Below are 84,609 nucleotides of genomic sequence, written 5' to 3'. Positions count from 1 at the left end.
GAGGTTGTTGACGGTGGTCCAGCCGCCGCCGCGAGGGTTGGCGTGGTCGAAGGCCACGATGTGGTCGAGTTGGCAGCGTGCGGCGGGTCGGTGGCAGCCGGGGAATCGGCAGTGTTTGTCGCGGAGTCGGACGGCGGCGGTGGTGAGGGCGTCGGGTCGGTAGATCAGGTCTCGGTCGGTGAGTGGGTCGCGGGGTACTAATTTTCCGAGGGTGGGGTCGGCGGCGATCGCGGCTTCGAGCGCGGCGGCAAGGGTGGCGTTGCCGAGGTAGAGGCCTGAGGGTGTGTTGATGGTTCGGTTGTCCATCCGGATCGCCGAGCGTAGGTCGAGTGCTGTGATGTTGCGGGCGGGATGTCTGATGTCGTCCAGGTCGAGGGCAGAGCTGTGCCGTGTGCCCCGGCCGAGGGGTGTGTGGGTGCAGAACAGGGCTGCAGCGGAGGTCAGCGATTGCGGGCGTCGCTGGTTGTCGCGGCTGTCAGCTGTGGGTGGGGATGTGTCAGCGCTCGGACTCGATGGTCCGTCCTCCATTGCTGGTGAAGTTTCATCCGTCGGTGCCGCCGTGGCGGTATCGGACCGTTCGTGTTGTGTTGCAGCTGAACGTGTATCGGACGCAACGCTGGGTGCTGGCTCCGTAATCGGTGCAGGTGCTTGTGCTGCATCGGAGCCACGGCCGGGATTTGTTCCCAGGCCGGAGGCCGAGTCCGCTGCTGTCGCCGGTGCTGGCGCAGTGGCCGTTGCCGTCACGCTTGTCGGCGAGGGCGAGGTGGTCGTTGCCGTCGCGCTGGTCGGCGAAGAAGCTGGGGTGGGTGATGGTGCGGTGGTTGATTCGGTGTCGGGGGCAGTGCTTGCAGCGGATTTGTTCGCCGGTTCCGTTTCCGGTGCAGTGGTCGCATCGGTATCGGTGGAAGTGCCGCATCCGGTCTCGGAGTCCGTTGCCGATGTTGTGTCTGTGCGAGTCTCGGTCCTGCGTGCTGCCGAGCCGGTGCTCGCTGCTGATGCCGATGCCGCTGCCGTTGATGCTGCCGGGTCGGTGTTCGTCGGCGGATCCGTATCTTCTTCTGTTTTCGGCGTGGGGTTTTTCGGTGTTCGTTCCCATTCCCCGGTCTCTGGGTTCTGCACAGCGAGTCCGAGTTTCTCTGCGAGGGTCACTGCTTCGGTGAGCAGGATCTGCCAGTGACTGTTGCGTGCCAACTCTCGCGCGAGGTCGGGGTCGATGGATCCGTGCCCGGCGAGGTAGGCGGGGTTGGCGAGTAGTCCGATGAGGGTGGCGATGTCGACGGTGATCATCGTGAGCGGCACCCGTCGATCCGGCAACGCTGTGTCTTTCTTCGGGCAATCGGTGCGTTGGCACAGGCATGCCAGTCGGGGTTCGCCGTGCATCCGGGCCATGAATGCATCGCACAGGCGTTCTTTCTTCCCGCGCGGATCTTTCGGGCAGAGGGTATCGGCCATTTCTTCGAGGAGTTGCCATGCGGCGGCGGCTTCGGGTGCTGTCAACTCGGCTCGGATGCGGGCGAGTTCGCCGGCGGGACTGTAGGTGACGGTGCGGAATTTCTTCGCGAACTCCCGCAACGCGGCGGCTTCCTCGGGTGCGACGCGCAGCAGGATGTTCCAGATCGCCTGTTCGAGCGGGCCCGGGGACGATCTCCGCGCCGCCTCGACGACCTCGGCTTCGACGCGGGTGACGATGTCGTCGGAGAGGTTGTCGAGGATCCGGCATACCGTCCGCACGCGGGGGAGGTCGATATCGCCGGTTTCGAACGCTGCCCGTAGCAGCGGCATTCGGGTGTGCAGGGCGACGCCGACGGAGACGTACGCTTCGGCGACGGTCGCCGAGCAGCCCAACGCCACGGACATTTCGGTGCGTCCGTATCGGCTGTAATGCTTGTGTTCGGTGTCGCGGGTGATCCAGTCGCAGTGCACGCGGTAGCAGGCGGTGATCTTGCGGGCCGCCTGTCGATTCTCCTCGCGCGCGGCAGCGGTCAACGCCTCCAGCGACACGGTCGGTACAGCCCCCATTTTTTCACCCCCCGGTGAGCAGCATTTTAGAACGTGCGTTCGAACTGAAAGAAGACTATCGCGACCCACCGACAAGAACGGAAAGGCGGTTCGGGACAGCTGGCTTGCTGGTCAGAGGCGGTGATCATGCAGTCGGCGTTCCGCGAGCAACCCAGCGGACCGCTCCGCGGCTCCCAGAGGGATGTGCGGAGCGGTTCAGGAGGTCCGGTCACACCGTGTATGTAGGAGGAGCCGATTACCTCGACGAGTTCGTGTCGGGGTAATCGGCTCCGTAGACCGGATTTGTGCCTGCAACCGGGCGATCAGCTACCGAGGACGCAGAACTGGCCGCTGGTGAGGTTCAGTGCCAGTGACAGGGGGCCGACGCAATCGACGCCCTGAGCCTCGGAGGTAGCGCCGGATCCCCATCCGGCGACTGCGAGTGTTGTCTGTCCGGCGTCTGCCCACGAGTGAGCGATTCCGCCGCCGAGTGCCAGTGCGTACGCCGTCCCTGCATTCTTGCTCGCTCCGAGGGCGACGCCGTATCCGTTGGCGTAGGTGGTCGTCGAGCCCGGGCCGTCGTTGACGCTGACTGCGGTGCCGCTGTCGGCAGCACCTGCGGTGGCCCGTCCGGTTCCGTTCGAGGTTGCTCCGCAGCTCGCGGTGTCGTCGACCTGGATGTCGTTGGCCGAGGGCGGAGACACACAGTTGACGGGGGCCGCCGACGCAGTGGCCGTGCCCGACAGGGCTGCAACCGTCAATCCCGAGCCCATGGCGAATATTGCTGCGGTGCGGGCAATTCGACTACCGAACCGACTGGACGTGCGCGCGGAGGAGGAGTTGGAGGACGAGAGACGGGGGAGGGAAACAGAGAACAAAAGAAAGCTCCTTCACGAGCGAAACGGGCCGGTGCGGCACACGGTACCCCGCCCCGCGAGTCCATGGCAGCAAGCTGGTGAGGTTTGTGTAACGGTGCCGCTGGCGTCCGGGGATGAATCGTCGTAGAAGTCCGGTTCTCCGCACCCTGACTGCAGCGGTCGTGGTACCCGGATGCGCGTTCGTGTCGCTGTTGTGCTCCGCTTCCGATCCATCGAATATGCCTCCACCACTTGACTGTTCGGCTTCTCTGGCAGGGCCGGCGCTCGCGTACGAGGTGGCAGGCGGCTCCGCGCGGCAGCGGGCCCCGGCACCGATCGAATGCAAGGAAATCGTTACCGGACGGCTCTCGTTGGTTGCCGACGATCCGACCGCGGCCGCGTCGAATACTGCCGAACTCATCGAGGTGGAATCGGCGCAGTCGAGCCGACAGGGCGAGCGTGACAGTTCGGTGTCACAGAAGAACTACCTCGCGTACCGGATCGATTTGTCGACGCTCACAATCAGTTTCACCTCCGAGGCCGAAGATGCTGGCCGTCTGCGTCGATGGTCGAAGACCTGACCTCACGATCCGACGCGACAAGAGTTTCGCCCGCCGCCAACGCACCTTCGGTCAGTGCGCGCCCCGACAGTCAGGGCTTCGAACGCGCTCGAACGCTAACCCGTCAGACGCTGCCTTCGTATCCGTGCTGGCGCCATGCCTCGTACATCGTCACTGCTGCCGCGTTCGCCAGGTTCAACGATCGGCGGCCGGGAATCATCGGGATTCGCAGTCGATCGGTCACGTGCGGGTCGTCCAGAACGTCGTCGGGCAATCCGGTGGGTTCCGGTCCGAACAGGAGGACGTCACCGGGTTCGTATGCGACGTCGGCGTAGGACCGGGCCGCGTGTGCGGTGTAGGCGAACACGCGAGTCGGTGCCAGCGCGGCCCACGCCGTGGGCAGGTCATCGTGCACCGTCACCGACGCCAGGTCGTGGTAGTCCAAGCCTGCCCGCTTGAGCTTCGCCTCGGACATGTCGAAGCCGAGCGGACCCACCAGGTGCAGTTCGCAGCCGGTGCCGGCGACCAGGCGAATCGCGTTGCCGGTGTTCTGTGGGATGCGGGGCTCGAAGAACATGAGTCGAAACACCCGGTTCACTCTGCCATCTCGAGCCCGGGAAGTATGGGGCAGGTGGACGACGAACAGACGATCGGTGAGGACTTTTCCGACACGCGACTGGACGGGCAGGAGTGGACCGGTAGGCAGTTCGTTCGGTGCACCTTTCGCGATGCGGACATGAGCGGCGTCCGAACCGACTCGGTGGTGTTCACCGAATGCGACTTCACCGGCACGGACCTCACCGAATCGATTCACGCGAACTCCGCATTTCGATCGTGCACTTTCACTCGTACCAATCTGCAGCACAGCACTTTTCGCCATGCGACTCTGATGGGATCGATGTTCGTCGACAGTCGCATGCGTCCCGCGACGTACGACGAGGTCGACTTCACCCTCGCGTCATTGGGCAGGGCCGACCTTCGCGGTCTCGATCTGACGGGGTGCCGAATGCGGGAGGCCAACCTGGTATCCGCAGACTTCCGCAAGGCCACGGTGCGATCGGTCGATTTCACCGGTGCCCGCACCGTCGACGCGAAGTTCGACGAGGCAGATCTGCGCGGAGCCGTCGCCGACGCATCGCTGTGGGTCAGCGCGAGCGTGCGCAACGCGAAGATCGAGCTGATGCAGGCTGTCGCATATGCAGGAGCGCACGGGCTGGTAGTCGAGGGCTGACGGCGGTGATCGGACCGGTGCGCCGCTGCTGACGCAGAACCTGGAACAATGACCGGGTGACTGCAACGATTCTCGATGGCAAAGCGACCCGTGACGAGATATTCGTCGATCTCACCGCCCGCGTGGCAACGCTGCGTGAGAAGGGCATCACCCCAGGTCTGGCGACCGTGTTGGTGGGCGACGATCCGGGTTCGGCTGCGTACGTCCGGGGTAAGCACAACGACTGCGCCAAGGTAGGCATCACGTCGATTCGTCGCGACCTACCCGCGGACATCACCCAGGCAGATCTCGAGGCCGTGATCGACGAACTCAATGCCAACCCCGAATGCACCGGCTACATCGTCCAATTGCCGTTGCCGAAGCATCTCGACGAGAACGCTGCGCTCGAGCGAATCGATCCGGACAAGGACGCCGACGGTCTGCACCCGATCAACCTCGGCCGTCTGGTGCTGGGCAAGGACGCCGCACTGCCGTGTACACCTCGCGGGATCGTGCACCTGCTGCGCCGCTACGACGTTGCTCTCGACGGCGCGCACGCGGTGGTCATCGGCCGCGGCGTGACGGTCGGGCGACCCATCGGCCTGCTGCTCACGAGGCGTTCGGAGAACTCGACAGTTACTTTGTGCCACACCGGAACTCGTGATCTGGCCGCCGAGGTCTCACGTGCGGACATCGTCATCGCCGCTGCCGGAGTGCCCGGATTGATCACTGCGGACATGGTCAAGCCTGGTGCTGCTGTGCTCGATGTCGGGGTGACCCGCACCGAGGACGGATTGCGCGGTGATGTCGCCGACGGTGTCGCGGAGGTGGCAGGTTTCCTCTCGCCGAACCCCGGCGGTGTCGGTCCGCTGACGCGGGCCTTTCTGCTCACCAATGTCGTCGAGCGCGCCGAACGCGTCGCCGCCGAGAGCTGAGCGGACCGACGTGAACGATGCAGAGCACGAGCGAAGCGAGCCCGATCCGGGATTTCGTGCGGCAGTCGCGCGCAACCTACCGATCGTCGCAGTCTCGGTCGTCGTTCTCGCCGCGCTGATCCTGGTGCTGGCCGATCGCTGGCGGCGCGGCGCGTTCATCTTCGGATGCGCAGCGCTGCTGGCGGCCGTCCTGCGGCTGTGTCTGCCCGAAACACGTGTCGGCACACTGCAAGTGCGCAGTCGCGTGTTCGATGTGCTGGCGCTGGGTGGCGTCGGCGGAGCCATTGTCTTTCTGTCGCTGTCGATCGATCCGCTGGGAACCGACTGACCTCGGCGCAAGCACCCGGTGAACGAGTGCGGTGTCAGCGCCGACCGAGGCGGGCCAGCTCCATCGTCTCGGCGAGCAGCTTGGCCACCGAATCGGCCTCGGTGAGGAAGCCGTCGTGTCCGTCACGCGACTGGATCACTTCGAGTCCGCGGCACTGGGGGAGTTCGCGAGCGATCTCCTTCTGCAGTCGAAGCGGATACAAGCGGTCGGAGTCGACTCCGCCGACGATGGTCGGGACAGATGTGGACGCAAGTGCGTCGGCCACTCCGCCACGGCCACGGCCTACGTCGTGTCGGTTCATCGCTTCGCTGAGCAGGACGTACGTCGCCGCGTCGAACCGGTTGACGAGCTTGGCAGCCTGATGCTCGAGGTAGCTCTGCGCGGAGTACCTGCCACCGGCCCACGGGTCTTCGTCGTTCTGCGGTGAGTTTCCGAACCTGATGTCGAGTTCGCTCTCGGTCCGGTACGTCAGGTGCGCGATGCGCCGCGCGATGCCGAGTCCAGCCGACGGTGAGGTGCCGGTGTCGTGATAGTTGCCGCCGAGCCATCCTGGATCGGCCTTGATCGCGGCGATCTGTGTTGTCTGGGTGCCGATCTGGTCGGCAGTCGCCCTGGCACCGACCGCGAGGACCAACGCCGCCGCCACTCGGTCGGGATGGCCCACGATCCACTCGAGGGTGCGCATCCCGCCCATCGAGCCGCCGACGACGGCTGCGAACCGCTCGATTCCGAGGACGTCGGCCACGGCCGCCTCGGCAGCGACCTGATCGCGGATGGAGATGTCCGGGAAGCGAGACCCGTAGGGCGTGCCGTCGGGCGAGACGCTGCTCGGGCCCGTGGTCCCGCCGCACCCGCCGAGCACGTTCGTCGCCACGACGCACCACTCGTCGGTGTCGATGGGGCAGCCGGGACCGACCATTCCGTTCCACCACCCGGGCAGGGCGTGATCTGCGTCCGGCGGACCGGACACGTGCGAGTCCCCGGTGAGGGCGTGTTCGACGAGCACGACGTTGCTGCGGTCGGTGGCGAGTTCACCCCACCGCTGCACCGCGACGGTCACCTGGGGGATTCGCTCGCCGTTCTCGAGATCGAGACCACCGATGTCGATGGTGCCCAACCGCCCGTCCGGAGACGGAAGAACCGCCTCCGGACGAACGCCTGTGTCGCAGCTGTTGCTCAAGATGCCGCCGCGCTGAATCCGACCTCGAGATCGGCGATGATGTCGTCGATCCCCTCGATGCCCACGGCGAGACGGACCAGGCCGGGAGTGACGCCCGATGCCAGCTGCTCCTCTGGAGTCAGCTGGGAATGCGTGGTGGATGCCGGGTGGATGACGAGTGAGCGCACGTCTCCGATGTTAGCGACGTGGCTGTGCAGAGTGAGAGCGTTGACGAACTTCTTGCCCGCGTCCACACCGCCCTTCAGCTCGAACGCGATGATCGCGCCCTGCCCCTTCGGCAACAATTCCTGCCCACGCTGGTACCACGGCGACGATTCGAGTCCGGCGTAGTTGATCGAGACGACGTCGTCGCGACCGGCGAGGAAGGCAGCGACCTTCTGCGCATTCGCCACATGCCGCTCGATCCGAAGGCTCAACGTCTCCAGACCCTGACTGATGAGGAAGGCGTTGAACGGCGAGACTGCAGCACCGATGTCACGCAGCAGTTGGACGCGTGCCTTCAATGCGAACGCGGGCGCGCCCAGATCGGCGAACACGACGCCGTGGTAGCTCGGATCCGCGGTGGTGAAGTTGGGATGACGGCCCTGCGTCCAATCGAAGGTGCCACCGTCGACGATGACGCCCGCGATGGCTGTTCCGTGTCCGCCGAGGTACTTCGTCGCCGAGTGCACCACGATGTCGGCACCGTGCTTCAACGGCTGCAGCAGGTACGGCGTCGCCACGGTGTTGTCCACGATCAGCGGGATGCCGTTCTCGTGGGCCACTGCCGAGATCCCCGGGATATCGAGGATGTCGTTCTTGGGGTTCGAGATCGACTCGCCGTAGAACGCCTTGGTCGACGGAGTGATCGCGGCACGCCACTGCTCGAGGTCGTCGGGATCGTCGACGAACGAGACGGTGATACCCAGCTTGGGGAGCGTGTAGTGGAACAGGTTGTACGTGCCGCCGTAGAGCCGCGGACTCGACACGATGTGGTCGCCCGCCTCGGCGAGGTTGAGAATCGCGAACGTCTCGGCGGCCTGCCCCGACGCGAGCAGCAATGCCGCGACGCCACCTTCGAGGGCCGCGATGCGCTGCTCGACGACATCCTGTGTCGGGTTGATGATCCGGGTGTAGATGTTGCCGGGCTCGGCCAGACCGAACAAGGCGGCGGCGTGATCGGTGTTGTCGAACGTGTACGAGGTGGTCTGGTAGATGGGCAACGCACGAGCCCTGGTGGTGCCGTCCGGTGTCTGACCCGAATGGATCTGCTTGGTCTCGAAGCTCCAGTCGGCTGCGGGATCGGTGAACGGATCCTCGGTGGGTACTCCGGTGGCGTCGACGACGTCGGGGGTGGAATCGGTCATGGCTGGTGATACTCCGTTTTATTGAGACGAGTGTGTCTGAGACGAATCGAATGTCGAATCGAGCTCGAGAAGTCGAGCGCTACGGGGCGTATCGGTACAGCAACACATGGAAGAACCTCCTGACAGGCTTCGGCCCCTGGGGACCGAAGGTTCAGTGGGTCCGCTTCCTGCGGACCCGCGCTTGTCGAAACGGCACTCGCGTGCCGTATCGGCCTGGTCGTTCACCCGGGGCACCCCACCGCGGTTGGAGGGTTGCCGGCCAGCAAGCCGGGGCTCGATGCTGGCACTCATGACCTGGCGAACATCGTAGCGGGTAACGGCCACCCCACCGGAACGAGGGCATGGCGTCCGATCGGGTCGAGCTCGAGCAGATGTTCGGGTGAGGACAATCACCGTGCATCTGCGCGAAACAATCTGCCCTCGGGAAGACAATTGACGGGAGCTACGTTGCCTTCTGGGTCGGACCCGGTGGGTCCCCGACCGCAGGCTCGAATTCCGGCCGCTTCCTCTGCCCCCGATTTGCACACGAAGGTTGTACTGCTGTGACTGTCACCGATTCCGCTCTTGCCCGAGTCAGCGCTGTGCGCGGCAAGGTGTCGAGTGGCCTGAGTGTCAGTCACCGACCGCACTCCACCCGCCGCAAGCTCGCGATGCTGGCACTGTCCATCGGCGGCTTCGGGATCGGCACCACGGAGTTCGCGTCGATGGGGCTGTTGCCGGACATCGCCACGACGATGGGGATCTCCGAGCCCTCGGCCGGCCACATGATCTCCGCGTATGCGCTCGGCGTCGTGGTCGGTGCGCCGACCATCGCAGCCCTGGCTGCTCGCGTTCCCCGGCGGATGTTGCTGCTGGCGCTGATGGTGGCCTTCACGCTCGGCAACCTCGGCACGGTGTTCGCGCCCAGCTTCAACGAACTCGTCGCCTCGCGCTTCGTCGCCGGCCTACCGCACGGTGCGTACTTCGGTGTCGCGGCCCTGGTGGCTGCTCACCTCGCCGAACCGGGCAAGCGAGCCAAGGCCGTCGCGATGGTGATGATGGGACTCTCGGTCGCGAACGTCGTCGGCGTCCCGGTGGCGACCTGGATCGGGCAGGCGTTGGGATGGCGCAGTGCATTCACGCTCGTTGCTGTCATCGGTGCCCTCACGGTCGCCGCGCTCGTCCTCTGGATGCCACGACTCGACGCGATGCCGACCACCAGCCCCATCACCGAGCTGGGCGCACTGCGCCGCAGCCAGGTATGGATGACCCTGTTCGTGGGCATCGTCGGATTCGGCGGCATGTTCGCGGTCTACACCTACATCGCGTCGACGCTGACCGACGTTGCCGGTCTCGCCCGCGCACTCGTTCCGGTCGCCCTGATGATCTACGGACTCGGAATGGTCGTCGGAAACTACGCCGGCGGCTGGCTCGCCGACAGGTACCAGCTCAAGGGCACCTTCGTCGGTTTGGCCGCTACTGCGGTAACTCTTGCGGTGTTCGTCGTGGCCGCACACAATCCGATCACCGCACTCCTGCTGGTGTTCCTCATCGGCGCGTCCGGCTCTTCTGTGGTCCCCGGTCTGCAGACGAGGTTGATGGACGTGGCCGAGGACGCTCAGACGCTCGCCGCATCGCTCAACCATGCCGCGTTCAACCTGGCCAACGCCATCGGAGCGGCAGTCGGTGGTGCCGTGATCGCCGCAGGATTCGGGTACACGGCACCCGCCGCCGTCGGCTCGGGCCTGGCGGTGGCCGGTCTCGGTGTACTGGCCACCGCCATGTGGATGGACAAGCGTTCCGCCGCGTAGGAACGCCCAGGATCAGCCGGTGATCGTTGCAGGCGTTCCACCGAGGGCCTCGTCCAGCGCCGGAGTCAGCCTGTCGATCACGTACGGCAGGCTGAGCACGCTGGTGAAGTAGATCGCGCCCGCCGTCACGCCGTCGGTGAACACGAGGGTGCCGTCCTGCACCGGCTCGAGTGCGCCGTACACCGCCTCCTTCTCCAGTTCCGTGCGGTCCCCGGGCTCCTCGGTTCCCCAGATCAACACGTCGGCGGCGTTCAGGACCGACAGATTCTCGAGCGGGATGCTCGCCTGCGCGCTGCCGTCGGCCGGAACGTAGGCGTCGATGTCGTCGGGAATGACGAAGCCCAATTCGGTGAGGAAGTCCGTGCTCAACCCGTCCTGGTACGCGATCGCCTTGCCCTCGTAGAACGCGTTCTGTAGGAAGATCGCCTTCTTGCCGGCGAATTCGGGGTGCGCGGCCGCGGCGTCGGCGAACTTCTGGTTCACGCCGTCGATCAAGGCGTCGACCTCGGTCTTCTTACCGAGTGCACGTCCGATCTTGTCGGCCTGAATGTCCCAGGGCTCGAAGTAGGCGGTGGCGGCGTCCGATTGGGCGAGCGTCGGCGCAATGTCACTGAGCGTGTCGTACGTGTCCGCTGTCAGTCCCGCATTGGTGGCGATGATCAGATCGGGCTCGAGTGCGGCGATCTTTTCGGTCTCGAATCCGTCGTCGTTCGAGAGCACCTCGGGCTCCGCGTCGCCCAACGCGGCCTGTGCCCAGGGCCAGGTGGCGAAGGGCTGATCGCCGTACCACTCCGTCACGCCGACGGGTATCACGCCGAGAGCCAACACTGTGTCCTGTTCGGTGTAGCCGGCCACCACTATGCGAGTGGGTTCTTCGGGCACGACGGTCTCACCGAACGCGTGCTCGATCGTGACGGGGAAGGCCGCCGAATCGGAGGACGCACCGGCCGTCGGCGACGCCTCGTCGGCGGAGGAGTTCGAGCATGCTGTCAGCAGTCCCGCGGTGGTCAGTGCAACTGCGCACACCGCCCAGGTCCGATGAAGTGGTCGGATGTGCATCGATACGCCTTTCGGAAGGGTTGGCTAACCGCAGGAAGGGTAGCCCACCCTAATGAAATTCTCGGCAGGTTCGTCTGCAGACGCGACGTGAAACGCCTGGCTCCAACCTTCACCGAACCTCCACATTTCCCGACGGGCTCCTCCACGTGCGCCCTCTAGGGTCAGTTCTCATGAGCCGCACAGTTCTCGTCGTCGACGACGAGCCCACGATCTCCGACGCCGTTGCCGCTCGGCTGCGCGGCGAAGGGTACGAGGTCGTCACTGCCGCCGACGGCCCGGCTGCCGTCGACGCGTGCGCCAGGATCGATCCCGACGTGGTGGTGCTCGATCTGATGCTGCCCGGGTTCGACGGGCTCGAGGTGTGCCGCCGTATCCAGGCGTCCCGCCCGGTCCCGGTGTTGATGTTGACGGCCAAGTCCGACGAGACGGACATGCTCGTCGGCCTGGGCGTCGGCGCGGACGACTACCTCGGGAAGCCGTTCAGTATGCGCGAGTTGGTCGCTCGCGTGCACGCCCTGGTTCGGCGTGCCGAGCGAGCGGTGGCCGCCGAACCGCAGGCGGTTCGAGTCGGTGACGTGCAGATCGATCACCGGGAACGGCGGGTGACCACTTCCTCCGGTGACATCCACTTGACCAGAACGGAATTCGACATCCTCGCCTATCTGGCTGCTCGGCCGCGCACTGCGGTCTCGCGGGAGACCCTGTTGTCCGAACTCTGGGGCTGGGACGATTCGGCCAGCAGCAGGACGGTCGATTCTCACGTGAAAGCGTTGCGGCGCAAGCTCGGTGGCGATCTCATCCGCACCGTGCACGGCGTCGGCTATGCCGTGGAGTCGCCGCGATGACGCGCATGCTGCCGCGTCCGTTGGATCCGTTGCGGTCGTTCAAGCTCAAGGTTTCGCTCGTCGTCGGTATCGTGCTGGTGCTCGCGAGCGTCGTCTTCTGGATCGGGGCGGGCTGGCAATTTCGCTACACCCTGCTCGCAGCTCTCGTCGTGTCATTGGCCGTGACACAGTTCGTCGCCCACGGGATGACGTCGCCGCTGCGCGAGATGACCTCGGCCGCCAAAGCGATGGCGCGAGGGGACTATTCGACACGAGTGCGAGCCACGTCGAGGGACGAGGTGGGTGAGCTCGCCACGGCGTTCAACACCATGGCGAGTGACCTGGAAGCTGCCGAGAAGTACCGCCGCGAACTGATCGGCAACGTCTCGCACGAGTTGAAGACGCCCATCGCTGCGCTGCGTGCCGTGCTCGAGAACATGGTCGACGGGGTGACCGACGCGAATCCCGCAACGCTGTCGGTGGCGCTGCGTCAAACCGAACGACTCGGAGATCTGGTCAGCGAACTGCTCGACCTGTCTCGGGTGGAGGGCGGTGTGCTCACCATTGCCCCGGAGGAGTTCGCGGTGCAGCAATTCCTCGAGGACGCGACCTCCGTTCACCGAGGACGAGTGTCGATCGTCGTCTCGCCCGGAGATTCGACGGTCGTGGCCGACCGATCTCGCATGACACAGGTGATCACCAACCTCGTCGACAACGCTGTGCGGCATTCCCCCCATTCGAGCACTGTGACGCTGCGGGCTCACCGAATCGGCGGAGCCTATGCATTCGACGTCGTAGACCAGGGGCCGGGCATCGCCCTCGCCGATCGCCATGCGGTGTTCGACCGATTCACCCGCGGCGGATCCACCGACGGCGGAACAGGTCTCGGCCTCGGCATCGCCCGCTGGGCCACCGAGCTGCACGGCGGAACCATCGAAGTTCTCGACACCGAATTCGGCTGCCACATCAGAGTGGCCATCCCCGAGCACTGACTTTCCCGATCCACCCGAACCGCGACTGCTCGTCTCCGGACTGCAGCCGCCGACCTTCCATGCCCGAAACACACAACAAGGAAGTGTTATGAGCACGATCGACATTCCGATTCAGCCGAGATCGAAGCACGTGCGCTCTGTCTGGGGGCCGCGCACCTGGCCGGTGCTGCGGTATTCGCAGCCCCCGCGCGCGGCACTCCTCGGGTCGGCTCTCGCCGGACTGGTCGGAGCAGCGACGTTGGTGGACAACACGTTCGGTGTACTGGTCACTGCCGTGGCCTTCGTCGTAGTCGTGCTCGCGGTCCGCCGCGGCAGGCTCTCGCGGTGGGAATGGGTCGGCGTGGCAGGAGCGCTGGCCTTGGCGAGCGTGTCGGCACTGCGCGCGGCCGAGTGGATCGTGACGATGTCGACGACGCTGGCCATCGTGGTCGCAGTGGTGGTGCTCTCCCGTGCCTGGACGTGGACGGGAATTGCACTCGGCGGTCTCCTGCCGGTGTTGCTGCCGGTGCGGGTTGCTCGGTGGATCCGACGCGGAGCCGGTTCGATCGACCTGGAGGGGCCGCGGCCGGTGCGGGCCGGCATGGTCGCCGTTGTCACGATCGCACTCGTCGCCGTGTTCGCAGCGTTGTTCGGTGCGGCCGACAAGCGCTTCTCGGATGCACTGGGCGCGGTGACGCCCGAGTTCGATGCCGTGTCCATCTTCGGACGCATTCTCGTCTTCGTGCTCACTGCAGCAGGTGCGCTCGCGGTCTGCTACGTCGCGCTGCATCCGCCTCGATTCGATCGCCTCGCTCCGTCGCCGCGTCGATCGGTGCAGTTGTGGGAGTGGATGATTCCGCTCGGGGCGGTGGTGGCGTTGTTCGTCGTGTTCGTCGGGTTCCAGGTTCCGACGCTGTTCGGCGGGCAGGGGCATGTGGCGATCACGGAGGGGCTGACCAATGCCGAGTACGCCCGGCAGGGCTTCTGGCAATTGCTGGCAGTGACGGTACTGACACTGTTCGTCATTGCGGTGACGGTCGCCAAGGCTCCGCGAAACCGCAGAGGAGATCGAATCGCATTGCGGGCGTTGCTCGGAGCGCTGTGCCTGCTGTCGTTGGTGATCGTTGCGTCGGCCCTGCATCGAATGTCGTTGTACGAGCAGCAGTACGGCTACACGACGCTCAGATTGTTCGTCACGGCCGTCGAGTGGTGGCTGGGATCGGTGTTCGTACTGCTTCTGATCTCGGGCGCGCGGATGTCGGGGCGCTGGCTACCGAGAGCCGTGGGCGTCGGTGCGGTTCTGACCGTGCTCACGCTGGCGGCTCTGAATCCGGATGCGTACATCGCACGGCACAACGTCGATCGCTTCGAGCAGACCGGACGCATCGATACGTCCTACGTCGGTGGGTTGTCGTCCGACGCCGACGCGGAGCTCGAGCGACTGCCCGACTACGTTCGTCCCTGCGTGCAAGCCCGAGGTCCGGTGTTCGTCGGGGATACCTGGCACCTGTGCACGGACCCTTCGGTATCTGTACCCTGAGCAACGACTCGGGTTCGGTGGCACACCAGGGAGGTGCGGGATGAGATACCAGCGCATGGTCGTCACCTCGCTGCTCCTCGTGACGCTGTACCTGACGATGCCGACCGCAACCGCAGACGTGGCCCTGATTCTCGTCGCGGCGCTGGCAACGCTGATGCTGCTCGCGCACCGTGTCGATGTTCCGGCACTGCTGCGCCTGCTGCCGAACGTCGGCCCCGCCGCAGAAGAACGCCATCTGCGAGGCTCTTTCCGGCGTCAACATCGCCCGGATGCTCCGGGCCGCCCACAGCCACGAGCACCCGGTGCACTGGTGGGGGCGCTGTAGCTCGACAGTTCCCCCACGCCTTCGCAATCCGTTGTCCGCGAGGCTGTCCCAAGGAACTCAAGATGCTCGATTCTCGAACCCTTCACCTGGCGATTCGACGCTACGCCGGGACGCTGGTCGGCGTCCTCGCCGTCCTGCTCGTCGTCTTCGCCGTCGTCGACGCACAACCCGCCGCACAGATAGCGATGTTCGGTGCGCTGGTCGCGGCGTCCCTGGTCGTCCTCGGTGCGCGGTGCGACCTCGCCGTGATCGCACCGCTGTCGTTGTGCGCCGCAGGCGCGGACGGGCGGCGGCTTCGGGGATCGTTCCGCAGGCAACAGCAACCCGATGCGCCCGGTCGCCCCATGCCCAGAGCACCCGGTTCGGTCCACGGACCGGACCGGTGGCTCCAGTTCTCCTGAGCCACTGCGAGATCCGGTCGAGACGCCAACCGACCGACTTCTCTCACAGTGAGGTGCTCCACCATGCTCGATGTCGTCTACTATCCCGTCTCCGCGGTGCTGTGGTTCTGGCACAGAGTCTTCGGGTCCGTGCTCGGCCCCGACAACGGCTTCGCCTGGGCGTTGGCCGTGATATTTCTGGTCTTCACGCTTCGTGCGGTGTTGATCAAGCCGTTCGTCAGTCAGATTCGTTCCCAGCTCGCGATGAAGAGGCTCCAACCACAGATCAAGGCCGTGCAGAAGAAGTACTCCGGGGACCGTGCTCGACAGGCAACCGAAATGCGGAAGTTGCAGCAGGAACACGGTTTCAACCCCGTGATGGGGTGCCTGCCCCTGCTGGCGCAGGGCCCGGTGTTCATCGGCCTGCTGCACGTGCTGCGCTCGTTCAACCGTACCGGCACCGGATTCGGTCATCTCGGTATGACGGCGCAGGAAAATGCGAACACCGCGAACTACGTCTTCAGCGCCGCCGATGTGCAGTCCTTTCTCGACGCGCGGCTGTTCGGTGCGCCGATCTCTGCTGCTATGAACAGCTCGCGCGAGGTTCTGGAGGCATTCGGCCCGTTCGGGGGAGTGCCGTCGGTGTTGAGCATCGCGCTCGTCGCGGTCCCGTTGATGATCGTCGCTGCGGTGGCCACGCATCTGAACTCGCGGGCGTCCGTCGCTCGGCAGGACGCAGCGGCGCTGGCAAACCCGCAGACCGCGATCATGAACAAGCTCGTGCTCTGGGTGTTCCCGGCAGGCGTGCTCGTCGGTGGGCCGGTACTTCCGGTTGCGGTGTTGCTGTACTGGGTGAGCAACAACATCTGGACCTACGCTCAGCAGCACCTCGTCTACCGACGCATCGATCGAGAACCGACTACCTCGCCGGAGGTGACATCGGCGGTCACCGCCCCCAAGCCCGGGGCCAAGCCGAGGCATCCTTAGCAACCTCGCCGGAGGTGCCGCCGACGGAAGGCGAGCAGCCGACTGTCGGTGGGCTCGGCTACCGTCGTCGGCGTGCCGATCACTGTTTCCACTGTCAACGTCAACGGAATTCGCGCAGCTGTTCGCAAGGGCATGCTGCCATGGCTCGAGGCCACCGATGCCGACGTCATCTGCCTGCAGGAAACCCGCGCCAACGACGGGGAACTGACCAAGGCGTTGGCCCCGGCCCTCGATGCGGGCTGGCACCTGGCCTCGGCCGAGCCGTCCGCGAAGGGACGCAACGGGGTAGCCCTGCTGTCGAAGGCGGCTCCCGATGCGATTCGCACCGGCATCGGTGCCGCCGAATTCGCCGATGTGGGTCGCTACATCGAAGGCGACTTCGGCGATGTCACCGTGGCGAGCCTGTATCTGCCGTCGGGCGAGGTGGGTACCGAACGCCAGGACGAGAAGGAACGCTTCATGGCGGCGTTCGCGAAGTATCTGGCCAAGACGGCCAAGGCCGCGAAGTCCGACGATCGGGACGTGGTGGTGTGCGGCGATTGGAACATCGCCCACACCGAGGCCGATCTCAAGGCATGGAAGACCAACCGCAAGAACTCCGGCTTCCTGCCCGAGGAACGCGAGTGGTTGGCGCGGTTGCTCGCCGAGAAGGCACCGTGGACCGACGTCGTACGGGCTCTGCACCCGGGCGTCGAAGGTCCGTACAGCTGGTGGTCCTACCGCGGCAAGGCCTTCGACAACGACGCCGGGTGGCGGATCGACTATCAGTTGGCCACGGGCGATCTGGCCGAGCGCGCCAAGGAAGCGATCACCGAGCGGGCCGAGGCGTACGACCAGCGATGGTCCGATCATGCTCCGGTGACAGTGCGCTACCGCTAGAGCGAGCCAGCGGAGTGACCCGTGTTGGCTAGGCAGGGAGTTGGCGTCGATGGGGTCGTGAAAAGATTGCCGTATGTCTTCCTCCGACTCCATCGACACTCCGCAAGGTCCGCGTCGGAGGGTGCTCTCCGGCATCCAACCGACTGCGGATTCGTTCCATCTCGGTAACTACCTGGGTGCGGTGCGGAACTGGGTGGAGTTGCAGGACGAGTTCGACGCGTTCTATTTCATTCCGGACCTACATGCGATCACCGTTCCGCAGGATCCCAAGGAGCTTCGCCGCCGCACCCGGGTGGCCGCGGCGCAGTTGCTCGCGGTAGGGATCGATCCGGAGAAGTCGACGCTGTTCGTGCAGAGTCAGGTGCCCGAGCATGCGCAGCTGGCGTGGGTTCTGAACTGCATCACCGGATTCGGCGAAGCAGCGAGGATGACGCAGTTCAAGGACAAGTCCGCCAAGCAGGGTCGCGATCACACCAGCGTCGGGCTGTTCACCTACCCGATTCTGCAGGCCGCGGACATTCTTCTCTATCGGCCGAATCTGGTGCCCGTGGGCGAGGATCAGCGGCAACACCTGGAGCTGACGCGCGATCTGGCGCAGCGTTTCAACACGCGATTCAAGAAGACGTTCGTCGTGCCCGATGCGCACATCATCAAGGGCACCGCGAAGATCTTCGATCTACAGGATCCCACCGCGAAGATGAGCAAGTCCTCGTCGAATCCGGCGGGCATCGTAAACATTCTCGACGATCCGAAGGTGTCGGCCAAGAAGATTCGGTCGGCAGTGACGGACAACGAACGCGACATCGTGTTCGATCCGGAGAACAAAGCGGGCGTCAGCAATCTATTGGTGATTCAGTCCGCGCTGTCGGGCGTGAGTATCGACGATCTCGTTGCCGGGTACGCGGGCAAGGGCTACGGCGACCTCAAATCCGACACCGCCGACGTTCTGACCGAGTTCGTCGTTCCGCTGCGGGAGCGGATGGACGGGTTCATGGCCGATGTGGCCGAACTCGACCGCATCCTCGCGTCCGGTGCGCATCGAGCCAGGGAAGTGGCGAGTCGAACGCTTGCTCAGGTGTACGACCGGGTGGGTTTCTTGCCGCCTGGCGCATAGCATTTTCGACACACCGGGTTTCGCTGTGCTGCGATGCGGCGACACCATCCGACAGCAGCCGACAACAGCGAGAAGGCGAGTGCCATGCCAGATTTCAAGGCGATCCTCGACGACCGGCGCAACCGGTGGCCGTGGCTCGATCACACTGTTGTCGCTGCGCAGCGGTACCAGGGTCAGAAGGGCGACTACTACGCGGCCGGCATGACGTACTTCAGTGTGCTGGCCCTGTTCCCGCTGCTGATGGTCGCATTCGCGATCGCCGGGTTCGTGCTGGTGAATCAGCCCGAGTGGCTTGCCGAGATACAGTCGCAGATTGCCGAGAACGTGCCGGGCAGCTTCGGCGAGACGATCAACTCGCTGATCCAGACGGCCATCGAGTCTCGGACGAGCGTCGGCATCATCGGTCTGCTCGGTGCGTTGTATGCGGGTCTCGGTTGGATCGCCAACCTGCGTGAAGCACTGACCGCCATGTGGGAGAGCCAGCACGAGCAGGGTGGTTTTCTGGCCACCAAGGCCAAGGATTTCGCCGCGCTGCTCGGGCTGGGGACCGCACTGGTGCTGTCGTTGGCGTTGTCGGCACTCGCCGGAGGTGGCCTGATGCGCAGCATTCTCGAGTGGGCCAATCTCGATTCCGTTCCGGGAGTGGGCGTCGCACTGCGCGTGTTCTCCGTTCTACTTGCGCTGGCGGGTACCTGGGCGTTGTTCACCTGGGTGATCTCGAGGCTGCCGCGCGAGCCGGTGTCGTGGCGCAGCGCAGCCAAAGGTGCGCTGCTCGCTGCCGTCGGATTCGAGATCTTCAAGCAGCTCGGTGCCCTTTACCTGGCTTCGGTGACGAGCGGTCCTGCGGGCGTGGTCTTCGGACCGATCATCGGTCTGCTGGTGTTCGTGTTCACGACGTCGCGTCTCGTGTTGTTCTCCACGTCGTTCGCCGCGACGACTCGAGAAAGCTTGGCCGAAGCCCACGTTCCGGCCCCGGAGCCGGCGGTGATCAACACGAGGGTCGAGGTCAGTGAGGGGCCGGGCGTCACGGGCGGTCTGGCTCTGGTGGGTGCCGGTGCCCTCGCAGCTCTCGGTTTCGCGGGACTGCGCAACCGGCGTCGCTGATCAGCGGTTGCGCGACAGACGCCGAGCGCCCCACAACAGCCCGATCACCACGATCGACCCGAGGACACCGATCGCGATGCGAACGACGGTGTCGCCCTGGGCCTGCATCTCGGACTGGCGGGAGCTCGAGCCCGACGCCGATGCGGGTGGCTGGGCAAGTGTCGGCGTGGCCTCGGGCGCGCGGGTGCTCGTCACCGCGGACGTCGATTGCGGCTCCACGAGCTCGCCGACGCCGCGGCTCGAACCGAGAGCGAACCCGTAGTCCAACAGGCGGGCCGCTTGCTCCCACGGCCGGATCGGCAGCACGTCTCCCTTCATGATCGTCACGACGAGACGTCGACCGCCCCGCTCTGCTCCTGCGACGAACGTCTGGCGCGCATCGTCGGTGTACCCGGTCTTGCCGCCGAGTGCGCCCTGGTAGTTGTAGAGCAACTGATTGTCGTTGGAGAGGGTGAACCCGGGCCGGTCCTGGTCGTCCGGGATCGTGGGATCCTTCGGGTAGCCGGGAAACTGAACCGTCTCGGTCGAAATCAGTTGCGCAAAAGTCGGATCACGCATGGCCGCGCGGTAGATCAACGCCAGATCGTAGGCAGAGCTCGCCATGCCGGGACCGTCGAGACCCGACGGCGTGGCGGTGCGCGTATCGAGCGCACCCAGTTCTGCGGCCTTGGCATTCATCTTGTCCACGGTGGCGGAGTCACCGCCCAGCTGCCTGGACAACGCATGCGCCGCATCGTTTCCCGATGCCATCACCAGTCCCTGCATCAATTGGAGATTGGTGTACACACCGTTCTCGCCGATGCCGACGGCACTGCCCTCTGCATCGGCGTCCTCCGCGGTCGCGGTGATCTGGGTATCCAGGTTCAGCTCGTCGAGGGCAACGAGTGCGAGCAGCACCTTGATCGTGCTCGCCGGCCGATGCCGCCCGTGCGGATCCTTGGCGACCAGAACGGAGCCCGAGTCCATGTCGGCCACCACGAACCCGGTGGCCGAGATGTCCGCGGGCAACGGGGGAGCCCCGTCCGGCAGTACCGCTCCACACTCGGCGAGCCGATCCCCGCCGACGGCCTCGGCGGGAATCGGGAGTGGTTGCGGGGCAGTGCTTCCAGGGGCAGGTACCTCGGACAGGTCGATCGCAGGGGGCGGTGATGCGGCGAAGGGGCAGCTGTCGGTGTCGGGCGTCGTGAACGGCGGTGTCGTCGTCACCACCGGTGGCTCGGCGGCAGGTTGTGCCAGAGCCGGTCCACAGCCGAAGCCGACGAGAATCATCGACACTGCCGACGCGGCCAACCACACTCGAATCCTTTTCATCGCGAATCACCATAGGCGCTCGGGGGTCGGTCGACGTGGCGACCCACCGGCGCGCGTCGCCCGAACGACCACTCCGATCCTCGTCCCGACATCGCCAGCGGCGACGACCGAATGCAGGCCCTCGCGCAGCGGCCCGCACCCGCCACCAGAATGAGAACTCGCTCATGTTGTCTTCCTTCGGTTCTCACGTTCGACAGCGATCGTTAGGTCATCACCGAAACGGTGGCCCACAGAACTCGAATCGAAGGAGCAGTCATGAGAATGCCGGCAAAGTTCATGATCGTCGGTGCAGCAGCCGTTGTCGTCACCCTCGGAAGCGTCGGCGCACTCGCGATCGCCGACGACGGCCCCGCCCAGCAGCGGCCGTCGTCGATCTCGGTGGAACAGCCTCTGTCGGTGGCAGATTCGGCCTCGAACCCGCCGGCAGCGCCCCAGCAGCCCGCAACGACCCGAATCTCGGACGACCGTTACGACGACGACTGGGACGACTGGGACGATCGCAACGACGACCTGGACGACCGTTATAACGACGACTGGGACGATCGCAACGATGACCTGGACGATCGCAACGACGACTGGCACGACCGCGACGATGACCGGGACGATCTGGACGATCGCAACGACGATAACGACGACGATCAGGACGACGACAACGACCGGGACGACTGAGACTCGAGCAGTGGCGTCGGCACCGGCCGACGCCATTCATGTCTCGGACAGTCGGTACCCCATTCCGCGGACGGTCTCGATTCGTGTGGCACCGAATTTCGCCCGGAGGTAGCGGACGTAGACGTCGACGACGTTGGAGCCCGGGTCGAAGTCGTAGCCCCACACCTGCGACAGGAGTTGCTCTCGCGAGAGGACCTGGCCCGGGTGGCGCATGAAGGTCTCGGCGAGGGCGAACTCACGGGCCGACAGGTCGACAGTGCGGTCTCCCGCCACAGCTCGTCGAGTACGCAGGTCCAGGGTGAGGTCGGCGACGGTGAGCTGAGTGGTGTCGACGGTTCTCTTGGTGCCCAGGCGAACTCGGATGCGCGCCAGCAGTTCCTCGAACCGGAACGGTTTGGCCATGTAGTCGTCGGCGCCGGTCTCGAGACCGGACACCACGTCGTGGACGCTGTCGCGGGCAGTCAACACGATCACCGGTATCTCGCATTGCTCTCCGCGCAGTCGCTGCAGTACCTCGAAGCCGTCCATGTTCGGCAGACCGATGTCGAGTACCACCAGATCGAAGTCACCGCTGCGGGCGTGTTCGTAAGCGGATCTACCGTCGGAGACGGTGGTCGTGCTGAAGCCGCTCGCTCGGAGCCCCTTCTGGACGAACGAGGCGATGCGGGGTTCGTCTTCGGCGATCAGGATGCGGGCCATGGTCGATCTTTCTGCGAGGGAACGGAATCGGTCAGTGGGATCGTGATGGTGAACGTGGCACCGTGCCCCGGTGCGCTGCCGACACTCACCCGTCCGCGGTGGGCCTGTGCGATGGCGGTGACGATGGACAACCCGAGCCCCGCGCCCTCGGTGCGTCTGGTTCCGTTGCGACCGCGGGCGAAGCGCTCGAAGATTCGTTCCTGCTCGTCGCGCGCGATTCCCGGGCCCGAGTCGGTGACCCAGAACCGGATGTCACCGTCGGACAGTTGGGATCCGATGCCGACACGACTGCCGGGCATCGTGTGGTGGGTTGCGTTGTCCGCCAACGCCAGCAGCGCCTGGGTCAGCCGTTGTGCGTCGAGCGGCGCGTGGACGGTCGCGCTGGCCTCGAGCACCCATTCCCGGTCGGCGAGGGAGGTCACCTTGTCGAACACGCTTCGGGTGAGCGCGTCGACATCGGTGACGACGGGGTTGACGAAGCTCGTCTGGTCGGCTCGGGTGAGCAGCAACAGGTCCGCGACGAGCCGGTTCATCCGATCGAGTTCGTCGTCGACGAGCGCGACGGTATCGCGCACGTCGACGGGGTCGTCGTGGTCGAGCACGTCGAGATGGCCGCGGACGATGGTGATGGGAGTGCGGAGTTCGTGGCCCGCGTCGTCGAGAAATCGGCGTTGACTGGCCGCGCCGGACTCGATCCGATCGAGCATCGAGTTCAGTGTGTCGATCAGGGCTCCGATGTCGTCGCCTCGACCCGTTGTTCTGGCGTCGGTGATTCGGCCGGACAGGTCGGTCTCGGTGATCGTTCTGGCGGTTGCGGTGATGTGTCTGATCGGCGACATGATGCGGCCCGCGACCAACCACGCCCCCACTGCCGCCAGCACCGAGGTGACGCCGCCGACGACGAGCATCAAGGTCGCGGTCTCGTCGGCGGAGGCGCGTTCCTGATCTGCGAAGTACGCGGCGACCACGACCCCGGTCACCGGGTCGCCCGCCAGCGAGACCGGCACCGCGAGGTACACCACTTCACCTGCGGCGCTCGAGTACGAACCCTCGACGGGCGCGGTGACGGTCCCGACTTCGGCGGTGAAGCCGTTGTCGTCGGACAGTCGCACCGGTGCCTGCTGCCTGCTCTGCACGGCGAACACGCCGTCCACGTAGCCCAGGAACTTCTCGTTGGGGCGGGCGAGGTTGTAGGTGATCACCACGCGGAGCACGTCGTTGATGTCGTCGAACGGTGCGCCGGTTCCGGGATCGACGCCTGCGTCGGTGAGGGTGGTGAACTCGGCGATCTCGGTGCGCAGCGATTCGCGCATGCGGTTGTCGGTGGCGCGGATCATGAGCAGCCAGGTGGTGACGGTGACGGCCGCCAGAGACGCCAACACCAGCAACAGGACCCACGAGAAGATGCGGCTCCTGGCGCTGGTCGGGCGTAGGGCAAGCAGTCGCGTCCGCATCACGTGGTCGGTCTTGCAGCAGGATCAGTCGTCGTCATCGTCATCCCAGTCGTCGTCGAAGTCATCGTCCCAGTCGGCAGGCGGCAGCGGCGGCGGGGGCACGAATCCGTCCGGTGCCACCGGCTGTGGCGCGGCGGTCGGCGCGGTGCTGGGCGCGGGCTCGCCCGGCTGTGGTGCACCGGGAACGGGTTGCGGAGTACCCGGGGCGGATTGCACGGGTGCGGCGGGTGCGACTATGGGTGCGGGCAACGGGGTCTGCTCGCCCGTCGATCGAGTCGTCAGCAATGCCACGACGAGCACGCCGAGCGTGAGCAGACCCAGGGCCGAGACGATGATGGTTCGCACACGGTCGAGTCTGACGACGGCGGATTGTGGCTACGTGAATCGGACATGAGAGTTCTCTCATGTCGTCCGAGGTCCCGTGCTGCTCCGAATACTTGTCGGCTGTTCGAGAGGAAATGCAATGAGGGTTCGGCAAAGGCGCGGACCGATCGCGGTCGGCGCGATCTGTGCGGTCGCGGCACTGACGGTCGCTGCCTGTTCGAGCACCGGTGGTGCTCCTCGATCGTCCGACGACGGAAGCAACGCGGGAGTGGCAAACACTCCGTCGGCGACGATCGCGATGATCACGCACGAGGTTCCCGGCGACACCTTCTGGGATCTGGTTCGAAAGGGTGCCGAGGCCGCCGCGGCCAAGGACAACATCGAACTGCGCTACTCCGCAGATCCCGAAGCGCCCAACCAGGCCAACCTCGTCCAGAGTGCGATCGACTCGAAGGTCGACGGTATCGCGGTCACGTTGGCCAAACCCGACGCGATGGCCCCCGCCGTCGAGGTAGCGACCGCCGCGGGCGTACCGGTCGTCGCGTTCAATTCCGGTTACGAGTCCTGGAAGGACATGGGAGTCCAGCAGTACTTCGGCCAGGACGAGACCATCGCCGGCGAGGCCGCGGGTGCGCGGCTCACCGATGACGGCGCCCGCAAGACTCTGTGCATCATCCAGGAGCAGGGGGCGGTCGCCCTCGAGGCTCGCTGTGCCGGCGTGACGCAGGGCTTCGGAGGCACCACCGAGATCCTGAACGTCAACAGCAAGGACATGCCGTCCGTCGAGTCGACCATCACTGCCAAGCTGCAGCAGGATCCGACCATCGACCACGTCATTGCCCTCGCCGCTCCGATCGCGCTGACTGCGGTGCAGTCGAAGAACAACGCGGGCAGCGACGCCACGATCGTCACGTTCGACACCAACGCCGCACTCGTCGACGCGATCGAGTCGGGCGACGTGGCGTGGGCCATCGATCAGCAGCCCTACCTGCAGGGTTACCTGGCCGTCGACTCGCTGTGGCTCTACCTCAACAACGGCAACACGATCGGCGGCGGAACCCCGGTGCTGACCGGGCCCGCGTTCATCGACTCGACCAACATCGACGCGGTCGCCGAGTACGCCCGCAACGGCACACGCTGAGTGCGTCGCTTCGGCGCGGAAGGAAGAGCATGTCCACACAGGCCGATCCGGCTCTGTCCGAACACACCGTGATCACCGATGAGCGGATCAAGAAACAGAAACCGTTGCAGCGGTTGCTGATTCGCCCGGAGATCGGTGCCCTGTTCGGTGCGGTCGCCATCTTCGTCTTCTTCTGCATCGTGGCACCACCGTTTCGATCACCCGAGGCTCTCGCGACCGTGCTGTACGCATCCTCGACCATCGGCATCATGGCGATCGGGGTCTCGCTGCTGATGATCGGCGGAGAATTCGACCTCTCCACCGGAGTCGCGGTGACGTTCTCGTCGATCATGGCCTCCACGCTGGCCTACAACCTGCACCTCAACGTGTGGACAGGCTCGGCGCTGGCGCTGGTACTGGCACTGGCGGTCGGTTTCCTCAACGGATACCTGGTGATGACGACCAAGATTCCGTCGTTTCTGATCACGTTGGCGTCGTTTCTGATGCTCACCGGCGTCAATCTCGCCGTCACCAAACTCGTCACCGGCCAGGTCGCCACTCCGTCCATCTCGGACATGGAGGGATTCGACTCGGCCAAGGCCTTCTTCTCGTCCTCGTTCTCGCTGCTGGGAGTCTCGGTCCGCATCACCGTCGTGTGGTGGATCGTGTTCACGCTCGCCGCGACCTGGGTGCTGATGAAGACCCGGGTCGGCAACTGGATCTTCGCCGTCGGCGGCAACCAGGAATCGGCGCGTGCCGTCGGCGTCCCGGTCACGAGGGTCAAGATCGGCCTGTTCATGTTCGTCGGCTTCTGCGCCTGGTTCGTCGGCATGCACCTGCTGTTCGCCTTCGACACCGTGCAGTCCGGTCAAGGCGTGGGCAACGAATTCCTCTACATCATCGCCGCCGTCATCGGCGGCTGCCTGCTCACCGGTGGATACGGTACGGCTGTCGGTGCGTTCATCGGTGCGTTCATCTTCGGCATGACCAATCAGGGCATCGTGTACGCAGGCTGGAACCCGGACTGGTTCAAGTTCTTCCTCGGCGCGATGCTGCTGTTCGCAGTGATCGCGAACAGCTCCTTCCGCAACTACGCGGCGAAAAGGTGACCATGACGTCTTCCGCGAACACGCCCCTGATCGAGCTCAAAGGCGTCGGTAAGAGCTACGGCAACATCATCGCGCTGCACGGGATAGACCTGCGTGTCGGTGCCGGTGAGGTCACCTGCGTGCTCGGTGACAACGGCGCAGGCAAGTCCACTCTGATCAAGATCATGTCCGGTCTGCATGGCCAGTCGGAGGGGGAACTGCTCGTCGACGGCAAGGCGACAACGTTCGGCTCGCCGAAGCAGGCCGTGGAACAGGGCATATCGACGGTCTATCAGGACCTCGCGGTCGTTTCCCTGATGCCGGTGTGGCGCAACTTCTTTCTCGGCCAGGAGCTGCGCAGGGGCAAGATTTTCAAGACCCTGGACACCCACGCCATGCGCGCGAGAACCATCGACGAACTGCGCAAGATGGGTATCGATCTGCCCGACGTCGATGCCCCCATCGGCTCACTGTCCGGCGGTCAACGTCAGTGCGTGGCGATCGCTCGCGCCATCTTCTTCGGTGCGCGAGTGCTCATTCTCGATGAGCCGACCGCCGCTCTCGGCGTCAAGCAATCCGGCATGGTTCTCCGATACATCTCCGCGGCCAGGGAGAAGGGCTTCGGCGTCGTGTTCATCACCCACAATCCTCACCACGCGTACATGGTCGGAGACCACTTCGTCCTCCTCGATCGCGGACGTCAGACGCTGGACTGCGCGCACGACGACATCTCCCTCGACGATCTCACCAAGGAAATGGCGGGCGGCGACGAACTGGAGACCCTCTCCGACGAACTGCGTCGCTGACCGGTCGGCGGCCGCGGGCCCATGCGTGAGAATCGCGCGTGGCGGGTAGAAGACCGATAGCGGTGCCCGATGGAGGTGCCAGACGAAGGAGCCGAACATGAGCGAGCACGAGCCCCTCGGACCACTGTCGCCGGACTATCTCGAATCCGATTTCTTCGGATATCAGAGCATGCTCGACGACGCCGAGATCGAGGTGGTCCTGCGTACCCGTCGGTTCCTGCAGGACGAGGTCGCGCCGAGGGCGAACGAATTCTGGGAGAAGGCCACCTCTCCGGTGCACCTGATGCCGAAGATCGCCGAACTCGAAATCGCCGGTCTCGGTTACGCATTCGAGGACCGCAAGGCCTCACGCAAGCTGCTCACCGGCTGGCTCGAAATGGAGTTCGCGCGGGTCGATCCGTCGACGGGAACGATGTTCAGCGTGCACAGTTCGCTGGCGATGAGCAGTATCTCGATTCTGGGCTCCGAGGAGCAGCGCGAACGGTGGTTGCCTGCCATGCGTCGAATGGAGAAGATCGGCGCGTTCGGCCTGTCCGAACCGCACGGTGGCTCCGATGTCGCAGGCGGGCTGGAGACCACTGCCCGCCTCGACGGTGATCACTGGATCCTCAACGGCAGCAAGCGGTGGATCGGCAATGCCACCTTCGCCGATCTGACCATCGTTTTCGCCAAGGACGAGGCCGACGGTGAGGTCAAGGGCTTCGTCGTGGAGCAAGGATTCGAAGGCTTCCGGGCCGAGAAGATCGAGGGCAAGTACTCGCTCCGCGCGGTGGAGAACGCCGACATCCATCTGGAGAACTGCCGAGTCCCGGTCGGCAACAAGCTTGCCAAGGCCAACTCGTTCGCCGACACTGCGAAGGTGCTTCGGCTGACGCGCGGGGGAGTGGCCTTTCAAGCCGTGGGCGTGATGATGGGCGCGTACGAGCGGGCCGTGGCGTATGCGCGCGAACGCGAACAGTTCGGATCTCCGATCGCCTCGTTCCAGCTGATCTCCGACCTGATCGCCCGCATGACGGCGAACATCACTGCCGCGCTCGGGATGGCGATTCGTGTCGCTCAGTTGCAGGACAACGGCGTCCACCAAGACGAGCATGCGGCGCTCGCAAAGACGTTCTGTACGACGCGGCTGCGCGAGACGGTGGGTTGGGCCCGAGAGATCCTGGGCGGCAACGGAATTCTGATCGAGCACGACGTCATCAGATTCTTCGCCGATGCCGAGGCCCTGTACTCCTACGAGGGAACCGCGCAGATCAACAATCTGATCGTTGGCCGCGGAGTGACCGGCTTCGGCGCGTTCGTCTGACGTAGAACGTCGAAAGGCCCCTTCGCGTGTGCGAAGGGGCCTTTCGACTGCGGGGGGAGTTGTCAGCGTGCGAAGAGCAACGCTCGCTTGACTTCCTGGATCGCCTTGGTCACCTGGATGCCGCGAGGGCATGCGTCGGTGCAGTTGAAGGTGGTGCGGCAACGCCACACACCCTCGACGTCGTTGAGGATGTCCAGACGCTCGGTTGCACCCTCGTCACGGCTGTCGAAGATGAACCGGTGTGCGTTGACGATGGCAGCCGGACCGAAGTAGCTGCCGTCGCTCCAGAACACGGGGCACGAGGTGGTGCAGCACGCGCACAGGATGCACTTGGTGGTGTCGTCGAAGCGGGCGCGGTCCGCAGCGGACTGGATCCGCTCTCGGGTCGGCTCGTTGCCGGTCGTCATCAGGAACGGCTTCACGGCGCGGAACGCGTCGAAGAAGGGTTCCATGTCGACGATGAGGTCCTTCTCCACCGGCAGACCCTTGATGGGCTCGATGGTGATGTTCAGCGTCTTCGACGAGTCCTTGGGGAGCATGTCGCGCATGAGCACCTTGCAGGCGAGACGGTTGACACCGTTGATCCGCATCGCGTCGCTGCCGCAGACACCGTGTGCGCACGAACGACGGAACGTCAGGGTGCCGTCCAGGTAGCCCTTCACGTACAGCAGCAGGTTGAGCAGACGGTCGGTGGCCAGTGTGGGGACCTGGAAGGTGTCCCAGCGCTGACCGTCACCGCTCTCGGGATTGAAGCGCGCGATCTTGAGGTTGACCATCACCGCGCCCTCGGGGACGGGTGGCAGATCGGACTCGTTGGACTTCTTGTCCAGGGTGGGTGCGCTCATGTCAGTACTTCCGCTCCATCGGCTCGTAGCGGGTTTGGATTACCGGCTTGTAATCCAAGCGGATCTCGGTGAGCAGACCTTCGCCCTCTTTGTAGGCCATGGTGTGCTTCATGTACTCGGCGTCGTTGCGCTCGGGGTAGTCCTCGCGAGCGTGTCCGCCGCGCGATTCCTTCCGGTTGAGTGCACCGACGACCGTGACCTCCGCCATTTCGAGCAGGAAGCCGAGTTCGATGGCCTCGAGCAGGTCGCTGTTGTAGCGCTTGCCCTTGTCCTCGACGGTGATCTTGTTGTATCGCTCCTTTAGGGCGCGGACGTCCTTGAGTGCCGTCTCGAGGCGCTCCTCGGTACGGAACACCGAGGCGTTGTTGTCCATCGACTGCTGCATCTCGGTACGGATGTCGGCTGCGCGCTCGTGTCCGTGGTCGGAGAGGATCAGCTCCAGCCAGTCCTGCACCATCTTCGCCGGCTCCTCGGGGAGCGGGGTGAAGTCGACCGAGTTCGCGTACTCGGCCGCCGCGATGCCGGCACGACGTCCGAAGACGTTGATGTCGAGCAGCGAGTTGGTGCCGAGACGGTTGGCTCCGTGCACGGAGACGCAGGCACATTCGCCGGCCGCGTAGAGGCCGGGGACGATGTCCTCGTTGTTGCGCAGAACCTCGCCGCGGATCTTCGTGGGGATGCCGCCCATGACGTAGTGGCACGTCGGGTAGACGGGCACCGGCTCCTTGACGGGGTCGACACCGAGGTACGTGCGAGAGAACTCCATGATGTCCGGGAGCTTCTCGTCCAGAACTTCCTCGGGGATGTGCGTGACGTCGATGTAGACGTAGTCCTTGTTCGGGCCGCCACCGCGTCCTTCGAGCACCTCGAGCACCATCGAGCGCGCGACGATGTCGCGGGGCGCGAGGTCCTTGATGGTCGGTGCGTAGCGCTCCATGAAGCGTTCACCCGACTCGTTGCGCAGGATTCCGCCCTCACCGCGCACGGCCTCGGAGATGAGGATGCCCAGGCCTGCGAGACCTGTCGGGTGGAACTGGTGGAATTCCATGTCTTCCAAGGGAAGGCCCTTGCGGAAGACGATGCTCATGCCGTCACCGGTGAGGGTGTGGGCATTGGAGGTGGTCTTGTAGATCCGGCCCGAGCCTCCGGTGGCGAAGATGATCGACTTCGCATGGAAGATATGCAGCTCACCGGTGGACAGCTCGTAGGCGATGATTCCGGTCGCGACGGGACCGTCGTCGGTCTCGGTCAGACACAGATCCAGTGCGTAGAACTCGTTGTAGAACTCGACGTCGTGCTTGACGCAGTTCTGGTAGAGCGTCTGCAGGATCATGTGGCCGGTGCGGTCGGCCGCGTAGCACGCACGACGCACGGGAGCTTTGCCGTGATCGCGGGTGTGGCCACCGAAGCGCCGCTGATCGATCTTGCCCTCGGGTGTCCGGTTGAAAGGAAGGCCCATCTTCTCGAGGTCGAGAACCGCGTCGATGGCTTCCTTGGCCATGATCTCCACCGCGTCCTGGTCGGCGAGGTAGTCGCCGCCCTTGACGGTGTCGAACGTGTGCCACTCCCAGTTGTCTTCCTCGACATTGGCCAGGGCGGCACACATGCCACCCTGAGCTGCGCCGGTGTGCGAGCGCGTGGGGTAGAGCTTGGTCAGTACGGCTGTGCGAGCACGGGGTCCGGCCTCGATCGCAGCACGCATACCGGCACCGCCTGCGCCGACGATCAGTACGTCGTAACGATGTTCCTGCATGTAAGCGTCAGTGTCCTTAGCTCGCCGTGATGTTGGGATCGAACGTGAAGATGACGTACGTGCCGACGCCCATGATGAGGATCATCGACAGCACCAGCAGCGTGGTCAGCCAGAATCGCGTCGAATCCTTGCGGGAGTAGTCCGCGATGATCGTGCGCAGGCCGTTGCCGCCGTGCAGCTGAGCGAGCCACAGCATCGTCAGGTCCCAGAACTGCCAGAACGGGCTGGCCCAACGACCGGCGACGAAAGCGAAGTTGATGCGGTGCACACCGTCGTCGAGCATCAGCATGATGAACATGTGGCCCAGGACGAGCACGACGAGTGCCAGGCCGGAGAAGCGCATGAACAGCCATGCGTAGAGCTCGAAGTTGCCCTTGCTCTGCCGCCGCGGCGAACGTGGGTTGGCCAAGCTGGCCGGACGGTCGTAGTTCGTGCCGAGGACTTTGGCCTCGGGACCCTGCGTCGACATCAGTGACCACCCGCCGTGAACATGTTGTAGAAGATTCGTCCCGCGCCGGGGATCATGACGACGAGCCAGATGACTGCGATCGCCCACAGCATCGGCTTCTGGTACTGCGGTCCCTTGGACCAGAAGTCGATCAGCATCACGCGGATGCCGTTCAACGCGTGGTACAGCACTGCCGCGACGAGGCCGATTTCCATCAGGCCGACGAGCGGGGTCTTGTAGGTCTCGATGATGGCGTCGTACGTCTCGGGGTTGACCCGAACCATCGCCGTGTCGAGAACGTGGACGAACAGAAAGAAAAAGACCAGAACGCCTGTGATGCGGTGCAGAACCCAGGACCACATGCCCGGGTCCCCGCGGTACAGAGACCGCTTGCGCTCCTTGACCGGAGCGACTTCCGTCGTGCTACTCATCGAGTGCAATGCCTCCAACGTCGTTGGTGGACGCATCGAGCCCCGGTGGCCGGTCTTGCCTGGCTCGATTTGTCGCGATTCGGCCCTAGTGCTGGTTGTACTAGCCGCTTACTGGAAACTGTAAACCCATTCGAAACACGGAACTAATTCGACTCGAGGTTCGTACGGTGCCGAAATGCGGTGTTAGGTTTGCCTTCCCAATTGATGAATGCTCATCGGACCGGATCTCTGCATCAATTCAGACACCGTGATTGGATGGTTCACCATGAACGAAATCGACTGGAAGACGTTGCGCGACAATGCTCATGAGGCAATGGGCCGTGCCTATGCCCCGTACTCGAACTTTCCGGTCGGTGCGGCGGCTCTGGTGGACGACAATCGGATAGTCACCGGGTGCAATGTGGAAAATGTCTCATACGGTTTGGGGCTCTGTGCGGAGTGCGGGTTGGTGTCCAACCTGCACTCGACCGGCGGCGGCAGACTCGTCGCCTTTTCCTGCTGCGATTCCAGGCGTGAAATTCTGATGCCGTGCGGGCGATGCCGACAGCTGCTGTACGAGTTCGGCGGCCCGGATCTGCTCGTCGACACCGTCTCGGGACCGGCTCGACTGGCAGAGTTGCTCCCTAATGCTTTCGGCCCCGACAACCTCGACGAAGGACGCGTGAACAACCATGCCTGACGCCGTATCCATCATCAGCGCCAAGCGAGACGGGCGCGTTCTCGACGACGAACAGATCGAATGGGTGATTGCGGAGTTCACCCGCGGATCCGTCGCGCCGGAACAGATGTCGGCTCTCGCGATGGCTGTTCTGTGGCGTGGATTGTCGCGTCGCGAGCTCGGTACGTGGACGAACGCGATGATCGCGTCGGGTACCCGAATGGACTTCTCGGCACTGCCGCTGCCCACCGTCGACAAGCACTCGACCGGTGGTGTCGGAGACAAGATCACGCTGCCGCTGGCTCCGCTCGTCGCCGCCTGCGGTGCGGCAGTGCCGCAGCTGTCGGGTCGAGGACTCGGACACACCGGCGGAACGCTCGACAAGCTCGAGTCCATCCCCGGCTGGCGAGCGGATCTGAGCGGTGAGGAGATGCATCGCATCCTGGCCGATCCGGCGATCGGTGCTGTCGTGTGCGCTGCCGGTGCCGATCTGGCTCCGGCCGACAAGAAGCTCTACGCACTGCGCGACGTGACGGGAACGGTCGAATCGATCCCGCTGATCGCTAGCTCGATCATGAGCAAGAAGATCGCGGAGGGCACCGGGGCGCTCGTGTTGGATGTCAAGGTCGGTGCCGGTGCGTTCATGAAGAACGTCGACGACGCACGTGAACTGGCCACAGCGATGGTCGAGCTCGGAACCGATGCGGGCGTGCGGACTCTGGCGGTGCTGACGGCGATGGACACCCCGCTCGGGCTCACCGCGGGCAACGCGCTCGAGGTGGAGGAGTCGGTCGAGGTTCTCGCCGGAGGTGGCCCGGCCGACATCGTCGAGCTGACGATCACGCTGGCGCGCACGATGCTCACCGCGGCCGGGATCGAGGGCATCGATTCGGCCGACAAGCTCGCCGACGGTTCGGCCATGGATCGGTGGCGAACGATGATCGCCGCGCAGGGCGGCGATCCCGATGCCGCACTACCTGTCGCCCGGGAGAGCCAGGACTTCACCGCCACCGCCGACGGCGTCGTCACCGGGTTGGACGCAATGGGCGTCGGGCTCGCGGCCTGGCGACTGGGCGCGGGCCGCGAGCGACAGGGTGAGCCGGTGCAGAGCGCTGCCGGTGTGCGGCTGCACGCCAAGCCCGGCGATCGGGTACGTGCTGGGGATCGACTGGCGACGCTGTACACCGACACCCCCGAGCGCTTCGAGTATGCGCAGCAGGCACTCGAATCCAGTTGGGAGATAGGGGCCACGGCCTCGCAGCCGAGGCCCCTGGTGATCGACCGCATCGGTCGGTGAGGAGCTCGGGCAGTAGCGAGCCCGGTCAGATCAGGTTGCCTGCCTCCGTCAGCACGCTGCGCAGGATCTGCTCCATCTCGTCGAACTCCTTCTGGCCGCAGATCAGCGGTGGTGCCAGCTGTACCACCGGGTCGCCGCGGTCGTCGGCGCGGCAGTACAGCCCGGCGTCGAACAGTGCGGTGGACAGGAAGCCGCGAAGGATGCGCTCTGCTTCGGCATCGCTGAACGTTTCCTTCGTGGCCTTGTCCTTGACCAACTCGATGCCGTAGAAGAATCCCTCGCCGCGCACGTCGCCGACGATCGGCAGGTCGTGCAGTTTCTCCAGCGTGGCACGGAACGCCGGTGCATTGTCTGCGACGTGCGCGTTGATGCCCTCGCGCTCGAAGATGTCGAGATTGGCCATGGCAACGGCGGCGGAGACGGGGTGGCCGCCGAAGGTGTATCCGTGCGCGAAGCTCGACGTGCCGTCGTCGAACGGCTCGAAGAGCTTGTCGGAGGCGATCATTGCGCCGATGGGGGAGTAGCCCGAGGTCAATCCCTTGGCGCAGGTGATGATGTCCGGTACGTAGCCGAAGTCGTTGCACGCGAACATCGATCCGATCCGGCCGAACGCACAGATCACCTCGTCCGAAACCAGGAGTACGTCGTAGCGGTCGCAGATTTCACGGACGCGCTCGAAGTATCCGGGCGGGGGAGGAAAGCAACCCCCGGCATTCTGAACCGGTTCGAGGAACACCGCGGCCACCGAATCGGGGCCCTCGAATTCGATTGCCTCGGCAATCCGGTCCGCGGCCCAGATTCCGAATGCTTTCGGATCTGTGTCCAGGGGAGCGGGGGCGCGGTAGATGTTGGTGTTCGGCACTCGGAACGCGCCCGGCGTCAGCGGCTCGAACGGTTCCTTGAGCGCGGGGATTCCGGTGATGGCCAGCGCACCCTGCGGGGTGCCGTGGTAGGCGATCGCTCGCGAGATCACCTTGTGCTTACCGGGCTTGCCGACTTTCTTGAAGTACTGCTTGGCCAACTTCCACGCGCTCTCGACGGCCTCGCCGCCACCGGTGGTGAAGAAGACCCGGTTCAGGTCGCCCGGGGCGTAACCGGCGAGCCGCTCGGCAAGTTCGATGGCCGGTTCGGTGACGTACGACCACAGTGGGAAGAACGCCAGTTCTTTGGCCTGCTTGGCTGCGGCCTCGGCCAGTTCTTCACGGCCGTGTCCCACCTGGACCACGAACAGCCCCGACAGACCGTCGATGTAGCTCTTTCCGTTGGAATCCCAGATGGTCGAGCCTTCCCCGCGGGTGATGATCGGGGGAGTGACCCCTGCGCCGTGGCGGGTGAAGTGGCCCCACAGGTGCTTGGCTGCGGAAGCATCGAGTTCGGCTGTCGTTCGTGTCATCGTGTTCCCCAATTGTATTGCTGCTTGACGAGTTTGAGATAGACCAGGGTTTCGGTGCTGGTGACGCCGTCGAGACTTCTGATCTGCTTGTTCAGGATCTGCAGGAGTTGTTCGTCGTCCTCGCACACCACTTCCACGACGACGTCGAACGACCCTGCGGTGAGGACGACGTAGTCGATCGCATCGATCGCCGACAGTTCCTCGGACAGTGCGTAACTGTCGCCGGTGCACTTGATGCCGATCATGGCCTGCCGCTTGAATCCGACCTGCACCGGATCGGTCACCGCGACGATCTGCATGACGCCGGAGTCCGTCAGGCGCTGAACTCGTTGACGGACAGCCGCTTCCGAGAGTCCTACGGCTTTGCCGATGGCGGCGTACGAGCGACGCCCGTCCTCTTGGAGTTGCTCGATGATCGCCTTGGAGACGTCGTCGAGTGCGATGGGCGGTTGCTCGGGCATGGCTCGATCTTGTCACTGTCGTGGCCGTGAACACAACCCGTCCACGATGAAAAGCGTGTCAATTTTCGATTCAAACGACAGAATCAGTTGTCGAAAGGCTCGAAACAGAGAGAATCAGTGGGTTCGACGGTACTCTGCAGGCATGGCGAACATTCCTGGTTGTTGGATCGACGGACGCGCGGTCGACGGTGGCGGTGATCGGTACGAGGTCGACGATCCCGCGACCGGAGCTGTCGTTGCCGACGTCGGTTTGGCCACTGCCGGGGATGTCGATTCGGCTCTCGCGCATGCTCGATCGGCTTTTCCGTCATGGTCCACCGCCACCCCCGCGCACCGCAGCGCCGTGTTGATGGAACTGGCGCGTCTCGTTACGGCCGACACGGAGAACTTCGTGTCCGAGGAAGTGGCGCAGACCGGCAAATCGACAAGGCTGGCAACAGAATTCGACGTTCCTGGCAGCATCGACAACATCGAGTTCTTCGCCGGAGCGGCGCGGCACCTGGACGGCAAGGCTGCTGCGGAGTACTCGGGTGAGCACACCTCCGCCATCCGCCGGGACGCCGTCGGAGTGGTCGGGTCGATCACTCCGTGGAACTATCCGCTGCAGATGGCGGTGTGGAAAGCGATACCGGCGTTGGCGGCCGGGTGTTCCATCGTGCTCAAGCCCAGTGAACTCACGCCGCTGACCACCCTGCGGCTGGCGCGCTTGGCCACCGAGGCAGGCGTGCCCGACGGGGTGTTCAACGTCGTCACCGGAACCGGAGTGGACGCCGGAGTCGCGCTGTCCTCCCATGCCGGACTGGACCTGATGACGTTCACCGGCTCCACTCCCGTCGGCAGGCGCGTGATGGCGCAAGCCGCCGCGCACGGCACGCGGGTGCAGCTCGAGCTCGGCGGCAAGGCACCGCTGGTGGTGTTCGACGACGCCGACCTCGACGCAGCCATTCACGGTGCCGTCGCGGGATCGTTGATCAACGGCGGCCAGGACTGCACGGCGGCCACCCGCGCCATAGTCGCCGAATCCCTGTACGAGGACTTCGTCGCCGGAGTCGCCGAGTTGATGGGGCGCGTCGTCGTGGGAGACCCGAGGGATCCGGCAACCGACATGGGATCGTTGATCTCCGTCGCGCACCGAGATCGGGTGGCTGCGATGGTGGACCGGGCCCGCGACGCGGGTGCCAGGGTGGTGACCGGAGGCCGTGTCCCCGAGGGGCGAGGCGCGTTCTACCCGCCCACCCTGATCGCCGATGTCGGTGAGCAGGACGAGATCTATCGCGACGAGGTGTTCGGTCCGGTGCTCACGGTGTCCACGCATCACGGGGACGACGACGCGATCCGACGCGCCAACGACACCGAGTTCGGACTCGCCGCCTCGGCGTGGACCCGCGACCTGTACCGCGCGGGCCGAGCGACGCGGGAGATCGCCGCCGGCTGTGTATGGATCAACGACCACATCCCGATCATCAGCGAGATGCCACACGGCGGATTCGGGGCCTCGGGTTTCGGCAAGGACATGTCCAGTTACTCGCTCGACGAGTACCTCACCGTCAAGCACGTCATGACCGACATCACCGGTGTGGCCCGAAAGCCCTGGCACCGAACGGTCTTCGCGTCCGTCGACGCTGCAACGCAGGGAGATGCCCGATGAACGCACCGTGGGCAACCACCCCCACCGACCGCGGCGTGACCATGGTGGCCGGCGCGGCACCGGAGTCCTACTGGCTCGATCGTCCCGAACGCCCGGCACCACGGACTCGGCACACCGGTTCGACTGCAGCGGATCTGGTGATCGTCGGCGGCGGATTCACCGGACTGTGGGCGGCTCTGCATGCGGCAGAGGAGAACCCGAACCGATCGATCGTGCTGCTCGAAGGCGACCGCATCGCCGAGGGCGCAACGGGACGCAACGGCGGCTTCTGTGCGGCCAGCCTGACGCACGGACTGGGCAACGGACTCGACCGCTACGCCGACGAACTACCGGAACTGCTGCGGATGGGCACCGAGACGCTCGACGCGATCTGCGCGACTGCGGACAGGTACGGGATCGACGCCGACATCGAACGCACCGGCGAGCTCGACATCGCCAATTTCGACTGGCAGGTGGACGACCTGCGGGAGCTCGGCGACGAGGGGAGGCGACTGGCGCAGCCGATGGAATACCTCGACGCCGCTGCCGTGCAGTCCAGGATCACCTCACCGATGGCGCGCGGTGCACTGTTCGACCCCGATGTCGCGATGATCGACCCCGCCAAACTCGCCTGGGGCCTGGCCGACGCGGCCGAGTCGCTCGGCGTTCGCATTCACGAGAACACTTGGGCGCTGTCGATCGGCAAGTCCGGCACAGGTATTCGAGTCAAGACGGGCTACGGCACCATCGAGGCCGGCAAGGTGCTGCTGGCCACCTCGGCATCGAAATCGTTGCGTCGCAAACTCCGTCACTGGATCGTCCCGGTGTGGGACTACGTGATCATGACCGAACCACTGACGTCGGCCCAGCTCGCCGACATCGGCTGGTCCGGCCGCGAAGGATTGGCCGACTCCGGCAACAGATTTCACTACTTCCGGTTGACGGCCGACAACCGCATCCTGTTCGGCGGGTGGGACGCGCACTACTTCTACGGTGGCGACACCGACCCACGCCGAACCCAACATCCCGAAGAGTTCGCTTTGCTCGCCGAACACCTGCTGCAGATGTTCCCGAGCCTCGAGGGAATCCGCGCCACCCACGCCTGGGGCGGATCGATCGACACGTGCTCGCGGTTCAGCGCCTTCTGGGATCTCGGCATGAACGGACGGGTGGCCTCGGTCGCCGGGTTCACCGGCCTGGGCGTCGGTGCGTCGCACTTCGGTGCCCGCACCGCCCTCGATCTGCTCGACGGCAAGGACACCGAACGAACACGCCTGAAGATGGTGCGCAGCATGCCGTTGCCGTTCCCACCCGAGCCCCTCAAGTCGATCGGGATCAACATCACCCGCGCGGCATTCGCCCGAGCCGATCGCAACGGCGGTAAACGAGGACTGTGGCTCAAGGGCATGGACGCGCTGGGTCTGGGCTTCGACAGTTAGAGCGGCTGCGCCGCACGTGCACGGAAACTCGACCTCTGCTACGAGCTTCTGCTCACGTGCGGCGAAGCCGCTCTACTCGTGCGGAACGACGATCACCGGCACCGGGGCGGCACGCAGAATCTTCGCCGCACTCGAACCGAGGAACACCCGCTTGGGAGTGGCCAATCGACTCGAGCCGAGGAACAGCACATCGCCCGGCTTCCAATCGAGGTTGCCCATCGCCTCGGCCAGCGTCGAACCGTCGGCGACGATCGACTCCAGGCCGTCGATATCGGGGAGCGTGCGCACCGCGTGGTCGAGATTGTCCTGCGCGGCAGCGACCTGTCGTCGCCGCGTATCCAGTGAGGTCTCGTCACTCGGGGCCCCGGTCGGCTCGAGCGAGACCAGCGAGACCAAGCGCACCGGCACGTGCGCCGCACTGGCAATGGTGATCGCGAACGGCAACGGATTCGGGGCAGAGGCCCGGGTGGGGACGGCGACGGTGAGGTCGGTGATCGGTGCGTTCGAGAGCCGGTAGCCCCGAGGTGCGAGTGCCAGCGGCACCTCCGACGCATGCAGGAGCTGGCCGGCAACCGAACCGACGGAATGCCGATTCAGCAAGCCGTCGCCGGCTCCGCCCACGACGATCATGTCCGCATCGGTCTGCACCGCGAAGTCGATCAGGGCACGGGCGAAGGACTCGTGCGAGAGCACGTGCGTGGTCACCTCGATGCCCGACGGCACCTGGGCGGCCGCGTCGGCCACCCAGCCCTCGGCCTTGGCCGCGAGAACTTTTCGATACGGTCCACTGCCTTCCATGACCGGTTCGTCCACGGCCATGACCAGCACGATGTCGATGGACGCGTCGAGGGCGCGGGCGAGGGCGGTGGCCAGGGCTACGCCGTCGTCGCCGCTGGGAGTGGCGAGATAGCCGACGGTGATCTTCATGAATGGGGTGTCCTTCTCTACTGGTAAGTGTCCGGAACCTTGACTTCGGTGGACGCGGTGAGTGTCTTGCCCTGGAAGAAGTCCTTGTTGCCCACGAAGCACAGCAGCATGAGCGGAATTCCGAGTACCAGCATGCCGACGCCGAGGACGAACACACCGCCGATCGGACCGTAGACGGTGTAACCGTAGTCGGGCTTGATCATGTCGACCGCGCTCTGCACGAACGCCCACGTCATCGACAGCCCGCCGAGGAGAGGAAAGATCCCGCGCATGAACAGGTTTCGGACGGACGAGAACAGTGTGCGACGGAAGTACCAGGCGCACGCGTACGCGGTGATGCCGTAGTAGAACGCGACCGCGAGCCCGAGTGATGCCACCGAATCCTGCAGCGCGTTGGCGCTGACGAAAGTGAGCACCAGATAGAACATCAGCGCCGCGGCACCCATCACGAGCGTGCCGAAGCCGGGCGTCATGTACTTGGGGTGCACGCTGGCGAACCGCTTGGGGATCGCTTCGTACACGGCCATCGACAATGTTCCGCGGGCCGTGGGCAGAATGGTCGTCTGCGTGGAGGACAGTGCCGAGATGGAGACGGTCAGCAGTAGCAGCGACGCGACGATCGAACCCGCGACCGGATCGCCGAGAATGGTGAGCACATCGTCGACGTTGTCCGGGTTGTTCAGGCCGATGCCGGTGTCGCCGAACCCGGCGAACGACTGCACGGCGTAGCCGACGAGCACGTAGGTGGCCACGAGAATGAGCGTGGTGATCACCGCGGCGCGTCCCGGAGTCTTCTCCGAATCCTTCGTTTCCTCGCCGACGGCAAGGCAGGCGTCCCATCCCCAATAGATGAAGATGCACAGGATGATGGCCTGGGCCGCGTCGGACATCGTCACTCCGGTGGGAACCAACCAGCTCCACTGGGGCGTGATGGCTTGCGGTCCCGCGGTCCCGGTACCCACCTTGACCAGAGCAGTCACCGACACTCCGATGAGCACCCCGAACTGCACGACCAGCAACACGTTCTGCATGCGTTCGCTGATGAGGATGCCGCGAAAGCTGACATAGGTCATCGAGACGATGAAGAACGAACCGAGGGCGACCTTGGCCGCGGTCGACTCCGCCAACCCGGACAGTCCCAGGAACTCGAACAGATAGATGGCAGCGATCTCGGCGACGTTGGCCAGCACGATGATCGCCGAGACGGCCAGCCCCCACCCGGCCATCCAACCGACCCAGGGCCCGAATGCCTTGGTACCCCAGGTGAACGACGTGCCGCAGTCCGGTGTGTCACGCCCGAGTTCGCGGTAGGCGAAGGCGGTGAGCAGCATCGGAACGAAGGCGATGAGGAACATCGAGGGCGCTTTGTCGCCGACGGCCAGAACCACGTAACCGAGGGTCGCGGCGAGGCTGTAGGCCGGGGCCACCGCCGACAAGCCGATGACGATGTTGCCGACCAGCCCGAGAGCGCCGGTGTTGAGTCCTTTACCCGGAAGGGTGTTCGGCGGTTCCACAGTGGACATAGATCTCTCCGAGGTTCGAGACGACCGAGGACGTCGGAGGGGACCCGACAGAATCGGCCGCGCGTGTGTGCTGAACACTACGATTTCCGTCGCAGATCCGCTGTGTATCGACGGAATTGTTTTCATTGGAGTAACAATGCAACGAAATAGGTCGCAGAAGCGGCGAAGTTCGGGGGAATCCGCGGACTCGCCGAGTGGTGATGACAGACGCGCGTGCGTGCGAGCCGCACGCTACCGTCGTCACATGAGCACCGCGGAGAACACTCAGTCCTCGATCGGTGGCAGTGCGCCACTCGATCTCGCGTCGATCAGGACGGCTCCCAAGGCGTTGCTGCACGATCACCTCGACGGCGGACTCCGCCCGCAGACCGTGTTGGAACTGGCCGACGAATGCGGGTACGACGATCTTCCCGCCACCGACGGCGAAGCGTTGGGCGAGTGGTTCCGCGACGCGGCGGACAGCGGCTCGCTCGTGCGGTACCTCGAGACGTTCGCGCACACCGTTGCCGTGATGCAGACTCCCGAAGGACTGTTCCGGGTGGCGCGCGAATGCGCCGAGGATCTGGCCGACGACGGCGTCGTGTACGCCGAGGTGCGCTTCGCGCCGGAACAGCACCTCGAGCGCGGACTGACTCTCGACGAGGTCGTCACCCACACGCTCGCCGGCTTCGAGGCAGGGATCTCCGCGGCCAAGGTGCGCGGTAAGAACATCACGATCGGCACCTTGCTCACCGCGATGCGGCACGCGGCGCGTTCGCGGGAAATCGCCGAACTGACGGTCCGGTTCCGTGACCGCGGCGTCGTGGGCTTCGACATCGCCGGTGCCGAAGCGGGCTTCCCTCCCAGTCGCCACCTCGACGCCTTCGAATACATGCGAGCGAGCAACGCGCACTTCACCATTCACGCGGGAGAAGCGTTCGGTCTGCCGTCGATCCAGGAAGCAGTGGCGTTCTGCGGCACCGACAGGCTCGGTCACGGGGTTCGGATCACCGACGACATCACCACCGACGCCGACGGCACACCCGAGCTCGGCCTGCTCGCCGCCTACGTCCGCGACACACGGATGCCCCTGGAACTGTGCCCGAGCTCGAACGTCCAAACCGGTGCCGTCGAGTCGTTGGCGACCCACCCGTTCGATCTGCTTGCCCGATTGCGATTCCGGGTCACCGTCAACACCGACAACCGCTTGATGAGCGATACGTCGATGAGTCGAGAGATGGTCAAGCTCGTCGAGACCTTCGGCTACGGCTGGAGCGATCTCGAGCGATTCACCATCAACGCGATGAAGTCGGCGTTCCTGCCGTTCGACGAGCGGCTGGCGCTGATCGACGACGTCATCAAGCCGGGTTACGCGGTGCTGATCGGCTGATCGACCAGACCCGGGGGCCGGCTACTTCTTGCGCAGTCGGCTCTCGAACTCGCGCTCGAGGGCGCGCCACGCTTCGGCCTCGACGTCGAACGGTGCGCTCGGCGCGAGCCGGTCGGGACTGGGCTCGAGGGCGTACGAGACGTACCAACCCAGTGGCGTGGACGTGGCGAGTGCTTCGTCGACGGAAGCGTCTCCGGCGAAATCTGCGGCGTCGGTGAACAATTCGACGGCCAGATCCAACTGGTCGACGTCCACCGCGGTGGGCCCTTCGGCGAGATCGTCGGCCAGGCCGGGCAGGACGTACACGTTGTCGTCGGTGATCTCGATGTCGAGGGAGCCGTCGATGGCGGCGGTCTGAACATCGGAGTAGGTGCTGACCTGTGCCAGATCGTGATCGTGATCGTCGGCCAGGTAGCGGGCCAACGAACGCTCGGAACCGAAGACGCTGATGGCACCGCCGCGACCGAGGAACACCGGCTTGTCGCCGAGGTAGCACCGCAGGGTGTAGAGCGTGTCGTCCGAGGTGATGATGCGAATCGGGTCGATGCCGACGGTGGTCCAGAAGGTATCTTCGGCCGCGGCTGCGGCGATCGGATCGCGATCCACCTCGGCGGAGTCGTCGTCTTCGTCGTCGTCGTCCGAATCGGAGTCGATGTCGTCCGTGACGTCATCGGCGTCGACGGCGTTCTCGGCGGCTGCGGTGATCTCGGCTTCGGCGACGGCAACGGCAGCGGAGTCGACATCGGGGGAGGTGACGATGGAGTCGACCGCGTCGAGCACGTCGTCCCAGTGCTTGGCGACCGCTGCACCGATGCGGTCCCACAGTTCACTGCCCTCACGACCGAGGAAGTTCTCGACGCCTCCGCCGACTGCCCCGACGAAAGGGTTGGATCCGAAAAAGCTTGTGACAGCTCGCAGTTCGCAGACATCGCCGATGGAGGAGACGATGTCGAAGGTGGCCTGCAGTTCGGCGAGAACGTCGGCGTCGGGATCGGAGGCCACCAACTCCGGCACGGCGACCAGATCGAAGCGGTGCAGATCGTCGGGCTCGAGTTCGTGTGCGGCGAGTGCGGAGACCACCTTCCACGACGGATGGTCGACGAGGTCGTTGTCGTCGTCGGATCTGACGAATGCCGCGAGCTCTGCGACGGTCGAGAATCCGTACAGGTCTTCCTCGTGTCCGAGGAATGCCTCCCACTCGTCGTCGCCTTCTCGCCACTCCGGTGCCCACAGTGTCGAGAAGTCACCGGCGGTGAGACCGAGTTCGATCGGGATGATGTCTCCAGCCATGGCGCGAAGCCTATCTCAGGAGTCTGTGAACGAACCCTGCAGACTTTGCAGGATCGCCTCGCGCTGGTCGAGCGCCGCACGTGCAGCGTCGGCAGCGACGACGGTGATCGTCGACGCGAGTGCATGAGCGGCAACCGATCCGAGGTTCTCGGCGAGTTCGAGCTCGACCAGGGCGCCGGACCCATCGACGACGACGGTCACCAGATCGTCCGGCGAGGTGAGTCGAATTCTGATGCGGTCCAGTCGCTCGTGCGTTTCGCGAAGTGCGTCCAGCCGGTGCTGGGCGCTGCCGACCAGAGCGTCGAGTTCGGTGGTGTGGGCGTGGGTCATACCTGCTTCAACCAACTCGTGGGTGCGGAGTCCTCTGCGAGATGCTCGTTCGCTTCGGCGGCGACTCGGGCACGGGTGGGCAGACCGAGACGATTCAGAACCTCGGTGGGAACGCCGTCCTCGGCGAGGAGGGTGCGTCGCTGAGCTCGTGCGGCCGCACTCGCCCGTACACAGTGCTCGAGAATCGTCGACGCCAAAGCGCCTCCGCCGTAGCGCAGTTCGCGTTCGTCGATCGCGATCCCGATCGGCAGTCCGTGTTCGGTGGCGCGGACCGTCACCGATCCCGATCGTGTTCCCGATACGGCGCTGACGACGGTGATGTCCGAGTCCGTCACTGGCCCGCCCTTCATTCGGTCGGACGGTAGAAGCCCTTGAAGCCCATACCGCTGTTGGTCGTTCTGATCGGCCCCACCTGCACCGGGTCGCCTGCCTCGACGAGCTGACCGTTGCCGATCACCATGGCCACGTGTCCGTCCCAGACGGCGAGGTCACCGGGCATCACCTCACCCGGTGCCACGGCGGAGCCGATGTCCTGTTCCTGTGCCAGACGCGGAATCTCGACGCCCTGCTGTGCGTACGCCCACTGGGTCAATCCGCTGCAGTCGAGTCCGCTGCCCGGCGTGGTGCCGCCCCACGCGTAGGGCACGCCCTGTTGGGTCAGTGCGCTACGGACGGCACCTGCGGCTTCGGCGTTGGGTGCGGTGACGGTACTGCCGTCCGGTAGCCGGATCTCGACTCCCCGGCCGGTGCTGTCTGGGGTTCGGTAGGGATCGGTGCCCGGATTGCCCAGGTAGTTATGGGCACCGCCGCCACCGACACCGCTGCTCGGTGACTCGGCTCCGGCGGCGGGGGAGGAGACGGACTGCGCGAACGTCTTCGCCAGCTTCTCGCCTGCTTCGATCACCTGTGATGTCGCGGGCGAGGTCATGAGATTCGAGGGTGAGCCGGGGGACGATGTCGGTCCGCCGCCGACGGGGCCGGGAACTGTCGGGGGAGCGGCCAGTTCGCCGACTTTCGCGGTGTGGACGGCCAACTCGCCCCGCACGCGCGCCACGACCACGAGCGCTCGTTCGAGGTGTTCGATGGCCGCCGTGATCAGCATGGTCTGCCCCGGCGGGGTGGCGATGATCGGTCCGGCCGACAGTGCGATTCCCACGAACGAGTGCACGATCGACTGCAGTTCGAGAAAGCCTCGATTGGTGTCGCGGCAGGCCTGGTCGACCACGGCAGCGATGTCGTCGGCGTGGTCGGCGAGGGCAAGTGCGCTCGTATGAGCGTTCTCGGCGTACCGAATGGCCGCGTCGGCGGCGTCACCGTTCCAGTTCGCCGCGAGCTCGGTGATCGCGACCCTGCCGATTCCCTGGGCCGCCTCGATCGCTGCCGAGGACACGCGCAGTACGTCGGCCGGACCGCCGGTGGGGAGCGCCCCGTTGCCGAAGGCTCCGAGCAGATCGACGATGGGACGGGCCAGCAGATCGATCATCGGCGCTTACCGCTCGTCCTGTGCGATACCGGCGGCCGAGGCCGCGGTGGTATCAGCGGCCGAGGCCGCAACGGTTGCGCCGGTTCCGGCATCGGTGAGGGCGTACGACACCGCGGATGCGGTGGCCGCGGAACCGATGCTCGCCACCGTGCTCGCCAGGCGCACGACGGCGTCGGTGTGCGCCAGATGGGTGCCGGTGACCGCACCGAGAAACTCCTGTCCGATCAGACCGAAGACCGGAGCCAGCACCGCGGGGCCGCACGCGGCGGCGGCAGCACTTGCCGCGGCGATCTGCTCGGCCATGGTCGACGCCACCGCACCGTACGCGAGGACCCCCTCGGTTTCGACGACGAGCTCGGCCATCAGTGCCCCCTGAGAATGCGATCGATTCACGGTCGCCGAGTGCGACGCCCAATTGGTTCGACGCGGGTACGTGCCATTCGGTTCCCCCGAGTTGCCGTTCGCGTCCTGCCGCCCAGGTCCTATCCTTGTCGGCATGGAAACACACGTGGTCGATCACCCACTGGCCGCAGCCCTGCTCACCACGATGCGGGACGAGCGCAGCGACAATGCCACGTTCCGGTCGGCTCTGCGTCAGCTCACTCACATGCTGGTCTACGAGGCCACTCGCGACGCTGCGATCGACACCTTCGAGGTACGCACGCCCGTCGCGGTCACCGAGGGCACCAGGCTGGCGCGACCGCCGTTGCTGGTCCCGGTTCTGCGCGCAGGCCTCGGCATGGTCGAGAAGGCCAGCAGCCTCATCCCGCAGTCCCGCGTCGGTTTCGTCGGAATGGCCCGTGACGAGGAAACCCATCAGCCCGTCCCGTACATGGAATCCCTGCCGGACGACCTGTCGCAGACGCCCGTCTACGTGCTGGACCCGATGCTCGCCACCGGCGGATCCATGGTCCACACGATCGAACTGCTCGTCGGCCGCGGTGCGGCGGACGTCACCGCCATCTGCGTCGTGGCCGCTCCCGAAGGAGTTGCCGCGCTCGAAGCCTCGGGACTGCCGGTGCGACTGGTGGCAGCGAGCATCGACGACGGCCTCAACGACAACGCCTTCATCGTTCCCGGCCTCGGTGACGCGGGCGATCGTCAGTTCGGTCCGCGCTGACTCCCTCTGTCGCAGGTCGATTGGTTCTCGGCGTCTCCTGGCCATCGGAGGCGTCACCTACACCGCGACCGAGATTGCGGGTGCTCGATGTCGACACCGAGCAGATCGAGTTCCACGAACTGGTCGGCCGCAGGCTCGGTTTCCGTGCGCCGGGTGCTTCGACCGATCGGTACTGCACCGGGCGCATGGCATTTCGGGCCGACGGCCCGCCGCGCTACGTGCCGTGCCCCGGTCGGGAGCGGGCCGTCGCGTCGGGACAGTGCGCGACGTGCGCCGACAAGGACAGCTTTCGATTCGTGCACACCGTGCATCGCAGCGGATTCGTCTCACGTGATCTGGAAAAGCATGTGATGCAACCGCATTGGCTGTATCTTGCGGCGTTCGCAAACGGCACCTTCAAGATCGGGACGGCGGCGGACACGCGCAAATGGGGTCGGCTCGCCGAGCAGGGTGCCATCTGCGCGCGGTACGTCGCCCATGCCGACGACGGAAAGGCCGTCCGGGTGGCCGAGGACCTCGTGACCGAATCGATGGGGCTACGGCAGGCCGTGCGGTCCGCGGCGAAAGCCGCCTCGCTGTGTCTGCCGATCGGCGTGGACAGGCTCGAGGCCGCCGTCGCCGTCCGGGCCCAGCAGGTCCGCGAGATGCTGACCGAGGCCGGCGTCGCCGGCTGCACCCCGATCGACGAACCATGGGCACCGCCCGCAGGCCGGGAGGCGTTGAGCGAGAACGTCAGCCGCGTCGCCTACCCCGCGGATGTCGCAACCGGTTCCCACGGACTCGAGATCAGGACATGCGTCGGGCAGGCGGTGATCGCGACCGTCGACGACGAGACCTACGTCGTGGATCTTGCGCCGTTGAAGGGTCGGCGAATCGAACTCGGGGCCTTCACGTCCGATCTGCCTGCGGTGCAGTCGGCGCTGTTCTGACGTTCGGGTCGTCGACGCCTAGAGGTGCTGGGCGAAGTCGGTCAGTTCGGCCAGGATCTCGGCTGCTGCCGCCCGCGCTCTCGGTAGGTCCTCGGGGGCGTCGACGTGCTCGATCACTTCGAGGTAGGCCTTGAGCTTGGGTTCGGTGCCGGAGGGCCGCACGATCACCCGCAGCCCCGACCCGCTGATCTCGACTGCGTCGGTGCGTAATTCGTCGTCGCGCTGGGCGTAGTCCAGAACGGTGACCGTCCGGCCGGACAGTTCCGTCGGCGGTGCGCTGCGCAACCGGTGCATCATGTTCCCGATGTCGGCGAGGTCCGCGACCCGCCGCGAGACCTGCGCGCCCAGGTGAACCCCGAACTCGACCGCGAGGTCGTCGAGTACGTCGAGCAGGGTGCGACGATCCTGCTTCAGGCCGGCGGCCAGATCTGCGAGCACCACCGCGGCCGAGATACCGTCCTTGTCGCGCACCACGTTCGGATCCACACAGTGCCCGATGGCCTCCTCGTAGGCGTACACCAGGCCCTCGCCCGCGCGGACGAGCCATTTGAATCCGGTCAGGGTGCGGGCATAGCGAGCGCCGCGCGCCGGAGCGAGCGCCGAGAGCAGTTGCGACGAGACGATCGTGTTGGCCACCAGCGAGTCGGCGGGCGCATCGGCGAGGAGATGGTTCGCGAGCAGAGCCCCGGTCTCGTCGCCGGTCAGCATGCGCCACCCGCTGTCCGTCGGCACCCCGACCGCACAGCGATCGGCGTCGGGGTCGAGGGCGATCGCGATATCGGCGTCGATGTCCGCCGCCAGCGCGAGCACGGCGTCGGCCGCTCCTGGCTCCTCGGGGTTGGGAAACGTGACGGTCGGAAACGCTGGATCGGGCTCGAACTGCTCCTCGACCACCCGGATGTCGCGGAACCCCGCGCCCCGCAGTGCTGCCGTCGCAAGTTCACCGCCGACACCGTGCAGGGGAGTCAATGCGATGCGGATGTCGCGACCCCTCGAACGTGGCAGTGCGACAACGGAATCGAGATACCGAGAAGCGATGTCGGAGCCGCCGGGCTGGACTATCGCGCGCGGAATCTCGATCGCGTCGGGAGTGGCCTCGATGAGCGCTTCGATCTGGGCGTCGCTCGGCGGGATCAGTTGCGAGCCGCCGCGGAGATACACCTTGTACCCGTTGTCCGCAGCGGGATTGTGCGACGCGGTGATCTGCACGCCGAGCTCGGCATCGAGTGCCCGCACCGCGAAGGCGACGACGGGGGTCGGCAGCGGCCGAGGCAGCATCACCACCGAAAAGCCTCGAGCGGAGAAGGTTTCGGCGGCCGCGAAGGCGAACTGTTCGGAGCCGTTCCTGGCGTCGCGACCGACCACGACGGTGGACCCACCCAGACCGTTCTCGACCAACCAGGCTGCGATGCCGGCCGAGGTTTTCGTCACCACCGCCACGTTCATCCCGTTCGGTCCCGCGCGCACCGGGCCACGAAGACCTGCGGTACCGAACGTCAGCGGTCCGCTGAACCTGTCGGCGAGTTCGGCATCGGGCAGGCCGCCGAGTTCTTCGCGAGCAGCGGGGTCGGGATCGCCTGCGATCCATCGTTGTACACGCTCGGTGAGATTCTCGGTCACAGGCGGGAGACCAACTCGTGCAACAGCGATCCCATGCGGGCAGCGGACTCCTTGCCTGCGGCGAGTACTTCGGTGTGATTCAGGTGCTCACCGGTCATTCCGGCGGCGAGATTGGTCACCAGCGAGATGCCCAGGACGCGTGCGCCTTTCGCTCGCGCGGCGATCGTCTCGTGCACGGTCGACATCCCCACGAGGTCCGCACCGAGTGTGCGCAGCATTCTGATCTCGGCGGGCGTCTCGTAGTGCGGACCGGGCAGGCCGGCGTAGACGCCGTCCTCGAGCGACGGATCGATGTCGGCCGCAAGGGCCCGAAGTTCGGGGGAGTACGCGTCGACCAGATCGACGAACTCCGCCCCGACGAGGGGTGAACGAGCCGTCAGATTGAGGTGGTCCGAGATCAGCACGGGCTGTCCGACGCTCATGCCGTCCCGGATACCGCCTGCAGCGTTGGTCAGCACGACGGTCGTGGCACCTGCCGCGATCGCGGTTCGCACCGGATGCACGACGCGTCGCAGGTCGTGCCCCTCGTAGGCATGCGTGCGTCCCTGCAGCAGCAGTGTGTGGGTGCCGCCGACGTCCACCGAGGTGATGGTGCCGGAGTGGCCCGACGCCGACGGTGGCGCGAACCCGGGCAGGTCGGCCATGCGCACGGTCGCGGTGGGGGAGCCGAAGACGTCGGCTGCCGCCTGCCATCCGGAACCGAGAACGATGGCCACGGTGTGGGTGTCGACTCCGGTTGCTGCGGCGAGTGCGTCGGCGGCGGTGCGCGCGGCACCCTCGGGATCGGTCACGGGGTCGGTCGCATGTGCGTCGGTGGTTGCCACGATGAACAACAGTAGGAGATCGACGCAACGGATGTGCGACCGGCGGAAGTTACTGTTGGGTAGTATCCGCTGCATGCCTTATCTCGAACGCGACGGTGACGTCCACATCCTGTTCCTCGGTGCCCAGAACGGGGCGGACAATCCCGAGAATCGGTTCCATCCGGACTGGATCGACGCCACCCACGCGTTGCTCGACGAGGTCGAGGCCTCGACCGGTCCGGCGGCGCTGGTCACCACGTCGGCGGGCAAGTTCTACAGCAACGGCCTCGACACCGACTGGCTGTTCGCCAACCTGGACAAGATCACCTGGTATCTCGACCGCGTACACACTCTCTACACCCGGTTGCTCGCTTTTCCGATGGCCACCGTCGCTGCTGTGCAGGGCCACGCCTTCGGCGCAGGCGCGATGTTCGCCACCTCCCACGACTTCCGCATCCAACGCCTCGATCGCGGCTTCTACTGCCTGCCCGAGGTGAACCTGAACATGCCGTTCACCGTCGGAATGTCTGCTCTGATCAACTCCCGGCTGCCCAAGCAGACCGCCGTCGAGGCGATGACGACCGGTCGCCGGTACGGCGGTGCCGACGCCGTGGTTGCCGGAATCGTCGAGGCGACGGCAGCGGAGGAGTCGCTGGTGTCCGACGCGGTCGCGAAGGCCGCCGCACTGACGAGCACCCGGGGTGCCAACCTGGCCGGCATCAAGGCTCGCATGCACGTGGATCTGCTCGCCGCGCTGAACACCGCGACCGACGACAGCAACTTCAGCTTCGGGAAGTAGTCACTCGGCACAGCTGTTCCGACAGTCGGTCGCGCTAGTGACACACTGTCTCTCGTGATCGACGAATCGAACAGTGCCGACGTGGGTGAGGCGATGGACCGCGCCCTGGCCGACGCCACCGACGAAGTGGTTGCGCTCTCGCACTCGATCCACGCGGAGCCGGAGCTGGCGTTCGCCGAGCATCGCAGCGTCGCCAAGATCCTCGACACGCTCCGGGCCCACGATTTCGAGATCGAGACGGCCGTCGCAGGTATCGACACCGCGTTCACCGCGTCGTTCGGCAGCGGCGATCTGGTGATCGGGATCTGTGCGGAGTACGACGCTCTGCCCGAGATCGGTCATGCGTGCGGGCACAACATCATCGCGGCCTCGGCTGTGGGTGCTGCGCTTGCGCTCGGTCCGGTCGCCGACGCGCTCGGGATCACCGTGCGAGTGCTCGGTACCCCGGCCGAGGAGACCGGCGGCGGTAAGGTCTTGATGCTCGAGCGAGGAGTGTTCGACGGCGTCGGCGCGGCGTTGATGGTCCATCCCGGTCCCTTCGACATCGTGGGTGCGACCTCGCTGGCGCTGGCGGACATCGCGGTCAAGTTCACCGGCCGTGCCGCGCACGCGTCGGCTGCTCCCGAGTGGGGAATCAACGCAGGCGACGCGGTGACCATCAGTCAGGTGGCACTCGGGCTCCTGCGCCAGCATCTGTCGCCGGGTCAGCAGCTCCACGGCATCGTCAGCGACGGGGGTGTGGCACCGAACATCGTGCCCGGCCATGCCGAGCTGCTCTACTACCTGCGCGCGAACACCACCGAATCGCTGCACGCTCTGACGGCGAAGACGTACGCGTGTTTCGAGGCGGGAGCAATCGCCACCGGGTGCACTCACGAGATCCGCACGGTGTCGCCGACCTATGCGGCGTTGACGCCGGATTCGTGGCTGGCTGCGGCTTTTCGGCAGGAGATCGAAGCATTGGGCCGGTCGCCCTTGGCTCCGGATTTGGAAGGATTTCGCCCGTTGGGCAGCACAGACATGGGAAACGTGACGAATGTTCTACCCGGTATTCATCCCGTCGTCGGCCTCGATGCGGGAGGAGCGGTGACCCATCAGCCGGAGTTCGCCGCCGCGTGTGTCACCGAGTCGGCCGATCGAGCGTTGCTCGACGGAGCTCTCGGTCTCGCCAGAACTGCTGCGCGCGCCGCAGCCGATCCCGGTACTCGCGCCCGTCTGCTCGACGGCGTGACCGCTCGCTCGGCGGCGCAGTCGTGAGTACCCGCGAGGACGCGATCGATCGGTGGATTCACGCGCACACGGCAGATCTCTCGCTGTGGCGGCGGCACATTCACGCGAATCCGGAACTTGCTCGACGCGAATTCGGCACCACCGCGTTCGTGATGGAGCATCTCGAAGCGGCGGGTCTGTCGCCCAAGCCGCTCCCCGGTGGAACGGGGTTGATCTGCGACATCGGGCCCGACGGTCCGCGGGTGGCGTTGCGGGCGGACATGGACGCCCTGCCGCTGCAGGAGAACACCGGCGCGGTGTACTCGTCGACCGTGCCGGGGGTGTCGCACGCCTGCGGGCACGACGCACACACCACGGTGCTGCTCGCGACCGGATTGGCGCTGGCGTCACTGCCGGACCTGCAGTACGGGGTGCGCCTGATCTTTCAGCCCGCCGAGGAGGTCATGCCGGGCGGTGCGCTCGACGCGGTGGCCGCGGGAGCGCTCGACGGTGTCACCAAGATCTTTGCGCTGCACTGTGATCCGCGGCTCGAGGTGGGGCAGGTCGGCGTGCGCCTCGGTGCGATAACCTCTGCGGCCGACACCGTCGAGCTGCGGCTGGATTCGCCCGGCGGACACACCTCTCGGCCGCACCTGACCACCGATCTGATCTACGCACTGGGCACCGTCATCACCGGCCTGCCCGGAATGCTGAGTAGGCGCGTCGACCCGCGGACCAGCACGGTCATGGTGTGGGGAGCGGTGGTCGCGGGCCAGGCCCCCAACGCCATACCGCAGACCGGCATGCTGACCGGCACCGTCCGCACCGGCGACCACGAGACCTGGGCGTTGCTCGAACCGCTGGTCCGCGAGATCGTCACCGGATTGCTCGCACCGACCGGTGTCCGCTTCGAGCTGCACTACCGTCGCGGCGTGCCTCCCGTGGTCAACGATCCGGCGTCCACGCACACGTTCGAGAAGGCGATCGAGAGGGTCGGACCCGACGCGTTGGCCGATACCGCGCAGTCCGGCGGCGGCGAGGATTTCTCGTGGTACCTCGAACGAGTGCCGGGCGCGATGGCTCGACTCGGCGTATGGCCGGGTACCGGGCCACAACTCGACATCCACCAGCCCACCTTCGATCTCGACGAACGAGCACTCGCCGTGGGCGTGAAGGTGATGACCGGAATCGCGCTGGATCCGAACTAGAGACAGGAGACGAGATGGCGTTCGAGGTGTCGCCGATCGGGATCGTCAGATCCGAACGCGCCGAGGTGGTGGACGACAATTGGGGATCCGTCGAATCCGTCATCGACCTCCACGACAGTGTGCTCGACGCCGACTCGACCCTCGGTCTCGCGGAATTCTCCCACCTCGAAGTGGTCTACGGCTTCCACCTGTGCGATCCGGCCGCGACGACCACCGGCTCGCGGCACCCCCGCGGTGACACGACGCTTCCTCGGGTGGGTGTCCTCGCTCAACGGGTCAAGGACCGGCCCAATCATCTCGGAGTGTCGCGTTGCGAGATCGTCGACGTGGACGGACTGCGCATCCGAGTCCGAGGTCTCGACGCGATCGACGGCTCACCGGTCCTCGACGTGAAACCGTTCCTGCAGTCCATGGTTCCGGAACGTGCGGACGTGACCGAGCCGGCCTGGGTGGCGTCGGTGATGAAGAACTACTTCTGATCCGTCCCTCGAACTACGAGGCGGTACCGGGACCGACGTTGCGGCTGTTGCGGGTACGTAGGTCTCGCACGTATTCGGCTGGGGCACCGGCGATTTCGGCTGCCTCGGCCATGACTCCGAGGTAGCGTGCCGACGGTAGGCCGCCCTCGTAGGCGTCGAGCACGTACATCCAGGCGAGCACCGGCTCCCGGCCGGTCTCGATGCGCAACCGGATCTTCCGGTGAATACCGAGTTCCGAGCCCTCCCAGCGATCCAGGCTCTCCTCGTCCTCCTCGGACACGTCGTAGAGCACGACGAAGACCTGGGAGTCGGGATCCTCCACGACCGTGGCCAGCGCGCCTTCCCAACCGATGTCGCCACCGCCGAAGGTCAACCGCCATCCGTGCAGCCACCCGGTTCCCGACAGGGGCGAGTGAGGGCATCGCTGCAACATCTGCTCCGGATGCATGTTGGATCCGTAGGCGGCATAAATTGGCACGTCGGCCAGCCTAAACCGTATCGGTGCACACTGACGCCTCGTGGTCGTGTTTCGGTGCGTCGCCGCAGGTCCGCCCTCCTACGGGGCAAGGCAAGCCAGCCCTACCGACGCGCGAGGGCGCCCTCTGGAATACCGTTGACGCGACACAGCGAGAGATTTCGAGCATGCGAGAAGAGGATCAATGACCCGGATTGTGATCATCGGTGGTGGTCCGGCAGGGTACGAAGCAGCGTTGGTTGCCGCACAGTACGGCGGAGAGGTGACGCTCGTCGATTCCGACGGTATCGGCGGTGCCTGCGTTCTCTGGGACTGCGTGCCGTCGAAGACGTTCATCGCCTCGACCGGCATTCGCACCGAGATGCGTCGAGCCAGCGACCTCGGTATCTCCCTCGATCCGTCGCAGGCGGCCGTCGCGCTGCCGAAGATTCACGACCGTGTGAAGAGCCTCGCGCAGGCGCAGTCCTCCGACATCGCCCACCGCGTCACCTCCGTCGGCGTGGAGCTGCTGGCCGGACGCGCCGAGATGATCGACTCCCACGTCGGGATGGCCTCGCACCAGATCAAGGCGGTGCTCGCCGACGGCGAGGAGCGCATCCTCGACGCCGATGTCGTGCTCATCGCGACCGGTGCCCGTCCCCGCGTGGTCAAGGGAGCCGAGCCCGACGGCGAACGCATCCTCAACTGGCGTCAGCTCTACGATCTCGAGTCCCTCCCCGAGCACCTGGTGGTTGTCGGATCCGGTGTGACCGGTGCCGAGTTCGTCTCGGCCTACACCGAGATGGGCGTCAAGGTCACCGCGGTCTCGAGCCGCGACCGCGTCCTTCCGCACGAGGACGAGGACGCCGCGTTGGTGCTCGAGGACGCGTTCAACGAGCGCGGCGTCACCCTCGTCAAGCACGCCCGCGCCGATTCGGTCGTTCGCACCGACGACGGCGTTCTGGTCACGCTGTCGGACGGCCGCACCGTCGAGGGCAGCCACGCGCTGATGACCGTCGGATCGGTACCCAACACGTCCGGTCTCGGACTCGAGAAGGTGGGCATCGAACTCGACAAGGGCGGATACCTGCGGGTGGATCGCGTCTCGCGGACCGCCGTCGCGGGCATCTATGCAGCCGGTGACTGCACCGGTCTGCTGCCGCTGGCCTCGGTTGCGGCGATGCAGGGACGCATTGCGATGTATCACGCACTAGGACAGGCCGTCAGCCCGATCAAGCTCAAGACCGTCGCCTCGGCGGTGTTCACGCGGCCGGAGATCGCGTCGGTCGGCGTCGCGCAGTCCAAGATCGACGCCGGCGACGTACCGGCGCGCGTCGTGATGCTGCCGTTGACAACGAATCCCCGGGCGAAGATGAGTGGGCTCAAGCGTGGTTTCGTGAAGATCTTCTGCCGCCCGGCGACCGGCGTCGTCATCGGTGGTGTCGTGGTCGCCCCGAGTGCGTCGGAGCTGATTCTGCCCATCGCGATGGCGGTACAGAACAACCTCTCGGTCAACGACCTGGCGAACACGTTCTCGGTGTACCCGTCGCTGTCCGGTTCGGTCATCGAGGCCGCGCGTCAGCTGATGGCGCACGACGATCTGGACTGATCTCATCATGTGAGAATTGCGTTTCATATTTCGGTAGCACGTGAGACAGTCGAAGGAGCGGACACACCCGTCCGCTCCTTCTTCGACTCAGCGGATCCGCGGGCCGTCTCCCCATTCCTGCTGCCCCGGAGCCTCTCTCATGTCCACCACGTACCGTCCCGCCGGCCTGGCCGCCCGCACCGACTCGCTCACCAGCTCGGCCATCCGTGACCTCCTCGCTCTGACGGCACGCGACGATGTGATCAGCCTCGCCGGAGGTCTACCGGCCACCGATCTGATACCGATCGACCGCATCGCCGCAGCAGCAGAGGCTGCGCTTCGTCGCCCCGACGCGGTGCAGTATTGCGAGACATCCGGCCACCGCACTCTGCGTAGCGTCGTTGCAGCCAGGGAATCGCTCACGCGCGGGGGAATGCCCGTTCCGGTCGAGTCCGTCATCGTGACGCACGGTTCGCAACAGGCCCTGACGTTGCTCGCGCAGGCTCTGATCGACCCCGGTGCTGTCGTCGTGGTCGACGAGCCCGCGTACACCGGTGCGCTGCAGGTGTTCTCGATCGCCGAAGCGCGCATCGAGTCCATTCCCATCACCGAGACCGGAATGGACACCGACGAACTCGAACGCAGACTGGCGGCGGGGCTGCGTCCCGCGGTGGTCCACACCGTCGCGAACTTCCACAATCCGCGGGGAGTCACGATGAGCGAGCAGCGTCGACGCCACCTCGCGGCGCTCGCGGATCGTTACGGGTTCTGGGTCATCGAGGACGACCCGTACGGTGAGATATGTTTCGACACAACGGAATCCGATATCTGCGCTCCGCCGCTGCCGATCGCGTGTCACAGCGATCGCGTCATTCGACTCTCCAGTGCGTCGAAGATCCTCGCTCCGACGCTCCGTGTCGGCTGGTTCGTCGCCCCGCCCAGCATCTGTGCGGCGGTGGAACTGCTCAAGCAGGGCGCGGATCTGTGTGGATCCTCGTTGACGCAGCTGATGGCAGCGGAGATGCTCGCCGACACCGCGTGGCTCGATGCGCATTTGGTCGTTCTGCGGCGCGAGTACGGCTCTCGCGCAACGGCATCGACGAATGCTCTCGTCGCCGAGTTCGGTGATCGGCTCACCGTCTCGCGCCCCGAGGGTGGCATGTTCGCCTGGGCCACCTTCCGGGACGGAACCGACACCGGTGAGTTGCTCGACGCGGCGCTCGATCACGGAGTTGCCTTCGTGCCGGGCACGGCGTTTGCTTCGGATGCGCAGTACCGTCACTCGCTGCGGTTGAGCTTCGCCGGATCGACCCCGGCCGTGCTGGCAGAGGCAGTGCGACGATTGGGTGCCGCGCACTCGGCGTCGATGCGAGTGCGCTGACCCGATTGCCCCGACCCGACTGCTTCGACCGGACTGTTTCGACCACGGCAGGTTCTGCGCCTCGAGGACCTGGGGCGGTAGCCTGACGTGCAAGCAATGCGGGGATTTTCGATGGAGAGGGAGCGTTCGAGATGAGCAACCGATCGAATACGAAGTTCCTCGGACCCGACCAGCGGGTGGAGGCGTGGGACCAGCTCGGAACCGAGCAGTTCGACGTGGTGGTGATCGGCGGTGGCGTCGTCGGCTCCGGTGCGGCCCTCGACGCGGCGACGCGCGGACTGAAGGTGGCGCTGGTCGAGGCGCGGGATTACGCGTCGGGAACGTCGTCTCGCTCGTCCAAGATGTTCCACGGCGGGCTTCGATACCTCGAGCAGCTCGAGTTCGGGCTGGTCCGTGAGGCCCTGCACGAACGCGAACTTTCCCTGTCCACGCTCGCACCGCACTTGGTCAAGCCGCTGAAGTTCCTCTTCCCGCTCACTCACCGGTTGTGGGAGCGTCCGTACATCGCCGCGGGTATTTTTCTGTACGACCGGATGGGTGGGGCCAAATCGGTGCCGCAGCAGAAGCACCTGACTCGATCCGGTGCGCTGCGGATGTCGCCCGGGATCAAACGCAAGTCGTTGATCGGCGGGATCAGGTACTACGACACCGTCGTCGACGACGCCCGGCACACCATGACCGTCGCCAGGACGGCCGCTCATTACGGCGCAGTGGTGCGGACCTCCACCCAGGTCGTCGGCTTCCTGCGTGAGGCCGACCGGGTTTCCGGTGTGCGCGTGCGTGATTCGGAGACCGGTGCCACCACCGAGGTGCGCGCACACGTGGTGATCAACGCCACCGGCGTGTGGACCGACGAGATTCAGTCGCTGTCCAACATGCGCGGCCGGTTCCGGGTACGCGCCTCGAAGGGCGTGCACATCGTGGTGCCGCGCGATCGAATCGTCAGCGAGGCCGCGATCATTCTGCGTACCGAGAAGTCGGTGCTGTTCATCATTCCGTGGGGTGCGCACTGGATCATCGGTACCACCGACACCGACTGGAATCTCGATCTGGCGCACCCGGCCGCCACCAAAGCCGACATCGACTACATCCTGGGCGAGGTCAACGGCGTGCTCGTCACGCCGCTCACCCACGCGGACATCGACGGTGTGTACGCGGGCCTGCGGCCACTGCTGGCAGGCGAGAGCGACGAGACCTCCAAGCTCTCTCGCGAGCACGCGGTCGCTCGGGTGGCCCCGGGACTCATCGCCATCGCCGGCGGCAAGTACACGACCTACCGAGTGATGGCCGAGGACGCCGTCGATCTGGCGGCCGAGGACATCCCGGTGCGGGTGGCGTCCTCGATCACCGAGAAGGTGCCCCTCGTCGGTGCCGACGGTTACTTCGCCCTGGTCAATCAGGCACCGCATCTGGGTGAGATGTACAAGCTGCATCCACATCGGGTGACGCATCTGCTCGATCGGTACGGTTCGTTGATCGACGAGGTGCTGGCGATGGCCGACGGCAAACCCGAACTGCTGCAACCACTCACCGATGCGCCGGCCTACCTTCAGGTGGAGGTGGTGTACGCCGCAGCAGCCGAGGGCGCACTGCATCTCGAGGACGTGCTGTCGCGTCGTACCAGGATTTCCATCGAGTACTCCCATCGCGGGATGAACTGTGCGGGTCAGGTTGCGGCGTTGATCGCACCTGTCCTGGGTTGGGACGAGGCCACGGTGGACCGTGAGGTCGAGACCTACCGCGCCCGGGTGGAAGCCGAGATCGAGTCACAGCGCCAGCCCGACGACGCCTCGGCGGACGCTCTGCGAGTCGTCGCTCCCGAGGCCCGCCAGGAAATCCTCGAACCCGTTCGCACGATCTAGCGCAGTCGAACCAGCGTCCGGGGCGCGCGAGCAGCTGTCGCGCCGGACACGGCCATGATCAGCAGGGTGAGTATCGCAAGTGTCAACATACGATCCATGGTGATCGGCGAAGCTGTGAACAGGCTTGGCCGCACCTGACAGGGAGCTTTCAGGTTTCATCCCGTCTTTGCTCGACAGGGCGCGAGGACGGCGCGAGCTGCGCCCGGAGATACGCTCTCTCGACCGGCGATGGGTCGAGAGCAAGCGCAGCCGTTCGTGCGTTCTCGGCCTCTTCCATGCGGTCCAGGCGATCGAGCATCACAGCTCGACAGGCATGCCACAGGTAGTGGCTGCCGAGAGAATCGATGGCGTCGAGTGCGTCGAGCCCGGCGGCAGGACCCTGGCTTTCCCCTACGGCGACACCGCGGTTCAGTGCCACGATCGGGGTGTTCTCCACAACCACGAGCGCGTCGTACAACATGACGATTCGTGACCAATCGGTGTCGGCGTAGGTCGCTGCAGTGGAGTGACATGCTGCGATGGCTGCCTGGATGGTGTAGCGGCTGGGCCGAGAGTCGTTGCGACGCAGTGCACTGTCCATCAACCGAGCACCCTCCTCGATAGCCTCTCGATTCCACCGAGATCTGTCCTGATCCTCCAGCCTGGCGAGGCCGCCCGATTCATCGGTCCTGGTCGCCCGGCGCGAGTCCGTGAACAGCATGAGGGCCAGAAGCCCCTGGAGTGACGGCTCGTCCGGCATCAGGTCGATCAGCAAGCGGACCAACCGAAGTGCCTCGTCGCACAGCTGCGGCCGCACCAGCGTCTCGCCCCCGAGATGGCCGGCGGTGAACATCAGATACACCGTGGTGGCCACAGCGTCGAGTCGTTGCGGTAACTCTGCCGAATCCGGTACTCGATACGGAATGTTGGCAGCTGCGATCTTCTTCTTCGCGCGTGTGAGGCGTTTGGCCATGGTGGCCTCGGGCACGAGCATCAATCGGGCGATGTCGGACGTGGCGAGCCCGCAGAGCGTGCGCAGGCTCAGTGCCACCTGGGCGTCGACGGAGAGCGTCGGATGACAGCAGGTGAAGACCAACCGCAACAGATCGTCGGCGATCGCGGACTCGTCGCTCTCGCTCCAATTCTGCTTCAGCACGGCGAGATCCGCCGCCTCTCGTTCCTTCGTGGTGCGCCCGGCCTCGCGTCTGATGATGTCGAGTGCCTTGTTTCGAGCCACGGTCGTGAGCCAGGCGCGCGGATTGTCGGGGACACCCGATCGAGGCCAGTGAGCGAGTGCGGTCACCACAGCCTCGGAGACTGCGTCCTCGGCGACGGCAAGGCTGCCGGTGGTGCGCACGAGGGTCGCCAGCACTCGGCGACCCTCGTCACGGACCACGGCCGCCAGGTGCTCGGCCGGTGTGCTCACTGAGCCATCGGGATGATCGGCCGTACTTCGATTGCTCCGTTCCATGCCGCTGGGATCTGTGCGGCCAGTGCGATCGCGGCATCGAGGTCCTGTGCCTCGAGGAGGAAGAACCCCGCGAGTACCTCTTTTGCTTCGGCGAACGGACCGTCCGTTGTCAGGACGTCACCTCCCTTCCCGCCCGACACGCGCACGGTGGTGGCGGTCGAGGTGGGGTGAAGGACCGCTCCGCCGATGATCGCGGGTCCGGCCGCGGCACTGAATGCACCGTATTCGGCCATCTCGTCCGCGACCTCGGGCGAGGTCCAGTCGGCGTCATGGGTGTAGACGATGGCTGCGTACGTGGTCATGAGGTCTCCTTGGAATCGTCGTGGTCGGCGCCGTTCGTCGACCTACACACGAAGGACGAACGAGGTTCGTCGAAAAGGACACCACGGACCGGACGATCTCGCCAGACCTCAGTTCTGGCAGTGCGGGCAGTGGTAGATCTGCCGTTCCTCGAGTGGGTTGTCTCCGATCAGGCCGAATTCGATGGTGGTTCCGCAGCGTCGGCATGGCTTGTTCTCCCGGCCGTACACCCAGAAGTGTCGGCCCGGGCGTCGATCCCCGGTAGTGACGCGTTGGTTTCGATCCTTGTTGGCCATGATCAATCGATAGGACAGGTCGATCGTCTTCTTCAGGTCACCGGCGTCGCCGACCGGTGTACGCGGGTCTATGCCACGCAGGAAGCAGATCTCGTTTCGATAGACGTTGCCGAGCCCTGCGATGTTGCGCTGATCGAGCAGAGCGAGTCCGACGGGACGAGCCGGATCCGACTCCAGATTGGTCAGGGCGGTTTTCGGGTCCCAGTCGGGACCCAGTAGATCCGGTCCGAGATAGCCGACAACCTCGTCCTCGTCCTCGACGATGTCGAGCACTCCGAGTTCGAACCCGATGGCCTGCGCGTCGGCGGTGTTCAGGATGATCCGTGCCTGGAACGCGGGGCGACGCCAGCGAGCGCCGGGTGCGTAGACGTGCCAGGTGCCCTCCATCTTCAGATGCGAATGAATGACGTAGCCGCCGACTCTGATCAGCAGGTGCTTACCGCGTGAGGCGACGGAATCGACGGTCTCTCCGGTGAAGTCGACTGTGGCGTAACGGGGTACGCGAATGTCGCAGGTCGTCAGTCGCTGGCCTTCCAGCGCTGCCCGCAGAGTGTTCGCAGCGCGCCAGACGGTATCGCCCTCGGGCATCGGTGTCCTTTCTCGTTCCTGGGGAGTGTTGCGGTGCTTCAGCGACGCAGACGAAGGCCGCGTGGCGTCGCCGAGAAACCGGCCTCGGTCAGGGTCTTGGCGAAGTCGGTGCCGTGAATATCGTGACCGTTGATCCGCTCGACGAGTAGCTTGTCGACTCCGCCGCGGCGAACGGTGGCCGCCAATGCGGTTGCTGCAGCGCCGATGTCCTCGGTGTTCTCACCGAACGTCAGCACCGACTTTCCGCCGCGTTCGACGAACATCGTCAACTCGCCCCGGACGAGGACCACCAGTGCACCGGCCTTGCGACCCGGCCGATGCTTCGTCGTCTCGTCCGGCTTGTCTCCGACACCGGCCTCGCCGATGCCTGCTTTCGGCCAGGGCAGTGCTCCGCCGTAGGGGTTGGCCGGATCGCACGACGCGAGCACGACGGCGGTGGCGTTCTTCTTCGGTTCGTCGTAGCTGCGCAACCGGTCCACCACATCGGAGGTGGAGAACTGCGCTCCGCCGAGGGAATCGACGAAGTAGCCGCGACGGCAGCGACCGGAATCCTCGAATCCGGTGAGCACCTTGTACATCGTGGCGAATCCGCCGGGCACGCCCTCGTTCATCACCGAGCCGCGGGTCACCACGCCGTAGCGTTCGAGCAGTACATCGGCGGTCGCATGGGCGCGGACGGTCAGGTCGGGTTCGAGCTCGGGCAACCTCGACCATCGTCCACCCGCGGTAGGAGGTCCGGTGCGGGTGGGCAGGGACGGCCGCTCGAACTGCCGGTACGAGCGCAACCGCGGTGTGCGACGCGGTGCTCGATGGCTCGGGGCCGAGCGGGTGGTCGTGGAGTTCAACAGCGCGCGCAGCGGGGCGAATGTGTCGTTGCTCAGACGGCCCGCCCACACCAGCTCCCACAGGGCGGCCTGAAGTGCGGTGTCATCGATACTGCCGACGGTGTCGGAGAGTTGGCGGAAGAAGTACGCGCCGCCGCCCGCAACGGCGTCCTGAATGCGAATCTGCAACTCCGACAGGTCGGATTCGGCAGCGGGCACGAGAGTCAGCGGAGCGGTGTCGGCCATGTGCAGGCTCACCCAGCCGTCCTTCGAGGAGATCGCGCCGTGTCCTGACCACAACACCTCTCCGGTGGAGGTCAGTTCGTCGAGCATCGCCGGACTGTAGTCCGTCACCCGCGACGAGAGCACGAGTGATTCCCAGGCCGATGCCGGAACAGGAACGCCCGCAAGCTGTTCGATGACGGTTGCGACGCCGTCGATTCCGCTCAGGCGTCGGCTGTCCACGTGCTGCCACGCCGGCAGGAAGCGGCCGAGGGTGGCGGTGGAGACGGGTTCGATCTCCTGCCGGGCCGCAGCGAGCGACCGGCGCCGCAAACGTCGCAGGACCTCGGCCTCGCACCATTCGCTGCCGGTGGCTCCGGGCCGAAATTCGCCCTCGACGACGCGCTTGTCGACGGCGAGTCTGCGCAGGACGTCGCGTACCACGGCGGTGCCCACCCCGAAGCGCGCCGCCGCGTCGTCGAGGGTGAACGGTCCGTGGGTTCGGGCGTACCGGCTGATCAGGTCGACCAGCGGGTCGTCGACGGGTTCGATGAAGGCGGACGGAGTTCCGATGGGGAGCGGGACGCCCAGTGCGTCGCGCAGCCGAGCGGCGTCTTCGATCGCCGTCCACCAGTTCTTGCCGGCGAACGAGACCTCCATCGCCCGCTTGGCGTCGGCGAGTTCGGTGAGCCACTGCGGGTATTCGTCGCCGTCGGTTCGAAGGCCGACTTCCTCGACGGTCAGCGGACCGAGCAGTCGCAGCAGGTCCGCGACGCCTTCGATGTCCTTGGCGTGGCGGTCCTCGGGGAGGCGCTGTAGCTCGAGTTCGGTGGTGGTGATGACGCTGTCGTCGAGCAGCTCTCTCAGTTCGACGCGTCCGAGCAGCTCGGCGAGGAGCGCCGAGTCGAGTGACAGTGCGGCGGCTCGGCGTTCGGCCAACGGGCTGTCGCCCTCGTACATGAATGCGCCGACGTAGTTGAACAGCAGCGAGTTGGCGAACGGGGACGGTGACGGCGTCTCGACGTCGACGATTCTGATCTGGCGTCGGCCGATTCTGGCCAGGATGTCCTCGAGGGCGGGGAGGTCGTACACGTCTTGCAGGCACTCGCGGACGGTCTCGAGCAGGATCGGGAACGTCGGGTACTTGCGTGCCACGTCGAGCAGTTGAGCCGAACGCTGGCGCTGCTGCCACAGCGGCGCTCGCTTGCCCGGGTTGCGGCGGGGGAGAAGCAGTGCGCGAGCGGCACATTCGCGGAATCTCGATGCGAACAGAGCCGACCCGCCGACCTGCTCGGTGACGATGTCGGCGATCTCGTCGCGCTCTAAGACGAACAGTTCTGCGCCCGGCGGCTGGTCGTCGGTGTCCGGAAGCCGGACGATGATGCCGTCGTCGGATGCGGTGGGCGCGGCGTCGATGCCGTATCGCTCGATCAGCCTCGCGCCGACTGCGAGTGCCCACGGCGCGTGCACCTGCTGACCGTAGGTGGAATGCAGCACGAGCCGCCAGTCACCGAGTTCGTCGCGGAACCGCTCGACGATCATCGTCTTGTCGGTGGGGAGCTGGCCGGTGGCCTCGAGTTGCTCGTCGAGCAATGCGATGAGGTTGTTGACCGCGTTGGCGTCGAGACCGTCGGAGCTCAGCCGGTCGGCCAAGTTGCTGCGATCGGTGGTGCTGCGCAGGAACTCGCCCAGGGCCTGGCCCAGTTCGGCCGGCCGGCCCAGGCCGTCGCCGTGCCAGAAGGGGAGCCGGCCGGGTTGGCCGTACGCCGGGCTGACGAGCACCCGATCGTGGGTGATCTCCTCGATGCGCCAGCTGGTGGCACCGAGAGCGAACACGTCACCCACTCGCGATTCGTAGACCATCTCCTCGTCGAGTTCGCCTACCCTGGACTGCTTTTCGCCCACCATGTAGACGGTGAACAGGCCGCGGTCGGGGATGGTGCCACCGGAGGTGACGGCCAGCCGTTGCGAGCCGGGACGGCCGGTGAGAGTGTTCGCGTCGCGGTCCCACACCAGCCGCGGCCGCAGTTCCGCGAACTCGTCCGAGGGGTAACGACCCGAGAGCAGGTCGAGAGTCGACTCGTATGCCGAACGGGGCAGCGTGGCGAAACTGCCTGTGCGACGGACGGAATCGAACCAGTCCTCGGCGTCGATCGGTTCGAGGGCGCAGGCCGCCACCGTCTGCTGCGCCAGCACGTCGAGTGGATTGGCGGGAACGAACAACGCCTCGATCTTGCCCGACGTCATGCGTTCGACGGTGACGGCGCAGTGGATCAGGTCGGTCCGGTGCTTGGGGAACAACACGCCCTTGGAGATCTCGCCGACCTGGTGACCTGCGCGTCCGACGCGTTGCAATCCACTCGCCACGGATGGTGGCGCTTCGACCTGGACGACCAGATCGACTGCGCCCATGTCGATTCCGAGTTCGAGGCTGCTGGTGGCGACGACGCAGCGCAGCCTGCCGGTCTTGAGATCGTCTTCGATCAGCGCGCGCTGATCCTTGCTGACACTGCCGTGGTGGGCTCGGGCCAGCAACGGATCGGCACCGTGGTTCACGTCGGTGGGAGTGCCGACCTGCGAGGGCGGTTTGTGCTCGGTGTCGACGCCGTCGCCGATCCGTTCGGCGTACACCTCGTTTAGCCGCGCAGTGAGCCGCTCTGCGAGCCGTCGAGAATTGGCGAAGACGATGCACGATTTGTGCTCGAGGATGAGATCGACCATCTTCTCCTCGACGTGGGGCCAGATGGATCCCTGCGCCGGGGGAGCGGCCGAGGTGTCCGCATTCGGGTCGGTGACGCCCAGTTCGGTCATGTCCTCGACCGGCACCTGGACCGTCAGATCGAACGTCTTCGGTGCAGGTGGAGCGACGATCTCGATGGGAGCGGCACCGGCCAGGAATCGGCCGACCTCCTCGTGGGGTCGCACCGTCGCGGACAGGCCGATGCGTTGAGCCGGCTTGTCCAGCATCGCGTCGAGCCGTTCGAGAGACACCGCGAGGTGTGCGCCACGTTTGGTGCCTGCGACGGCGTGTACCTCGTCGACGATGACGGTGTCGACCTCGGCGAGGATGTCTCGCGCGGCCGAGGTGAGCATGAGGAACAGCGACTCCGGGGTGGTGATCAGGATGTCCGGCGGAGTCTTGATCATGTTCCTGCGGTCGGCGGCGCTGGTGTCGCCGGATCGCACACCGACCGAGATCTCCGGTGGGTTCAGGCCGAGGCGCTTGGCGGTCTGGGTGATGCCGACGAGGGGAGCGCGCAGGTTGCGCTCGACGTCGACGGCAAGGGCCTTGAGCGGCGAGATGTAGAGGACTTTGGTCTTGCGGGTGCTGTCCGCACCCAGCTGCGCAAGCTCGTCCAGGGCCCACAGGAAGGCCGAGAGCGTCTTGCCCGAACCCGTCGGAGCAACCACGAGGGTGTGCGAACCACTCGAGATGGACGACCACGCGCCCAACTGCGCGGACGTCGGAGCGGGAAAAGCGCCGGTGAACCATTCCCGGGTCGGCCGCGACAACTTCTGCATCACCGACAGCTCGCCCGCTCCGTCGGTGCCCGTACTCTGCCTGGCCATCCCATCATCATGCCCCCGGGCACCGACAGATAACCCTCACGCCGTTCCCCGAGCGTGCGGCGGTGTCGATTCGAGCGATTCGGGTACACCACCCCCCATGACCGACGACCAAGAGATCATGCAGAAGATTTCCGCGAAACTCGACGCTCTGCTCGGCAGCAAGACCAACGGCCTGCAGAACGAGGTGCCTCCGGGCGCGAGCATCCAGTCCGACGAGGACGATGCCGAGCACGGGCCACTCGGCCGCGACTACCACCTGGCGAGCAAATACGCGCAGGCTCTCGCCATCAACGAGCCCCAGGTCATCGACCGCGAGGAATTCGATCGACTGGTCGCCGAGTACGGCTGACCAGTACCGCTGCGCGACACCGGCCCCGGCCCGCCTACGTGGGTCGGGGCTTCGTCGTGTTCGCAGCAGCCGTGGCGCGGAGCCCGGCACCGGATCTACAGTCGACGGGGTGACCGAACGCAAGAAACCAGGAGTCACGTTCGAGTCCTGGGTGGACAAGCAGATTCGCGAGGCGCAGGACAACGGTGCGTTCGAGGGCCTGGAGGGCACCGGCAAGCCGATCCCGGTCGGCGATCCCGGCGACGAGCTGTGGTGGGTGCGGGGCTACCTGAAACGGGAGAACCTGCCCGCCGACGCCTTGCTGCCCACTGCATTGCAGCTGCGCAAGGAGATCGAGCGGCTGCCGTCGACATTGATCGGCATTCGGCGCGAGGATTCGGCACGAGAGGTGTTGGACGAGTTGAACGCTCGCATCGTCGACTGGATTCGGTTCCCGACGCCGCCGATCGTGCCGCTCGGCCCGGTGGACGTCGAGAACTGGATGCAGAGCTGGCGGATCAACCGCGCCGAGGTCGACCGACTGGCCCGCGAGCATGCGGCGCAGTCGCCCGCGACACCCACGAATGCGGCGGTTTCGGAGGCACCGTCCTGGTGGACGCGACTACGTACGAGGCTCGCCCGGGGGCGTTGAGCCCGAGCGCCTAGTTCTCTTCGTCTCGTAGCTCCTCGTTGAGCTTGTCCTCACCGCGATTGCGGAAGAACTTGAATCCCGGAATGCCGATGACCGCGCGCCGAACGTCCTTGGTGACTCCGAGGAGTTCGTGAATCTCGGGGGACACCGTGTCGAGGGTGGCGAGAATGGGAAGCAGCGCTTCCATGTGATCGAGGAGTCCGGGGAGCTGATCGACCATCGCGATCGCGGCGTCGACTTCCTCCTCGGACAGGTTGTCGACGAACTTGCGGGCCATGGGCTCGGACTTCTTGGCGATGGGATCGAACAACTCGATCAGCTCCAGCGCGGTGTGTGAGGCGACCGACGCCGACGCGACCACCTCGTCCGCGGCCCCGGTTGTCCGCTGCACGCTGGCGACCACGGCGTCGGCGGAGTCGATCACGTGATCGATACGTGTCATCAACATCTCAATGCGCGTCAGCAGTGCTTCGATTCGGCCGGGCAGGGTAAGCGCGAAAGCGGTCGTGGTGAGCATCCAGCCCGCACCGGCCCGAGCGACCGCGACTCCTCGCCGGAGCACAGTTTCGGTACCGAGGGGATCGGGGAGCACCACACCTGCCAAGACCAGAGCCATAGGAGCGACAATGCCACACCGACACAACGCCCCGAGTGCCGTTAGCCTCGAAGCATGAGAGCTCTCGTCACCGGTGCCAGCGGGTACATCGGGTCGCGGTTGGTGGCAGCTCTGCTGGCCGACGAGTTCGAGGTCGTCGTCGGCTCCCGAACGCCGGACAACCTGCGGACCTTCGACTTCTTCGACTCCGTCACCGCAGTCTCGCTCGATGTCACCGACGAGCAGTCCTGCGCTGCCGCGTTCGCGCAGTCCGGCGACATCGACGTGGCCTATTACCTCGTGCATGCCATCGGCGAGTCCGATTACCGCGCGCAGGACCGGCGGTCTGCCGAGCAGTTCGCCGCGGCGGCGGCGCGGGCGGGAGTACACCGAATCGTCTACCTCGGTGGTTTCGTACCCGATGACGACCAGCTGTCGGAGCACCTCGCGAGCCGGGCGGACGTCGGCGAGGCTCTGACGGTGGACGGCGTCGAGCTGGTCTGGCTCAGAGCGGCCATCGTCCTGGGTGCAGGTTCGACGTCGTACGAGATGTTGCGCTACCTCGCCGACCGCTTGCCGGTGCTGCCGCTGCCGAGTTGGCTCGCCGAGCCCGTGCAGCCCATTGCCGTGGACGACGTTCTGCACTATCTGCTCGCAAGCGCCGACACCGATGCAGTCCCAGCGGGTTCCTACGACATCGGTGGGCCGGATGTGGTGCCGTATCGAGATCTGGTGTTCGCGTACGTCGAAGCTGCCGGCCTCCAGCGCATCGGCGTTCCGGTGCCGCTGGTGCCGACCTCGCTCGCAGGCAAGGTCATCGGAAAGATCATTCCGGTTCCCGCGGGACTCGCCGAAGACCTCGTCGGGTCGCTGCACAACACGATGACGACGTCGGAGAGTCGGATTCGTGAACTCGTGCCGGACCCTCCCCGAGGTCTCATCACGATTGCCGACGCCATGGCCCGTAGTGTGCGGGGAATGGTCGGTGACCCTCCCGGTGTGTGTGCGCTGAAGGATCCGCTTCGGCTCGCGCGCACCGACGCGGCCTGGAGCGGCGGTGACGCTCTGGGGATCAGACGTCGCGGTGTCGCGGCATCCTCGGACCGCACCTGGGGGTTGATCGAAGCCCTCGGCGGGCGTCGACTGCTGTACGCCAAGCCCGTCGCGGCAGCGGTACGCACCAATCTCGACGTGATAGCCGACGTGAATCGACGCGCGAGGTCGGCCGTACGCCGACTGACCGATACCGAGGAGGCGTAATGGGAACGTGGTCCACGACCGCGCTCAACGTGATGAAGTCCGCTCTGGTCGATCCAGTCGAGCGCGATCACCGACAGTCCGACGCAGCGTTTCGCAAGCGCCGAATCGTCGTGATGATCACCTTGGTGATCGGCGCGACGGTGCTGTACTTCTCGCTCAAGACGGAGCCGGGTGACCCGACGTTCTATGCGCTGACGCTGGTGCTTGCCGCAGTCTGGACGATCGGTGGATTTGCGTCCGGACCACTGCACCTGGGCCGTATCCAGGTCGGCGGGTCGATCAGACGGCCGATCGTCACCCCCATCCTGATCGGACTCGCCGTGGGCGGAGTCTTCTTGCTCGGCGGACTCGTGGTTCGGCAGATTCCGCCGCTGGCCGACTTCACCGAGAACGTGCTCGCACACGCCCGGGTGGGGTCACTGGTTCTGATCGTCTTCATCGCGCTGCTCAACGGCGTCGCCGAGGAGATCTTCTTCCGGGGAGCCCTGTACTCGGCCATCGGGGTCAAGCATCCGGTCATCATCTCCACCGTCATCTACGCGATTGCCACCCTCGCATCCGGCAATCCGATGCTGGGCTTCGCGGCTGTCCTACTCGGTTACGTGATGGGTCTGCAGAGGCGTGCGTCCGGTGGCATCCTGGCTCCGATTCTCACGCACGTCAGTTGGTCGGCGGTCATGGTCCTCGCCCTACCCCCTCTGTTCCTGTGAAAAAGAGGCACAAGCACCGATTCGACCAGCAGAAACGGATGTGGCCGCTGATTCGTCTCGGATCTGGGCTACATTGCGCAGGTGAGTGAAAATCTCGATCGCGTCGATCGCTTGATCATCGACGAGCTTGTCTCCGACGGACGCGCTACTTTGGCGACGTTGGCGGAAAAGGCTTCCCTGTCCGTCTCGGCCGTTCAATCGAGGGTTCGACGGCTCGAGTCCAGGCGCGTCATCCGTGGATACACGGCCCAGGTCGATCCGGAGGCCCTCGGCCGTCCGCTGTCGGCATTCGTTGCCATCACTCCGATCGATCCGGCCCAACCGGACGATGCCCCCGCCAGGTTGAAGCATCTGTCGGCCATCGAGTCGTGTCACTCGGTTGCCGGTGAGGAAAGCTACGTTCTGCTGGTGCGAGTCGAATCGCCGAGGGCGCTCGAACGCTTGCTGCAGGAGATCCGGGCAACCGCCAACGTGCAGACGCGCAGCACGATCATTCTGCAGACGTTCTACGACCGCTGACCGCCCGCCAGACGCGGTCCGACGACATGGGTAGGTCGTACAGTCGGGCACCGACGGCGTCGCGAATGGCGTTGGCCAAAGCCGGTGCCACGGGGTTGTACGGAGACTCGCTCATCGACTTCGCGCCGAACGGGCCCAGCCGGTCGTAGGTGTCGGCGAACAAGACCTCCGTGCGAGGAATGTCCGCGAACTGCGGAACGTGGTAGCTACGAATCGAATCGGTGGTGACCAGACCGGCACCGTCGGTGCGGATCTCCTCGTACAGTGCGCTACCGATCGCCTGTGCGACGCCGCCCTCGACCTGACCACGGCACTGTTGCGGGTTCATCACGGTTCCGGCGTCCGCGCTCTGCACCGACTGCAGTATTTTCACGGTGCCGGTGTCCTCGTGCACCGCCACTCGGAACGCGTGCACGTTGAACGCGAGCGAACGCGGCAGCCCGCCACTGTTGCCTGCGGTGACGAGGGTGCCTCCCGCCATCGCCAGAATGTCGTCGAGGGTGACGAAGCGATCTCCGCAGCGCACGCCCTCCGGTCCGAGTGTGCAGTCCGAATTTCGGTGTCCGGTCGCGGTGGCGGCCAGATCCAGGATCCGAGCCGACATCGCGCGAACCGCCGCATAGAGGGCCTTGCCTGCCACCACGGTGCCCGCCGAACCGAATGCGCCCGTGTCGTAGGTGACCGAGTCGGTGTCGGATTGATCGACTCCGATGCGGTCGACGGACGTGCCCAGTTCGCTCGCCGCGATCTGAGTGTGGACGGTGGTGGTTCCGTTGCCGAATTCCGCAGTCCCGACGCGTATCTCGTACCGCCCCTCGGGTAGCAGTGCCACCGAGGTCTCGGCGCGGTGGCCGCGCGGGGGAATGGTCGCGATCATGGCCACCGCCATTCCTTCGCCCACCTTCCAGCCCGCCGGTGCGTGCTCGCCGTTGCCTCGTCGCAGAGCGGCTTCGGCAAGGTCGATGCACTGATCGAGGCCGTAGCTGCCGAACTGCAGGTCGTCTTCCTCGTGGTGGGCGGCGACGATGTCGTCGCCGGGGACGATCACGTTGCGTCTGCGAAACTCGAACGGATCGACGTCGATCTCTCGCGCCAGATCGTCCATCGCCGATTCGATCGCGAACATCACCTGTCCCAAACCGTAGCCTCGGAAAGCTCCGGACGGGATGTTGTTGGTGTACACGGTCTTTGCGTCGACCCGTTTGTTGGCGCACCGGTAGATCGCCACCGACTCGCCGCAGCCGTGGAACATCACACCGGCACTGTGGTTCCCGTAGGCACCGGCGTCGGTGAGAACGTCGATCGCCAGGGCGGTCAGCGTGCCGTCGGCGCTCGCGGCGGCCGTGACATCGACGCGGAACGGATGGCGGCACGGTGCCACGGTGAACTCGTCCGTGCGCGTGAACTCGAACTGCACCGGCCGACCGGTACGCAGTACCGCCAGTGCCACCACGTCCTCGGTGAGCAACTCCTGCTTGCCGCCGAATCCGCCGCCGACGCGCGCGGTGAACACGCGAACACGATCGCGTGCCAAACCGAAGATCTCGCAGATCTCGTCGCGCACCAGAAAGGGAACCTGAGTGCTGGTGCGCAGATTCAGTTTTCCGGTCTCGTCCAACCAGCCGATGGTGCCGTGGGTTTCCAGGTGCACGTGCTGAATCCGCTGAGTGGTCCAGCGGCCGGTGACCACCGCCGCCGCGTCGCGAACGGCAGCGTCGACGTCCCCGGTACTGCCGTGCAGCTCGGCCACCAGATTGCGAGACGGATCCGCGATTCGCGCCGTGGAGTCCTTGTCGCCGTGGATCTTCGGCGCATCGGCTGCGAGCGAGGACTCCGGATCGAACACTGCCGGCAGCACGTCGTACTCGACGACAAGAGCGCGGCACCCTTCTTCGGCCGCCGCAACCGATTCTGCGACCACGATCGCCACTCGCTGGCCGATGAAGCGCACGACGGTATCGAGCACATGGGTGTCGTCCGGATCGTCGACGCGGCGGTCGTGGCGGGCCGTCGAGAATGCCGTCGCCGGACTGTCTTTCGCAGTCAGAATCAGGTGCACCCCCGGCACCTGCTCTGCCGCGGTGGTATCGACGGAGACGATCCGGGCATGCGCGTGTGGACTTCCGAGAACACTGGCGTGCAGCAACCCGGCAGGGGTGTGGTCGAGTGTGTAGGGCTCGGTTCCGGTGACGATGCGCGTGCTGGCGGGTGCCGCGAGCGACCGTCCACACGCCGGACCGTCGACGGACTTCTCGGTGTTGACCACACCGCAGACGGCGTCGGACACGGCGCGATACCCGGTGCAGCGACACAGGTTTCCCTTCAGCCGTTCAGGAAGCTCGTCCAGATCTTCCTCGGTCAGCGTCGAGGCGGTGACGACCATTCCTGCAGTGCAGAATCCGCACTGAAAACCGGCGGCTTCGACGAATCGGCTCTGCATCGGATGGAGGTCGTCCGGTGTACCGAGTCCCGCGACGGTGGTGACGGACCGGTCGGCAGCACGAAACGCGGGGAAGATGCACGAGTGCACCGGTTCGCCGTCGACGAGGACCGAGCATGCGCCGCAGTCGCCTGCGTCGCACCCTTTCTTCACCTCGAAGTGGTCGTGTTCACGGAGCAGGGTGCGCAGGCACTGACCGGGCCGCGGAGTGACATCGGTCGGCACACCGTTGATGTCTACGATCATGACAACTCCTCGCGAATCTGCTGCGCTGCAGTGCAACTGATGTGTCGACGCCAGTCCGGAGCCCCGTGGGGGTCGTCGTACCAGTGCTGGGGACCGATGGTGGCGGCGAGCGCGTCGTCGAGTTCGCCCGCCGTCGGCAGGCCGGGGAAACGCAGAACGAACGGACGGACGGTCGACGCGCTGACGGTCAGAACGAATTCGCCGTCGTCGTCGACCCGCCCGATCACCACGGCGGCCGATCGCCCGAGCGGTGACAGTGCGAGCTTGCGCATCGCCGTTCTGGACTGGAGCGCGTGCAGCGGGATATCGATGCTGCGCAGCACGTCTCCCGGTCGAAGGGCGTTTTCGTGCGGGCCCGTGACCAGATCCGCGATCGCGATGCGGTAGTCGTGATCGGGCCCATCACCCGACCACACCTGCCCGACACCGTCGAGAGCGGCGGTCAACGAGATCATTGCTCCGGCAGGCAGGGCCAGCGCGATGTTGCCGCCGACGGTGGCGGTCTTCCAGATCTTGAACGAGGCCAACAATGCTGCTGCGCAGCGGGGGAACAATGCGGTGGCCGGCCAACGAGAGGAGTAGCGCGCCAAAGTCTCGATGGTGCAGGTGGCAGCGATCTCGAGCCCGGTCTCGGTGACGGTCAACGGCTCCCAGCCCAAGGCGGTGACATCGACGAGGGTGGCCAGGTGGTCCTGCTTCTCGGAGAACAGCCAGGTACCGCCGGCAAGGACAGCGGTGTCCGTGCGTCCGGGCGGAAGGTCCGCGCGGGAGCCGGGAAGCAGAATGTCGTCGACAGTGCCGAGATCCATGGCCTTCGTTCACCTCGTTCTCGCCGGCAGATCCACCACGCCGGCAGATCGACCACCCGATGTGTCATCTCGAACTGTAGTGAGTATCTGTTACCGATCTTCGGTCGTCCGGCGATACGCCCGAAACTCGGAGGAAACAACCCACACATACTGTTTTTCCTACAAGCTCAGCTGTTTCGAGCACGCTCAGCCAGGGCCGGGGGGAGGAACAGCAGTGCAGGTCAAGGACTTGCTCGACGCCACGCAGCTCGGCATTCGATTGCTCACCTCCGATACCGACGCCCTCGGCCGCACGCTGCGTTGGACCTACACGACCGATCTGCCCGATCCGTCGCGCTACATCGCGGGCGGCGAGCTGGTCATCACCGGTCTCGTATGGCATCGAACGCCCGCGGACAGTGAGATGTTCGTCAGGGCCGTCGCCGAATCGGGGGCCTCGGCACTGGCGGCCGGTGAAGGGTTGCTCGGCCACGTTCCACCCGACCTGATCGACGCATGCGAGCGGCACGGACTACCCCTGCTCGCGGTACCCGAGACCGTCTCGTTCGGCGAGGTGACGGAGTTTCTCGTCGGCCGTGTCACCGGAGATCGCATAGCCTCGCTGAACACCTCGCTCGTCCGGCAACGCCAGCTGCTCACCGCGATCGCAGACGGCAGAGCGCTCGACGAGTTGGCGCTGCACACCTCCAGGGAAACCGGGATGGCGTGTCTGATCTTCACGGCGACCGGACGCCGGCTGGTGGCCGAGGTCTCGGCGTTCTCCGATGCCGACGTCGATACTCTGACGCACGCTGCGCTGTCCTCCGAAAGGCTGCCCACCACAACCACTCTCAGTGACGGAGGTGTGTACAGCATCTTCGGTGTCGGGCCTGCGCTCGCGCAGCGGACCACGCGATGGTTCCTTGCGGTGGCGGGAGACATGGCGAGGTTCCCACCCGCCATCGCCGATGCGTTCGGCCAGCTCGCGGCCATCGCCGCGCTCGATCGTGCTCGACGCGAGGAGGGGCGACTGGTCCGACGCGAAATCGCCGACCAGGCAGTGGCGTTGATCGAGGCCGACAGCACCAGACCCGAAGCCCTGACGCGGCTGCGTCAGGCAGGCGTCGACCCCGACCGCTCGCTGGTCGTCGTCAGAGTCGTTCACAGCGGACGGATCGACCTGCGCGAGATGCTGCGTACGGTTCTCAGCGACACACTCACCTCCTTCGGTGGAGGATGCGTCGGGTGCAGCACGCACGGCGACATCGTCGCTGTCGTGAACACCGACGATCCTGATTTCACACAGACACTGCGAACCCGATTGACTCGCTTGGGCTCCGGCATCGGGCACAGCCGTCTGCTCGTGGGGGTCAGCTCCGAGGCAACCGGCATCACCATCGACGGCGCGCTGCGATCGGCCCGGCACGCACTCGAAGTCAGCAGACAAGGGTCAAGCCCGGTGACCGTCACCGCGGGTGCGCAACTGACCTCGGCGGTGTCGATGCTCTCGGCTCTGCCGGACGACGTGCGTCGGTCGTTCGTCGAACACGTACTCGCTCCACTGCTCGACTACGACCGGCGCACCGATGCCGGACTCACCGACACCCTCCGCGAATTCCTGGCGACCGGTGGATCGTGGAACCGGACGGCCGAGTCGTTGCACGTCCACCTCAACACCGTCCGGTACCGAATCAAGCGAGTGGAGGAGTTGCTGGGCCGGGATCTTAATTCCACCTCGGACCGGCTCGATGTCTACCTCGCGCTTCAATCCATCCCTCCTTCGTCGGCCACCGGGGCCGCATAGGATCGAGGAATGACTGGCTTCACCGGAATACCCTTCGCTGCCCTGGACTTCTACGAGGACCTCGAAGCCGACAACAGCAAGCTCTGGTGGAGCGAGCACAAGGAGGTCTACGACAGTGCGGTCAAGGGGCCGATGACAGCATTGCTCGCGACCCTCGAACCGGAATTCGGCAGCGCCAAGGTGTTTCGCCCCTACTGCGATGTCCGTTTCTCGAAGGACAAGACCCCGTACAAGACCCATCAGGGTGGATTCGTCGCTCGTGGGGACAGTCTGGGCTTCTACGTCCAGATCGACCCCGCGGGCTTGTTCGTCGCAGGTGGCTTCTACAACTCCTCGACCGAGGGTGTTGCCCGCTACCGCCGCACCGTCGACGACGACGTCCGCGGTGCCGAGCTCGAGCGAATTCTGGCGACACTGACCAAAGCCGGATACGAGATCGGCGGCGACAAGCTCAAGACCAAGCCCCGGGGATACGAGCTGGACCACCCGCGCATCGACCTGTTGCGCCACAAGTCACTCACCGCGGGTAAGCATTTCGGCTCACCCGCGTGGCTGGAGACACCCAAGGCCGCCACGAAGGTGCGCGATGCCTGGCGAGCTCTGACCCCGTTGGTGGAGTGGACTGCGGCGCTGCACACGTGAGCTCAGGGCTCTATCCGACGACAGAGTATGTCCGCCAGGCACTTCCGGCGTCCGGGGCATCCTCGCGCTCGACGGTTGCCTGAATCAGACCGTACGGCCGATCGTCCGCGTTGAACACCTCGAGATTGTTCTCGATGCCGAACCTGCCCAGGTCGTAGACGAAGTGATGCTTGTTCGGCGCAGACATCGTGATCTCTGCGATGAACGGATATTTCTCCAGCACCGCCTCGCCCATGGCGTACAGAGTCTGCTGGAGGGCCAGCGACTGCAGATTGGCGAACCGCTCGATCATCGCCGCCTTCACACCCGCGTACACGGCGTCCCACTCGACGTCGGTGGTGGTGTATCGCCATTGCGCGGTCAGCGATGTCGCCATCACCCGGTCGGTGGTGGGTTCGAGAATCGTCAGGTCATCTTCGAGGAATCCGTGGAATTCCGAGCCCGTGGACTTGAGAATCACCATCTCCTTGAAGCCGCTGATCACCCACGTCTGCTGCGCGTCGCCCTTGCCCTCGACGGTCACCGCCGACGTGCGGATCTCCTCACCCTTGCGGGTCCACGTGTGATCGTGCTCGACGCCGTCGATCACCGCGCGAGCCCAGGCGTACTCCTCGAGTTCGATGCGGGCCCCTTCGACGGGTTCCACATCGTCGACGAAGTGCCGAGCGAGATCGAGGCCGTAGCTCTCCAGATGCAGCAACCCCTTGGTCTTCGCGTACGCGTACGCGGTCTGCTTCTGGGTGTCGGTGGGAAGCACGTTGGACTGATCTCCCACCAGATGCGCGGGCGAGAAGTCGCCGCGCAGGGCGCTCGACACGTTGATGTCGTGGATCTCGTGCCGGGGAGAGTCGCGATAGATCCGCACCACGCGGTTCTCCGCCTTGCCGTACTGATTGGATCCGAGGACGATCTTTCCGGTCAGGTCGGTCATGTCAGCTCCCGCGATAGGTCGAATAAGCAAAGGGGGACAACAGCAATGGGACGTGATAGTGGGCATCGGGATCGGTGACGGTGAACGAGATCGACACCTCGGGATAGAAGCTCGGTGTCGATGTCGCCTCGAAATAATCGCCGGTGTCGAACGAAAGGCGATACACGCCCGGATCGATCGGCCCCGGCACCACCTCGCCGATTCGGCCGTCGCCATCGGTGGTGGCGGTGGAGATCTCGCCCTTCTCGGGATGGAACAACCGCGCCCGCATCCCCACCGCAGGTGTCCCCGAGGTGGCGTCGAGGACGTGGGTCGACAGCCCCGTCACTGCTCTGGTCCCAGCATGCGCCCGAGGCGAATTCGGTTGATCTTGGCCAGTTCCACGCGGAGCACCCGTCTTTCGGTTTCGGCATCGTTGTCGAGCCTCTCCTCGAGGATAGCGAGCAGGTCATCCGCGGACCTGCCCGTGGCGCACACCAGATACACATGGCCGAACTTGTCCTCGTACACACGGTTTCCTGCCGCCAACTTCTCGCGTACCTCGGTACCCGCCGTCGTCACCGCGGCCTGCTCACGTTTCGAGGACGGGTTGTCGGCCTTGCCGCCGATGCGTGGATGACCGTCGAGTGCATGGTCGATCTCGGCCTCGGGTAGTTCGGCAAGTACTCGATCCGCCCTGTCCAACAGCAGATCTCGACTGTCGAAGGGGCGACCCTGGGCGACTCGACGGGCCCAGATCGACGATGCGCAGCACTCGTAGAGTGCATGCATCGCTTGCCGATCACTGAGCCGATTGAACCCGTCGAGCCCTATCCATTCGTGCAGCACATCTCGCTCGCTATCTGAAGTCGTTGATGCGACCGAACCGCGCGGCCGCGATCGGGTTGGCGTCGGCCACGAGGTCGTCGAACCGGTAGTTCGCGATCTTGGCGATCTCGATCATCGCGAACGACCGCTCCGCCGACGGTGCGTTCTCGACGCGTGACCACCCGTTGGCCAGAACTCGATCGTAACGCTCCGTCTCCCGTGCACAGATCACCAGAGGGAAGCCGAAGTGTTCGCGGTATTCGGCGGCGAGTTGGACGATGTTGTCGTGCTCGTCCTCCTCCAGGTTGGACAAGCCGACGTGGTCCGCTGCGTTGAGGGTGCCGGTGGCGTCCTCGCTACCGAGATCGGGATAGCTGTTGATCAGCTCGATCTGTTCCTCGGTGGTGCCGGCCAACAATGCCTCCTGGAACGCCTCGCGCAACCCGTGCGCATCGGCGAAAGGCCGCTGCTGGTACGCGCGTTCGACCACCCACGGAGTGCCCTGCACCAAGCCGCCGAACGTGGCAGCGAAGTCCTCGGCGGACATCTCGTTGACCGTGTCGAGGGTGATGCCCTTACCCGGACCACCGGCGACGGCCTGCCCGCGATTGCCGATGTGGAAGAACAAGACGTTGAGCACGATTGCCGAGACCGCACCGAGAACGATGCCACTGCCGAACAACATTTCCAGCCAATCGGGCACACCCTCGGACACCGTCGGTTGAATGGTCACGAGCATCGCGAGACCGAGACTTGTGGCGACGATGATCAGGTTGCGGTGATCGGTGAAGTCCACCTTCGACAGAGTCTGGATTCCGACCACGGCGACGGTCGCGAACAGGGCGAGCGCGGCTCCGCCGAGCACCGGCGGCGGGATCGATGCCACGACGGCTGCCGTCTTGGGCAGCAGACCCAGCAGAATCATGATGCCGCCTGCCGTGGCCACCACCCAACGGCTGCGCACACCGGTCAGGCGCACCAGGCCGACGTTCTCCGAGAAGGCCGTGTACGGGAACGAGTTGAACGTGCCGCCGATGACGGTGGCCACGCCGTCCGCGCGCAGTGTCGCTGCGATGTCGTCCTTCTTGATGCGCTTGCCGACGATCTCACCCGTCGCGTACACACTGCCGGTGGTTTCGACGGCGATGATGAGCATGACCACGATCATCGAAATGATCGCGACGACACTGAATTTGGGCACGCCGAACAGGAAGGGCTGTGTGAAACCGACCCACGACGCCTCCGAGGTGCCGTCGAAGTTCATGTCTCCCAGAGCGAACGCCACGGCGCTACCGATCACCAGGCCCAGAAGCACAGCGATGGTCGCCATGAAACCCTTGAAGAATCGTTGGATCAGCACGATGATCAGCAGGGTGCCGATCGCGTATGCCATCCACCGTCCGTTGGACGGATCCTGTTCGTGGGTAGCAGGATTGGTCACAGCGTCGTTGACCGCCACCGGCAGCAACGCCACACCGATGATCGTGATGACGGTACCGGTGACCACCGGTGGGAAGAATCGCAGCAGCCTACTGAAGTACGGAGCCATGAAGAACGTGACGAGACCGGCGACGATGACGGCGCCGTAGACGTACAGCAACCCCTCGGTGCCGCCGCCGTTCGCCATCGCGATCGCGATCACCGGAGAGACGCCGGCGAACGTCACGCCCTGCAGGAGCGGCAGGCGGACACCGATCTTCCAGAATCCGACCGATTGGATGATCGATGCGATGCCGCAGGTGAACAGATCTGCGTTGATCAGGTGGATCAACTGTTCGTTGGTCAGTCCGATCGCGCTGCCGATGATGATCGGCACCAAGACGGCGCCTGCATAGAACGCGACGACATGTTGGAACCCGTAAGCAGCAAGTTTCGGAACGGGGAGCACTTCGTCGACAGGATGGACACGTTTGCGTGTGGTGGGCTTGACGGACATGGGTGGGCACCTCGCGGAAGCAACAGGGCAGGATTCCTGCGACGCTGCAGGAGAAGTGCACTAAGAATCAGTCATCACGCCTATCCTCGCTAGTCGAGCGAGCACAAACTTCGGGACGTACTCGACGTGGACGTTGTGCGAACATCCAAGACTTCACCCGAGAGTGAAAGGAACGATCGTGTCGGACCTTGCCGTCGGAGTGGTACTGGCCGCCGGTGCCGGAACGCGATACGGATCGCCCAAAGTGCTCGCCCACGACGGGCTGTGGCTCAGGACTGCGGTGCAGGCATTGCGCGACGGCGGCTGTGATCGCGTGGTCGTGGTGCTGGGAGCGGCGGATGCGCCCGTGCCCGACGGTGTGATCGCTGTTTATGCACCCCAGTGGGAACAAGGAATGAGCGCGTCGTTCGAGGCCGGTCTGACCGCAGCGTCGGACGCGGACTACGCGGTGGTGCATGTGGTCGATACGCCGGACGTCGGACCCGAGGTGGTGCAAGCAGTACTCGCTGCAGCGCGGGAAACCGGTCTCGCAAGAGCCGTGTTCGACGGCCGTCCCGGACATCCGGTCGTCCTGGCGCGACGACACGTCGACGCAGCCGTGGCATCGGCCTCGGGAGACGCCGGTGCACGCGACTTCCTGCGGGGAAGAGACGACGTGATCGCCGTCGAATGTTCGCAATGGGCAACGGGAATCGACCACGACTATCGGTGAGCGGACGCCCAGTCTGCATGTTCGGCCGAGTCGGCCTCGTCATCGACTACGAGGATCGGGGCCAGTAGAAGCGTCCCCGCGGGGACGCTCGAATCCGCGGATCTCGGCGGCAACGGCCTCGATCATGCCGTCGAATTGATGGCCACCGGTCGACAACTCGATCGCTCTCGCCGACGGGAGAGCGGTCGAGTTCGACGCCAGGTGAGAAATGGGAACCACGTCGTCGTCCCGGCAGTGGACGAGCGTCAGGTCGGTCTCGGGCTCCTGGGTGGTGAACGCGTAGTCCGTGACATCCCACCCATGCGGAGTCCAGTCCGGCATCGCCAACAGAGTGGCTCTCAGGGGTCGCTCCCGGCGATGTTCTGCCAAGACCCTGACGAGGATCGATGCGCCGAAGGAATGCGCAATGACCGCATCATCCGATCCGAGCCGGTCCAGGTGCTGCCGAACCGGCGCGGCCCAGTCCTCGAAACCCATGGCAGTGTCGGACAGTTCGGGCATGCACAGATCGAGGTGCAAAGCCTGTGCAAGTCCGTTGGCCAGCGGTGCGTCGTCGAAAAATCCGCCGGCACCGTGAACGAACAGAAGTCGACCGACCATAGTGGGTTCCTCTCCTCGGCAATGCTGTCACCGAAGAAGACCGAATCGCGGCCGTGAATTCACCGGTTGACTCGGATTCGGGGTCCGTGCGAGCATCGTCCTCAGCGTCGCGTGTCGATGACGGACTGCGTCAGGCATGGAGGCGTCGTACTGCCCAGGAGGCAGCGCATGTCCATTTCGTTCGATCACACCATCATCGTTGCAAAGAACAGTGCCGCATCGGCCGAATTCTTTTGCACCCTGTTCGCTTTACCCGAGGCCCCGTCATGGGGGCCGTTCGTCAACGTACAGCTCACCGACGGCACTCTCGTTCAATTCGCCGAGCCCCCCTTCGATGATATTCAGTTCCAGCACTACGCATTTCGGGTGAGCGACGATCTGTTCGACGCGGCCTACGCCAGGCTGGTCGACCAGGGCGTCGAACACTGGGCCGACCCCCGGATGACCGAACCCGGCACCGTCAACACCGACCACGGGGGCCGCGGAGTGTATTTCCGCGACCCGACCGGGCACTTCTTCGAGATGCTGACGCACTCGTACCTGCCGACACCGGGTGAGCCGGTACCGTAGCCACTGTGGCCGAGCAACAGCATGTTTCGATGACGAGGGCCGCCTACGACACCGTTGCCGAGAGCTACGCCGAACTTGTTCGCGACGAACTCGACGGCCGACATCTCGAGCACGGATTGTTGGCGACGTTCGCAGCCCGGGTGCCGAGTGGGCACGTTCTGGAGGTGGGGTGTGGTTCCGGCCGTATCACCGAGCAGCTGCACCGCCTCGGCCTCGACGTAGCGGGGATGGATCTGTCGCCCAATATGATCGAGGTCGCTCGGCGCGAACATCCGCACCTGCGATTCGATGTCGGGTCGATGGAGGCGTTGGACGCGGGTGACAGCTCTCTGGCGGGGATCGTTGCCTGGTACTCGATCATCCACACGCCTCCGCACCAATTGTCGAAGATCTTTGCCGAATTGCATCGGGTGCTGATGCCGGAAGGTCTGCTGCTGTTGGCATTTCAAGCAGGCAACGAGCGGGTGCGACTCGAGCAGGCGTACGGACACTCGGTCTCGTACGACGCATACCGACTCGACCCCGACATGGTCGCAGGCATGCTCGTCGAGGCGAACTTCGAGGTGGACGTCCGCGTGCATCGAGCTCCGATGGGATACGAGTCGACATCGCAGGCATTTCTGTTGGCCCGCGAACGAACATCGTGATGTTTCGAGACCGGTAGGAGTTGCCCGATGCATGCACCCCGTCCACGCGTTCTCTTCGTCACCGACCTGGCGTATCTGTCGAAGGGCCGACGCTACTGCGACGAAGACATCTTTCTGTCGTCGCAGCTCCGCGAGTGGTTCGACATTGCGCTCTGTCACCCGCTCGATGCGCTTGCGCTGATGGACGGCTTCGATGTGGTCGTCATCCGGAACTCCGGGCCTGTGCTGGGGTACCAGGATGCTTTCGACATGTTTGCTCGCCATGCGCGCGAGAACGGCACGAAGGTTTTCACCCAGCTGACCGGTAAAGGCGACCAGAGAGGCAAGCAGTACCTGGTCGATCTTTTCGCAGATGGTTTTCCGGTCATACCTACCGTCGACGACCCGCGGAACGTCTCGCGCTTACCCGAGGTGAATACCTATGTGGTGAAACCGAAATGGGGTGCCGACTCGATCGGCATGCGTCATTCCGGGCGCGCCGAATTATCGCAAGTAGAGCCGGGCAGCCTGATTCAGCCGCGAATCGATTTCGTGTACGAAGTGTCGTTCTACTTCATCGGCCGCACAGTTCGATACGCCTTGTACGCTCCTGACCCCGACCGACGTTGGGACCTGGAGCCGTACTCGACTACTGCTCAGGACCGAGAGTTCGCGCAACGATTCGTCGATTGGAACGACATCGACCACGGAATCACTCGGGTGGACGCATGCCGCACCGTCGACGGAACGCTGCTGTTGGTCGAGCTCGAAGACCTGAACCCGTACCTCTCACTCGACCGGCTGACCGAGTCGGCGCGTCGAGAGTTCGTGAACCACATGGCGGAGGCGATCGTAGCGCTGTGTGCCCAGCCGTAGAGGGCGATATCAGTCGGGCACAGCACGCTGGACGCAGCTATTCTTCGACCGCGACCACATCGTTCGATGGGCATGGAACACCTACCGGTCGACTACCGAGCGAGTGCAGCAACTGAGTGTGCGCCGCCCGGAGCTGACGATTGTTCGCTTCCGTTCGCACCGGGACGTGGACGCGTGGATTGCGCACCAGCTGATTCCTGTGACCCGATAGCTGTTGTCAGCAGCCCAATTGCGTTGCGAGAGAATCGATCGAGTCGACGCTGTGATTCCAGTCGGATTCCGCGGCGAGGTCGGTGGTCTGACGCGGCCCGTGTTCGAGGGGACGAGCGACGAATGCCGTTGCGAAGCCGCAGTCGGCAGCGGCAGCGAGATCACTGTTGTGTGCGGCGACCATCATGCACTCGCTCGGCTCGAGACCCAGAATGTCCGCGGTGCGTAGATAGGCGTCGGGCATGGGCTTGTACGCACGCACCGGTTCTGCTCCGAGGATTGCGTCCCATGGCAGTCCGGCATTCTTGGCCATATCGAGCAGCAGCGAGATGTTGCCGTTGGAGAGCGGCGCGATGATGAACTCGGTGCGTAGTCGGGTGAGCCCAGAAACCGAATCCGGCCACGGATCCAATCGATGCCACGCGTGATTCAAGGATGCGACATCACTGTCGTCTAGCTGAACTTCGAACTCCGACAACACGACTCGAAGTGACTCGAGATGAAGTACATCGAGCCGGGTGAACGGGCGGTTGCCCGACCGAACCTGTTCCATCGCCGGCTGATACAGGCTGCGCCAGCGGTCGGCGAACGCATGACTGTCGATGTCGGGACCACACAGCGACTCGACCTCGCGGGCCACGCTGGTACGCCAATCGACCACTGTGCCGAACACATCGAACAGAAGCGCCTTCAACGATCTCTCTTCTTTTTCTTCGGACTCTTCGAGTGACCGCCCGCCGACAGCAGCGCACCCGCCAATGGGATGAGAAGGAAGAACAGCCACTTCTGATCGAAGTCGGTGAGGAAGAACAATGCCAGTGAACCGAAGATCACCAGGGGCATCACCACTGCGCGCCAATCGATTCCGGCACCGCCCTCGGTCGGTGCCGGAGATTTCCCGAGCTGGGCGGGAGTGTGCGACGTCGACGCAGCGGGGAGATCGACGAAGACTTTGTCGATCTCCCCACGCGTCGTCGCCGAAGCAACGACGGCGCTGCGCTCGTCGAATTCGGGCACAGTCAGCCGACCCTCACTGAAGTGCAGACTCAGTGCCTCGAGGGCCTTCTCCCGATCAGCCGTACCGATTCGGATCTCTGGAAGCTCGGACATCGCTACGTCATTTGATCTCTGCGAGGACGGTGCCTTGGGTGATGGCGTCGCCTGCGGTGACGGTCAGGCCGGTGATGGTGCCTGCTTTGTGGGCGTTGACGGGGTTTTCC

Annotated in this window: 85 protein-coding genes and 1 riboswitch; of the genes, 44 read left to right on the top strand and 41 right to left on the bottom strand. The window is 65.2% G+C overall.

All coding sequences use genetic code 11. The features are described 5' to 3' along the window. Positions 1-2,019: HNH endonuclease signature motif containing protein (locus tag CH283_RS18035; protein WP_141216249.1), on the bottom strand; the 2,019-nt coding region annotated here is incomplete at its 3' end. A gap of 302 nt (positions 2,020-2,321) precedes the next feature. After that, entirely contained in the window at positions 2,322-2,876 is a 555-nt protein-coding gene (locus CH283_RS18030) for a DUF6764 family protein (RefSeq protein WP_176460461.1), read from the bottom strand. A 218-nt stretch (positions 2,877-3,094) separates the two neighbouring features. On the opposite strand from CH283_RS18030, the gene CH283_RS18025 reads away from it, so the two are divergent. Next, entirely contained in the window at positions 3,095-3,436 is a 342-nt protein-coding gene (locus CH283_RS18025; protein ID WP_094653730.1) for a DUF4349 domain-containing protein, read from the top strand. A gap of 103 nt (positions 3,437-3,539) precedes the next feature. On the opposite strand, the gene CH283_RS18020 is transcribed toward CH283_RS18025, so the two are convergent. Continuing rightward, positions 3,540-4,004: a tRNA (cytidine(34)-2'-O)-methyltransferase gene (locus CH283_RS18020; RefSeq protein ID WP_176460460.1), complete on the bottom strand. Its 465-nt coding sequence runs from the start codon at positions 4,002-4,004 to the stop codon at positions 3,540-3,542. Positions 4,005-4,037: 33 nt separating this feature from the next. Here CH283_RS18020 and CH283_RS18015 point away from each other — a divergent pair, with 33 nt between their 5' ends. The 3 genes from CH283_RS18015 to CH283_RS18005 are packed head-to-tail and all read left to right on the top strand — an operon-like array spanning position 4,038 to position 5,888. Then, on the top strand, positions 4,038-4,646 hold the full coding sequence (locus CH283_RS18015; protein WP_094639027.1) for a pentapeptide repeat-containing protein: 609 nt from the start codon (positions 4,038-4,040) through the stop codon (positions 4,644-4,646). 56 nt (positions 4,647-4,702) lie between these two features. Beyond that, a complete protein-coding gene (locus tag CH283_RS18010) occupies positions 4,703-5,560 on the top strand; it encodes a bifunctional methylenetetrahydrofolate dehydrogenase/methenyltetrahydrofolate cyclohydrolase (RefSeq protein WP_068051746.1) in 858 nt (285 codons plus the stop codon). 10 nt (positions 5,561-5,570) lie between these two features. Then, positions 5,571-5,888 (top strand): DUF3017 domain-containing protein, encoded by a 318-nt coding sequence (locus tag CH283_RS18005; RefSeq protein ID WP_094639035.1) that lies wholly within the window; start codon positions 5,571-5,573, stop codon positions 5,886-5,888. A gap of 34 nt (positions 5,889-5,922) precedes the next feature. Here CH283_RS18005 and metX read toward each other — a convergent pair whose 3' ends face one another. Together metX and CH283_RS17995 are read right to left on the bottom strand one after the other, a co-directional pair. Beyond that, positions 5,923-7,071, bottom strand: coding sequence for a homoserine O-acetyltransferase MetX (gene metX, locus CH283_RS18000; protein WP_373557636.1), 1,149 nt, complete (start codon positions 7,069-7,071; stop codon positions 5,923-5,925). Then, positions 7,065-8,414 (bottom strand): bifunctional o-acetylhomoserine/o-acetylserine sulfhydrylase, encoded by a 1,350-nt coding sequence (locus CH283_RS17995; protein WP_094639025.1) that lies wholly within the window; start codon positions 8,412-8,414, stop codon positions 7,065-7,067. The genes metX and CH283_RS17995 overlap by 7 nt, the downstream gene beginning before the upstream one ends. 172 nt (positions 8,415-8,586) lie before the next feature. Beyond that, positions 8,587-8,709: riboswitch (SAM riboswitch) on the bottom strand. A 355-nt stretch (positions 8,710-9,064) separates the two neighbouring features. On the opposite strand from CH283_RS17995, the gene CH283_RS17990 reads away from it, so the two are divergent. Beyond that, entirely contained in the window at positions 9,065-10,204 is a 1,140-nt protein-coding gene (locus CH283_RS17990) for an MFS transporter (protein WP_068051784.1), read from the top strand. Between the two features lie 12 nt (positions 10,205-10,216). Here the strand turns inward: CH283_RS17990 and CH283_RS17985 are convergent, their stop codons facing one another. Beyond that, a complete protein-coding gene (locus CH283_RS17985) occupies positions 10,217-11,263 on the bottom strand; it encodes an ABC transporter substrate-binding protein (RefSeq protein WP_068051738.1) in 1,047 nt (348 codons plus the stop codon). A gap of 170 nt (positions 11,264-11,433) precedes the next feature. Here CH283_RS17985 and CH283_RS17980 point away from each other — a divergent pair, with 170 nt between their 5' ends. The 9 genes from CH283_RS17980 to yhjD all read left to right on the top strand — a co-directional run bounded on the left by CH283_RS17980 (position 11,434) and on the right by yhjD (position 19,387). Continuing rightward, positions 11,434-12,108, top strand: coding sequence for a response regulator transcription factor (locus tag CH283_RS17980; RefSeq protein WP_068051735.1), 675 nt, complete (start codon positions 11,434-11,436; stop codon positions 12,106-12,108). Beyond that, positions 12,105-13,079 carry a HAMP domain-containing sensor histidine kinase gene (locus CH283_RS17975; protein ID WP_068051732.1) on the top strand — a complete coding sequence of 325 codons (975 nt, stop codon included), beginning with the start codon at positions 12,105-12,107 and terminating at the stop codon, positions 13,077-13,079. The genes CH283_RS17980 and CH283_RS17975 overlap by 4 nt, the downstream gene beginning before the upstream one ends. A gap of 88 nt (positions 13,080-13,167) precedes the next feature. Next, the gene (locus CH283_RS17970) at positions 13,168-14,598 is read left to right on the top strand and encodes a DUF4153 domain-containing protein (protein ID WP_094639024.1); all 1,431 of its coding nucleotides are present in this window, start codon (positions 13,168-13,170) and stop codon (positions 14,596-14,598) included. A gap of 40 nt (positions 14,599-14,638) precedes the next feature. Next, positions 14,639-14,923, top strand: a complete 285-nt coding sequence (locus CH283_RS17965) for a DUF6412 domain-containing protein (RefSeq protein WP_068051721.1) — start codon at positions 14,639-14,641, stop codon at positions 14,921-14,923. A 62-nt stretch (positions 14,924-14,985) separates the two neighbouring features. After that, entirely contained in the window at positions 14,986-15,324 is a 339-nt protein-coding gene (locus CH283_RS17960; protein ID WP_068051718.1) for a DUF6412 domain-containing protein, read from the top strand. A gap of 63 nt (positions 15,325-15,387) precedes the next feature. Next, a complete protein-coding gene (yidC, locus tag CH283_RS17955; RefSeq protein ID WP_094639023.1) occupies positions 15,388-16,290 on the top strand; it encodes a membrane protein insertase YidC in 903 nt (300 codons plus the stop codon). Positions 16,291-16,422: 132 nt separating this feature from the next. After that, a complete protein-coding gene (locus CH283_RS17950; RefSeq protein WP_373557635.1) occupies positions 16,423-17,169 on the top strand; it encodes an exodeoxyribonuclease III in 747 nt (248 codons plus the stop codon). A 73-nt stretch (positions 17,170-17,242) separates the two neighbouring features. After that, positions 17,243-18,283, top strand: a complete 1,041-nt coding sequence (gene trpS / locus CH283_RS17945; RefSeq protein ID WP_094639022.1) for a tryptophan--tRNA ligase — start codon at positions 17,243-17,245, stop codon at positions 18,281-18,283. An 84-nt stretch (positions 18,284-18,367) separates the two neighbouring features. Beyond that, the gene (gene yhjD / locus CH283_RS17940; RefSeq protein WP_068051712.1) at positions 18,368-19,387 is read left to right on the top strand and encodes an inner membrane protein YhjD; all 1,020 of its coding nucleotides are present in this window, start codon (positions 18,368-18,370) and stop codon (positions 19,385-19,387) included. Here yhjD and CH283_RS17935 read toward each other — a convergent pair whose 3' ends face one another. Next, on the bottom strand, positions 19,388-20,698 hold the full coding sequence (locus CH283_RS17935; protein WP_094639021.1) for a D-alanyl-D-alanine carboxypeptidase family protein: 1,311 nt from the start codon (positions 20,696-20,698) through the stop codon (positions 19,388-19,390). A 255-nt stretch (positions 20,699-20,953) separates the two neighbouring features. On the opposite strand from CH283_RS17935, the gene CH283_RS17930 reads away from it, so the two are divergent. Further along, positions 20,954-21,367: a hypothetical protein gene (locus CH283_RS17930; RefSeq protein ID WP_176460459.1), complete on the top strand. Its 414-nt coding sequence runs from the start codon at positions 20,954-20,956 to the stop codon at positions 21,365-21,367. Between the two features lie 36 nt (positions 21,368-21,403). Here CH283_RS17930 and CH283_RS17920 read toward each other — a convergent pair whose 3' ends face one another. The 3 genes from CH283_RS17920 to CH283_RS17910 are packed head-to-tail and all read right to left on the bottom strand — an operon-like array spanning position 21,404 to position 23,865. Next, positions 21,404-22,066 (bottom strand): response regulator transcription factor, encoded by a 663-nt coding sequence (locus tag CH283_RS17920; RefSeq protein WP_068051697.1) that lies wholly within the window; start codon positions 22,064-22,066, stop codon positions 21,404-21,406. After that, positions 22,051-23,520 carry a sensor histidine kinase gene (locus tag CH283_RS17915; RefSeq protein ID WP_094639020.1) on the bottom strand — a complete coding sequence of 490 codons (1,470 nt, stop codon included), beginning with the start codon at positions 23,518-23,520 and terminating at the stop codon, positions 22,051-22,053. The genes CH283_RS17920 and CH283_RS17915 overlap by 16 nt, the downstream gene beginning before the upstream one ends. A gap of 24 nt (positions 23,521-23,544) precedes the next feature. Next, the gene (locus CH283_RS17910; RefSeq protein WP_068051693.1) at positions 23,545-23,865 is read right to left on the bottom strand and encodes a hypothetical protein; all 321 of its coding nucleotides are present in this window, start codon (positions 23,863-23,865) and stop codon (positions 23,545-23,547) included. A 118-nt stretch (positions 23,866-23,983) separates the two neighbouring features. On the opposite strand from CH283_RS17910, the gene CH283_RS17905 reads away from it, so the two are divergent. From CH283_RS17905 to CH283_RS17890, 4 genes are all read left to right on the top strand, one after another. Beyond that, on the top strand, positions 23,984-24,985 hold the full coding sequence (locus CH283_RS17905) for a substrate-binding domain-containing protein (protein ID WP_094639019.1): 1,002 nt from the start codon (positions 23,984-23,986) through the stop codon (positions 24,983-24,985). A gap of 29 nt (positions 24,986-25,014) precedes the next feature. Continuing rightward, on the top strand, positions 25,015-26,073 hold the full coding sequence (locus CH283_RS17900; protein ID WP_094639018.1) for an ABC transporter permease: 1,059 nt from the start codon (positions 25,015-25,017) through the stop codon (positions 26,071-26,073). A gap of 2 nt (positions 26,074-26,075) precedes the next feature. Next, positions 26,076-26,858, top strand: coding sequence for an ATP-binding cassette domain-containing protein (locus CH283_RS17895; RefSeq protein ID WP_068051706.1), 783 nt, complete (start codon positions 26,076-26,078; stop codon positions 26,856-26,858). Positions 26,859-26,955: 97 nt separating this feature from the next. Continuing rightward, positions 26,956-28,161 (top strand): acyl-CoA dehydrogenase family protein, encoded by a 1,206-nt coding sequence (locus tag CH283_RS17890; protein WP_094639017.1) that lies wholly within the window; start codon positions 26,956-26,958, stop codon positions 28,159-28,161. 62 nt (positions 28,162-28,223) lie between these two features. Here CH283_RS17890 and CH283_RS17885 read toward each other — a convergent pair whose 3' ends face one another. From CH283_RS17885 to sdhC, 4 genes are read right to left on the bottom strand one after another with little or no spacing between them, the layout of a single operon-like run. Continuing rightward, positions 28,224-29,006 (bottom strand): succinate dehydrogenase iron-sulfur subunit, encoded by a 783-nt coding sequence (locus CH283_RS17885; protein ID WP_008718029.1) that lies wholly within the window; start codon positions 29,004-29,006, stop codon positions 28,224-28,226. A 1-nt stretch (position 29,007) separates the two neighbouring features. Beyond that, positions 29,008-30,759, bottom strand: coding sequence for a succinate dehydrogenase flavoprotein subunit (gene sdhA, locus CH283_RS17880; RefSeq protein ID WP_032397463.1), 1,752 nt, complete (start codon positions 30,757-30,759; stop codon positions 29,008-29,010). 16 nt (positions 30,760-30,775) lie between these two features. Continuing rightward, on the bottom strand, positions 30,776-31,228 hold the full coding sequence (locus CH283_RS17875) for a succinate dehydrogenase hydrophobic membrane anchor subunit (protein WP_032397462.1): 453 nt from the start codon (positions 31,226-31,228) through the stop codon (positions 30,776-30,778). After that, positions 31,228-31,638 carry a succinate dehydrogenase, cytochrome b556 subunit gene (gene sdhC, locus CH283_RS17870; protein WP_082898767.1) on the bottom strand — a complete coding sequence of 137 codons (411 nt, stop codon included), beginning with the start codon at positions 31,636-31,638 and terminating at the stop codon, positions 31,228-31,230. Before sdhC ends, CH283_RS17875 begins: the two co-directional genes overlap by 1 nt. A gap of 265 nt (positions 31,639-31,903) precedes the next feature. On the opposite strand from sdhC, the gene CH283_RS17865 reads away from it, so the two are divergent. Both CH283_RS17865 and CH283_RS17860 read left to right on the top strand, forming a co-directional pair. Continuing rightward, positions 31,904-32,317, top strand: a complete 414-nt coding sequence (locus CH283_RS17865; protein WP_037188964.1) for a cytidine deaminase — start codon at positions 31,904-31,906, stop codon at positions 32,315-32,317. Beyond that, positions 32,310-33,593: a thymidine phosphorylase gene (locus CH283_RS17860; protein ID WP_094639016.1), complete on the top strand. Its 1,284-nt coding sequence runs from the start codon at positions 32,310-32,312 to the stop codon at positions 33,591-33,593. Before CH283_RS17865 ends, CH283_RS17860 begins: the two co-directional genes overlap by 8 nt. 25 nt (positions 33,594-33,618) lie before the next feature. Here the strand turns inward: CH283_RS17860 and CH283_RS17855 are convergent, their stop codons facing one another. Together CH283_RS17855 and CH283_RS17850 are read right to left on the bottom strand one after the other, a co-directional pair. Further along, positions 33,619-34,986 carry an aspartate aminotransferase family protein gene (locus CH283_RS17855; protein ID WP_068051664.1) on the bottom strand — a complete coding sequence of 456 codons (1,368 nt, stop codon included), beginning with the start codon at positions 34,984-34,986 and terminating at the stop codon, positions 33,619-33,621. Continuing rightward, complete coding sequence (locus CH283_RS17850; protein WP_032376836.1) at positions 34,983-35,447, bottom strand: Lrp/AsnC family transcriptional regulator; 465 nt, start codon at positions 35,445-35,447, stop codon at positions 34,983-34,985. The genes CH283_RS17855 and CH283_RS17850 overlap by 4 nt, the downstream gene beginning before the upstream one ends. A 142-nt stretch (positions 35,448-35,589) precedes the next feature. On the opposite strand from CH283_RS17850, the gene CH283_RS17845 reads away from it, so the two are divergent. After that, positions 35,590-37,095: a gamma-aminobutyraldehyde dehydrogenase gene (locus CH283_RS17845; RefSeq protein ID WP_094639015.1), complete on the top strand. Its 1,506-nt coding sequence runs from the start codon at positions 35,590-35,592 to the stop codon at positions 37,093-37,095. After that, positions 37,092-38,513 carry an NAD(P)/FAD-dependent oxidoreductase gene (locus CH283_RS17840; RefSeq protein WP_094639014.1) on the top strand — a complete coding sequence of 474 codons (1,422 nt, stop codon included), beginning with the start codon at positions 37,092-37,094 and terminating at the stop codon, positions 38,511-38,513. The genes CH283_RS17845 and CH283_RS17840 overlap by 4 nt, the downstream gene beginning before the upstream one ends. A gap of 72 nt (positions 38,514-38,585) precedes the next feature. Here CH283_RS17840 and CH283_RS17835 read toward each other — a convergent pair whose 3' ends face one another. Both CH283_RS17835 and CH283_RS17830 read right to left on the bottom strand, forming a co-directional pair. Next, a complete protein-coding gene (locus CH283_RS17835) occupies positions 38,586-39,440 on the bottom strand; it encodes a universal stress protein (protein ID WP_068051659.1) in 855 nt (284 codons plus the stop codon). Positions 39,441-39,457: 17 nt separating this feature from the next. Next, positions 39,458-40,963, bottom strand: coding sequence for an APC family permease (locus tag CH283_RS17830; RefSeq protein WP_068051657.1), 1,506 nt, complete (start codon positions 40,961-40,963; stop codon positions 39,458-39,460). Between the two features lie 244 nt (positions 40,964-41,207). Between CH283_RS17830 and CH283_RS17825 the strand changes: the two genes are divergently transcribed. Continuing rightward, positions 41,208-42,332 carry an adenosine deaminase gene (locus CH283_RS17825; protein ID WP_094639013.1) on the top strand — a complete coding sequence of 375 codons (1,125 nt, stop codon included), beginning with the start codon at positions 41,208-41,210 and terminating at the stop codon, positions 42,330-42,332. A 21-nt stretch (positions 42,333-42,353) separates the two neighbouring features. Here the strand turns inward: CH283_RS17825 and CH283_RS17820 are convergent, their stop codons facing one another. The 5 genes from CH283_RS17820 to CH283_RS17800 are packed head-to-tail and all read right to left on the bottom strand — an operon-like array spanning position 42,354 to position 45,798. Next, a complete protein-coding gene (locus tag CH283_RS17820) occupies positions 42,354-43,622 on the bottom strand; it encodes a primosomal protein (protein WP_094639012.1) in 1,269 nt (422 codons plus the stop codon). Between the two features lie 15 nt (positions 43,623-43,637). After that, positions 43,638-43,952: a YbaB/EbfC family nucleoid-associated protein gene (locus tag CH283_RS17815; protein ID WP_094639011.1), complete on the bottom strand. Its 315-nt coding sequence runs from the start codon at positions 43,950-43,952 to the stop codon at positions 43,638-43,640. Next, positions 43,949-44,302 carry a hypothetical protein gene (locus CH283_RS17810; RefSeq protein ID WP_094639010.1) on the bottom strand — a complete coding sequence of 118 codons (354 nt, stop codon included), beginning with the start codon at positions 44,300-44,302 and terminating at the stop codon, positions 43,949-43,951. Before CH283_RS17810 ends, CH283_RS17815 begins: the two co-directional genes overlap by 4 nt. Continuing rightward, the gene (locus CH283_RS17805) at positions 44,299-45,435 is read right to left on the bottom strand and encodes a C40 family peptidase (protein WP_094639009.1); all 1,137 of its coding nucleotides are present in this window, start codon (positions 45,433-45,435) and stop codon (positions 44,299-44,301) included. Before CH283_RS17805 ends, CH283_RS17810 begins: the two co-directional genes overlap by 4 nt. Before the next feature lie 6 nt (positions 45,436-45,441). Further along, entirely contained in the window at positions 45,442-45,798 is a 357-nt protein-coding gene (locus tag CH283_RS17800) for a type VII secretion target (protein WP_141215329.1), read from the bottom strand. Positions 45,799-45,931: 133 nt separating this feature from the next. On the opposite strand from CH283_RS17800, the gene upp reads away from it, so the two are divergent. Both upp and CH283_RS17790 read left to right on the top strand, forming a co-directional pair. Next, positions 45,932-46,555 (top strand): uracil phosphoribosyltransferase, encoded by a 624-nt coding sequence (gene upp, locus CH283_RS17795; RefSeq protein ID WP_037188128.1) that lies wholly within the window; start codon positions 45,932-45,934, stop codon positions 46,553-46,555. An 80-nt stretch (positions 46,556-46,635) separates the two neighbouring features. Beyond that, positions 46,636-47,484: a DUF2797 domain-containing protein gene (locus CH283_RS17790; protein ID WP_255183256.1), complete on the top strand. Its 849-nt coding sequence runs from the start codon at positions 46,636-46,638 to the stop codon at positions 47,482-47,484. An 18-nt stretch (positions 47,485-47,502) separates the two neighbouring features. Here the strand turns inward: CH283_RS17790 and CH283_RS17785 are convergent, their stop codons facing one another. Together CH283_RS17785 and CH283_RS17780 are read right to left on the bottom strand one after the other, a co-directional pair. Beyond that, positions 47,503-49,104 carry a phospho-sugar mutase gene (locus CH283_RS17785; protein WP_094639008.1) on the bottom strand — a complete coding sequence of 534 codons (1,602 nt, stop codon included), beginning with the start codon at positions 49,102-49,104 and terminating at the stop codon, positions 47,503-47,505. Next, the gene (locus CH283_RS17780; RefSeq protein WP_373454880.1) at positions 49,101-50,003 is read right to left on the bottom strand and encodes a purine-nucleoside phosphorylase; all 903 of its coding nucleotides are present in this window, start codon (positions 50,001-50,003) and stop codon (positions 49,101-49,103) included. The genes CH283_RS17785 and CH283_RS17780 overlap by 4 nt, the downstream gene beginning before the upstream one ends. Between CH283_RS17780 and CH283_RS17775 the strand changes: the two genes are divergently transcribed. From CH283_RS17775 to CH283_RS17760, 4 genes are all read left to right on the top strand, one after another. Next, positions 50,002-50,706 (top strand): enoyl-CoA hydratase-related protein, encoded by a 705-nt coding sequence (locus tag CH283_RS17775; protein WP_094639007.1) that lies wholly within the window; start codon positions 50,002-50,004, stop codon positions 50,704-50,706. The genes CH283_RS17780 and CH283_RS17775 overlap by 2 nt on opposite strands. Positions 50,707-50,799: 93 nt before the next feature. Continuing rightward, positions 50,800-51,963, top strand: a complete 1,164-nt coding sequence (locus tag CH283_RS17770) for a M20 family metallopeptidase (RefSeq protein ID WP_094639030.1) — start codon at positions 50,800-50,802, stop codon at positions 51,961-51,963. Beyond that, positions 51,960-53,123 carry a M20 family metallopeptidase gene (locus tag CH283_RS17765; protein WP_094639006.1) on the top strand — a complete coding sequence of 388 codons (1,164 nt, stop codon included), beginning with the start codon at positions 51,960-51,962 and terminating at the stop codon, positions 53,121-53,123. Before CH283_RS17770 ends, CH283_RS17765 begins: the two co-directional genes overlap by 4 nt. A gap of 14 nt (positions 53,124-53,137) precedes the next feature. Next, positions 53,138-53,602 (top strand): TrmO family methyltransferase domain-containing protein, encoded by a 465-nt coding sequence (locus CH283_RS17760; protein WP_094639005.1) that lies wholly within the window; start codon positions 53,138-53,140, stop codon positions 53,600-53,602. 13 nt (positions 53,603-53,615) lie between these two features. Here the strand turns inward: CH283_RS17760 and CH283_RS17755 are convergent, their stop codons facing one another. After that, positions 53,616-54,080: a gamma-glutamylcyclotransferase gene (locus tag CH283_RS17755; protein WP_037188123.1), complete on the bottom strand. Its 465-nt coding sequence runs from the start codon at positions 54,078-54,080 to the stop codon at positions 53,616-53,618. Positions 54,081-54,261: 181 nt separating this feature from the next. Here CH283_RS17755 and CH283_RS17750 point away from each other — a divergent pair, with 181 nt between their 5' ends. The 3 genes from CH283_RS17750 (at position 54,262) to glpD (ending at position 58,887) form a co-directional block, all read left to right on the top strand. Further along, positions 54,262-55,665 (top strand): NAD(P)H-quinone dehydrogenase, encoded by a 1,404-nt coding sequence (locus tag CH283_RS17750; RefSeq protein ID WP_068051456.1) that lies wholly within the window; start codon positions 54,262-54,264, stop codon positions 55,663-55,665. A gap of 139 nt (positions 55,666-55,804) precedes the next feature. After that, on the top strand, positions 55,805-57,025 hold the full coding sequence (locus CH283_RS17745; RefSeq protein WP_094639004.1) for an aminotransferase-like domain-containing protein: 1,221 nt from the start codon (positions 55,805-55,807) through the stop codon (positions 57,023-57,025). Between the two features lie 131 nt (positions 57,026-57,156). After that, the gene (gene glpD, locus CH283_RS17740) at positions 57,157-58,887 is read left to right on the top strand and encodes a glycerol-3-phosphate dehydrogenase (protein ID WP_094639003.1); all 1,731 of its coding nucleotides are present in this window, start codon (positions 57,157-57,159) and stop codon (positions 58,885-58,887) included. 148 nt (positions 58,888-59,035) lie between these two features. Here glpD and CH283_RS17735 read toward each other — a convergent pair whose 3' ends face one another. The 4 genes from CH283_RS17735 to CH283_RS17720 form a co-directional block, all read right to left on the bottom strand. Next, positions 59,036-60,292 (bottom strand): RNA polymerase sigma factor, encoded by a 1,257-nt coding sequence (locus CH283_RS17735; protein ID WP_255183254.1) that lies wholly within the window; start codon positions 60,290-60,292, stop codon positions 59,036-59,038. Continuing rightward, entirely contained in the window at positions 60,289-60,639 is a 351-nt protein-coding gene (locus CH283_RS17730; protein ID WP_068051448.1) for a YciI family protein, read from the bottom strand. Before CH283_RS17730 ends, CH283_RS17735 begins: the two co-directional genes overlap by 4 nt. Positions 60,640-60,747: 108 nt before the next feature. Continuing rightward, entirely contained in the window at positions 60,748-61,521 is a 774-nt protein-coding gene (locus CH283_RS17725) for a DNA-formamidopyrimidine glycosylase family protein (RefSeq protein ID WP_068051446.1), read from the bottom strand. 38 nt (positions 61,522-61,559) lie between these two features. Then, positions 61,560-66,137, bottom strand: a complete 4,578-nt coding sequence (locus tag CH283_RS17720) for an ATP-dependent helicase (RefSeq protein WP_094639001.1) — start codon at positions 66,135-66,137, stop codon at positions 61,560-61,562. 97 nt (positions 66,138-66,234) lie between these two features. On the opposite strand from CH283_RS17720, the gene CH283_RS17715 reads away from it, so the two are divergent. Both CH283_RS17715 and CH283_RS17710 read left to right on the top strand, forming a co-directional pair. Then, positions 66,235-66,486 carry a modification methylase HgiDII gene (locus CH283_RS17715; protein ID WP_068051442.1) on the top strand — a complete coding sequence of 84 codons (252 nt, stop codon included), beginning with the start codon at positions 66,235-66,237 and terminating at the stop codon, positions 66,484-66,486. Between the two features lie 109 nt (positions 66,487-66,595). After that, the gene (locus tag CH283_RS17710; protein WP_094639000.1) at positions 66,596-67,117 is read left to right on the top strand and encodes a J-domain-containing protein; all 522 of its coding nucleotides are present in this window, start codon (positions 66,596-66,598) and stop codon (positions 67,115-67,117) included. A 10-nt stretch (positions 67,118-67,127) separates the two neighbouring features. Here CH283_RS17710 and CH283_RS17705 read toward each other — a convergent pair whose 3' ends face one another. Continuing rightward, the gene (locus tag CH283_RS17705; RefSeq protein WP_068051439.1) at positions 67,128-67,733 is read right to left on the bottom strand and encodes a ribulose 1,5-bisphosphate carboxylase large subunit; all 606 of its coding nucleotides are present in this window, start codon (positions 67,731-67,733) and stop codon (positions 67,128-67,130) included. Positions 67,734-67,787: 54 nt separating this feature from the next. Here CH283_RS17705 and CH283_RS17700 point away from each other — a divergent pair, with 54 nt between their 5' ends. The 3 genes from CH283_RS17700 to CH283_RS17690 all read left to right on the top strand — a co-directional run bounded on the left by CH283_RS17700 (position 67,788) and on the right by CH283_RS17690 (position 70,201). Then, positions 67,788-68,972, top strand: a complete 1,185-nt coding sequence (locus tag CH283_RS17700; RefSeq protein ID WP_094638999.1) for an NAD(P)H-binding protein — start codon at positions 67,788-67,790, stop codon at positions 68,970-68,972. Beyond that, positions 68,972-69,682, top strand: a complete 711-nt coding sequence (locus CH283_RS17695; protein WP_068051435.1) for a CPBP family intramembrane glutamic endopeptidase — start codon at positions 68,972-68,974, stop codon at positions 69,680-69,682. Before CH283_RS17700 ends, CH283_RS17695 begins: the two co-directional genes overlap by 1 nt. An 81-nt stretch (positions 69,683-69,763) precedes the next feature. After that, positions 69,764-70,201, top strand: a complete 438-nt coding sequence (locus tag CH283_RS17690) for an Lrp/AsnC family transcriptional regulator (RefSeq protein WP_032376860.1) — start codon at positions 69,764-69,766, stop codon at positions 70,199-70,201. Here the strand turns inward: CH283_RS17690 and CH283_RS17685 are convergent. Beyond that, positions 70,173-72,887: a molybdopterin-dependent oxidoreductase gene (locus CH283_RS17685; RefSeq protein ID WP_094638998.1), complete on the bottom strand. Its 2,715-nt coding sequence runs from the start codon at positions 72,885-72,887 to the stop codon at positions 70,173-70,175. The two genes, CH283_RS17690 and CH283_RS17685, sit on opposite strands and share 29 nt — an antisense overlap. Beyond that, complete coding sequence (locus CH283_RS17680) at positions 72,884-73,696, bottom strand: FAD binding domain-containing protein (protein WP_094638997.1); 813 nt, start codon at positions 73,694-73,696, stop codon at positions 72,884-72,886. The genes CH283_RS17685 and CH283_RS17680 overlap by 4 nt, the downstream gene beginning before the upstream one ends. A 214-nt stretch (positions 73,697-73,910) precedes the next feature. Here CH283_RS17680 and CH283_RS17675 point away from each other — a divergent pair, with 214 nt between their 5' ends. Both CH283_RS17675 and CH283_RS17670 read left to right on the top strand, forming a co-directional pair. Then, positions 73,911-75,479 carry a PucR family transcriptional regulator gene (locus CH283_RS17675; RefSeq protein ID WP_094638996.1) on the top strand — a complete coding sequence of 523 codons (1,569 nt, stop codon included), beginning with the start codon at positions 73,911-73,913 and terminating at the stop codon, positions 75,477-75,479. A gap of 9 nt (positions 75,480-75,488) precedes the next feature. Then, positions 75,489-76,121, top strand: coding sequence for a DUF2461 domain-containing protein (locus tag CH283_RS17670; RefSeq protein ID WP_094638995.1), 633 nt, complete (start codon positions 75,489-75,491; stop codon positions 76,119-76,121). Between the two features lie 10 nt (positions 76,122-76,131). Here the strand turns inward: CH283_RS17670 and pucL are convergent, their stop codons facing one another. The 4 genes from pucL to uraD (CH283_RS17650) are packed head-to-tail and all read right to left on the bottom strand — an operon-like array spanning position 76,132 to position 79,795. Beyond that, positions 76,132-77,052, bottom strand: a complete 921-nt coding sequence (gene pucL, locus CH283_RS17665) for a factor-independent urate hydroxylase (RefSeq protein WP_094638994.1) — start codon at positions 77,050-77,052, stop codon at positions 76,132-76,134. Position 77,053: 1 nt separating this feature from the next. Further along, positions 77,054-77,380, bottom strand: coding sequence for a hydroxyisourate hydrolase (gene uraH / locus CH283_RS17660; protein ID WP_094638993.1), 327 nt, complete (start codon positions 77,378-77,380; stop codon positions 77,054-77,056). Next, complete coding sequence (uraD, locus tag CH283_RS17655; RefSeq protein WP_082898764.1) at positions 77,377-77,880, bottom strand: 2-oxo-4-hydroxy-4-carboxy-5-ureidoimidazoline decarboxylase; 504 nt, start codon at positions 77,878-77,880, stop codon at positions 77,377-77,379. Before uraD (CH283_RS17655) ends, uraH begins: the two co-directional genes overlap by 4 nt. Positions 77,881-77,890: 10 nt before the next feature. Beyond that, entirely contained in the window at positions 77,891-79,795 is a 1,905-nt protein-coding gene (gene uraD / locus CH283_RS17650) for a 2-oxo-4-hydroxy-4-carboxy-5-ureidoimidazoline decarboxylase (RefSeq protein WP_094638992.1), read from the bottom strand. A gap of 175 nt (positions 79,796-79,970) precedes the next feature. On the opposite strand from uraD (CH283_RS17650), the gene CH283_RS17645 reads away from it, so the two are divergent. Next, positions 79,971-80,507: a nucleotidyltransferase family protein gene (locus tag CH283_RS17645; RefSeq protein ID WP_068051459.1), complete on the top strand. Its 537-nt coding sequence runs from the start codon at positions 79,971-79,973 to the stop codon at positions 80,505-80,507. A gap of 39 nt (positions 80,508-80,546) precedes the next feature. Here the strand turns inward: CH283_RS17645 and CH283_RS17640 are convergent, their stop codons facing one another. After that, a complete protein-coding gene (locus tag CH283_RS17640) occupies positions 80,547-81,107 on the bottom strand; it encodes an alpha/beta fold hydrolase (protein ID WP_068051421.1) in 561 nt (186 codons plus the stop codon). A gap of 168 nt (positions 81,108-81,275) precedes the next feature. Here CH283_RS17640 and CH283_RS17635 point away from each other — a divergent pair, with 168 nt between their 5' ends. The 3 genes from CH283_RS17635 to CH283_RS17625 are packed head-to-tail and all read left to right on the top strand — an operon-like array spanning position 81,276 to position 83,179. Next, positions 81,276-81,677, top strand: coding sequence for a VOC family protein (locus CH283_RS17635; protein ID WP_068051419.1), 402 nt, complete (start codon positions 81,276-81,278; stop codon positions 81,675-81,677). Between the two features lie 29 nt (positions 81,678-81,706). After that, entirely contained in the window at positions 81,707-82,324 is a 618-nt protein-coding gene (locus CH283_RS17630; protein WP_068051457.1) for a class I SAM-dependent DNA methyltransferase, read from the top strand. Between the two features lie 27 nt (positions 82,325-82,351). Beyond that, positions 82,352-83,179: a hypothetical protein gene (locus tag CH283_RS17625; RefSeq protein ID WP_094638991.1), complete on the top strand. Its 828-nt coding sequence runs from the start codon at positions 82,352-82,354 to the stop codon at positions 83,177-83,179. Between the two features lie 217 nt (positions 83,180-83,396). Here the strand turns inward: CH283_RS17625 and CH283_RS17615 are convergent, their stop codons facing one another. The 3 genes from CH283_RS17615 to CH283_RS28035 form a co-directional block, all read right to left on the bottom strand. Then, the gene (locus CH283_RS17615) at positions 83,397-84,083 is read right to left on the bottom strand and encodes a haloacid dehalogenase type II (protein WP_094638989.1); all 687 of its coding nucleotides are present in this window, start codon (positions 84,081-84,083) and stop codon (positions 83,397-83,399) included. Next, positions 84,080-84,499 (bottom strand): DUF1707 SHOCT-like domain-containing protein, encoded by a 420-nt coding sequence (locus CH283_RS17610; RefSeq protein WP_068051410.1) that lies wholly within the window; start codon positions 84,497-84,499, stop codon positions 84,080-84,082. Before CH283_RS17610 ends, CH283_RS17615 begins: the two co-directional genes overlap by 4 nt. Before the next feature lie 7 nt (positions 84,500-84,506). After that, a partial coding sequence (locus CH283_RS28035) for a biotin/lipoyl-containing protein (RefSeq protein ID WP_141215328.1) occupies positions 84,507-84,609 on the bottom strand: 103 nt, incomplete at its 5' end.

It is taken from the genome of Rhodococcus sp. 05-2254-2 (assembly GCF_002259095.1).
GTDB lineage: Bacteria > Actinomycetota > Actinomycetes > Mycobacteriales > Mycobacteriaceae > Rhodococcoides.
The sequence above is the reverse complement of the archived record's forward strand: the minus strand, read 5'-3'. Positions and strand labels throughout refer to the sequence as shown.

Coding starts and splice junctions, on each gene's coding strand:
- CH283_RS17705 (WP_068051439.1), bottom strand. CDS start 67,733: ATGGCTCTGGTCTTGGCAGGTGTGGTGCTCCCCGATCCCCTCGGTACC.
- CH283_RS17700 (WP_094638999.1), top strand. CDS start 67,788: ATGAGAGCTCTCGTCACCGGTGCCAGCGGGTACATCGGGTCGCGGTTG.
- CH283_RS17800 (WP_141215329.1), bottom strand. CDS start 45,798: ATGGCCGAGCTCGTCGTCGAAACCGAGGGGGTCCTCGCGTACGGTGCG.
- CH283_RS17730 (WP_068051448.1), bottom strand. CDS start 60,639: ATGACCACGTACGCAGCCATCGTCTACACCCATGACGCCGACTGGACC.
- CH283_RS17745 (WP_094639004.1), top strand. CDS start 55,805: ATGTCCACCACGTACCGTCCCGCCGGCCTGGCCGCCCGCACCGACTCG.
- CH283_RS17760 (WP_094639005.1), top strand. CDS start 53,138: ATGGCGTTCGAGGTGTCGCCGATCGGGATCGTCAGATCCGAACGCGCC.
- CH283_RS17855 (WP_068051664.1), bottom strand. CDS start 34,986: ATGACACGAACGACAGCCGAACTCGATGCTTCCGCAGCCAAGCACCTG.
- CH283_RS17830 (WP_068051657.1), bottom strand. CDS start 40,963: ATGTCCACTGTGGAACCGCCGAACACCCTTCCGGGTAAAGGACTCAAC.
- CH283_RS17720 (WP_094639001.1), bottom strand. CDS start 66,137: ATGGCCAGGCAGAGTACGGGCACCGACGGAGCGGGCGAGCTGTCGGTG.
- CH283_RS17970 (WP_094639024.1), top strand. CDS start 13,168: ATGAGCACGATCGACATTCCGATTCAGCCGAGATCGAAGCACGTGCGC.
- CH283_RS17625 (WP_094638991.1), top strand. CDS start 82,352: ATGCATGCACCCCGTCCACGCGTTCTCTTCGTCACCGACCTGGCGTAT.
- yhjD (WP_068051712.1), top strand. CDS start 18,368: ATGCCAGATTTCAAGGCGATCCTCGACGACCGGCGCAACCGGTGGCCG.
- sdhA (WP_032397463.1), bottom strand. CDS start 30,759: ATGCAGGAACATCGTTACGACGTACTGATCGTCGGCGCAGGCGGTGCC.
- trpS (WP_094639022.1), top strand. CDS start 17,243: ATGTCTTCCTCCGACTCCATCGACACTCCGCAAGGTCCGCGTCGGAGG.
- CH283_RS17825 (WP_094639013.1), top strand. CDS start 41,208: ATGAGCACCGCGGAGAACACTCAGTCCTCGATCGGTGGCAGTGCGCCA.
- CH283_RS17985 (WP_068051738.1), bottom strand. CDS start 11,263: ATGCACATCCGACCACTTCATCGGACCTGGGCGGTGTGCGCAGTTGCA.
- CH283_RS17900 (WP_094639018.1), top strand. CDS start 25,015: ATGTCCACACAGGCCGATCCGGCTCTGTCCGAACACACCGTGATCACC.
- CH283_RS17680 (WP_094638997.1), bottom strand. CDS start 73,696: ATGGATCTCGGCACTGTCGACGACATTCTGCTTCCCGGCTCCCGCGCG.
- CH283_RS17630 (WP_068051457.1), top strand. CDS start 81,707: ATGACGAGGGCCGCCTACGACACCGTTGCCGAGAGCTACGCCGAACTT.
- CH283_RS17820 (WP_094639012.1), bottom strand. CDS start 43,622: ATGGCTGGAGACATCATCCCGATCGAACTCGGTCTCACCGCCGGTGAC.
- CH283_RS17835 (WP_068051659.1), bottom strand. CDS start 39,440: ATGAAGATCACCGTCGGCTATCTCGCCACTCCCAGCGGCGACGACGGC.
- CH283_RS17965 (WP_068051721.1), top strand. CDS start 14,639: ATGAGATACCAGCGCATGGTCGTCACCTCGCTGCTCCTCGTGACGCTG.
- CH283_RS17935 (WP_094639021.1), bottom strand. CDS start 20,698: ATGAAAAGGATTCGAGTGTGGTTGGCCGCGTCGGCAGTGTCGATGATT.
- CH283_RS17860 (WP_094639016.1), top strand. CDS start 32,310: ATGCCTGACGCCGTATCCATCATCAGCGCCAAGCGAGACGGGCGCGTT.
- CH283_RS17975 (WP_068051732.1), top strand. CDS start 12,105: ATGACGCGCATGCTGCCGCGTCCGTTGGATCCGTTGCGGTCGTTCAAG.
- CH283_RS17995 (WP_094639025.1), bottom strand. CDS start 8,414: ATGACCGATTCCACCCCCGACGTCGTCGACGCCACCGGAGTACCCACC.
- CH283_RS17980 (WP_068051735.1), top strand. CDS start 11,434: ATGAGCCGCACAGTTCTCGTCGTCGACGACGAGCCCACGATCTCCGAC.
- CH283_RS17930 (WP_176460459.1), top strand. CDS start 20,954: ATGAGAATGCCGGCAAAGTTCATGATCGTCGGTGCAGCAGCCGTTGTC.
- CH283_RS17815 (WP_094639011.1), bottom strand. CDS start 43,952: ATGACCCACGCCCACACCACCGAACTCGACGCTCTGGTCGGCAGCGCC.
- CH283_RS17915 (WP_094639020.1), bottom strand. CDS start 23,520: ATGCGGACGCGACTGCTTGCCCTACGCCCGACCAGCGCCAGGAGCCGC.
- CH283_RS17670 (WP_094638995.1), top strand. CDS start 75,489: ATGACTGGCTTCACCGGAATACCCTTCGCTGCCCTGGACTTCTACGAG.
- CH283_RS17640 (WP_068051421.1), bottom strand. CDS start 81,107: ATGGTCGGTCGACTTCTGTTCGTTCACGGTGCCGGCGGATTTTTCGAC.
- yidC (WP_094639023.1), top strand. CDS start 15,388: ATGCTCGATGTCGTCTACTATCCCGTCTCCGCGGTGCTGTGGTTCTGG.
- pucL (WP_094638994.1), bottom strand. CDS start 77,052: ATGACCGACCTGACCGGAAAGATCGTCCTCGGATCCAATCAGTACGGC.
- CH283_RS17890 (WP_094639017.1), top strand. CDS start 26,956: ATGAGCGAGCACGAGCCCCTCGGACCACTGTCGCCGGACTATCTCGAA.
- CH283_RS17950 (WP_373557635.1), top strand. CDS start 16,423: ATGCTGCCATGGCTCGAGGCCACCGATGCCGACGTCATCTGCCTGCAG.
- CH283_RS17905 (WP_094639019.1), top strand. CDS start 23,984: ATGAGGGTTCGGCAAAGGCGCGGACCGATCGCGGTCGGCGCGATCTGT.
- CH283_RS17780 (WP_373454880.1), bottom strand. CDS start 50,003: ATGCAGCGGATACTACCCAACAGTAACTTCCGCCGGTCGCACATCCGT.
- CH283_RS17725 (WP_068051446.1), bottom strand. CDS start 61,521: ATGCCCGAGGGCGATACCGTCTGGCGCGCTGCGAACACTCTGCGGGCA.
- CH283_RS17850 (WP_032376836.1), bottom strand. CDS start 35,447: ATGCCCGAGCAACCGCCCATCGCACTCGACGACGTCTCCAAGGCGATC.
- CH283_RS17715 (WP_068051442.1), top strand. CDS start 66,235: ATGACCGACGACCAAGAGATCATGCAGAAGATTTCCGCGAAACTCGAC.
- CH283_RS17885 (WP_008718029.1), bottom strand. CDS start 29,006: ATGAGCGCACCCACCCTGGACAAGAAGTCCAACGAGTCCGATCTGCCA.
- CH283_RS18025 (WP_094653730.1), top strand. CDS start 3,095: ATGCCTCCACCACTTGACTGTTCGGCTTCTCTGGCAGGGCCGGCGCTC.
- CH283_RS18015 (WP_094639027.1), top strand. CDS start 4,038: ATGGGGCAGGTGGACGACGAACAGACGATCGGTGAGGACTTTTCCGAC.
- CH283_RS17920 (WP_068051697.1), bottom strand. CDS start 22,066: ATGGCCCGCATCCTGATCGCCGAAGACGAACCCCGCATCGCCTCGTTC.
- CH283_RS17840 (WP_094639014.1), top strand. CDS start 37,092: ATGAACGCACCGTGGGCAACCACCCCCACCGACCGCGGCGTGACCATG.
- CH283_RS17895 (WP_068051706.1), top strand. CDS start 26,076: ATGACGTCTTCCGCGAACACGCCCCTGATCGAGCTCAAAGGCGTCGGT.
- CH283_RS17865 (WP_037188964.1), top strand. CDS start 31,904: ATGAACGAAATCGACTGGAAGACGTTGCGCGACAATGCTCATGAGGCA.
- CH283_RS17770 (WP_094639030.1), top strand. CDS start 50,800: ATGGACCGCGCCCTGGCCGACGCCACCGACGAAGTGGTTGCGCTCTCG.
- CH283_RS17610 (WP_068051410.1), bottom strand. CDS start 84,499: ATGTCCGAGCTTCCAGAGATCCGAATCGGTACGGCTGATCGGGAGAAG.
- uraD (WP_094638992.1), bottom strand. CDS start 79,795: ATGTCCGTCAAGCCCACCACACGCAAACGTGTCCATCCTGTCGACGAA.
- CH283_RS17635 (WP_068051419.1), top strand. CDS start 81,276: ATGTCCATTTCGTTCGATCACACCATCATCGTTGCAAAGAACAGTGCC.
- CH283_RS17805 (WP_094639009.1), bottom strand. CDS start 45,435: ATGATCGATCTGCTGGCCCGTCCCATCGTCGATCTGCTCGGAGCCTTC.
- sdhC (WP_082898767.1), bottom strand. CDS start 31,638: ATGAGTAGCACGACGGAAGTCGCTCCGGTCAAGGAGCGCAAGCGGTCT.
- CH283_RS17685 (WP_094638998.1), bottom strand. CDS start 72,887: ATGATCGTAGACATCAACGGTGTGCCGACCGATGTCACTCCGCGGCCC.
- upp (WP_037188128.1), top strand. CDS start 45,932: ATGGAAACACACGTGGTCGATCACCCACTGGCCGCAGCCCTGCTCACC.
- CH283_RS17750 (WP_068051456.1), top strand. CDS start 54,262: ATGACCCGGATTGTGATCATCGGTGGTGGTCCGGCAGGGTACGAAGCA.
- CH283_RS17810 (WP_094639010.1), bottom strand. CDS start 44,302: ATGAAGGGCGGGCCAGTGACGGACTCGGACATCACCGTCGTCAGCGCC.
- CH283_RS17845 (WP_094639015.1), top strand. CDS start 35,590: ATGGCGAACATTCCTGGTTGTTGGATCGACGGACGCGCGGTCGACGGT.
- CH283_RS17990 (WP_068051784.1), top strand. CDS start 9,065: ATGCTGGCACTGTCCATCGGCGGCTTCGGGATCGGCACCACGGAGTTC.
- CH283_RS17960 (WP_068051718.1), top strand. CDS start 14,986: ATGCTCGATTCTCGAACCCTTCACCTGGCGATTCGACGCTACGCCGGG.
- CH283_RS17695 (WP_068051435.1), top strand. CDS start 68,972: ATGGGAACGTGGTCCACGACCGCGCTCAACGTGATGAAGTCCGCTCTG.
- CH283_RS17875 (WP_032397462.1), bottom strand. CDS start 31,228: ATGTCGACGCAGGGTCCCGAGGCCAAAGTCCTCGGCACGAACTACGAC.
- glpD (WP_094639003.1), top strand. CDS start 57,157: ATGAGCAACCGATCGAATACGAAGTTCCTCGGACCCGACCAGCGGGTG.
- CH283_RS17775 (WP_094639007.1), top strand. CDS start 50,002: ATGCCTTATCTCGAACGCGACGGTGACGTCCACATCCTGTTCCTCGGT.